The following is a 115,343-nucleotide window of genomic DNA, read 5'->3' as shown; positions in this document are numbered from 1 at the left end:
CGGGAAAGTGAAATTTGCAGGATTAGATGTTTTCATTAATGAGCCGACACCTTCCAAAGAGATACTGAATCATTCTAAAATCTCTCTGACTCCTCACACAGGAGCTTCTACACTTGAAGCTCAGGATAGAATAGGACTTTCCTTAGCAGAACAGATTTCAAGTATTTTGCAGATTCAATAATCAAGAATTTGAAATAGGTAATAGATGATAGATGGTAGGCAATAGCGCTGTCAACTGTCAACTCCTAACTCTTAACTCTTAACTTTTTTATATTAAGATTAGGCTAAAGCCAATAGAATAGAAGCGGGTTCATTTTTTGAATCCGCTTTTTTATTCATATTATCAGGTTTCAGTATAAGGTATTAACAAACAGTTTCTTTAAGTGGTATAGAGTACAAAGTGTTTTAACAACTAGGATTGTAATAGCGATTCACTTAGCAAAGCTGACATTCTCTGCTGAACGGACTAATACTGTGGGCAGAAAGTAAAATCAACTGAACAATTTGAAATTTCGAATAGGACAAAAAAAACCGGAGAAGCTTTGCTTCTCCGGTTTTTCAAATGATTGCTGTGTGACAGCATCGATATCTTTTATTATAGATTGTTCTTGCTTTTCAACAAGTCTCTGATTTCTGCTAATAATTTTTGATCATCTGTAGGTCCTGCAGGGGCAGCTTCTTCCTTCTTGCTGATTTTGTTGGCTCCTTTAATGATCCAGAAAAGAACCATTGCAATACACAGGAAGCTGATAACGGCAGAAAGAAAATTACCATAAGCAACACCATTCCAGGTAAGCTTAGAGATGTTCTCAGCGCCCGCAGCTTTCAGGGCCGGGTTTAGTAATAAAGGAGTTACAACATCCTCTACTAAAGAAGTAACAATTTTACCAAATGCTGCTCCAATGATAACACCGACAGCCAGATCGAGAACATTTCCTTTAAAAGCAAAAGCTTTAAATTCCTTAATAAATCCCATAATTTATATTTTTTTAATTAGTATACACACAAAAATATAATTTATAAATGTAAAAACATTAAAAACTCATGTTTTTTATTCATGAAAAATAAGAATCTGAAGTAAAAGTAATCTCATTGATAAGGTTCTTAAAATATGAATAACATTCATATGGTGAGCGTCTTATTTATTTGTCTGATCCCTCCTATACAGCAGTGGAGGAATACCGGTTTTCTTTCGGAATGTAAAGGTAAAACGGGAAGGTGTTTCATAGCCCAGGAGATATGCTATTTCAGAAACTGACCAATCCGTTAGTTTTAGCAAGATTTTGGCTTCCTGCAAGATTCTTTCTGTGATGATTTCAGAACTGGTTTTATTCCGTGTGTGCTTTACCGCTTTATTTAAATGATTAATAGAAATGGAAAGCTGGGCTGCAAAATCCTTGGGCTTTTTGAACCTGATATAATCTGTTGCTGTATGCAATGGAAATTGTAAGGCAAGCAGTTCTTCGAAAAGTAAAGTGATCCGGTTGTAGGCATTTTTTCTTACAGAGGATGTACTAAGGCTGTTATGCATTTTTACAGTAGTATGAATAAGGTCATAAGTTAGATTCCGGACTACATCAAATTTGAAATCGTAATTTGATGAAAGTTCTGCCTGGATTTTGTTCAGCATGTTTTCAAATTCCAGATATTGTACTTCTGACAGATCAAAAATATTTTCCTGTGTATTTTGAAATACAGGATATTCTTTTATATTCCCATAATTACTGAAAAATTCTTCATTAAATAAACAGAAATATTCCTCTATGGGCCCATCACTTTCTTCCAGTAAAAAAGGAATAGTGGGATTGATAAACATCAGCGCATATTGGTTTATTTCAATAGTTTTATCAGCGTAATGACACTTACATTTTCCTTTTACCAATTTGATTTTATATAAGTTTTTTCTCGTAAAGGATATCAGTGAAATAAGTTCTTCCCGTCTTTGTAGATTGTCAATTCTTATAATGTCAAAATATCCTGTACCCCATTGATAATGAGTGGGGATGTTGATGTTTTTCTTTTTATAGAAATCAGCTATTGCATCAGAATTGTTCATTCTACAAATGTATTAAAATAGAGCGTTGGTATATTAAATGCGGATTGATTTTCGATAGCCTTGGCTTGATTACAGCTATTCTTATTCTGGGGCTTGCTATAATTTTGGTTAAAATTTAAAAAATATAATATGAGCTTGGCAGATTACAGAACGTTAGGAAAATCGGGATTGAAAATCAGTCCTCTTACTTTAGGAACAATGACTTTTGGTGAAGATTGGGGCTGGGGAACGAGTCCGGCAGATGCCCATCAAATTTTAGAACACTATATTGATCAGGGTGGAAATATAATTGATACAGCTAATATTTACACTAAGGGACATTCAGAAGAGATCATAGGTAACTTTTTAGCTAAACATAATGTTCGTCGGGATTCATTGGTTTTATCTACCAAATTCTGGGGAAATATGTTCCCCTACGATGCCAATGGCGGAGGTGCAGGAAGAAAGGGTATTATACAGGCATTGGAGAGTTCCTTAACGCGTTTGAAAACGGATTATATTGACTTGTACTGGATGCATGCCTTTGATCCGCATACTCCCATTGATGAAACGATTTCAACACTTAATGACTTGGTAAGGGATGGTAAAATACGTTATATTGCTATTTCAGACACCCCTGCATGGAAAATAACAGAAGCTCAAATGATTTCCAAATTCCGTGGATGGGCACCTTTTATTGGTTTGCAATTGGAATATTCTCTATTAGAACGTTCAGTAGAAAATGAACTGATTCCAATGGCTCTGGAAATGGGGTTAGGGGTAATGCCCTGGTCTCCATTAAAGGAAGGTCTTTTGAGTGGCAAGTATACCAGAGAAAATAAGGGGCAAAAGATGAGTCAAAGAAATAATAATAGATTGAGCCCTGAGCTTTCTGAAGGAGCGTATGAAATAATTGATAAGCTTCACATGATAGCAAAGGAAAGAAATATGCCGGTTTCCGCTATAGCTATTAGCTGGGTAATGCAGCAGCGGGGTGTTAGCTCAACTTTGCTTGGAGCAAGAACCCTGGATCAGCTGAAAGAGAATATAAAAGCTTCAGAACTGAAACTGTCTGAAGAAGACTTAGAATTATTGAACGTATTATCAATGCCTCAATTGCCTTTTCCTTATAATCTTTTAAGTGGAGCGGTAGATATACTGCAGGCTGGTACCTCAATAAATGGGGTTAGGTCTAAAGTGGCCGAAATTTTACCCCAGAATGATAAAGAAAGATATGGGAAATAATGGATCGTAAACTGAGCCGTCTTTTGATACCTCATTTCTTTGAATAGGCAGTTAACAATGGAAAATCTTTTGTAATTTGCTTACAATTTTGAGGGAGCCTATGAAAATATTTACTACAGAACAAATACGAAACTGGGATCTGGCTACTGTTTCCCATGAGTCAATTTCTTCGGTTCAGCTGATGGAAAGAGCTTCTATGGCTGTTGCAGGGTGGATTTCTGAAAACTGTAAGAATCACAAAAAGCTGGCTGTTTTTTGTGGGAATGGGAATAATGGAGGTGATGGTTTGGCTGTTGCAAGGATGCTTTATATAAAAGGTTTTGATGTAGATGTATTTGTATATGATCCGAAAGGAAAATTTTCAGGAGATGCATCGGTGAATTTGAAAAGACTCCGGGATTTTTCCGGGATTTCCGTCAGAAAATTCCGGGATATTGATAGCCATTATCTGGATGATAAAACACTTATTATTGATGCTCTTTTGGGAACTGGCTTGTCAAGGCCTTTAGAAGGAGAATATGAAATACTGGTGGACCAGCTGAATGCAAAAGGAAATACTAAAATTTCAATAGATATTCCGTCCGGAATGTTTGCTGATAGAATGTTGGAGAGAGATGCGGTGATTCTGAAAGCTGATTACACCCTGAGCTTTCAATGCTGGAAAAGAAGTTTTCTGCATCCTGAAGCTGGAAAATATACAGGAAAAGTGATTATTCTCGATATTGGGCTGAATAAAGAATATTCTGAAGAAACAGATACCGGATATTTTGTTATTGATGATCCAACCGTGGATTCTGTTTTTGTTCCCAGAGAAGAATTCTCTCACAAAGGAAACTACGGCAAAGCGAATATTATAGGAGGAAGCTATGGGAAAATAGGTGCTGTAGTATTAGCTACAAAAGCTGCCTTAAGAGCGGGAGCGGGATTAACATTTACTTTGGCTCCTGCATGTGGTTATGAAGTACTGCAAACTGTGTGTCCTGAGGCTATGTTTATAAAAGGAGGAGTGGATTTTATAAAGGATTTTGATACAGATTCAGATGCGGTTTGTGGAATTGGCCCTGGTTTAGGAACTGATCCGGAGACGGAAAGAAGTTTTTTGGAATTTCTGAAACATTATGCTAAACCCCTGGTCCTGGATGCTGATGCTTTAAATATCATTTCAAAAGAAGAGAAGAAAAATGGTTTAATTCCTGAGAAATCAATTATTACCCCACACCCAAAAGAATTTGAACGATTATTCGGGACTACCAAAAACTCTTTTGAAAGATTGGATTTGGCCCGGGAAAAAGCAAGATTACTGAATATCTATATTGTTTTAAAAGACCATCATACGCAGGTTGTTACTCCGGAAGGAAATGTTTTTTATAATATAACAGGAAATGCCGGTCTTGCAAAAGGAGGAAGCGGAGATATCCTTACAGGAGTTCTCACATCCCTATTAGCACAAGGGTATTCAGAAGAACATGCATGTATACTGGGAATTTGGCTTCACGGGAAAGCTGCTGATTGGGCGTCTGTGAAATATTCAAAAGAAGCCATGCTTCCTACCGATGTTATTGATGAATTAGGAAGTGTTTTTAAGGAGCTGAACAAAAGGAGGGCTAAGAATTTTTAAGAACTACTGAATTCAATTATATAAAAAAGGCAAATTTGTAATTACAAATTTGCCTTTTTTATATAGTATCTGAGATCTGCCAGTATCGGATGTTGCCATCCTGCTGAACGAATCTGTTTTTGTCTTTAAAATTATTCCGGTTTTCCGTTTTCTTCAGGAGTGATTTTGAATTTTTTGGAAACAATCATGATAATAACTCCGGCGATCATAAATGGAATAGAAAGAACTTGCCCGGTGTTCAAACCTCCAATCTGGATGAACTCATCACCTTGTGGCTCTTTTAAGAATTCTACAAAGAATCTGATGGCCCAAAGGATGATAAAGAATAAACCAAATAACCAGCCCTGTTGGTATTTTTTGTCTGTTTTTCTATATAACACCCATAGTAAAATGAAAAGAGCAAGGTATCCCACAGCTTCAAATAACTGACTTGGGTAGCGTGGTACTGTAATACCATATTCACTGCTTTGCTGAGGGAAAAGTAAAGCAAACGGAGAGTTTGGATCTGCCTGTTTTCCTAAGATTTCTGAATTGAAAAAATTTCCCATTCTTACAAATGTTCCCCCTAAAGCCACTACAATACCTAATCTGTCATATACCCAAAAAGGATTTTTCTTGATGATTTTAAACGAGTAGTATAAAGTAGTCATGATTAAAGCAATAGCAGCACCATGACTTGCCAGTCCTGAGAAACCTGTGAATTTTAAACCGTTTTTCGTACTGATTGGTAAAAATACACTCCAGAAATCTTCTTTAAAAAGTTCAGGCTGATAGAAAATAACATGTCCTAATCTTGCTCCAAGAATGGTTCCTATTAAGGTCCATGTAAAAAGAGGTTCCAGGTATTTTTGGTTTATATTGTCGATTTTGAATATCCTTGTCATGACAATATAACCGAAACCAAATGCAAACACAAACATCAGACTATAGAAATGCAGGGTGAATGAAAAGATCTTAATCCCTTTTGAAGGGTCCCAGATTTTAAAAGGAGTTTCAAGCGCTACTGTATCAGATGGAGTAATAACTTTATCAGACTTTACTGCATATTTATAATCTGTAATATTATCCTGAGTAACCGGAGAATTTAGTAGTTTAAAATTTTTATCAAAAAACTGATATTTTGAATCCTTGAATCTTGTTAGGGTTTCTGTACTGTAATTAAAATAGGCAGGTTCAAAATTAGACTCATTAAGAATGACCAGAACATTGTTGATCCCTCTTTCCGGAAAAGCATTAAGGTCGCCAACTTCCGTCGTAGAATAGATTTTTACAGGAACATTGTTTCCGTTTATTTCTAAAGTTCCGTCAGATAAACCTCCCGGATATTGCTGTGCAAAAAGGAATTGTGTGACGAATGCAAGCATTACGAGGTAGAGTCTGAAAAAAATATTATTCATTTCTATTGATTTAATAGTTTGTTTACTGATTTTTATGTTTGTGGGGAACAGGATCATATCCGCTTCCTCCCCAGGGATGACACCTTAAAATTCTTTTGAACCCCAGCCAGAATCCTTTAAAGATACCGTGAACCTGAAGAGCTTCCAACATATAATGAGAGCATGTAGGTTCATAACGGCAGTTTTTGGGAAGTAATGGCGAGATGAACCACTGGTAAAATTTTATCAAAATTACCAACGGAAATGTAATGATTTTATTGAATGTAAGTTTCAAAACAATGCAAAAATAGGGTAAAAAATTTAAAATTAGTTTAATTTTGTTAGAAGTTTCAGGGATCTGAAATCTGAAGTATTGATCATAAAAAATAAAATTACCTTGAATCAAAATATTCCATTAGCTGAAAAATTAAGACCCAAAAACCTGGATGAAGTTCTGGGGCAGGAGCACCTTACCGGAGAAAAAGGGACCATCAGGAAGATGATTGAAAATAATACCCTGAATTCTCTGATCTTTTGGGGGCCTCCCGGGACGGGGAAAACCACACTGGCGGAAATTATTTCTGAGAAGTCCGGGAGGAAGTTTTATAAGTTATCAGCGGTTTCTTCAGGGGTGAAAGATGTACGTGATGTGATTGATGATGCTAAAAAGCAGAATTTGTTTTCGGGAAAATCACCCATTTTATTTATTGATGAAATTCACCGTTTCAATAAATCCCAGCAGGATTCATTACTGCATGCGGTAGAAAAAGGCTGGATTGTTTTAATAGGGGCTACCACAGAAAACCCAAGTTTTGAAGTGGTTTCGGCCTTGCTTTCGAGAAGCCAGGTGTATGTTTTGAAAGCTTTAAGCTATGAAAAACTGGAAGAGCTTATCGATACCGCCTCCGATCGGTATAATAAAGATGAGAAAACGGATTTTAAATTTATTGAGAAAGAAGCTTTATTACAATATTCCGGTGGTGATGCCAGAAAGCTGATCAATTCTGTAGAGTTGGTTTTGAATCAGTATAAAAATTCAGCAATTAAAGAAATCAATAATGCTAATGTGCTTGAGATCCTTCAGGAGACAATGGCTTTGTATGATAAAAATGGAGAGCAGCATTATGATATTATTTCGGCCTTTATCAAATCTATGCGCGGGAGTGATCCTAATGGGGCCGTGTATTGGCTGGCCAGAATGATTGCTGGAGGTGAAGATATTAAATTTATTGCCAGACGAATGCTTATCCTGGCAGCAGAAGATATTGGGTTAGCCAATCCTAACGCTCTGGTTATTGCCAATAACTGTTTTCAGGCGGTCAATGTAATCGGAAATCCTGAAGCAAGGATTATATTAAGTGAAGCGGCTGTTTATCTGGCTGTCTCTCCCAAGAGTAACTCTGCATACATGGCTATTAATGAAGCTTTGGCATTGGTAAAACGAACCGGAAATCTGCCTGTACCTCTCCACTTGAGAAATGCCCCGACAAAGCTGATGAAAGATATGGATTATGGTAAAGAATATAAATATGCCCATTCGTATGAAGGAAATTTTGTAGATCAGACTTTTCTTCCGGAAGAAATAAAAGATATAAAGCTTTATGAGCCCGGAAATAATGCAACGGAAAAGAAAATCTATGAAGAACTCAAGAAAAAATGGAATAATAAATATTAAAATAAAAAGGATACTGTAGTGCAGTATCCTTTTTTATATTATTAAATTAACGGGTAGTATAAATATACAGTGTTTTTTGCCCGTTATAGTCTTTGACTTCCGATCTTGCCAGGATATCTCCATATATTAAAGTACTGGTATCCGTGAATTCATACCCTTCAATAAATACCGGATTGGTTTCCGGAAGGTTATGTTGGTTATTCAGAGAGGCTAATGAAATTCTGTCCAGTCCATAGTTACTTTTGATTTTGTATTCAGTAATCCCGTTTTCTGAAATGAAACTGTATTTTTTCAGATTTTGGGGTAGGCTGGCTGGCGTGTTATAAACTTTTGAACTTTGGATAATACTTTTGTTTGCATTAAACATATCTACTGTCCCGACGATATCATGCGCGATTGCAAACTTTGCAGATGTGTTTTTCTGTGCAAATAACATTGCAGATGAAAGAAGTAAAAAAGAGTAGAGTATTTTTTTCATAATCAGAATATGTAACTGTTAAAAACGTGATAAATATAGTTCTTTTTTGTGAAATGTGAATGTAATTTCAGGATGTTTTAAATTTTGTTTACTGATAATGGAGATTATTCAGATGGTGGCTGTATTTCTTCTGTGTTTTTATCTTTTTTATCCACCATCTTTGTGATCATATTTTTAAGGCGCTGGAAGGTAAATGAGCTTAATAGCAAGATCATTCCAAGGATAATAAATGCAATCACTCTTGAGATATTATCCATCTGCCATACATCATAGCTGTAGAGCTTGAGGACCATGATGCCAATAAGGGCAAAACCTATTTTGCTGTATTCCTGAATATTCTTTTTTAACCCTGCATAGATAAAAACGCTGGCTAAGATAGTCCATATTATAGGTAAATATAAAATATTGAAGTGTTCTGTGATCTTATAGGAGTGAAGTACATCGTTGGCGTTAACCAAGAGATAGGTGTGGTGAAGCCCACAGCTAACGGCAATAGTAAGTGCCAGTGCAAAGATCCAGTAAGAGATTTTTGTTTTGTTGAAATCTGATGAAGGAATTACGCTGACATATATATAAATAAAAGGAATCCATTGCAGCAGATGGATGAAATAAAATCCAGTCTGAAGTTTTTTTGACAGTATTGCTGTAACCACTGATAGGGTGGAAACAGATGAGATGGTGATCAGTAAAAAAAGGAAAAGATAAATAAATGCAGTCTGAATACTAGGGTTGATATTCAGTTTTTTTCTGAAAAGTAATAAGATGAAGACGTAATATATACTAAATAACAGTGCCGCATTGATGATGGCTTCCCAGGGCATTCCGGAAATATGGTAAATCATTTCAGACAATAAAGCCGTATAGATGGTTCCATAGCTAATCATTGTAATGAGTTCTTCAAGTATATTGCTCCTTGGGGTTTGTCTTTCCTGTGTTTGTTTTAATAGGAATAAATTAATAATAGTTGAAGCAATCGTTACCAGGCTGGTTAAAAATACGGGATTGAATATGATGTTCAGATTTTTTGCATTGAAATATTCTGTCCAGGTGATTATCTGTGCAACAATAACAAGGGGGAATAAAATATAAAAACAGTTTTTGAAAACTTTGTGTCCGGTTTTTTTCCAGATAAAAAGCAGAAGGCTCGCTTCTATAGCCCATACACTGGTGATGAGGTGGGCTTCAAACTGAAGTGCGGTGGCTATAGTCATAAGACTCACTGTTATTCCTGCAAATACAGAATAAGAAATCCCTGAATTTTTTCTTCCATATTCTCTGAATAAAAGCAGTGCATTGATAATGGCAAACGCTACAGGAAATATAATGACAGGTTCATATTGTAATTTATTGAAAATATAAACAAGGCCCATAACACTAAAGAAATTAGTTAAGGCAAGCATTAAAATCCCTGAAGTCGAAAGGCTGTTCTTCTTGATATAGTCTTGAAGGGCGAAAATATAGAAAATAATATAGCTGATACTATAAAATACAATACTTAAAAGTTGCGGTTTTTCTGTAGTCCAGGAAAACAAATAGAGGCTGGTGAAAATAAAGGCTGTCCAGCCAACACTTTTCCAATGCTGAAGAAAGGCGGTGGTAAGCATTCCTATATTTAAAAGACTGATATAAATGAAAAGGAAAGTATAATTACTTTGTCCGCTGCTGATCATTAAAGGAGCTGAAAATCCACCTAACAGAGAAAAAATAATCAGTACCTCGCTTTTATAATAATAGGATAGTGCGATAGAACCTGCTGTGATCAAAGTAGTGATAATAAATGCAGTATTCTGGGTGAAAAGATGATATTCCCGAAAAGCGATGGTGTCGGTAAAGTATAAAACGGCAATCCCTCCTCCTGTGATAATTGAGGCGAATGTTGCGTAGTTTTTTCGTAGGAAATGTCCGGTAAGGATAATGACAATACCTGTACAAAGTCCTATCCCGGCCCGTGCTGTTTCTCCGATCCAGTTTTTATCAATAGCATACTTTACAAAATAGCCAATCCCTAATACAAGGGTGAAAATACCTACAATGGTGAGTGCATTTTGTTTTAAGAATTCAAAAACCGGACTAAGCCAGTCTTTTTGAGGAGTTGGTGGATCCTCACGGATAATATGCGCCGGGCTTTCTCTGTTATAAATTTCATGGGGCTGAATCTGTTGCGGAGAAGTACTTTTTTCAGCAGGAGCTTCTTCCTGAACAGGTTGAGAATGATTCGATAACGGGTTGATTTTGGAGTTAAGATCCGATACCTCTTTTTCAAGTTTTCTGATTTTAGTATTCAGATTATTGAAAATAATTGCAATGATAATAATTAATATAGCAAAGAGATATTCATTCATTTCTTAGTTTTTATCAAATATAGCTAAATGTTTGAAATGACTTGCAAAAATTAATCCACCACAATTCATGTGATGGATTAACTATATAAATAACTAACAATATGTTTTTACTAGTTGGATACCTTGTAGATATAGAAGGAAGCAACACTGGATCCTAGTAAACCTACGTCCAAAGCTGTGGATCCTACAAGACCAAATGAGACTTTATCTCCTGCCTGGAATGAATATACTGAGCTAAGAGAACTTTCAGAAATTGTCAAACTTAACAAGATAAGATTGGCACCACTAAATGCACGGCTGTCAATAGTAGTGGCTACTCCGGCTCTTGTTCTTACAATACCGATTCCCGGAGAGTTTGCTAATATGGAAGCCTGTAATCCTGTTCCATAACGGAAAGCGAATCCTATAGCATACACCCCCGTTGATGGGATTGTAAATGTGTTGTCTGTGTCATTGAATAAAGCTGCAGATCCAATAGTTCTTTCAGCTGCTACGAAGTTAACAGCTCTGAATCCTGAAGGGAATAGTCCAAGACTCAAAAGGCTGATCCCTGCAGTTTTCTTTGCAGCATAAAGAGAAGAATTGGTGTTGGCTCCGGCGAAAAGAAGCTGAGGGTCTATGCTGGTCATCTCCGAGGTTGCAGTGTTAAGACCCAGCACTTGATATCCTGTTAATGAAGGTGCTGCCGGGGTGATACGTAGTTTAGCGTTTCCATTGACGTCTAATGTTGCTGAGGGAGTTGCTGTGTTAATACCAACCTGGGAAAATAGAGATAGGGTGGAACAAGCTAGTAGTAAGCTGTAAATTTTAGTTTTCATGATCGAATTTTTTTAATTAGTTTCTATTTTTTTGGTAAAAGCAGTGATTTGCTTTCGGTTGTTGATTACGTAAGTTTAATATTAATTATTTGATAATATATTAAACATATGTTTATATCATTTTTTAGTGTATTTCATAATTTGGTTACGGTTTTGAATTCTTTAAATTTTACTGTATCAAATTTAATAAAAAATATAATATATCTTACAGTTTTGAATTGTATTTTTTTTCTTTGGTGTGTTTTAAACTCATGAATTTTATTTGTATATTATTGATATATAAACGGTTATAATGTATTTAACAACAGAAAACACTGCCATAATGACAGTGTTTTTTATGTTTTTTGTAATAAAATGTATAGTTTAGCTTTCCAAAAGAAATTCTTTGTAATTTCCCAGAAAATCTACTTCTGCATTGATAGATTCAAGCTCTTTAAGTGCATTCCCATGCAGGATTTCTTCCCACTGGCCTACGACATTAATGAAGAAGAAATAATTGCCCAATCCTGTTTTCAAAGTTCTGGATTCTATTTTACTGAGGTTCATTTTTCTCCAGGCAAAAACGGATAAGACCTGATGTAATCCTCCTGCGTGATCTTCAGGTAGAGTGATAAGCATCCCTGATTTTTCGCCTAAAATTTCAAGATGATCACTATGATATTGGTTCTGTTGTTTGGAAATAATAATAAACCGTGTATGATTCTGTTCAAAATCCTGAATATTACGGTTGATTATTTTCAGACCATATAAATTGGCTGCGAACTGATTGGCAACAGCGGCAATCTTAAGATCTTTATTTTCTGAAACATATTTTGCAGCCGCAGCAGTGGAGGAAAAATCCTGTTTAGTGATTCCTTTATAATGAGTATCCAGAAAATGGAAACTCTGCGCTAAAGCTTGCGGATGAGAATATATTCTTTCTACATCTTCTACGGTGTTCTCAGGATGAATCATCAGATGATGAGCAATAGGCATTACCGCTTCTGCTTCTATTTTGATAGACGGAGTCTTATATAAATAGTCCAGAGTCATTGAAACGGTTCCCTCTATAGAGTTTTCCAAAGGAACTACCGCTTTTACAGCTTCACCGGTTTCCACTGCATTAAAACAATCTAAAATACTCGCCTGAGGTAAAATTTCATCTTCCGGAAAGAGCTGGGCTGCCGCAAGCTGTGTAAAACTGGCATGAGGTCCCAAAAATGCAATCTTCATAAATTATATAAGGTTTTGTTTAAACTGAAATGCAAAGGTGCAAATTAATTCAGATATAAAAGAGTTAAAATTCAAGGTTTAAAGCCTAAAATGTAATACTAAACGTATGAATCATTGAATAAAAGCCATTTTTCTGATCTCTAATTCTAGTCCCTGCTGTCTGTCATCTATTTCCAGTTGGCTTCAATGAATTCCATCAAAAAATCAGGACATTTTATAATCTTGTTGGTTTTTGCATCTAAAAAGAAGAGCGTAGTGGAAGCTTCAGTAATCTTAACACAGTCTTCATTGTATATTTCATACTCAAATTCAATTCTTACTCCCGGAATTTTTTTGATGTAGGTATGGATTTCTAATTTTTGATCATACAAAGCTGGACGAATATACTTAATTTTGTAATCTGAAACAGGCAGCCAAATTCCTTGGTTTTCAATTTCATCGTATGAAATTCCTATGCTTCGGAAGAGTTCAACTCTCCCTACTTCGAAATACTCGGCATAGTTGCCATAGTAGACATATTTCATAGGGTCGGTTTCTGCGTAACGTACTCGTATTGAGTGTGTTGTATGTATCATTTTTAACGTTAAATTATACATACAAATATATTTTTAAATAATCAATACCTGCAATATTTTTTTTTAAAAAGAAAATATTGGACCTTTGTCATCCTTCTAAAAACAATACTAACAAACAATTAATCGGGGCCCAAATATGGACGAAAATTTAATGATGATATGGCAGAGGTGTCTTCAGTTTATGCGTGATAATTTAAACGCAGCTGAGGATGATTCTGATTTGAAAAAGCTTGAGAAATCTTTCGACCTGTTATTTGATAAAGTACAGCCACTTTCCCTTGCTGACAACAACCTTACATTAATTGTTCCCAGTGATTTTTACAAAGAATATATAGAAGACAACTACCTATCCCTTCTTTCTGCAGCCCTGAAAAAAAATATTGGAAAAGGAGTGAAATTATGGTATTCGGTAATGGAAAACAGACCAAGCGGACTGGAAAAACCTGTTACCATGAATATGAAAGGAAAAAGCGTTCCTACCCCAAAAGTACAGGAAACAATGCCTCAGGGATTTTCTTCCAATATTGTAAATCCTTTTGTAGTTCCAGGAATTAAGAAAGTTAATATTGATTCTAATCTGAAGGCAGATTTTTCTTTCGATAATTATGTAGAAGGAGAAAGTAATAAATTTGCGGCTACAGTAGCCCGATCAATTGCAAAGAGACCGGGAGCAACCGCTTTCAACCCATTATTCTTATACGGAGGTTATGGTGTTGGGAAAACCCACTTAGGGCAGGCTGTAGGTCTTGAAGTAAAAAGCCAGTTTCCGGATAAAGTGGTTCTTTACTTATCTTCAGAAAAATTTATTCAGCAGTTTATTTCTGCTGCTAAAGCACATAAACAAACAGAATTTGCAAACTTCTACCAAATGGTGGATGTATTGATCATCGATGATATTCAGTTCTTATCAGGAAAATCAGCCACGCAGGACAGCTTCTTCCACATTTTTGATCACTTACATCAGAATGGAAAGCAGATTATCCTTACTTCTGATAAAGCTCCTGCAGATATTATGGACATTCAGGACAGGATTGTTTCCCGTTTCAAGTGGGGACTTTCTGCAGAAATAAAATCTCCGGATTTAACAACACGTAAAAGAATTATTGAGAATAAACTGAGCAGAGACGGAATTGTTCTTCCTGACGATATGCTTGAGTTCCTTGCTTCTGAAGCAAAAACAAACGTAAGAGAGCTTATTGGTATTATCAACTCTGTAATTGCTTATTCTACGATCTATAAAACAGATTTAAGTTTAGAGCTGTTAAAAGAAACCATCAACAGGATTGCTGCCAACCAGAAGAAGATCATCAATATTCCTTACATCCAGGAAGTGGTATGTGACTATTTTGGAATCAAAAAAGAACAGCTTTTATCCAAAACAAGAAAAAGAGAAATTGCTCTTCCAAGACAATTGGCTATGTATTTCTCAAAAGAATTCACGAACTCTACATTTAGTAAAATTGGTGAAGAAATGGGCGGAAAAGACCATTCAACTGTAATGTATGCTTGTGATACCATTAAAGATGTATCAAAAATAGACAAAGAAGTAAAGAAGTACGTCAAAGACCTTACAGAAAGAATCAAACAGTAGAAAATAATCACTGAAATAAAATAATAGAAATGAAGAATAGGTTTATTCTTCATTTTTTATTTAGTTTTGCTGAAGTAAAAGGGTCTTATAATTAATTTTTTTCAGAATGAAAATACTAATGGTCTGTTTGGGAAATATATGCAGAAGTCCTTTGGCAGAAGGAATTATGAAAACAAAAGTTCCGAAAAGCTTTATTGTAGATTCTGCAGGAACAATTTCTATGCATGAAGGGGAGCATCCCGATAAAAGAGCGATAAAAACAGCTGCCAACCATGGGGTTGATATTTCTAAACAAAGATCAAGACCAATCACCAGAACTGATTTTGAGACTTTTGATAAGATTTACTGTATGGATATCGATGTTTATGCTGATGTGGTCTCAAAAGCTAAAAATGAAGACGAGCGCCAGAAAATATCCTTATTTTTAGAAGCCGCAGGAGATCATAAAAATGCAGAAGTTCCGGATCCTTATTGGGGCGATATGAAAGACTTTGAAAACGTTTTTCAATTGTTGGAAAAAGGCTGTAATGCCATCAAAGAACAAATACCAAAATAATAATCATGAAAAAACTAGTGTTGTTATTTCTATTGAGTTTCAGTTTCTCTTTTGCCCAAACCAAAGATGAAATCGAAATCCGTAAACTGATGGATGACTTTATGACCTGCATCAAAACAAGGGATGAAGCTAAATACTTATCTTTATTCCAGGAACCCGTACTTTGGACAGGGATTTATAAAGAAAGAAGCCAGGCAAAACGTCTGGAAAAAAGTCCTACAGCCAGTGCATACTTTGCAGATGATTATAAGGACTTTATCAAGAGTTTTTCAGATGACAAATCTGAAGAAAAATTTGACAATATAAAGATTATTGAAGATGGAGCCATAGCGTCGGCCAATTTTGATTACAGCTTTTGGTATGACGGTAAAATGGAAAACTGGGGAAAAGAGATCTGGACATTAATGAAAATCAATGGCGTCTGGAAAATCACTTCCGTTACCTTCTCTATGGATCTTACCAAATATTTCCCACAACCTTCACTCAACGAAAGAACAAAAAAATAATACAATGCTTTTTTTACTCCCAGCTTATTTATCAGAAAACACCTCTATTAACCATTTCTCGCCCGTTTTGAAGGATTATATCATGCAGACGGACTATTTCTTCGTCGAAAATGAAAAGACAGCGAGAAAGGTGATTAAATTCTTTGCTCCGGAAAAGAAACAGGCTGATCTGAAGCTGTTCTTACTGGATAAATACACGGAAGGAGCTGATATTAAAGAAGCACAGGATCTTATGTTAAAAGGACAGGATTTTGGGTTGCTTTCAGAGGCCGGACTGCCTTGTATTGCTGATCCGGGGAACCTGATTGTCAAATGGTGTCACGAGAAGAATATCAGAGTTATTCCTATTTCCGGACCATCATCCATTATTCTTGCCTTGATTTCAAGCGGATTCAATGGACAGGAATTCACGTTCCACGGCTATCTCCCTATTGATAAAGGAGAGAAGAAGAAACAGATTATGCACCTGGAAAGTTTGGTTCAAAAAACAGGGTATTCACAGATCTTTATGGAAACACCTTACCGGAATAATCAGCTTTTTGAAGATTTAACGAAATTCTTACCCGCCAACACGAAGCTGTGTATCGCTGCCAATATCAACGATCCTGAACATGAATTTATAAAAACAAAAACAATAAAAGACTGGCAAAAACAAAAGCCGGAACTTCATAAGATCCCGGCAGTATTTGTTCTTGGAAAATAAGTTCTCTCTGAGATTGAGTAAATAAAGTTGATTTCAGCAATAAAAAAATACGGGATCTGCTCAATCTGTGAGTGTTGAGTTCTGTATGTGTTTTTAAGTCAGTATTTTAGATTGCAGGTTTGTTGAAATGAAAACAGAGTTTAATAAAATCTAAGTATTTAATCTGAGAGCGGTAAAAAATTAGTATTGGCTTGTTTTACTCAATAATTCCTAGGATGAATTTATTAAGTTTTTTTTATCTTTTTATCTCATAATATTTAACAGCCCTTAACGCATCCTTTGCATCATTCTTGTCTATTATCATATAACTTAAAGAATATGCGGATGACAAAAATGTAGAGATAAGTTAAGTTATTTTAATGATTACATTGTGATAGTGCAATAAGAATCCGGACATCGCAGATGTCCGGATTTTTTCTGTATTTATAGGTGCTATAAAATGAAAACTTATTATTTATTTTTACGTGATTTCCATTTTCTCCAAAGAAAAACAATGAATGGAAAAAGCAGGAAATAGGGCCACAATGAGATAATCCCAAGGAAAAAGCTTACAAAACCATTCCAGCCTTCTGTAAGGGAGTCTATGAACCGGCTTCCAAATCCTATTTTGGAAGTCGCTGAACTTCTTACTTTTTCTTTATATAAACTTACCTCCAGAGTACTGTAATTGACCCGGTCGTCAATAAAACGAAGTCTTCCTTCTGCTACATCAATTTCATCTTCCAGTTCCCGGATATTCTCCTGGATTTCCAGCATATCTTTTGTGGTGGCAGCACTTTTGAGCATATCACGGTACTTTTCAAGATATATTTTCTTGTTGGCAAGTTTTATGGAGATATCAGTGTATTCTTCAGTAACGTCGTTGGATGAAATGTTTTTGGAAAGAACAGAGCCCACCCCATTTGAAAAAGAATTAACAAGTTCATCAAAATTTTTATGGGGAACACGAATGGTCAGGTCCAGATGATCATCGGTATCGGTATTTTGAAACTGTTCTTTTTGAATATAAGCTTTATTCTTATTTAAGATATCATTGATCTGAGATTGTGCTTTTTTAATATCTCCTACCTGGATTCTCATGTCTCCGTTTTTAATCACTTTTCTTGAAATCGTATCTATTTTCTTGGGAATACCGGTAGAGGTTAATGCAGATGCTTTTGAAATTTCAGCGGGTGGTGGAGGTGGTGGTGGAGCAGAAGAAACCTTATCTTCAGGAATTACCTCCATTAAATCTACACTCACGGCCTGTTTGTCAGCATTTGATTTACTGCAATTTATAAGGATAATAAAAAATAAGGGTAACAATAGAGTTCTCATAGATAGTTTATTATAATGTTATCAAAAAGTATGCTTGAAAAATTTATTTCCAAGGCAATACTACCTAATATACTATAAAGGATGCTTTTATTATGGTAAAGGTTGTAAGGAACCCGAATTATTTTTGGCAAACAAATAAAAATAATATTTTAAGGGAACTCTGAATGGCAGATAAGAGATTGTTCGGTGGTAAGTGCAAATGTTGAAGAAGGTTAGTATCTGATTCCTGTTTTTTTAAGGATGAAACCCAGCAGCCAGATTGGCCCGATCAATAAAAACTGAAGATCCTTTAGAAAGGAAGGCTTTTTACCTTCAATTTGATGACCGATAAACTGGAAGATCCATGTAATAATAAATATGGTAAGATAGATGATCCATGATTGTTTTCCAAATTGGACATTAGTAAGATAGATAAAGTGTTCCGTTGCCAGCATCATGAAAATCATGATGACACTGATCAGGAAGGAAAGCCGTAGATAGAAAAAAGTAACCAATAAAACGGTAATCATACTTACAATACTGATGCATCCAAAGTAATAAAAGCAGAAATGTGGTGATGGGATGAGAGAAACGAAGCCCAGGAGAGCCCAGAAAATCAAAGGTACGCAGATCCAGTGGATCAATTTGTTGGTTGCGTTTCTATGGCTCTTGCTATATTCTGCAAATAATAAATCAACCTTTCTCATAGTTATAGTGAATTTGGTAAATGCTAAAATAATAAAATTTTGTAATCGGGAATAAGTTTGCTTAAATTTGTGATATGTCTGCCCTAGAAAAATTCGGAGTTGAAATTTTTACCCAACGCAATATCTTTGAGAGAATTGCTGTTGACAAGCCGTTCCGTCCCGATAATCCGGCGTTTATTTTTATTAAATCCGGAACTCTAAAGCTTAGGCAGCATTTCAATGACCTGGAGCTTTCATCCAATATGTTTATGGTAACCGATCCACAAACGATTTATGAAGTTGTAGCGGTAAGCGATGATTTCCAATCCCGAATGGTTTCCTATAAAAGAGAATTTATTTCTACTTTATCATTGAAATTCAATCGCTTGATCACCTATCGTTACTTCAGACAGCAGATGAACAAAGGAGTCCCTTTTCTGGAAAGTGAAATGGAGGTGGTTTGGAAAAGCGTCAATTTCCTGAAGTATATTCTGGATTCTGAAACGGAAATGCTGTACAAAAAAGAAATGGTGGAACATCTTTTTTCTGTTTTCTGTTACCAGATGGCAGGAATTATCTCCAAAGAGGATAACAACTCTATGAACCAGATGTCCAGACAGGAAGAGATTGTTTTTGTATTTCTTACCGATCTTGCAGAGTATCATCTTACAGAAAGGACCGTAGAATTCTATGCAGAACGGCAATCCATTACAACCAGACATCTTTCGTCAGTCGTGAAGTCTATTACAGGAAAATCCGCCAGCCAGATTATTGCTGTTATTGTCATTAATGAAGCAAAAGTGCTTTTAAACTCCTCTAATAAACCGGTTTCAGAGGTTTCTTCTATTCTCGGATTTAGTGATCAATACTCATTTTCACACTTTTTTAAGAAACATCTTGAGGTAAGCCCTAAACAATACAGGCATCAGTTTGAAAACTAAAATCCTACATTTGAACATCTTTTTCCAAAAATCAAACATTTGATTGATTTTGGTATTGCTTTAACTTTGTATCCGTAAAACAAGGTAAAATGACAAAGAAAATAAAAACAGCACTATCTCTTTTGATAGCAGCTTTTCCTGCGCTGTTTTTTTCACAACAGATTAAACAGATGACCGCCGGGGAGGTTGCCGAACTGGCAGTCCGAAATCACCAGCAGTTAAAAGTTTCTGCACAGAATATTGACATCGCCAAACAGAACACCAATGTTGTAAAACTTCAAAAATTGCCCACCATTACGGCTTCTACAAGCCAGTTCTATTTGGGAGATGCAGTAGCTATTGACAAAGATTTTTCAAATTCCACCACTATTCCCATGCCTCATTACGGAAGTTCGTATGCGGTACAGGCGACACAGCTGATTTTCAAAGGAGGATTGGTGAATAAGTCTGTTGAAATGGCCAGTCTTCGGGAGCAGCTTTCAGAATTGGACTTGGAGAAGAACAAGCAGGATGTGAAATTATTAGTGATTTCAAATTATCTGGATGTATACAAAACCCTAAATCAGCAAGAAGTATTTCAAAACAACAAAAAGCTGGCTCAGGAACGTCTTAAAAATATCCAGAAATTCTACCAGCAGGGTATGGTAACCCGAAATGAAGTGATTCGTGGTGAGTTGGCTATTAAAAACCTGGACCAGGGAATTCTAACCCTTTCCAACAATAAAAAGATCCTTAACTACAATTTAAATATTGCGTTAGGTCTACCACCTGATACTGAGATTGTTCCTACCGAAAGTATTGAAAATAAAGAATCAGGAATCGGGATGGATTATTATATGAGCCTTGCTCACGACAGTAATCCACTGCTGAAATCAGCACAGAAAAACAGAGCTATAGCTGACAAGAATATCGAAATTATAAAGACTGATAACATGCCTACCATAGCTGGATTTGGGGGGTATACCCTGCAAAGGCCGATTACCACAAGAAACCCTGTGTTGGATATGTATTCCGGAGGATGGCAGACCGGTGTTTCCCTTAGCTATAATATAGATACACTGTATAAAACAAAAGAAAAGGTAAAATTAGGTGAACTGCAAAAGAACCAGGCTGATGATGTCATAACGTTGACAGAGCAGAATATAGACATGGGAGTGAATGCAGCCTATACAAAATACCAGGAAGCAATTCAGCAGGCGGATATCCTGAATGATTCAAAAAGGTTGGCGGAAGAGAACTATAAAATCACGGAAGCTAAGTATCTGAACCAATTGGCCGTGCAGGCAGAAATGATTGATGCCCAGAACCAGAAACTGCAGTCAGAACTTGATTATGCCAATGCGGAGATCAATGTTTTGTACCAGTACTATAACCTTTTGAAATCTACAGGAACACTTTAATTTTAAACTGAAAATCAGCACAATGGAAAACAAGGAACAAACGACTCAAAATACACCTCAAACTCCTGCAAAACCAAGTGGAGAAGGTAAAAAAAAGCAAAATAAAAAGAATAAAATCAGAGCAATCATTTCTAACATCATCGTTTTTATGTTGATTGGTTTCGGATTGTTTTGGTTAATCCGTGAATATTTCCATATCGGGAATAAAACCTATACGGAAGCGGCTCAGGTTGAAGAATTTATTAATCCAATCAATACAAGGGTTTCTGCCTATATCAAAGACATTAAGTTTATAGAACACCAAAAGGTAAAGAAAGGGGATACCCTGGTGGTTCTTGACAATCGTGAAATCCTGACACAATTGGGACAAGCTGAAGCTGCTTATCAGAATGCAATAGCTCAGAAAACAGCTACAGGTTCTTCTGTAAACACAGTCTCCAACAACATTAATGTAATGGAGTCCAATATTGCCGGTGCCAAAGCCAGACTTTGGAATGCCGAACAAAACTTAAACCGATATAAAAATCTTCTGTCCGCTGAAGCAGTGACAAGACAGCAATATGACCAGATAAAAACTGAATATGACGCCCAGAAAGCAGCTTATGAAACATTGGTCAATCAAAAGCAGTCGGCGAATCTTTCTACAACGGAAGTGAAGAGCAGATTGGGAATCAATGATGCAGAAATTAAAAGAACGAAGTCTGCTTTGGATATGGCAAAAATCAACCTTTCATATACGGTCATCACAGCACCTTATGATGGGGTAATGGGAAGAAGAACGATTTCTGAAGGACAGCTGATTCAGCCGGGACAACAGGTAGCTACCATTGTACTGAACGGTCAGAAGTGGGTTACCGCTAACTTCCTTGAAAGTCAGATGCCTAATATTAAAATCGGTGAAAAAATAACAATGTCGGCAGATGCTTTGGGGGGTAAAAAGTTTGAAGGAGTGGTGACAGCGGTGTCTGCGGCCACCGGATCAAGATATTCAAGCGTACCTACCGATAACTCTACCGGAAACTTCATTAAAGTGCAGCAAAGAATCCCTGTAAGAATTGAATTTACAGCTTCCAATAAAAAAGAAGATATGGATAAACTAAGTGCAGGAATGAACATGAATGTGAATATTAATCAAGACTAAAAGATGGAAGATGTCAGATTTCAGACCAAATGCTTTGAATGAAGACTGAAGATGAATTAAAAGTCTGTTATCTGATATCTGAAATCTATTATCTAAAAAAAACATGTACAACAAAGGATTATATAACGACTGGGTACCTAAACCCGTACAGCTGCTGCTGATTGTATTACTGCTTGCAGTGGTAATGCCGCTTGGTGGGGTGTATACCGGGAATATCAGCCATTTGGTGAGCGGTACCGGCGCGTTAACAGAATATTTCATGTGGGCCAATTATGCCACTACCATTGGGATGGGAGCGTGTATGCCGGTTGTTCTCAGAATGAAAATGAGATTCAAAGTGAGAGATAAAATGGTATTGCTGCTTGTGCTTTTGGGGCTGTTGAGCTATGTGAATGCCACTACTTTAGAACCCATGATTTTTGTTTCTACCTCTCTTCTGATTGGATTTATGAAAATGATGGTGACTATAGAGCTGTTTCTGCCATTAATGATGATGATCGGTAACCGAGGAATGTTTTACGGATTGTTTTATACATTTGTTCTGGTAATGAACCAGGTAGCAGCTTATTACGCTGCTAAGTTTGCCCTTCTGTACAACTGGCAACAGTTTTACATCTTTACAGCAGTTTTATGTTTTGCATTGGCGCTTATCCACTGGATCTTCATGCACAATAAGTATTTTGCACTGAAGGTCCCTCTGCACTACATCGACTGGCTAAGTATACTGCTGTTTATATCCACTTTTATGTTTTCGGCATATGTGTATGCTTTCGGAAGACAACAGGATTGGCTGAATTCAAAACATATCATTAATGCAAGTATTGCGGCCTTTATAAGCTTTGCTCTGCTTAGTATCCGTCAGTTAACTTTAAAACGGCCTTACCTTTCATTTAAAATATTTACCAAAAATAATGTTCAGCATGGTTTGTTTATGTTGTTTTGGTTGGGAATGTTTTTAGGAACAGCCTCTCTTCAGAATACTTTTGCAGTGGGAGTTTTGGGATATGACCAAGTGACGAATGCCGGTCTTAGTCTACTGATGATTCCCGGAATTATCTTAGCCGGAGCTATTGCTGTTTTCTGGTTTAAAAAGGAAAAACCGCTGAAGATGTATATATTTTCAGGTTTTGCCGGGATGATAGGATATGCCATCATTATGTATTTTTCGATGGTATTGGAATTTAGTTATGATCATTGGTATCTGCCCATGTTCTTGAAAGGCTATGGAATGTGTTCACTGTTTATTTCAGTATGGTTTTATACTTTAGATAAGCTTGAAATGGATGAAATGCTTGCCGCAATAGGGCTGGTATTGGTTTGGAGAACCTTTTTGGCTGTAGGTATTTTTTCAACCCTGTATTCGTGGTTTCAATACCGGTTTCAGATTACAGCAGTAGGAGACCTTGCCGTCTATATGGACGGAATGACGGTTACTCCTCAGAATGTAGCTGCCAATATGAAGGCTATCCAGCTGAATGCTATTATTATTGCTACCAAAAAGATATTCGGATATATCATTATGGTTGGTTTCGGAGTTTTGTTTTATGTAATTACCCATCATTTTGGAGCCAAGCGTTTCCAATACCTGAGATTTGTAAGAGTAATTGGCGGAAAATCTGTTATTGCAAGAAGAAGACTTCATGAACGAAAAAAATTATTAGAAGAAATAAAAGACGCAGCCGGACCTGCGGTATAAAAAATAACCTTGTTTTTCACTAGTAAAATCCCGGATCCTGTATAGGCTGGGATTTTACGTTTTTTATGAATTTTATACATGAAATCCAGACTGCATAGTCTTTTAAATTATGAATAATTTCAGCTTTAGTTATTTTTATTTAGAAGTAATAAAAATTATATTTGTAGGATTATAAAACTTCGAGTAGAAAGAATGAAAAAGCAGTATGCATTCATAGGTCTGTTAGCTTCAGGATTATTATTTTCCCAGACCGCTAAGGATTCTATAGCCTCTAAAGGTATTGACGATGTGGTGATCGTAGCCTCCAGAAAACCTACAAAAATCTCTGAAATTCCAGGAACAGTCTGGGTGGTTCAGAAAGAAAAAATTCAGGAACAGGCCAAAAGCGGGGTTCCTATTAAAGAAATGCTTTCCATCCTAATTCCAAGTATGGATATTGGTCCACAGGGAAGAACTAACTATGGACAGAATATGAGAGGACGTTCTGCGCTGGTAATGATTGACGGAGTTTCATTGAACAGTATTCGTGCCATCAGTCGTCAGCTGGACGCTATTGACCCGTTTAATATTGAAAGAATTGAAGTGCTTTCCGGAGCAAGTTCCATTTATGGAGGAAATGCAACGGGGGGTATCATCAATATTATTACAAAAACCCCTTCCAAAAAAGGAATCAGTGGAGAAACTGAATTGGGAGCACGTTCAGGACTTATGGGTAAAGATGACCATGACTTCCGTGCTGCACAGTCTATTGCAGGAAAAGGAGAAAAATTCTTCGGAAGATTGGGAATTGCTTACCAGCAAAATGGAGGAGTCTATGGTGCAGACCAGCATCAGCTTTTTACTGATATTACCCAAACCGACCTTCAGTACAACCAGTCTGTTGACATCATGGCTACAGGAGGATACCAGTTTAATAATAAACATAAAATAACAGCTTCCCTTCAGTATTATAACTCTAAGTTTAATGGAGACCGAAGCCTGTTTTTAGGAGAAAATTTAAGTGCTTTTACAAAGAAAAATGCTTCTTTGCTGGAAATGAGAGACGGTTTTTCTTCCGATAAAAATGTAGGAACAGAACGTTATATGGGAACCGTAGCCTATACCGGGACCGGAATTCTTGGCGGACAGGACCTATATGTACAACTGGCTACCCGTGGTGAGAAATTAGGATTTTATCCTTTCCCCGGAAATGTGACATTGCAGAGCGGAAAAATAGCCTATATGTCATCTTCACAGCAGGATACCTACTACTCAGGGATCAAAGCTTTATTATCAAAATCATGGAGAGGGCTGAATGTTACTTATGGAGCGGATATTGATTTTGAAAAATTTGAAGGAAATCAGTCGGTTTATGATATTGCTAAAACAATGTCAAGCGGTGGATTGATCAATGAAACAAAATACAGATTAGGAAGATATCCTACCAACCATTCTCAGAGTTATGCAGGATATGTTCAGGCAAAGTATAATATCCTTCCCAAGTTACAGGTTAATGCAGGAGTCCGTTATCAGAACATCACTGTAAAAATGGATGATTTTGTGGGCTCTGAGCAGCAGACTCAGGTAGCAATGGGATACGGAGCATCAGCATCTGCCATTCCCGGAGGGGAGAGTTCTTACAATGTAACCCTTGCGAATGCCGGATTACTGTATAAATTCAATGAACAGCACCAGGTTTGGGGAACATTTTCCCAGGGGGCAAGTTTGGCAGATCCTGCAAAGTTTTATGGCATCGGGACCTATAAATTGAATGGGACGAACTGGGATGTGGTATCAAGTATCAATGTAAAAGACCAGCCACTACAGGCGATCAAAACCAATCAGTTTGAAGTGGGGTACCGTGTCAATAAAGGTGGATTGAGAGCACAGGTTGCAGGGTTTTTAAGTAATTCTGACAAGAGTGTTGCAGTAGATAAAAAGACGTTTCAGATCCTGGTGAATGATTTGAAATTAAGGAATATGGGAATCGAAGCTGAGGTTTCCTATGCTTTAAGCAATGGGGTTTACTTCGGAGCCAGCGGACTTTTGATTAAATCTGAGGTAGATAATAAAGGAGAATGGCAAAAGCAGGAGATCTATAACGCTTCTCCATCAAAATTAGTGACTTATATTGGATATACTATTAAGGACTGGTCGTTCAGATTCCAGTCGCTGCAGAATTTCAAACAGAAAGACGAGCTTAATAATGTAGTGGAAGGATATAATACCTCTGATTTAATGGTTGGCTACCGATTCAACTGGGGTAAATTCAATGTAGGAATCCAGAACCTGTTTAATACAGATTATCAGACGATTTGGAGCAAGCGTTCTCAGGTTTTATATTCTTCTTACGGACTTCCTGAACTGTTTAATTACAAAGGAAGAGGAAGAACATTCAACCTGTCTTATACATTTGATTTTTAAAAATAGATTAGGGTATACAGCCTTAATCTGAATGATATTTTCTTAGACATCCGGTTTCTGACGCTAGCTGGAAACCGGATATTAATTTTAAAAAAAATTTCAGTTATGGCGAAAATTTCAACAGGGCAGATTGTTGCCGAAGTGACCAGAAAAGAATACATCACTGACCATTTTATCAGGGTTTATTTATATTCACCTGAAGTCCATTTGTTTAAAAACACAGTGGTAGGAGATAATAATAAAATTGCAGTTCCTCCGGCTGGGTTAAACGAAGTTCATTTTCCAACCCTGGATGAAAATCATCAATGGGTATATCCTGCTAAGGAAATTGCTCCGGCTATCAGGACTTATACGCATAGAGGAATTGATCTTGATAAAAATGAGCTGATCATTGATTTTGTAGATCATGGAGACGGTGGTCCGGCCTCAAAGTGGGTGAGAGATGCGGAAGCTGGTTCCAAACTGGGAGTGATGATGCGGCTGGATGGAAAAGAGCTGTATCCTGAAGCCGATTGGTATTTATTAGCGGGAGATGCTACCGCAATTCCTGTTTTAAGTGCTATTTTAGAAACCCTGCCGGCAACTGCAAAAGGGGTCTGTATCATTGAAGTTCATGGAAAAGAAGATGAGCAGCTCTTAGCAACTCAAGCAGATATTGATTTTAAGTGGCTTCATAATGCACAACCTCAGACCGGCAGTAAGATGCCGGAAGCGGTAAAAAATATTGAAATTCCTGAAACCCGGAAGTTTGGTTATGTGGCCTGCGAGTTTTCAAGTGTTAAAGAAATCCGTACTTATCTGAGAAAAGATAAAAACTGGACTTCCCAGGAACTGTATGCGTATTCTTACTGGAAAGCGGGAGTAGCTGAAAATGAGTCCCAGGCGGACAGACATAGGGAGAAGGATTCGATGGAGTAGGTAATAGGTGATAGGTTGTGGTGAAGAGAAGATTTATTTTTTACAGGAGAAAGTAAAAAATAAGGATGTATTGTTAAAATTCAAGAGGTGTGGACTTTAGTCTGCTTACCATATCCATCAAATATCATCTGGCTTTAGCCAAAACCTAAAATATTAATTATTCCACTCATCTTTATCATTTAAAGACCGAAGCAAAGCCTTCGGTTGACAGTGTTGCGGATGTTGTATTACTGAGATTGGGACGGCAAATTTTCAATTTTCAACTTTTAATTCTCCATTTTTAACTTGTATCTTTGCAGCATGAAAGATTTAATGGGCAGAGCAATCTGGGATTATTATCACAATGACAATCCGGAAGATCTGCAGACTGAAACATCAATTTCTGAACTGGATGAACTTCCTGTAGATTACTTATTCAGAGATTTTGAAGAAATGAATGGTATTGAGCAGAAGGCACTGCAGTTATCCGGAGGAAAAGTTTTGGATATAGGGGCAGGGGCCGGTTCTCATGCTTTGTATCTTCAGAATGAAAAAGGCCTTGAGGTAGTGGCGCTGGATATTTCACCTAAATCTGTTGAAGTTTGTAAACTGAGAGGGATCAAAAATGCTGTCTGTGAAAATATTCTTGATTTTTCGGGAGAAACTTTCGATACTGTTTTATTACTGATGAATGGTACCGGAATTTTTGAAAGTCTACCTAAAATAGATCCCTATCTTCAAAAATTACATGCTTTATTAAATGATAACGGGCAAATTCTGATCGACAGTACTGATATTCTCTATATGTTTGACCGGGATGAAGATGGTGGTGTGTATATCCCTGCCGGTGGATATTATGGGGAGTTAGACTATGTGGTTCATTATAAAGGGGAATCTGAGGAGCCGATCACATGGCTGTATCTCGATTTCAATACCCTGAAAAATGCAGCGGAGCATAATGGATTTAAAATAGAACGGATTCTGAAGGATGAGGATTCTTATTTGGCAAAACTGACCAAGAAATAGCAATCATCGGCCTACGAAGCAATTTTGCCGATGTTCATATATATTGTCATTCCGTAAGATCCAGTCTTACGGAATGATTTTTTTAGCCCCGATAGAAACGGTTACCCCGCAGCCAGATTTGGCCTGTTCAGCTTGGGCGCGAGGAGTAAAAGTGGATAGCGGGAATCAGCTTCTAAAAACGCATGCTAAAACCAATATTTTATCTGAATAAACGGAGAATCTTAAGCAATGGGTATATGGAAAACCAATCCCGGTAATAATAGGACATCAGAACTGCCGTTCCAATGCATAAAATAACAGGGAAAATATAGGACTCTGCCTGATAAGGAAGCTTTTTGGGAATAGTAGCTACCCAGATACCGACCAGGCTTAATGTTCCGATTACTATAATTCCCATTTCAGGACTGGATCGTGAGGTGGTGGTGAAGTCAAAATGAGATTGAAATACATATTCCTGCAAAAAGAAAAAAAGAAAGCCGAATATCAATGTAAGGAGAGCCGGGAAATATTTTTTTAATTTTATTAAATTCAGGCACAATAAAATAGCTCCGGGAATGGTGCCCAGAATAACACTGCTTATAAAAACGGTCATCCTAGAATACAGTTTGATAGCAGTAGGATCTTCTGTAATATGATCCTTCCAAAGCTCTTTTTCTTCCGTAAGCTTTGCTTCTTCTGCATTTTTTTTACTTTGAATCAACTCCTGAACTGCGGCTTTTTCCTCTTCGGTAAAAACCCGTCCTCTTTCTTTTAATAGCTCAAAAGCCATCGAGACAGCTTCTGACACAAAACGATTGCCTTCTTTTATATATTTTTCTAATTCGGAATCTGAGAGTTTCCTCAGTACGCTTTTATTTACCATATATATTTGTAAAAACGTTTTTATATTGAAATATTTACCTTATCCTGTGTTTATAAATGATACTGCGGATCATATAGAATCAAAAAGAGGCTATCTTGGAAGAAAGCCTCTTTGTATATGAGTGAATGGGTAATTATCCGATCTCAATACCGTTTTCGACATTGCTGTCATCCGGTGTTACGAAAGATAATTTTCCATCAGGTTTAGTTGTTAATAGTAACATTCCCTGAGATTCAATTCCTCTGATTTTTCTTGGAGCAAGGTTCAGTAAGATCATTACCTGTTTTCCAATCAATTCTTCCGGCGTGAAGCTTTCGGCAATTCCTGAAACAACAGTTCTTACATCTACTCCCGTATCTACAGTAAGTTTCAATAGTTTATCTGCTTTTTCTACCTTTTCAGCTTCTAAAATGGTTGCTGTTCTAAGGTCTATTTTAGTAAAGTCATCAAATGTGATCTCTTCTTTCATAGGGGTTGCGTTAGGGTTTGTTTTTTTATTGTTTTGTTTAGTGTCTTCCAGCTTTTGGATCTGAGCTTCAATCACATCATCTTCAATTTTTGAGAAAAGAAGAGAGGATTCGTTGATTTTGTGTCCGGTTTCAATTAAAACAGATTGGGTTTCAATATCATTCCATGTTTTCTTCTCAACATTGAACATATTCAATAGCTTTTCAGAGCTGAAAGGCATGAAAGGTTCACACAACTGAGCTAAAGCTACAGCAATCTGTGCTCCTACAAATAAAGACTGTGCAGCCTTTTCAGGGTTGTCTTTAATTGTTTTCCATGGTTCTTCTGTCTGAAGATACTGGTTTCCAAAACGGGCAAGATTCATTAATGCAGATAAAGCATTTCTAAATTCGTAATTTTCCAGGAATCCTGAAATTTCTTTTGCTGCTTTGTTTATTTCCTGTAATTCAGGACTGTTTACATCTCCTTGAGGAATAACACCGTCATAATATTTATGAACAAGAACAGCAACTCTGTTGATGAAGTTTCCGAAGATCCCCACCAATTCAGAATTATTCTTAGTCTGGAAATCCTTCCATGTAAAGTTATTATCTTTTGTTTCAGGAGCTGATGAAAGAAGAGCATATCTTAATACGTCCTGTTGGCCAGGGAAATCTTCCACATATTCATGAGCCCATACCGCCCAGTTTCTTGATGTTGAGATCTTATCGTTCTCAAGGTTCAGGAATTCAAAAGCAGGAACATTAGCCGGCATGATGTAATCTCCGTGAGCTTTCATCATCGAAGGGAAAATAATACAGTGGAATACAATATTATCCTTTCCGATAAAATGTACTAAGTCACTGTTTTCACTTTGCCAGTAATCCTTCCAGTCTTTTCCGTTTTTCTCAGCCCATTCTTTAGTGAATGAAATATACCCGATAGGAGCATCAAACCAAACGTAAAGTACTTTTCCTTCTGCATTCGGAAGAGGAACAGGAACTCCCCAGTTCAGATCTCTGGTCATTGCACGTGGTTTCAATCCGTCATTTAACCATGACTTAACCTGTCCGTATACATTCGGTTTCCAGTCATCTTTGTGCCCTTCAATAATCCATTCATTTAAGAAGTTTTCATATTCATTTAAAGGAAGATACCAGTTCTTCGTTTCTTTAAGAATAGGAACATTTCCACTGAGCATGGATTTCGGATTGATCAGTTCTGAAGGAGAAAGGGTAGACCCACACTTCTCACACTGGTCACCATAAGCATTCTCATTACCACAGTTGGGACAGGTTCCTACAATATAACGGTCAGCAAGGAATTCTCCTGCCTGCTCGTCAAAATACTGCTCAGAAATTTCTTCAGTAAACTTTCCTTTTTCATAGAGAACCTTAAAGAAATCCTGGCTGGTCTCATAATGGTTCTTGGAAGTTGTTCTTGAATATTCATCAAAAGAGATTCCTAAATCTGAAAAGGATTTTTTGATGATCTCGTGATATTTATCCACGATATCCTGTGGGGTAACCCCTTCCTTTTTAGCTCTTATGGTAATAGGAATTCCGTGCTCATCTGATCCACAGATAAACGCTACATCCTTTCCTGATCTTCTCTGAAATCTTGCGTAAACATCCGCAGGAATATAGACACCTGCCAAATGCCCTATATGAACCGGTCCGTTTGCATAAGGCAAAGCTGCCGTAATCATCTTTCTGTTTGACATTTATAGTAAAGTTTTGACTGCAAAGATAAGGATTATCTCTTGAATACCGCTCTTTGTGGAGTTATTATGCCTGACACCTTTATTTTTTTCCATGTGGATATGAAATAAAGTTAAACAAATGTTTAACAATTTGTTAATTTAGCATAAATACTATGCTATGCATAAGTCGTTGTAAAATATTGGAATTTAAAATTTTAACTAAAATAGGTTTCGTAATATACATAATTTTAACTAAAATTATATTAAATTTATAATAATTCTATTTTTTTTATAAATTGCGAGTCTGGCTTCAGGCCAAAATATGACTGAAAAAACGAAACTATAAAAAAATATGATTGTGAATAACTTTACAACAGTATTAAAAATTGCGCCTGCTTTTTTACTGGCCAGTACAGTAATGCATGCGCAGAACAAGGATTCTATTCCTCAAGAAAAAAAGATTGAAGAAGTGGTTTTGATTGGGTATGGAAAGCAGAAAAAATCTGATCTTACTGGTTCTATTACTTCTGTCACTGCAAAAGACTTCAACGGAGGGGCAACTTCTGCCGGACAGCTGATCCAAGGGAAAACACCCGGGGTACAGATTACCAATAACAGTGGTGCTCCGGGTTCCGGAACAAAAATCAGAATCAGGGGTACCTCTTCTTTAGGAGGAGAAAATTCTCCATTGATTGTTATTGATGGAGTTCCTCAGGATTTTGTAGGAGTAAACGGGGTGTCGGATCCTTTATCATTAATTAATCCTAATGATATTGAAACATTTGATATCCTAAAAGATGCTTCTGCAACTGCTATTTATGGAAATAGGGCTTCTAACGGGGTAATTTTGATTACCACCAAAAAGGGAAGTGCTGGAAAATTCAAAGTTAACTTCTCAACTGTTACTTCACTTTCTACAAAAATGGGAACTGTGGATGTTTTAACTGCTGATGAATTTAGAAACTTTGTGAATACTTACGCACCTGCAAGCTATAAAGCGAAATTGGGAAATGCAAGTACCAACTGGCAGGATGTAATCTATCAGGCTGCTTGGGGAACAGATAATAATGTGGCCTTATCAGGAGGAATTAAAGGATTACCGTATCGTTTATCTATCGGTTATAATGAACAGAATGGTATTGTAAGATCAAATTCATTCAGAAGAACTTCGGTAGGTTTAAATTTAAATCCTAAATTTTTTGATAATCATTTATCAGTAAATGTAAATGCAAAAGGTACCTTCACAGACAATAGATTTGTTGATGGAGGAGTAATCAAAGCAGCTACTTATTTTGATCCTACAAAGCCGGTATATTCCGGGAATTCTAACTACGGTGGATATTATGAGTGGTTGGATTCTGGTTCTCCTAATGGTTATAATGTGAATTCAAATTCAAATCCACTGGGGATGATAGATGGTCTTCGTGATGTTTCTTCTGTAACAAGAGGTTTAGGGAATATTCAGCTGGATTATAAATTTCATTTCCTTCCGGACTTACATTTTAATGTGAATGCAGGGTATGACTATACTAAAAGTGAAGGGCATAAAGTAAAGGATGCAAGATATAGAATAGGTTACGAAGATAAAGGAAGTGATAATTTCTATTCTATGGAAAAGAAAAATAAGTTGTTGGAAACGTATTTTAACTATACCAAAAACATCTCCGCTATTAATACCGGAGTAGATCTTACTGCAGGATATTCCTATCAGGATTTTAACATTATCATCCCAGGTGCTATTACATACAGAGGTAATGGTAATAATGTGAAAGACGTGGATTTTGAAAGCAGAAATACATTGATCTCTTTTTATGGTAGAGCTATTTTTACTGTTGCCAATAAATATGTCATTTCAGGATCTATACGTAGAGATGGTTCTTCCAGATTCTATAACCTGACAAGAGATAATGTATGGGGAGTATTTCCAGGGGTATCATTAGCATGGAAACTAAACGAAGAAAATTTCATTAAAAATATTTCAGCAATCAGTACATTGAAACTGAGAGCAGGTTGGGGTAAAACCGGACAACAGGAATTACCAGCACTTGGGATAAATGGAAACAAACCTAATAATTATCCGGCTCTTGGTGCTTATAACCCAAGTAACCCCGGAGCGTATTATCAGTTTGGCAATGAGGCCTACTATATGTTCCGTCCCGCCAATTTCAACCCGAATCTTACCTGGGAAACTACGGTTACAAAGAATATAGGTTTGGATTTTGGTTTTGCTAAAAACAGAGTGACAGGATCTATCGACCTTTTTAGAAAAGATACCAAAGATTTATTAGTATTTGCAGATGAGCCGGCAGGAGGTTTAAGTAATGCAAGCTGGCAGAATATCGGAGATATGAAAAATGAAGGGATTGAAGGAAGTGTTACGGTAATCCCTGTAAAAAATGAAAATACAACCTGGGAAGTAAGTTTTAATGCTACTCATTATAAGCCAATCATCACAAAATTGAAAGACAGAGGAGGAGAGTCCTTTAATATGGAAGTAGGAGGAATTGAAGGAGGTTCAGGAAACAGAATTCAAGCTCATGCTGTAGGGTATGCACCTAACTCATTTTGGGTTTATGAACAAGCATATGATGCCAGCGGGAACCCTATAAGTGGTGGCTATGTGGATAGAAATGGAGACGGAGCAATCAATACGAAAGATATGTATTACTACAAATCAACCACACCGGATGCTATTTTAGGTTTTGCTACCAAATTATCACATAAAAACTGGGATTTTGCACTTAGTGCAAGAGCTGTACTGGGTAATTATGTATATAATAATGCTGCATCCAACAGTTCTCTGAAGTCTGCTTCTACTAACGAATATTTGCAAAATGTATTCTCGACAGCAGCGGATTATAAGTTCTCGGATTTTCAGTATAGATCGGATATTTATGTCGAAAATGCATCGTTTTTCAGATTGGATAATATCAATATTGGATATAATTTTGGGGAAATTTTCTCAAAAGGAAGTAATCTGAAAGTGTATGGTATGGCACAAAATGTTTTTGTGATTTCCAAATATTCAGGATTAGATCCTGAAGTATATGGCGGGATAGACAATGGATATTATCAGATGCCTAGAATTTATTCTTTAGGCTTTAACTTTCAATTTTAAATAAGAAGTAAGATGAGACTTAATAAGATCAAACTTAAGAATATAGTATTACCAATCTCAGCTGCATTTTTGTTAACAACGGCAGCTTCATGTTTAAAGGATCTGGAAAGAGAACCAATAACAGATCAGATTGGAAACAACATATACAAAGATTTTTCCAACTATAAAAACGTTTTGGCCAAACTGTATGGGGGCCTTGCCATGGGAGGCCAGATCAGCGGTGACGGAGATCAGCCGGATAGTGATATTAATGGGATCAATGGTGGCTTTTCTCAATATACAAGATTATTATATACACTTAATGTGGTTACCACAGATGAAGCTGTAATCGGTTGGAATGATGGAAACCTGCATACTATGCATAAGATGACCTGGGATGCATCCAACGAGTTCATTGCAGCGATGTATTACAGAGTATATACGGAAATTGCTTATTGTAATGAGTTTTTAAGAAATGTTACGGATGAAAGGCTGGGTACAAACAATATTACCGGAGATAATCTTATCCAGGCAAAATTGATGCGAGCTGAAGCCCGTTTTTTAAGAGCACAGTCTTATTATCATGCACTGGATATGTTTGGAAACGTTCCATTTGCTGATGAAAATTATTTGCCGGGTAGCGCTAACCCACCTAAAAGAATAGAAAGAAAGGCTTTATTTGATTATATAGAGTCTGAATTACTTGCCATTGCAGGAGAGTTAAAGGATCCCAGAACCAATGAATATGGTAGAGCTGATAAAGCTGCTGTCTGGGCTTTGTTGGCAAGATTATACTTGAATGCTGAAGTGTATACAGGAACTCAAAGAAATACGGATTGTATCACTTATTGTAATAAAGTAATCGGAGCCGGTTATTCATTAAAGCCAAAATATGAAGACCTGTTTTTAGCAGATAACAACATAAGTAATTCTGAACAGATTTTAAGCGTAAATTTTGACGGAATCAACACTCAGACCAACGGTGGAACCACTTACATGGTACATGCTGCTGTAGGAGGTGATATGAAAGCTGCAGACTACGGAATAAATGGTGGTTGGTATGGTTTGAGAGCAACAAAATCATTTGTAGGATTATTCCCTGCCAACGGAAGTGATAAAAGAGGTCGTTTTTTTACAACAAATCAGAATCTGGAAATTAATGATCTAGGTTCGTTTAATGATGGATATGCATTTATCAAGTATAAAAATATAAAAAGTAACGGATCTCCTGGTGCTCACAATAACTGGGTAGAAGCTTATATTCCTTTGTATCGTTTAGCTGATATTTACCTGATGTATGCTGAAGCGGTTCTTAGAGGCGGTGGCGGAGGTAGCCAGACTACGGCTATTGATTATGTCAATAAGCTGAGAGAACGTGCTTACGGGAGTACAAGTGGAAATGTTACTTCTATAAATCTTGATTTTATCTTAGATGAAAGAGGAAGGGAGCTATCTTGGGAAATGACGAGAAGATCAGACCTTATAAGATTTGGTAAATATACAACAGCTACTTACCTGTGGCCTTGGAAAGGGAATGTAAAAGAGGGGAAAGCAGTAGAAAGTTATAGAAATCTATTCCCAATTCCGGCAAGAGATATGGTAGCTAACCCTAACCTTATTCAAAACCCGGGATATTAATAAAATATAAATTAATTGAGTAAAACGCTGCTCTGTGCAGCGTTTTCTTTTACTAAAGTTAATAAATAGTCAATATGAAGAAAATTACAGTTGGAGCAGTGTTGCTCTCCATGATGTTTGTAGGTGTGAAAGCACAATCTTTAAAATCTCCGGATGGAAAGTTTGAAATGAATTTTCAGCTGAAAAATGGAGTACCTTACTATAACCTTACCTATAATGGAGGAGTAGTGGTTGAAGATTCTAAATTAGGATTAAGATTATTTAAAGACACAGCCATAAAATTCGCTTCCGAAATTGCTAAACCGGAAGATGCAAAATTCGACTTAAACAACGGTTTTGCAAAGGTAGATGAAAAGAGAGATTCTAAAAATGAGACGTGGCAGCCGGTTCTTGGGGAAAAGAAAAACTACATCAACAATTACAATGAGTTGGCAGTTACTTTGAACCAGGCTTCTACAGATAGAAGTATTGTGGTAAAATTCAGATTGTTTAATGATGGTCTGGGATTCAGATATGAATTTCCACAACAGAAAAACCTTAATTATTTCGTTATCAGAGAAGAGGATTCTGAAATTGATTTCCCAACAGATATGAAAGCTTGGTGGTTGGTTGCAGACTATGACTCTCAGGAATATCAATATCAGGAAACTAAAGTTTCTGAAATTCCTGCTAAGTGGGATCAGGCATTCGATGCCAATGCATCACAGTCATTAGTGAAAAATGCAGTTCAGTCACCCTTAATGCTTAAAAGAGAAGGAAAAGAACCTTTGTATATCAACGTTGCTGAAGCTGCAGTATTGGATTACCCTGCATCCCATCTGGAAGTTGATGCACAGAACTTCAGATTCAAAACGCACCTGACAGCAGACAGACAGGGAGCTAAGGGGTATATTCAGACTCCGTCAACAACACCGTGGAGAACAATTATTGTCGCTCCAAAAGCGGAACAGGTGATGGATTCTAAGATGATTTTTAACCTTAATGAGCCTACAAAGTATACGGATACTTCTTACATTCACCCTACAAAATACATGGGTGTTTGGTGGGAAATGATCATCGGAAAATCACAGTGGGCGTATTCTACAGCGGAGAATGTTCATATTGATAAGACGGATTTCTCGAAACTGACTCCAAACGGAAAACATGCTGCCAACAATACAAAAGTTAAAGAATACATCGACTTTGCCGCTGAGAATGGATTCCAGGGACTGTTGATCGAAGGATGGAATATTGGTTGGGAAGACTGGTTCGGACACTCTAAAGATTTTGTTTTTGATTTCATTACTCCTTACCCGGATTTTGATATCAAAATGCTGAATGATTATGCTCATGCTAAGGGGATAAAGCTGATCATGCACCACGAAACATCCGGTTCGGCAGCCAACTATGAAAGATGGTCTGATAAAGCATTCCAGCTGATGAATAAATATGGGTATGATGCAGTAAAAACAGGATATGTAGGAGATATTATCCCGAGAGGAGAACATCATTACTCTCAATGGACGATCAACCATTACTACAGAATTGCTGAAAAAGCCAATGAGTATAAGATTATGGTCAACTCTCACGAATCTGTACGTCCTACCGGTGAAAGCCGTACCTATCCAAACTATATTTCTGCAGAAGCAGCACGTGGTACGGAATATGAGGCTTTCGGAGGAAATAAGCCTGATCACCAGACTGTCCTTCCTTTTACAAGATGGATGGGTGGTTCAATGGATTATACTCCGGGAATTTTCCAAACTAAATTAGACTATTATTTCCCTGGAGATAAGCGTTTTGTAAAAACTACATTGGCTAAGCAGTTAGCATTATATGTGACGATGTATATGCCTCTTCAGATGGCAGCTGACCTTCCTGAAAACTATAAGAAGCATATGGATGCATTCCAGTTTATCAAGGATGTAGCTGCAGACTGGGATGATACTAAAATCTTATCTGCAGAGCCAGGAGATTACGTGATCACTGCCAGAAAAGCAAAAGGTACTGAAAATTGGTTTGTAGGTGGTATTACAGACGAAAATAAGCGTGAGTATACCGTAGATTTCTCATTCCTGGATAAAGGAAAGAAATATGAAGCAACAATCTATGAAGATGGAAAAGATGCTGATTATATCGACAACCCTCAAAGCTATAATATCTACAAGAAAGAGATTACCAGCAAGTCTAAGATTAATTTTAAAATGGTAAGAAGCGGTGGTTTCGCGGTTTCTATCAAACCTGTAAAATAAATTTTTATAAGCAATTATAAAACTGCCCCGGCTCAGAGAGCCGGGGCAGTTATTTTTTTAAATAAAGTATTGATTTTTCATTGAATATTTTATTGATCTGAATATTGATATTCTGGTTCTGGAACTTCTATTTTTTCAGGTAACGGCTTATTTTTTATCTTTTCGTTATATTCCTTTTGGTATTGTTTTACCGTTTTACCAGTCCCATCGTGCTTCCAGCCCGGAGAGTAAAAAAGATATTTTATCCTGTCTTTAAAGGAAAGTCCTGGCTGGCGAATATCTTTTCCAATTCTTCTCCATTCGTAAAAGAGCATAGTAGCAGGGTCTTTAGACTTTATTTTTGGGTATACTCCATATTTTACAGGAACTTCAGGGTCTTCTTTTTCAAATGTCCCAAAGATTTTGTCCCAGATAATCAGTCCCATTCCCATATTACGGTCTAAATATTTGATATTACAGGCATGATGTACACGGTGATGCGAAGGAGTTACCAAAATGTACTCTAAAAATCCCATGCTTTTAATAGATTGAGTATGCACAAAGGTACCATAGATTTGTATGGCCGAATACGCTACTAAAATATGCCATGGATGGAATCCCATGAATGCTAACGGGGAGAAAAATAAATACCTGTACAAAGGCTGGAATACAGGGCTTCTGAAGCCTGTACTGATATTGAAATAATCAGAATTGTGATGGGTAATGTGTACAGCCCAGAACACCCGTGAGTGATGGTCTACATAATGGTGGACATAATAAGCGAAATCCTGGGCAAGAAATACAGCAATCCAATACCATATTCCAACTTCCCAATCAAAAATGCGGTGATGATAAAAAAACATCATAACAAAAAGAGAAAAGCCCTTCATGATAATGTCCAGTCCATAGTTTAACAGGGCAAAAAGAACATTGGTTGCTACATCTTTGGTTTCATAAATTTTCTCTTTATTAAAATGGCTGTAGGCCATCTCTATAAAAATAATAGCAGCAAATACAGGAATGGTCCATGTGTAAACAACATCCGGGCCCTCAGTATGGAACATAGTACTAAAATCAAACATTTTTTCTGTAAAACTAAAAATAAAAAGAGATTGTAAGCCAGTTTTTTAGGAAAAATATTCTTCCCCACACAATATTTTTTATATAAATCCATAATAAATGAATTAAAATGGAAAAAAGATGATGTTATTATGAATAAAAGGATGCTGTTTTAAGAAAAGAGAGAAGATAAATTAAAATATGTTTCCAGTTTACCACCTATGATATTTTCAAAAATTTATAAAAAAAGAATAATAAGGTTTAGGGTGATCATTATTTGGGGATAATTGTTACGGTCTTCAAAAATAGAGGACTATATCATGCGAAATAATAAATTTTGAACATAATTAACTTATTTTCAATGTGTAAATTGACTTTTCAAGGTGTTTTTATTCAAAATAATTTGTTATTATGTTAAGTCAAAATTCTCTATTAAGGGAAAAAAAATATTTTTTTTACTTTCTAACCTAACTGATTTTTAAGCTCTCAATACTTATTACTTTTCTAAGAAAATGTCCTGTTTGAAGCCGTTTTTAGTTTTTTATCACAATAATGAAATGAGATTTATTTACTTGTTTTATTGGTTTGTAAAGGTTATTTTTTATTAAAATATTGAATTTTTTTAAATTTTTAATGCTCGTTTCATATTTTTTGCTAATTTGGCTGTACTAATAATCCTCATAGAGAATGAAAACTCAGTACCGTTTAAATGTGTGCAGCTGCCTTGCATTGTGCTTAGGTATCTTCTATGGTAATGCACAACTTATTGATCAGAAAAATAAGATCTGGGAAAAAGCAAAACCCGAATCGTTGCGAGAAACCTCAAAATGCGATTATGGCTCATTGCTCAACTTCAACTGTAATATAAGGCAACACTTGCCAAAACCTATTACCTACAGTAAAAATGATGCCCAATCTCTAATCGTTGTACATCATTCAGGTGAAGACGAAAACATCTGGTATAATAAAGATATTATTGCAGAGCTTAGCAATACTTCTTTCAAAAGCAGTGGAAGCGATAAGCTTATTGAACTGAAAAAGAAACCCAGTATTTTTTCTTATCTGGGATCTAAGCAAATTTCCAGTAACCCTAAAGACCGTCTGAATATAGGCCTTGAAGATAAAAATCTTTATGAGGCTATTTTTGTTCCCAGAAAGCTTTCAAAAAAGGACCTGGAAAAGGTTCATACCTATTTGTCTATTAAATATGGGATCTCACTGGTGGGTGTAAAATATGTCAACAGTAAAGGGGATGTCATCTGGGACCCTGAAAAACATAAAGATTTTAAAAACAGACCTACCGGTATTGGGAGAGATGATGCCAATGAGCTTAATCAGAAGCAATCCAGTAACCAGGAGGATAAGACAATCAGTATTGGAAGAGAAAAGATTTCAAGGACTAATTTTGAAAATAATGCTCCGTTAGACAACTATACATTTGCGATATGGTCTGATGATAACAAAGATCTCAGTTTTGAAGAGAAAGAAAACTTAAGGGTACTGAAGAGAAATTGGGAAATCAATTTTATCGGCAATACTATTCCTAAAAAAGGATATGTGCTGCAGATCGCTAAAAAGCTGATGAATCCTGAAAATTCACGTTTGAACTACTGGATGCTTATTAAAAATGAGGATGGCAGTTTAAAAAAAATAGAAGGAAAGGCTAACGATGAAATGGTAGAATATTCGGGAGTAGAATTTCCTGAAGATAAAAATTCAGCTGTTTTTACTTTTGCTACCAATAGTACCGGAGAAAAGCAACCGGATAAAAATAATATTCATGATCCAGCCTATACAAAAGGACCGGGTGATGCTACTTCAGATTTCCAATATATGCTGTATCCGAACCCTGTGAAAATGAACAATAATTTTACAGTGAAGTTCCCACCGACAGAAGGATTTGAGATTGCCATTTATGATGGAGGAGGAAGAATTCTTTCTACCGAAAAAATAGATTCGAAAATTACGATATATCAAAACAGCCTCAAGATACAAGGGGCCTACCTGGTCGTACTTACTCAAAACAAAAAACTGATTAAGGCTTTTAAAGTGGTCGTTGATTAATTAATACTATTTCCCTTAATATATGAAAACTAAATTACCCATTAGGTTGAGAAGAAAGTATCTTCTCATCTTAGTATTCTTTGCTTCAGTATTTACTTTTGCAAGTTTTACGAAAGAGGACAGACAGAAAGTGAGGGCTTTCAAACTTCAGCTTATGAAGAAATATGTCTATCATCAAAATGATAGCACTACAGCATCCTCCTTATCCGATCATATTAATCATTCCACTCCTCTGCTGAACAAAATATCAGCAGCTCCTTCTCCTGCAGAAGGCTTGAGTGTTCAGAATAAAGGATTCCATGAAATAGTATCCGCACGTATTGAAAAACCGGCGAATGTATTTGAATCGATAGAAAAACAAGGTATTATCGGTGAATTCTCTGATGATGAATCAGATGATGCAACAGATAATTTCTTCACCATAAACCTTCCGGAAGTTAAAAACCAAAATGTTGCAGCGTATCTGGAGTACGAGCTGTTTGGGCTTGACTCTTACCAATCTGTCTCCAGATCCATCAACAGGAATGTTGCGTTCGGTGGGGATATTATTGTTCCGGGCAATAAATGGAGTGAACAAAAAGAAGAGATCAGCCTAAATTCATTACATCAGGGGAAAAATACGATTCTCTTTACCTCTTCATTGAACGGAATAAAATATCGGGTAAAGAATGTAAAAATAGTACTTGAAAAAAATCTGAATCCACAAAACGGGATTTCTACACTTCTTTCCGAAGACCATTTATATGTAAAAGGTTCGGATAGCCATTGGGGATCCCAGACTGTAAACATCAATGGCCAGATGGTGGAATCTTCCAGAGGAGAATTTGAAACACTTGTTAAACTTTCAGATGAAGATAAGAAAAGAGGATTTGTATCTGTTTCTTCTTCTGTTGGAACAAAACAATATCCGCTTGCTCAAAGTGTGCCTTCATTTAAAATTGTAAATGAAGTCAGGTTTACACCTTTCATTGTCACTGTATCAAAAGATTCGGAATACAATGAAAAGTATGAGAATGCTACGGTAAGCATTGAAAAGAATTCAGTAGCAGAATCCGGGCAGGTTGAAATACTGAAATTGAGAAAAAAGGATTACCCTTCTGTGTATGGAGAGATTAAAAATCTTTCTGTAAATGCTGCTGCATATCGTGTAAGTACCAGATCAGGGAATTTTACTAAAAAAGTGAAATTATCATTTCCTTATGATGAGAAAAAGCTTGGCGTAAGATCAGCTAAAGAAATTAAAGTATTTTATTTTGATTATAATTCAAGAAAATGGATTGCAGATCCCACCTCTGTAGTGAATGCGGAAACCAAAATGGTAACTGTAGAAACTAAAGGAGATGGTGATTATATCAATGGAATTATTTCTGTACCGGAATCTCCGCAGTTAGGAGCTTCTAATCCTACAGCAATAAGTGGCCTGAAAGCTGGTGATGCAGCAGCAGCAAGAAATTTTATTTCGCCTCCAAATGCCAATCAAAAAGGGGGATCAAATGTGTCATATCCTATTGTAATTCCATCAGGAAGGAAAGGAATGCAGCCCAGTGTCTCTGTTTCCTACGATAGTAATAAATCTAATGGCTGGATGGGAGAAGGATGGGATGTTAGTGGTGTTCAGGCTATAGCTATTGATACCCGATGGGGGGCTCCGAGTTTTGATGGAGCAACAGAAACCGAGCTGTATTCATTAAACGGTGAGACTTTGGTATATGATGGTAATTATTTGCCTCACAGACATAATAATATCAGTGAAACCAGTAATATATTTACAACCAGAAAGCAAAAACGAGATACACTTTTAGTAGATAATAAAAAAACATTTTTCCTTAGAAGAAATCATGATTTTTCAAAAATTGAAAGATATGGAACGACTCCTAAGGATTACCGATGGGTAGTTACCAATACAAAGGGAGGTAAAGCCTACTATGGAGGTAATGAATCTGGTGTCATTGAAAATACGGTCATTAAAGATGATAATGGAAATATTGTTCATTGGGGAGTTTGGAAAGAGCAGGATGCTCTCAAAAATTATATTGAATATGAATATGAAAATATAAAGATACAAGGACTTACTGCTGAAAATGAAAACCTAAACGGAGGACGCTATTTTCATATCAGTAAGATTACCTATACAAAAATGGATGGTCAGAATCTGAAATACTATACCGTTGAATTTGAAAAAGAAAGCAGAATTACCAGGCAGGATATTAGTATCACGGGCAAAAGAGGAGTGAAAGAAGTAGAACCTTATAAGCTCTCTAAAATATATGTAAAATATGATGGGGAACTGATAAGAACATATACATTCTCTTATAAGGAAGGACAATTTTTTAAAACATTATTGAGAAGTGTAGTACACAAGGATACATCTAACGATGTTGCATATAATAGCTTGCTAACTGAACAATTTGACTTTGAATATTTTGATGATATCAAAAGTACACCCAATAGCAGTCCTGTCAATTTTGGAGGTTCTGTAGATATTAATGCCGGAGGTGGGGGAGATGCATTTCCTATTTTGCCAGGCTTTTTGAAACCTTCTAAAATTTCAGCTAACAATACATTTGAATGGGGTGTTAACGGAAGAGTACCAGGGGTTGGTTTAGACTTTCTTCTGCCTGGCCCTACCAGAGCGTATGGCCATGTAATGGCATCTTTTAACTTAGGTCACTCAGAAGCTGAAGCTAAGAAAGCCCAGGAACTTATGGATTTTGATGGCGATGGTATTCCGGATTTGATCTATAGAAAGCCAAGCAGTGGATTATTTCTTCGGCCGGGAACCCTTGCCAGTGGAAATATCAGTTTTGGAGCGGAAAAACCAATTTGGCATCTGAATAGTAATTTCTCCCTTACCAAAACTAAAACCCAGAATATAGGCTATGATGCCGGTATCAATGTATTTGGAATTGGGTTCAACTTCTCACAGATGTGGGCCACCAGTAAAAGTGAAACCTCAGCTTTTATCCTGGATGCTAACTCTGATGGCGTGATGGATGTGGCTAAAGATGGTCAGGTATTATTCGGAAGAATTAATCCAACAGACGGAAAGGTCGAAATGACACAATATAGCGACAATACAGAAAATATGGTGATTGTTGCAGATACGATGATCCAGCATAATTCTCCTTTGGAAGGAACCTGGCAGGATATCTCTAAAAATGATGTTGTTAAAGTCTGGGTAGCTTCAAGAGACGGGTACATTAGGTTCGAAGATAATGTGCAGGTTGAAAATGTACCTAATGCGAAAGCACAGTATTCGGTGGAAATTAAAAATCCGACTACTCCTGAGAAAAATGGGAGAATTTATTTAAAAGAATTTACAGCAGGAATGCCGTCAGAATTTATATCAATTACCGGCTATAATGCTTATTATTCTCAAATACAAGCTCTGCCACCTGCAAGTACTGATCATTTAGGAATTAATGATGCTTCAAAATTATATGTGAAATCGGGAGACAAAGTATTCATAAGGCTGCATAAAAATGACAATTACAGCTTTAAAGTGATGTCTAATCCTACGATAAGCTATGTGGGAATTCCTAAACCTATTTCTATAGGACTTTCTCAGGACGGGTTCAGGGCTAATAATGGTGCATACAGTTATAATTTCCTTTTAAATAATCATACCAAACCTATTTCTATAGATACGCCGGGAAACATTAGCATTACAGTTCCAAAAATTACGTTTCCAAATTCTCAGGATGATATTACCTTTAAAATTATTAAAACTACGGCAAGCTCCACTACAGGAGAGGTAATATACTCTAAGACCTATGCTAAAAGTAATATTCCATTTGATACCGTTCCATTATACCCGGGGGTAGCAAATGTAACAAGTTTGTCCTTTAGTACAAATGATGTTCCGGCTACGATCAATTTTGTTGTGGAATCGGATTCTCACACTACTTTTAGAGATGTTAACTGGAATAGAATCAATGTGGATTACTCTCCTACATCAGGAAACCCACAAAATTATACTGCTGTAGCAGGGTATCCTTCTGATGTTATTACAGAATTTAATCCTGTGATAGACATGCAGTATCTTAATCTCCCAAGTGGTGTGAATACCTATAAGATTGGGATTAATAAAAATATTCCTTCTAATCCAGGTCTTCCTACTGGTAGCTTTTACTATATTGTTAAAAGCAATGGAGCTATTGCCACTAAAAGAAGAATAATGTCTCCTATGAATAGCTCTGGAAGTATTGTTGAACTAGATATGGTCAATAATAATCAGATAATTTCTGGTAACTCTCCTGCTGAATTTTATACAGGTGATATTTTTAGTGCACCAATAGGTGGAGTTACTTTAAATATTCAGGTATACTGTAAAACTAAGGCAGATTATGATTTTTATAAAGCTTACAGTGCTTTATTTCAAAATAATCCATTTAATATTTATTATGGAACTAATACATTCATAGCTGCTGTTAACCATACCTCTATAAATTCTTCAGCATTAGAAAATATAGGTCAGTTTTATCATAACTGGAGCCAGTTCCTTTATAATGAATACGCTGATGTGGTACCTACAGGAAACACTGACGGTTTTATGTTGAATCCGGCAACTCCTTCAGATAATTATGGTCGTTTGATCAATCTTGCATCCATGCAGGAGGTGAATATACCGGTAAACCTTAACTTCCCGATGTGTAATAACCTTGCTACACAGGATGAAACAGCGCAGTGTATTGCCCAGCAGATCAGCAATACAGGGTTCTACCAAAACCCGGCTAATTTTGGGCCTAAACCGGTAACGGTACTAAACCCAACTGTATATAAGCAGGTAACAGGTCCAAGAGACAATGAAGTTACTACCTATACTGAAAAATGGATCGGGGTAGGTCCTGAACAATACGCAATGGCAGATTCATTTAAGGATAATGAAACAGCCAGTGGTTTCTTTAATCCACAGACTGCAAATCCTGACTTACCGGATAATTTGCTTCTTCAGGGTAATGTAGATACCAAAATGTTCTCTATTAATAAAAAATATTACAGTAAATCGAGAACGAATACATTAAGCGGAAGCTTATTTAATTTCGGAATTCAAAATGCAAGCTCCGTTTTAGTAGGAGATGGGAATATAGCACTACAGGACTTTATGGATATGAATGGTGATGGTTATCCGGATGTGGTGTACAAAGATGCTATGCAGATCACTAATTCTACCGGAGGACATGGAGGATTGCGTAATTCTTTTGTAAATGCTTATATATCGAACACAGACAGTTATTCCAAATCATTGTCTCCACAATATTCAGCGGCTAAATTTATCCAGACAGGGGCTTCATCCAGAAATGGAGAAGTAAGAAGTAATACCAATCAGTATTCTTATAGCCCTAATGTAGCAATGAATAGCGGAATCGAGACTTCCGCATCATGGTCTGCACAGGCTTCTGTAAATTACGATTCTAAAGATTCTGGAGAATCTTATTGGATGGATGTGAATGGAGATGGATTAGCGGATAGAGTAACTGGTGGTGGTTCTGGCAATATGAAATACTACCTTAATTTAGGATATGGACTGGATAATGGTTACAGCTATAAAAACGCAGAAACCTTTGCATCGGGTCCTGTGGGATCACTTGGATTTAATCTGGGTTTTGATTTCGGGGGTATGAGTGGTTTGGCAGTAAGTGTGAGTGCGGCTGCATCAGCAGCATTGGGTTCATCTAAAACCACTTTTGAAGATATTAACGCTGACGGATTGGCAGATATTTTAATTGTTGGAAGCTCTAATACATATGTGAAATACAATCTTGGAAACAGATTTTCCGATGCTGTTGAACTGTTTAGAAATGGTGGTGGATTAGACTATAACAACGAATCTAAAACCTATAGAGGGGGAGTTTCTGTAGGAGCAGGCTATTACTATACATTCCCAATTGTATGGTGGCCATTCCCTCCAATCCCACTGATCTATCTGAAAATAGGAGGTCAGGTAACTGGGAATATGGGACTTTCCATTGCTGAAGTAGATAAATCCTTTAAAGATATGAATGGTGATGGTTTTCCTGATCTGGTTGTTTCTAAAGACAATGGATTTGTAGTAAATTATTCAACAATTGGAAGAACCAATAAACTGAAAACCGTTACCAATTTTAAAGATAAAGCACCTTTCAGTGTTTTTGGCTTAGATTATGAGTTTGTGAAACCAACCTATAATGACTCTCATGGAAGGCTGGTAATGAAAGAAGTCCGAATTGTAAATCCGGACATCTTCTCTCCAACCTATTTATCTCCAACGAATAATAAGGATATTGTAAGTACATTTAAATATGAGGATGGAAGATATGACAGACGTGAGAGAGAATTTTTTGGTTTTGGGAAAGTAACTACTTATGATATGTGGTACAGCAATAATGTATATAGATCAAAAATAAATTTCTATCATAATAAGAGCTATTTCTTAAGTGGTAAATTAAAAAAAACTGAAACATACACAGGAATCAATGATCTTAATTCTTCAACTGAATATGAGTATACCGTTTATAAATTCAAAGATAACAATACAAAGATTGATTTGGATAACCCTGTTGGAGAAGCCTATGATACCGGAGGGAAAGAAGGTAGAAAAATGGCAATTGCATTATTGGGAATTACCAGAAAGAAAAATTTTGAAAATGGAGGTAACATAACAGTTTCAGAAGGGCTCTCGTATAATGATAAAGGATTGGTGAAACAATTAATGCATTTTAGTAATGCTGCCACTTATAATACTGTGATTGATTATCATAATTATCCGTCTCCTAACAATATTATAAGCATACCTAAATCTATAAAGGTTTATGAAGCACTATCTACTTCAAATCCAATCCGTGAAAGGTTTACAAAAATAGATCCTGATACAGGTTTAGTCCTCAGAGTTTCCGCAAAACTTAATGCTTCTGAAACTTCAGATGCTGATTTCAGTTATGATTTATTTGGAAATGTAAGTACAGTTACCTATCCGGAAAATGAAAATGGGGACAGGTATACATTAAATTATGAATATGATACAGATACTTATAAATATGTAGTAAATACAAAGGATATTTTCGGATATACGTCATCGTCAGAATATGATCCAAAATTTGATGTTACAAAACAAACTACAGATATTTCCGGAAATACTACTGAATATCAATATGATGCTAAAGGACGTATAACTCAAATTTTAGCACCTAAAGAAAGAGATGCAGGGGCGCCTTATACCGTTAAATATTCTTATAATACATATGGAACACCCAATCCAAATTTGGGATATGTTAGTAATTATTATTGGTGTTTAACACAATATTATAATCCACAGGATCCGTCTAATCCAATAGAAACCATGACGTTTTCAGATGGCTGGGGGAAAGTGGTGCAAACTAAAAAAGATATATTACTGAATGGGGAGGAGAAAATGTCAGTATCAGGAAGAACTGTTTATGACGTGATTGGAAGAGCTATTTCACAGCATCATCCGATCTTTGAAGATAAGTATCCTCCTAATGATCCGAATCATACAAATGTGTTGCTTAATATGAGTGCTCCTTCTCCTTATTATTCGTCTGTACAGCGTGATACTAAAGATAGGGTTGCAGTGACTGTAGATGAACTATTCCATACCGAAAACACGATGTATTCTATTGAGAATAATATGGTAAAGAGTACATTAGTGCTTTTCCAGAATAGCAATACTCAGCTTAAATCGGAGACCTTTACAAATTCAGAAGGAAAGACGGCTCAGGTCAATAATTACTTGAATGGACAGGCACTGACTACGAAATTCAGATACAATACGATTGGAGAATTGATGTCCACTGAAGACCCAATGGGTATTAAGACATTGTACTCTTATGACAAAGGAGGTAGAAGAACCCAGGTGGAACATCCGGATCATGGTGTAAACAGATATGAATATGACTCTGCCGGACATATGATAAAATTGTTTACGTCCAACATGGAAAATACAAGTCCTACTCAAAAATATATTCATTACATTTATGATATTAACAGACTTTCTGATATACAATATCCTGATCTACCTGGAGGAAGTAACCCTTCAAATGTTCACTATGAATATGGTGCTCCCGGTTCAGGAAATAATTCAGGAAAGATTATTTATCAGTCAGATAATTCCGGGGCAACCAAGTATGAATATGGAAATATGGGTGAAGTGGTAATGGAAAATAAAACAATTTCAGGATATGGTATTCCCAATATGGAGTTCAGAACTTTATTTGAATATGACAGTTGGAATAGAATTCAGAACCTTACCTATGCTGATGGAGAGCTGGTACAATATGAATATGATTTGGGTGGTAATCTTAAAAGAATATACAACAAGGAGGGGTATGAATATGTTAAAAAGATTACCTATGATCATTATGAGCAGAGAACTTCTACTGAGTTAGGAAATGGTACAAAATCAGAGTTTGAATATACTGCAGCTGATAGAAAGCTGAATACCCATCGTCTTAAAGATTATTATGGAACGGATCTCCTCAGAAATAATTATAAATATGACTATGTAGGGAATATTATAGAACTGAAAAATAGTGCCGGAATATATAATGAAATGGGTGGAAATTATGTTTTCAATTATAAATATGATCATTTAAACAGACTCGCTTCTTCTGACGGAAGCTTTACCGGAGATCCACAGACTCATTTTGGAACAACCAATTCAGATTTTGAAATGACGATGGGATACAATAATGCCGGTGGAATTGAACAGAAGTATCAGAAACATAATCAGGATGGTAATGTAAATGATTTGAATTCATATGATAACAGATATTATTACGTTTCAGGTACCCATAAAGTAGAGCATATTGAAAATGCAAGTACCGGACAGTATGAAAAATTTGAATATGATTATAATGGAAATATGGTCGGATATGATAAATATGGAGAGATAGATCGATTATTTTGGGATGAGCAGGATCGTTTGAAAGCTGTTAACAAAGATAGCCAGGGAACCTTTCAGTATTATGTATACAACGGAGATGGGGAAAGAATTATTAAATGTAATCTTGAACAGGGAGCTCAGCTGTATCAAAATGGACAAGTAATAGATCCCGGAACAATACAGGTAAACAGCTTTAAAGTATATCCCAATGCTTATCATGTTGAAAACTCTGATAAGATGTTGACAAAACATTATTATGCCGGAACCGAAAGAGTGGCAAGCAGAATTATGGACTTTGATTTCCCAACGATGAGACAAACCAATGTTTCTGACTCTGGAAATAAATCAAAAGATAATGGGGCTGATTTGAAGCTATACCTTAAAAAGGCAGGAATAGATTTTAGCCAAGTGAAAGTTGAATTAGCTAAAGGTCCGCAATTGCAAGCAGGAGTATATTACTTGCATGGGGACCATTTAGGAACGGCAACCTTTGTGACCAATCAGAATATGAAACCAACACAATTTTTCTTAAATTTACCATTTGGTGAAACTATGGCCGAGCAAATGACCGGGGTTTATAATAATCCTTATAAATTCAACGCTAAAGAGCTAGATGAAGAAACAGGATTGTATTATTATGGAGCAAGATATTATAACCCTAGATTGAGTATTTGGTATGGGGTGGATCCTCTTGCGGAAAAATTTCCAAGTTGGTCACCATATACATATACTTTTGATAATCCTATTACTTTAATTGATCCAGATGGAAGAGCACCAATGCCACCAGATATCATAACAAAAGTTTTATCTGTGAATAATAAAACATATTCGTCAGGAACACAGTATTATTCTAGAAATGTATCCATGACAATGACCGTTTTGATATATAATCCTGAACATTTAGATTTGTCAAAATCTGGCTTCAAATCTCAAGGTGTTATAGATTGGAAAGAGTTTAGAGGTCAGGCAAATAGATCATTGGCAAATGGTAAAATAGAGCAAAATGATAATATTGAAAATTTGGCAATCGTATATAAGGTAGTTACAGATATTAAAGATATTAAGGGAACAGCAAATGTTATGACAATTACTTCAAAAGATGTTTATAGTAGTTTTGATGGCACAGACGCCAATGGTTTAACAGACGGAATCGGAGGACAAGTTGGAATTGTACAATATCAAGGCGGAAATTTCTGGCATACAATATTCCATGAATTTGGGCATATGTTAGGATTAGATGAAGGATATGCGAAACCAGGAGTTCCATATCCAAATGAAAATTCAAATACAATTATGGATAATAATAATTTATATAAAGTAACTACCAAACAAAAAGCAGAAGCAGCATTTGCTCCTTTGACTGCTAAAAAAGGAGATGTTTTTAAGGCTTCATCCAAAGGAAATAATCCGAATTTTACAAGATCGTCCGATTTGCAAAGAGCTGTTCAAGAATTTAATAAAAAAAATACCCGATAATATGTACCGATATTTTTTATTTGTTATTTTAATCATTTTAACAAACTCTTGCGAAAACAAAAAGGATCAATATTCATTTAAAAACAAGGATATTAGAAATGTTAGCTTTAGTTTACCTTCAAATTTTTTATTAAAGAAAGCAAATGCTGAAGACTCTGAAGTTTACGACATTTTTCATAATAATAAAATTATAGGTTCTTGCTATTATGGACGTTATTATAAACCTTTTGTAGAAGAATATTCAGTTACTGAAGAAAAAGAAATTTATCAGAAGGTAAAATCAAAAGAAGCTAAAATCTATTATTCAAAATATTTAGAACAAGATTATAAAAATGGAATTTATAATGATAATTATTATTATTATGATACGATCAATAAAAATATAGCCCAGGTTATGCTTCCTAAAAAAGAGAGCAAAGGATTAGTAGGGATATATTTTGATAGTGTTGATATTCATAAGAATAAGTTTGCTATAATTAGCAGTGATTTAAGTGAAGAAAATAAAAAAAGATTTTTAGATATTTTCAAAACAATTAAAATAAAATAGAAACAATAGAGCTGCCAACCTGGTGGCTCTATTGTTTTACTCAATCTAATAATGCTTTCTAATTTATATAAAATAGAAGATTAACAAATACATTGTTACTTTATAAGTAATTTCAATCTTAATAACCTCTATTTAAATTTTTAATGCTAAATTGTCCATTACTATGAAGACAATTTATGCAGCATTAGCCCTTTCCGTAGCTTCTGCCGCTTTTTCTCAAAGAACATTGGAAAAAGTAGAGCCGGCATTTTGGTGGAAGGGAATGAAAAACCCCGAACTACAGCTTTTAGTGTACGGGAAAGATATCGCGAATCATGAAATCACTCTTTCAGATGGTATACAGATTAAGGGTGTTCAGAAAGTTGAAAATCCAAACTATGTTTTTATTACTGTCAATACCGGTGAAATAAATGTTCCTAAGTTTTCCATCAATATCAAAAAAGGGAAGAAGAATCTAGCCTCTTATATGTACGAACTGAAACAGAAAGAACCTAATTCTGCAAACCGGGAATCTTTTACCTCAAAAGATGTCATGTACCTGATTATGCCGGATCGTTTTGCTAACGGTGACGAAAAGAATGATTCCAAACCGGAACTGACAGAGAAAGTAGACCGCAGTTTACCCAATGGCAGACATGGCGGAGATCTTCGGGGAATCATTAATAACCTGGACTATATTCAGAACCTTGGTGCCACAGCAGTCTGGTTAACTCCGGTGAATGAAGACAATGAAAAAGCCTATTCCTATCATGGATACGCCCAAACTGATCTCTATACAATAGACGCCCGATACGGAACCAACGAAGAATACAAAAGTTTATCCCACGAACTGAATAAAAGGAATATGAAGCTGGTGATGGATTATGTGACCAACCACTGGGGAACTTCACACTGGATGATCAAAGATCTTCCAGCAAAAGATTGGATTCATTGGTTTAAGGACGGAGATGAAGGCTTCAAACGTTCCAATTATAAAACCACCACACAGTTGGATACCAATGCTTCAGATATTGATAAAAAATATGCGCTGGATGGCTGGTTTGATAAAACAATGCCTGATATCAATCAAAACAATCCTTTAGTTTTAAAATACCTGACACAAAATGCGATCTGGTGGATAGAATATGCAGGATTAGGAGGCTTTCGTGTAGATACCTATCCTTATAACGATAAAGAAGCGATGGCAAAATGGGTCAAAGCGATTACCGACGAATACCCCAAATTTAATATTGTAGGCGAAACCTGGCTATATACAGCAGGGCAAATTTCAGCCTGGCAGAAAAATTCCAAAACAGGGGAAGCAGCAGGCTATAATTCCAATTTACCGTCAGTAATGGATTTTATGCTGTTTACAGATATGCCAAAGGCTTTTAAAGAAAAAGAAAGCTGGAATACGGGAATGATAAAAATTTACGATTCCTTTACCAGCGATTTCCTGTATCCGGATATTAATAATGTGCTGGTATTCTTTGAAAATCATGATACCGAAAGATGGAACGAAATCTTCAATGCAGATCCCAAAGCTTATAAAATGGGCCTTGCCATGATTTCCACAGTCCGCGGAATCCCCCAGATTTATTACGGATCTGAAATAGGAATGCGTGGAGATAAAAACAAAGGAGGAGATGCAGATATCCGCAGAGATTTTCCCGGCGGATGGAAATCAGATAAACAGAATGCATTCAATCCGTCTGAACAAACCGCTGAACAAAAAGAATTCTTTCAGTTCACCAGCAAATTACTGAACTGGAGAAAAGGTAAAGAGGTGATCCATAACGGTAAAACTAAAAATTACGTTCCTCAGGATGGTATTTTTACTTATTTCAGATATAACGAAAAAGAAAGCGTAATGGTGATTGTGAATAATAATGAAAAAGATCAGACGTTAGACTTAAAACGTTTTGAAGAATCACTCAAAGGATTTTCAAAAGGAAAAGATGTTATTTCAGGAAAAGAACTGACAATACAAAACAGCGTAATGGTACCTGCAAAAACCCCATTGATCATCGAACTTGAAAAATAATTACTTTATGAAAAAATTAATAACAATACATACACTGATCCTGTTCTTATTAGGATTCTCTGTACTTTCCGCACAATCAAAAAATGGATTTGAGAAAGAAAAGTCGGAAATCAGTACCATGCTTGATGCCTTTAATGTAGCAGCCGCAAAAGCAGACTATAATACCTATTTTAATTTCTTTGCGGATGAATCTACCTTTATTGGAACAGATGCTACTGAAGTTTGGAATAAAAAAGAATTCATGGTTTGGGCAAAACCTCACTTTGACAAAAAGAGAACCTGGAATTTTACCTCTCTTAAAAGAAATATTTATTTCAGTAAAGATGGAAAGCTGGCCTGGTTTGATGAGTTATTGGATACTCAAATGAAAATATGCAGGGGTTCAGGAGTGGTAGAAAAAATCAACGGAAGCTGGAAGGTAAAGCAATATGTCCTTTCTGTGACGGTTCCTAATGATGTGGTAGATAAAGTAGTTGCTGAAAAAATAGCCCTTGAAGATGTGCTGATCCAACAGTTGAAAACTAAATAATATCATAAAAATAATGGCTAAAAAAATAAAACCGGAGCTGTCAATTAGCCGGATTATCAACATGAGTATGGGATTCCTGGGAATCCAGATGGCTTTCGGACTGCAGAATGGAAATGCAAGCCGTATCCTTGCCAATTTGGGAGCTGATGTTCATGAATTGTCGTGGTTCTGGCTCGTAGCCCCCATTACCGGACTGATTGTTCAACCCATTATCGGGCATATGGGAGATAATACCTGGAGTCCTTTAGGAAGAAGAAAGCCTTATTTCCTTATTGGAGCCGTTTTGTGCGCAATAGGATTAGTATTACTTCCTAATGCTGCTTCCGTAACTCAGATGTTTGCCGCCAATGCACTTTTATTAGCTGTTATTTTTCTCGCTATGATGGATGCTTCCGTTAATATTGCCATGGAACCCTTCCGGGCACTAGTGGGAGATATGCTTCCGAAGCATCAGGGAACATTAGGGTTTTCCATACAGACGATTTTAATTGGTATTGGAGCGGTCCTTGGCTCATACCTGCCGGATTGGTTAACAAAACTAGGTGTTTCCAATGTCGCTCCAGAAGGCTTTGTGGCAGATAATGTGATTTATTCTTTTTATGTGGGGGCAGCGTTGCTCTTGGCAGCTATCCTATATACCATTATAAGTACCCGGGAATACTCTCCTAAGGAGTTTGCCGAATTCGAAGAAGATGAAAAAGAAAAAGAATATTCCAGGTTTTCAGATATCTTTAAAGATTTTGCAACGATCCCGACCCAGATGAAAAAACTGGGGATTGTTCAGTTTTTCTCCTGGTTTGCATTATTTACCATGTGGGTATTTACCACAAGTGCGCTGGCAACTCACCATTTTGGGCTTTCCCCGGAAGATACCCATTCTAAAGAATTTAATAATGCCGGAGATTTAACCGGTAAATTATTCGGAATGTATAACCTTTGGGCAGTTCCATTTGCCTTTTTACTAACACCTATTGCCAAATGGATTGGTAAAAAACAGACTCACGCATTAGCTTTACTTTGCGGGGGTATGGGACTGATCTCTATGTATTTCATTAAAGATGTAAACCATCTTTGGGTTTCCATGATAGGGTTGGGTTTTGCCTGGGCAAGTATTCTGGCAATGCCCTATGCAATGTTGATTGAGGTAATTCCACAAAAGAAAATGGGAGTTTATATGGGAATATTCAATTTTTTTATTGTAATCCCACAGATCATTAATGGTTTATTTGGTGGGCCTATTGTAAGCAATGTTTTTGGTAAACAGGCAATGGATTATGTCGTGGTAGGAGGTGTTTGTATGCTGATTGGAGCTGTGGTTACTATGATTTTTATTCAGTCAGATAACGAAACACCCAAAAAAATTGAAAAAGAAATTCAACAGGTACATTTTTAGCTAGGAGCTAGGCTTTGGAGATGGAAAAATGAAACCGCAGGTATAGCATCTATAATATAAAATAACAAAATTAATATTCAATAGGAGTGGGCTTTAGCCCACTCTTATATTTTTCAATATTTCCAAAGGCTTCAGCCCCAACCTATACCCTGCATTTTTTAGGGCGCCCTGAAAGAATCTAAATACGGATTATTTAATACTCTCTTCATCCATTAGCTTATCAATCACCCGATCATTCATAAAAAACACCTGTAAAATTTTATCGCAGATAAAATCTTTGCGCCCTAAAGCATTAGGCAGGAAAAAAAACTAGCGTCTTTGCGTGTAAACAATATATGAGATAGTAACTTCATAAGCTTATAGGAAATCTTAGCTTCCTCCTTTTCTCTCAACAATTTCCTTTCTTAACCTACATCAACAATTTCCTATTGTACATCCCGTACATTTGTACCATAAATAATCACAGAAATGAAAACAGTATATCATAAAGCAGATTCAAGAGGCCATGCCGATCATGGTTGGTTAAATTCATACCATACATTCAGTTTTGCAAACTATCAAAACAGAGAAAGAACAAACTTCGGTGTTTTGAGAGTATTGAATGATGATACCGTTTCTCAGGGAATGGGATTCGGAACACACCCTCACAGAGATATGGAAATTATATCCATTCCTTTAGAAGGAGATCTGGAACATAAAGATTCAATGGGAACTACAGCAGTGATCAAAAAAGGAGAAATCCAGGTGATGAGTGCCGGAACCGGTGTAATGCACAGTGAATACAATAAAAATAAAGATGAAGCGGTAAAATTTTTACAGATCTGGGTTTTTCCTAAAGAATTGGATGTTGAACCGAGATATGATCAGAAAAGCATAAAAGAAGGAGAAAAGATCAATGGTTTTCAACAGATTTTGTCACCAAATAAAAATGATGACGGAGTTTGGATCCATCAGGATGCATGGTTTAATCTGGCTAATTTTAAAAAAGGAAACGGTAAAAACTATATGCTCAACAAAAAAGGAAACGGAGTCTATGCTTTTGTTTTAAAAGGAAGTGCTAAAGTGGGCGACCGTATCCTCAATGAAAGAGACGGGTTGGGAATCTGGGATACCCAAAGCTTTAATATTGAAGCAGAGGAAGACACAGAAGTATTATTAATGGAAGTGCCCATGGAATTGCCTGCTTATCTTAAATAAAAAACTAAATTTGTATCCTTAAAAATTAAAAACAATATAGAATGATCATCAACAAAATTCTTGCAGATGGTGATTGTATACAAAAAAAATAAATACTACATATGAAAATTTTAGCAATAGCAGGAAGTAATTCTGAGGCTTCAATGAACAAGCAGTTGGTGGCTTATGCATCAACATTATTTGAAAATGCAGAAGTAGAGGTAGTGGATTTGAATCCTTTCGAAATGCCCATCTATAAGCATGAGAGAGAATTAGCAGGAGGTGTTCCTCAGCAAGCCCATGATTTTGCAGCCAAAATTGATGGAGCAAACTTATTACTGGTTTCTTTAGGAGAACATAACGGAACCTATTCTACAGCATTTAAAAATGTGTTCGATTGGGTATCAAGAATCAAGGACAGAACCGTATGGAATGAAGTACCAATGTTATTGATGTCTACATCCCCTGGAGGTAGAGGAGGAGCCGGAGTTTTGGAAGCAGCATCAAAGCGTTTCCCTTTCCACGGTGGAAATGTAGTAGAAACATTCTCACTTCCTTTCTTTAATGATAATTTTGATAAAGCAGGTCAGAAGATTTCTAACGAAGAGAAAGACAGTGAATTAAAAGAAAAAATTAAGAAGATTGCAGCCATTGAATCGATCCTTGAAAAATAGAATTTGAATATTCATTTAAAATTACTATTTTTGCAAAAAGAAAAGAGATGAAAATTCAGACCTCCTATAAACAATGTTTTTCTGAGAAAGGGAAAACTGTGGGCTCTGAAATTCTGAGATAAAATAACGGCCGATAATCTGAAAAGATTGTCGGCTTTTTTGTTTTCTAAATTGAATATAAAAAGTAATTATTAAAATAAAATGTACCAATATACTCATGTACCAATTTACCAATTCTCCGGTTTCCAAAGTGAAGCTATTGTTATATTGCTAAACTGATATATTGTACATTATTAAATTATTAAACATGAGCAACACTTACAAATCAGCAGGAGTAGACAAAGAAGAAGGGTACAAAACGGTTGACAAGATCAAAAAAGCGGTCGGTGAAACCCATAATTCTAATGTACTGAATCAGTTGGGAAGCTTTGGTGCTTTCTATGAAATCGGAGGATATAAAAACCCAGTCCTTGTTTCAGGAACAGATGGAGTAGGAACAAAACTGAAAGTAGCTTTGGATACCAAAAAATATGGTTCCATTGGTATCGACTGTTTTGCAATGTGTGCTAATGATATCCTTTGTCATGGTGCAAAACCACTATTCTTCCTGGATTATTTAGCTTGTGGAAAGCTGGATTCAGAAATCGCAGCAGAAATCGTGCTGGGAATGGTAGAAGCTTGTAAGGACAACAACTGTGCATTGATTGGTGGAGAAACTGCTGAAATGCCGGGAATGTACCAGCCGGGAGATTATGATGTTGCTGGATTCTGTGTAGGAATTGTAGAAAAAGACCAGATTATTGACGGTTCTAAAATTAAAGCAGGTAACAAGATCATTGCATTACCAAGCTCAGGATTCCACTCAAACGGATTCTCTTTAGTAAGAAAAGTATTCCCGAACTTTGAAGAAGAGTTTGAAGGAAAACCTTTATATGAAACACTTTTAGTTCCAACAAGATTATACTTCAAAGATATTCATAAAGTATTGGAAGAAGTGAAAGTAGGAGGAATTGCTCACATTACAGGTGGAGGACTTTACGAAAACGTTCCTAGAATTATTCCGGAAGGATTATGTGCTTCTATTGACGCTTCCAAGGTTAAAATTCCTAGCGTTATGCTTGAATTGGAGAAAAGAGGTGGAATTGCACGTGAAGAAATGTACGGAACTTTCAATATGGGAGTAGGGATGATTATCGTAGTTGATACTGAGCATGCTGAAAAAGTATTGCACCTTTTGGATGATGCTTACGAAATCGGAGAAATCACTGAAGGAGCAGAAAAAATCGATTTAAAATTTTAGAAGCTTAATCCCGCTTTTCGCTATATCTTTTTCGCCAATGCTTTTTTACAAAGCCATTTCAAAAAAGGATGCCGCTGCAATCGGGGCTAATTAAAGAAAGCCTTGTCAAGGTTCTAAACCTTGACAAGGCTGCCAAAAAAAATATGAAGAACATCGTTGTACTTGTATCCGGTTCAGGAACCAATCTGCAGAGAATCATAGATACTATTGAAGCTGGAGAAATCCAAAATGCAAAAGTAGCTTTGGTAGTAGCTGACAGAGAATGCTATGGACTGGAAAGAGCAAAAAACCATCATATAGATACTGTACTTATTCCAAGAGGAAAAAATTTCAGCAGTGAGCTGGCTAAGATAATCCCTGAAAATACAGATTTAATCGTATTGGCAGGATTCTTATCCATTTTAAAATCTGAATTCTGTGAGAATTGGACAGGTAAAATAATCAATATTCATCCTGCATTACTTCCCAAATTCGGAGGAAAAGGAATGTGGGGGATGAACGTGCATCATGCCGTGATAGAAGCCGGAGAAAAAGAAAGTGGTGCTACGGTACATTTTGTGACTCCGGGAATTGATGAAGGAGAAGCTATTCTTCAGAAGTCTTTTGAAGTAACACCGGAAGATACTCCTGAAACATTGGCAGGAAAAGTTCACGAGATTGAATATGAAATATTTCCGATAGCGATCAATAAGGTCCTGGGAAATTAATAAATATACCAATGTACTAGTGTAGCAGTTTACCAATACTAAAGGTATCGTTACATTACTAGATTGATACATTGATAAGAAAATCTAAGTAAAATAAAAGTAAGTTCGGAGGTGAAAGACCCGGACACAGTTTGAAATAGCTGTAAAAAGTAAAAAATTGAAAGTAAAATGAGTAAAAAGAGAGTTTTAATCAGTGTTTCTGACAAAAGTGGATTAATTGAATTCGCGCAGTTTTTGGAAGCTCAGAATTATGAGTTGATCTCTACAGGAGGAACGTTCAAACATTTGAAAGACGCTGGTTTAAATCCCATTCAGATTGATGAGGTTACCAATTTCCCTGAAATGTTGGACGGTAGGGTGAAGACGTTACACCCTAAAGTTCATGGAGGATTACTGGCTGTTCGTACCAACGAGGAGCACATGAAAACCGTTCAGGAACACGGAATTGGTCTGATAGACATGGTTATCGTAAACCTTTACCCTTTCTTTGAAAATGTAAATAAAGACATTTCTTTACATGAAAAGGTAGAATTCATCGATATCGGAGGCCCTTCAATGCTTCGTTCTGCAGCAAAAAACTTTGACTCCGTTACTGTAATTACTGATGTGGAAGACTATACAGCAGTAAAACTGGAAATGGAACAAAACGGAGATACTTACATCGAAACCCGTAAAAAGCTGGCAGGAAAAGTATTCAACCTTACTTCCGCTTATGATGCTGCTATTTCAAGAATGCTTTTAGATGAGGAATATCCTACCTACTTAAATGCATCTTATAAAAAGGTTTCTGACTTAAGATACGGTGAAAATCCTCATCAGACAGCAGCTTACTATGTTTCTACTTTTGAAAACGGGGCAATGAAAGACTTCGAACAGCTTGGAGGTAAAGAGCTTTCTTTCAATAACCTACGTGATATGGACCTTTGCTGGAAAGTAGTTACTGAATTCAAAGAAGAAATGGCTTGTTGTGCCGTGAAACATTCTACACCTTGTGGTGTGGCTATCGGAACTTCAGCTTTGGAAACTTACCAAAAAACTTTCGAATGTGATCCTGTCTCTATCTTTGGCGGAATTGTTGCAATGAACTACACAATAAATGCTGCAACAGCTGAAGAGCTGAACAAAACATTCCTTGAGATTGTGATGGCTCCGGATTTTGACGAAGAAGCGCTGGAAGTTTTAAGAAAAAAGAAAAACTTAAGAATCATCAAAATTGTAAACCCTGTTTCTGATAAGCAGACTTGGGTAAAAGTAGACGGTGGTATCCTGGTTCAGGATAACGATACTTACTTCTCTGATGATATCAAGGTAGTTACTGAGGTACAGCCTACTGAAGAACAGAAAAAAGCTTTACTTTTCTCACAGAGAGTGGTAAAATACGTGAAGTCAAATGCTATTGTTGTTTCCAACGGAGTTCAGGCTTTCGGAATCGGTGGAGGACAGGTTAACAGAATCTGGGCAACACAACAGGCTATTGAAAGAGCAAAAGAAAAATTCTCAGGAGATCTTGTATTAGCTTCTGATGCATTTTTCCCTTTCCGTGACGTCGTGGATTTCTGCGCTCAGGAAGGTATCAAAGCTATCATTCAGCCAGGAGGAAGTGTAAAAGATCAGGACAGTGTAGAAGCTGCCAATGAACACGGTATCCCAATGATGTTTACAGGTGTGAGACACTTTTTCCACTAATTAAAATAGAATTAAAAAATAATTAGGGATTGTATTTATAGCATTCAAAATTATATATTTGTAAATTAGACTAGATAATAAATAAAGTATGAGAATATTAATCATAGGTGAAGGCGGTAGAGAATCTGCTCTGGCGGCAAAACTTCAGAATGACCCTAGAATTTCTAAAATGTTTTTTGCCAACGGGAATGCTACTACCGATGTAATAGGAAAAAATGTTCATTTATCAGAAATCAAAGAACTTAGAGATTTCGCTATTAAAGAAAAAGTTGACTTAACGATTGTAGGTCCTGAGGCTCCATTGGTAGCCGGTTTAAAGGATGAATTTAAGCAGCACGATCTTAAAGTTTTTGGTCCTACTCAAAAAGTGGCAAGCTTGGAAGGAAGTAAAGCTTTCTCTAAGAAGTTTATGCAGACCTATGATATCAAAACAGCAAAAGCTGTAGTATTTGATTCATATAACGAAGCTAAAGAATATGTACAGACACAGGAATATCCTTTAGTAATCAAAGCAAGCGGTTTAGCAGGCGGAAAAGGAGTGGTAATCTGTGATACACTTGAAGAGGCAGAAGCTACCATCCATGATTTCATGATCAGAAGAATCTATGGTGATGCCGGTATCCGTTTAGTTATTGAAGAATATTTACAAGGTTTTGAAGCTTCAATTATTGCATTCTCTAACGGAGAAAAATTATTCCCTTGTATTGCAGCAAAAGACTATAAGAAGGCTGGAAAAGGAGATACAGGACCTAATACAGGAGGTATGGGTTCAGTAGCACCAAGCCCTGAATTTACTCAGGAGCATTATGCAGACTTCGAACAGAATATTTTAGAGCCTACCGTTAAAGGTCTTAAAGCAGAAGGTTTCAGCTTTAAAGGAATCATTTTCTTCGGATTAATGATCACTAAAAAAGGAACTTATCTTCTTGAATACAACATGAGATTCGGAGATCCTGAAACTCAGGTATTGATGGCTCTTATGGAAAACAATCTTCTGGATGTAATTCAGGATTGTATGGATGGAAAAGATATTGAGCTTAAGTTTAAAGACGAAAAAGCAATATGTCTTGTTATGTGTTCGGGAGGGTATCCAAGAAATATCGAAACAGGTTTCGAGATTACAGGAGAAGATAAAGTAACCCACAGTAAATTATTATACGCAGGGGCTATGAGAAAAGGAGACAAAGTGGTTTCCAATGGTGGTAGAGTTCTGAACATTGTAGCAACAGGAGCTACTTTCGAAGATGCCCGCAAGAAAGTTTACGAAGATGCAAGCCATGTACATTTCGATTACGGCTTCTACAGAGAAGACATCGGAAAGTTCTAATAAAAATCACGGAAAAAGATTTGGAGACATTCCAAGTCTTTTTTTGTAAAACAGTTAATATTAAATAAGATGTTAGATCTCAGACTTCAGACCTAAAAATCTGATGTCTTACATCTGATATCTTTAAAAAATCAATCATCAAAAATGAACAATGGTATTATTATTTTAGATTTCGGATCCCAGTACAACCAGCTTATCGGAAGAAGAATCCGTGAGATGGGGGTATACTCTGAAATCTTACCTTACAATACACCTTTACAAGATATTTTAGCAAAACAACCCAAAGGAATCATCCTTTCCGGGGGGCCAAGCTCTGTAAATGCAGAAAATGCTCACCTGGTTGAGAAAGCATTATATGAGCAGGGAGTTCCTGTATTGGGAATTTGCTACGGAATGCAGATGACAGCTCACCTTTTAGGAGGTAAAGTAAATAAAGGAGAAAAAGGAGAATACGGTAAAGCAAACCTGGAAATCGTTAAAGAGAGCTCTTTATTAAAAGGGGTTACTCAAAACTCTGTGGTTTGGATGAGCCACTTTGATGAAGTGGGGGAGCTTCCTGCAGGTTTTGAATTAAATGCAAAATCAGGAGTAATTGCTTCTATTTCCAATGAACAAAGCAAAATCTACTGTGTTCAGTTCCACCCGGAAGTTTCGCATACCGAAGAAGGAGGGAAAATGCTGGAAAACTTTGTTTTTGCAATTTGTAATGCAGAGAAAAACTGGAAGCTGACTAACTATATCGAAAAAACAGTTGAAGAAATCCGTGAGAAAGTAGGTGACCACAAAGTAATCCTTGGTCTTTCAGGAGGTGTAGACTCTTCGGTAGCCGCAGTGTTGATTCATAAAGCAATTGGTGACCAGTTGACTTGTATCTTTGTAGATACAGGATTATTGAGAAAAGATGAGGGGAGAAAAGTAATGGATCAATATGGAGAACATTTCCATATGAACATTAAAATGGTAGATGCTCAGGAAAGATTCCTTTCAAAATTAGCGGGAGTAGACGATCCGGAAGCGAAGAGAAAGATTATCGGAAACGAGTTTATTCACGTTTTTGATGAAGAATCTCACAAAATTGAAGGTGCTAAATTCCTTGCTCAGGGGACCATTTATCCTGATGTTATCGAAAGCCAGTCTGTAAACGGACCATCTGCAGTCATTAAATCTCACCACAATGTGGGAGGTCTTCCTGAAGATATGGAATTCGAATTATTAGAGCCATTAAGAGAGCTTTTCAAGGACGAAGTAAGAAGGGTAGGAGAAGAATTGGGCATTCCTCATCACATGGTATACAGACACCCTTTCCCTGGACCAGGATTAGGAATCAGAGTATTAGGAGCTGTAGATGCTGAGAAAGTAAGAATACTTCAGGAAGCTGACGATATTTTCATTGAAGAATTATATAAAAATGATCTTTACGAAAAAGTATCTCAGGCATTTGTAGTTCTTCTTCCTGTAAAATCTGTAGGAGTAATGGGAGACGAAAGAACTTACGAATATACAGCAGTAGTTCGTTCTGCTAATACCATTGACTTCATGACTGCAACATGGAGCAGGCTTCCTTATGAATTCTTAGATACTGTTTCAAGCAGAATTATCAACGAAGTAAGAGGAATCAACAGAGTAGCTTATGATATTTCAAGCAAACCACCTGCAACTATTGAGTGGGAATAATCTTGAATTGAATTGACAATATAAATCCTGCCCAAAAAGGCAGGATTTTTTGTTACCAATCTTGCCTTAAAGCAACTCCAATACTTAAAAAATAAATTAATATTAAGAGGAGACCGCCATTAATGATATGTAAAATTACCTTTTTGTTGTGCTGATGAATTATATAAAAATTAATAATTAAAACAAGCAGAATAGCCGGAGTAAACTCAAGAAAAAAGTCTGACTGATAATACACTGATAACATTATGTAAATCAGTGATATAATTGAGTTGATTATTGAGATTCTTTTCATGCTTCGTTCTTGTTCAACATTAGAGTGAAATTTCTTAGGTTACATTACAGAAATAAAAATCTTCAGCAGAAAAAGAAGTTAGATTCTCCATATAATCAAAACAAGTATTATAGATATCAGGATCTATGGATAAGTATTGATCATGCAGCGTTTTAACCCTGATATATTGTATACTATCAAATGCACTAAGAATATTATCTACTTGTGACGCATAATTGTTTTCAATAAAAATTAACGGATAATTTAGACAAATATATCCTATGATTTTATTTTCTGTGGATAGGACATAAATTTTTTCACTATCAATTTCTATATCAGTTATATAATGATGTGATAGAGTTTCTATCACGGAGAAGAAAATAGAATGTTTCCAGTTCATATTTGCATAAATAGCTTTTTGTAAAATTGCTGTTATATCCACTGTTAAATTTATATAAATGGTTGTGAAAGCACTTTATCTATAAGAGCTCAAGTGAAATATTTTCCCTAAATTTAGGTAAAATTACATCAAATGCAAATAGAAACAAGACCCCTGAGTGTTCAGGATTATGATGAACTGGTTGTAACAATGAAGCGTGCCTATCCCCAGATGTCGGAATCAATCTGGTCTAAAAAAAGCATTGAAAAACTTACAAGGATATTTCCCAAAGGTCAGATCTGTATTACAGTAGATGGAAAACTGGCTGCCGTAGCGCTTTCCATTATTGTGAACTATGATGAGTTCGGGGATGACCACACCTATGTGGATATTACAGGGAATTATACATTTAATACCCATTTGTCAACAGGAAATGTATTATATGGAATCGAGGTTTTTGTAGATCCGGAGTTTCGTGAGCTGCGCCTGGGAAGAAGACTTTATGATGCCAGAAAAGAATTATGCGAGCTTCTTAATCTGAAATCAATTATTCTGGGTGGAAGGATTCCGAACTATCATAAATACAGTCATGAGCTTTCTCCCAGAGAATATATACGCAGGGTGAGAGACAAGGAAATTTATGATCCTGTATTGTCCTTCCAGCTTTCCAATAACTTTCTGCCCATAAAGATTCTGAAAAAATACCTTCCTGAAGACGAGTCGTCACTGGAAAATGCTGTTTTGCTGCAATGGAATAATATCTATTACAGTAAAAAACCGAATACCATGCAGGACAGCATTATCCGTTTAGGACTGGTACAATGGCAGATGAGGCATTTTAAGAATATTGAAGCCTTTTATGAGCAGGTAGAGTTTTTTGTCAATGTAATGGGAGACTACAAATCAGACTTCGTATTATTCCCTGAACTTTTCAATACCCCTTTGCTGGCACCCTTCAATAAACTTTCAGAAAGAGACAGTATGATAGAACTTGCCAAATTAAGTGAGGATATTAAAAACAAAATTTCCGAACTGGCGATTAGCTACAATGTAAATATTATCTCCGGAAGTATGCCTGTTTTTGATCATGATAATAATGATTTGTATAATGTCAGCTATCTGCTGCACAGAGACGGCCGCATAGATGAATACAGAAAAATCCATATTACCCCGAATGAAAGAAAATATTACGGAATGAAAGGAGGGAATGAAATTAAAGTTTTTGATACCGACTGTGGCAAAATAGGCCTGGTAATTTGCTATGATGTAGAATTTCCGGAATTACCGAGAATTTTAGCAGATCAGGGCATGAAGATATTATTTGTCCCTTATCTTACAGATACTCAGAATGCCTATATCAGAGTGCGCCATTGTGCTGCAGCAAGAGCTATTGAAAATGAATGTTATGTAGCCATTGCAGGATGTGTAGGAAATCTTCCGGGGGTTAATAATATGGACATCCAGTTTGGACAGGCTGCTGTATTTACTCCTTCAGATTTTGCTTTTCCGTCTAATGCCGTGAAAGGGGAAGCTACCCCAAATACGGAAATGACCTTAATTGTGGATGTAGACTTAAACTTACTCAAAGATCTTCATCATAATGGATCAGTACAGGTCATGAATGACAGGAGAAAAGACCTTTATGATACTTACCTGAAATAACGGGTATAAAAATGTAATACTTAAAAACCACCTCAGTAACAGAGGTGGTTTAAAAACGGATCTATGAATAAATAAATTGGAGAAGTTTAAGTAAGGGCTTCCTTATACTTTTTTATTGTGCTTTACTGCATCTACGAGTAGCTGCTCATTCTCTTTATATGTTTTTAACTGTGATGGGCTCAGGATAGCTTCAAAATCTTTATTGGCACTTTTAAATCCATCAGTAATGATGCGACGTGCTTCCTGATCATTTGTTTTTTTCTTGCTTTTATTCCTTTTATCCAGCACATTCTGCATACCTTCCGCTGCTTTAAGATTGATCGTATAAGCTTTTGGAATCTGCTCATCAGTAAGATCCAGTAAAGAGATCATCACTAAAGTTCTGTAGCCTGCCAGTTCTTTTATCCTGTTGTTTTCAAACTTAGTCATTTGTTCAGGTGTCAGGATTGTCTTTAATGATTTGTCACGCTGTACCATGATCCCTATTAATTCACTGGAAATAGCTTTGTTATTCAGGATATTGGAATTGTCTCCCACTTTTTCATCGAGTGTATCCAGAGATTCAGCTGCTACTTTATTAAAATATAAAGCTTTATTGGTTTGGCTTTCAGTAAGATTTAAATAATCCATTTTAGAAGTCATTGCTTCGGCAATTGAGTTGGCAGAACCCATTTGTGCTTTTAACTGAGCTGTTATGGTAAATAATATGGTAAACAGACCTATTGAAATAATTTTTCGCAACATAATTTGGTTTTTTACTATTTATTGTATTATGATACAAATGTATGTTGCAGAAGAATTTTTCTTATTATCCAAAATCCTTTTTTTATTGTTCAAAATTCTCCATTTGTAGATATATTTTTTTAATTTGATAAATAAAACAAAAAAAATCCGGAGATAATTCTCCGGATTTAACTATTATCCGTTGTCAGGACCTGAATTTATTATTATTTATACTGCGGACATACTACAGCGGGGCAAATTAATCCCGGGCACTGAGGTCTTCCATCAGTAGGACAACACTGATGTGAGCAGTTACCGATGATGATACCACTCCCTGCAATACCTTTTAATTGTTCTCTTGAAAGTTTGTTGTTACGTAAATTTTTCATTTTGTAATACTTTTATTGGTTTGTTTTCTTGTACGCTGTAAATATAGAAAAATATATTACATTTTATCACTAATGTTAGAATTTTATTATTATGATTGGTTTTAATGCTGTAAAATATTGATTATGTATTTGAAATTTTTAATATCTGCTTTAGAATGATTATATTTATTTTTTAATAAAAACTAAAAAATTATGCAAAAAGGAACTGTAAAATGGTATAACACAGAGAAAGGATATGGCTTTATTACCTTGGAAGGAAGTGAAAATACCATTTTTTGTCATCATTCAGCGATTGTCGGCGCTTCGAAATCTTTGTCGGAAGGGCAGACTGTAGAATTCAATATCGTACAGGGTCCAAAAGGGTCTCAGGCAGAAAATGTCAGGGTAGTAGATAATGACTAGAATAGAATGATAAATAAATCTAAAAGATGAGTGCAAAAAAACTGTCAGTGTTCTGGCAGTTTTTTTTATTAAACACTTTTATAAAAACATACTTGGGAACGGTTTTTGGAGTAAATTGCACCTATTATAGATATATTATGTTCGACAAGCAGCAACGAAAACTGAAAAGGTCTGCCAGGCTCATCTCCGTACTGAGTAAATACGGGTTTAAAGATATGCTGGCAAGAATGAACGGGGGAAATAAACAGGAAGAAGTGTCAGCCAATTCAGATGAAATCATCTCAAAAGGGACCGTTTATGAAAGGATCAGATTGGTGCTGGAAGAGCTTGGACCTACTTTTGTAAAGCTGGGACAGACATTTAGCAGCCGGGAAGATCTTTTGCCACCGGAGCTGATTCAGGAACTACAGAAACTACAGGACAAAGTAGAAACTGTAGAGATGGACGTAGAAGATGTTCTCGAAAATGAATTTAATATTTCTGTAAAAGACCATTTTCTGGAGATTCAGAAAGAACCCTTGGCTACAGCTTCTATTGCCCAGGTTTATAAAGCCGTTTTACAGGATGGAAGTCCGGTGATCTTAAAACTCAGAAAACCTGATGTACAATCTGTGATTGAAGATGACTTGCTGCTCATCAAAGATTTAGAAAAGCTTTTGTCTGCTTATTCCGAAATAGGAGAGAAACTCAACCTGAAACAGGCCATTTCTACTTTCGAGAAATCATTACTGGAAGAAGTTTCCCTGATCAACGAAAAAAATAATATCCAGCAGTTTCGTCTTAATTTTAAAAACAATAAAGAAACCTACGTTCCCAAGATATACGAAGAATTTTCCAATAACAATATTCTTTGTATGGAGTTTATTGATGGAATAAAGGTTACCGATAAATCAGCTCTTTTAGCCAATCATATTGATCCTGTAAAAGTCTCAGAAGCCGGATTGAGGCTTTTTGTTTCTCAGATTTTAGATTATGGATTTTTTCATGCAGACCCACATGCCGGAAATATTTTAGTAAAAAAGGATGGAAAGATTGTCTTCATTGATTTTGGTGCAGTAGGTAAAATTCAGCCTAACGATAAAGAGATTCTTGAAAACCTGATCGTAAGCTTTGTGGCCAAAAATCCACATAAAATAGTTCGCTATCTCAAAAAGATGGCAATAAGCTATGAGATTCCTGACGAAAGAAGGTTTGAAAATGATGTAGAAGATATTCTGAATTTTGTGCACAGCTCATCCTTGCAGGAAATTAATATTCAGGTTATCATCAATAAAATGAAGGATATCCTGAAAGATAACAGGCTTTATATGCCCGATTATTTTTATCTTCTGTTTAAAGGAATCAGCCTGATAGAAGGAGTGGGCAGGAATATCAACCCTGAATTGGATATTGTAAAAAGTCTTCATCCTTACACTAAAAAAATATTTACAAAAAAGATCAATCCCAAGAATATTTTAAAAACAGGATTGGATAAAATGATGAATTTCACTGACAATGTGGATGAAATTCCCAGAGAACTCCGTTCTGTACTTCAAAAGCTGGATGAAAATAAATTTACAGTTTCCAGTGAAATCAAAAATATAGAAAAGACAAATCAGCTGATAAAATCCAGTGTGACCAATCTGATTCTTACGATGGTGCTGGGAGCCAATATTATTGCTACGGCCATTGTTTTTGCCTCCGAATCAGGACCGAGGATAGGGGAGCTTTCTCTGGTCGCGGTGTTAGGGTTTGTTTTTTCAGTCATTTTAGTTCTAGTCATTTTACTCAGAATAACAAGGAAGTAGGAGGAGAGTTAAGAGTTTTTGAACTATAAGATGAATACACGTACAACCTGAACTTTAAAATCGCCTATCCCATAAAAAACAAAAATAACAATGAGAACAATTAGTATACTTGCTTTTATCTTCTGTAGTTCACTGTTTATGGCTCAGATCACTTCTGAAAAAGGAGTATTGGGAGATTTTGATGGCAATGGAACAAAAGAATATGCTTATACTAAAGTCAGTGATTGTAATGATGATTGTGACGGACAATGTGAAACAACTATTTATTTCAGTGATAAAAAGATACAACCATTCATAATTTCTCCAGCCTATGACGGTGCTTTATATAACCTGGGAGATCTTAATGATGATGGAAAAGATGAGATGGGTTTTTATCCCGGATGGTGCACAAGCTGCTGGCACCCATTTTATGCATATACATTAAGTGAAGCCGGCTGGAAACCTTTAGTTCCTCCTATCTCTACACACTGTAATCAGTGGGAAGACGAAAAATTTCCTATTAAAAAAGACCCTAAAAAGAAAGGATATGTCATCATTACCTCAAGCAAATGGGAAAATGATGATATTAAAGTGAGCAGTAAAAGCCTTAAAATAAATTAAAAATTAAGAATAGGAGGTTAAAAACTGATGATTATCCGGTTTTTACTCAGGTCTGAAATCTCACATCTTATATCCGGATTTCATTCTCTGAAAAAACATGATCTTTGACATCAAAAGCTGCTGATTATTGGTTATACAGTCTCAAGTCTCAAGTCTCAAATCTCCAAATCTCCAAGTCTCCAAGTCTCTCCGTCTGCTGTCTCTACATCCCGCTCTTCTCCAATACTGTCACCGCGCCTTCTGTTTACCTCTTACAACCTAAATTTTACATTATACATTTTAATACCTATCTTTGCAAAATGGAAAAACTCACTTTTGCAGATTTTGACCTGCCGGTTAAAATTCTTGATGTTTTAGCGGATATGGAATTATTTGAACCTACTCCAATTCAGGAGAAGAGTATAAAGCCTATTCTTTCCGGAAGAGATGTAATGGGAATTGCACAGACCGGAACCGGAAAAACATTAGCCTATCTTCTGCCAGTTCTTAAAACATGGAAATATAATAAAGCAGGGAATCCAACTGTTTTGGTACTTGTTCCTACCAGAGAATTAGTAGTTCAGGTAGCTGAAATTCTTGAAAAACTGACTGTAAATACTACTGCAAGAGTAATTGGAATATATGGAGGTAAAAATATCAATACTCAAAAACTGTTATTCAATGACGGTTGCGATATTTTGGTAGGTACTCCGGGAAGGGTAATGGACCTTTCCATAGACAATGCCATTTCCCTGAAAGAAGTTCAGAGACTGATTATCGATGAGTTTGATGAGATGCTTAATTTAGGTTTCAGACCACAGCTTACCCATATTTTTGAAATGATGAGAGAGAAGAGACAGAATATTCTTTTCTCTGCAACCATGACTGAAGCTGTAGATGTGATGTTGGATGAGTATTTTGCCAGTCCGATAGAAATTTCATTGGCAAAATCGGGTACTCCACTTGAAAAAATAGAACAGACGGCGTATAAAGTTGAAAACTTCAATACCAAAATCAATTTACTTGAACATTTATTGAAGACTAAGACTGATATGTCTAAGGTGCTTATTTTTAATAACAATAAAAGACATGCTGACCTTCTTTTTACTAAAATTGATGAGTTATTTCCTGGTCAGTTTGATGTAATTCACTCAAATAAATCTCAAAACTACAGGCTTAAGGCTATGAAAAGTTTTGAAAATGAAGAGATCAGAGGGTTGATTACCACGGATGTTATGGCCAGAGGTCTTGATATTTCCAATATTACTCATGTTATCAATTTTGAAACACCTGATATTCCAGAACAGTATATCCACAGAATCGGTAGAACCGGTAGAGCAGATAAAGACGGTAAAGCAATCACTTTCGTAACGAAGAAAGAAGAGCCTTTGATTCTTGATATCGAGCTATTGATGGATAAAGAATTAATCTTTAATGATTTCCCTGAAGGGGTGAAAATTAATCCTGCCAAGATTGCTTCTGAGAAAGATGAAGTGATCATGAAGAACCCTGTACAGGTAAAACTGAATGAAGGAGGAGGAGCATTTCACGAGAAAAAGGATAAGAATAAAAAGGAAAACTGGGGTGGACCTTCAAAAAGGAAAGAGCCGAAAAAATTTGGAGCCAACAGAGCTCAGCAAAAGGCAATATCAAAATCTAAGAGAAAGAAATAAAAAAATAGGCTGCCTCGCTTTTGAGACAGCCTATTTTTTTTATGTTATTCTTGAAAATAGTTTATTTCATATAAGGATCCAAAACCTTTTTCCAGATCTGGTATCCTTCAGGTTTAAAATGAAGCATATCTTCCACAAAAATATCTTTTCTTACATTTCCGTTAGCATCTTCCATGGCTTTGGTAACATCAATAAATTCAGCGTTAGGCTGTTTTTTCATAAAAGCAGCAATTTTTTTATTGGCTTCTTTCATCTGGGGCCACAGCTTCTCTCTACTCGGAGAGTACTTTATTGAAATATAATCCACTTCAATATTCGGAAATCTTTCACGGATCTTTTTATAGAAAGCCTTGTAACGGTTAACTAGTTTTTGAGCTTTCAGCTGGTGGTTGTCTGCGAAGTCATTTTCACCACAATAAATAATGATCTGTTTAGGCTGATAGGGTGCTAAAAGATCATCTGCAAAATCATTGAGGTCTGTAAGCCTTGAGCCACCGAAGCCTCTGTTGATAATGGTTTTGTCAGGAAAATAAGACGCTACATCAGTCCATTTGGTAAAAGATGAACTTCCTAAAAACAAAATAGCATCCTTAGCTGGTGGGTTTTGTTGATCTTCTTTTTTGAAATTTTGGATATCCTGCCAGAACATTGGCTTTTTTTCCTGAGAAAAGGAAATGACAAAAAACAGCAAGAGAAATGCTGAGAGAATCTTCTTCATTGTTTCAATTTTTAATTTCAGATAAAAGTAATAAAAAACTCCCGATTAACGGGAGTTTATCATTTATCTTTTGTAGGTTACATACGTTACATCCGGGATCTTATCTCCATCCTGGTCATAGTTGCCAAACTGTTGAGCTAATCTAAGTTCTGTATTGGATAGGATATCAACTTTATAGTTATTGTTCTCATCCTGGTCAAACTTGATCCCTAAAATTTTAGCATCAGCATCATAGGTGTATCTTCCTTCACTTTTCCCATTCACCTGGCAGTCTGCACCTCCTGTTCCGGAGTAAGCTGTATAGCTGACATAAAAGTCTGTTCTGAAGAAAAGAGTATTTTTTTGATCGCACCCTTCTGGAGTAGAAGAAGAAAGCACTGTTTTATTATCTTTTCCGGAAATAACTTCTCTTTTGGCTTCTTTCCAATCTCCTTTAATAATATCCATTTCATAAGCTTGCATATCATCATCTTTACAAGAAGTAAGCGCCAAAGCAGAAAAGGCAAATAAAAGTAGCTGTTTTTTCATTTTCACAAATTTAAGAATATGCTAAAATATAAATAAATTTGAAATATCTATAATGAAATCACTATTTTTTAAACAAATGTTTATAAATAAGATAATTTGGAATTATTGTACAGCTTTTAAGCTACCAGGCTGGTATGCAGAAAACAATTCATTTAAAGATTCAGGGCTTTATTATTAAAATTCAATAGAAGTGAATTTTAATTTCTCTATAATCTCCACCAAAAAATCCCCGGAATTAACCCAAACATACTATTTTCAATGAACACCATCATTATAATATGTTTGAAGCTTTAGTAAGGAACCTAAAAAAGCGGACCATAGCCCGCTTTTTTAATATCAATTACTGTTTTCCAGTCTATATTAATAGCTCATTTCTACAATCTTAGAAGCATCCTGAGGAGTTAGTTTTTTATATTCTCCAAGTCCCAGCCATTTTCTGTCTGTAAAAGCTTTTTCTACTCTTTCAGCAGTTCCTTTGTAGTCTTCTGTATATTCAGAAAGTTTTGTTTTAATCTGTAGGCTATGGAAGAAGTCTTCCAATTTTTTGATTCCTGCTTCAGCTTTTTCCTCTACAGTTCCGTCTTTAATACCCCAAACTCTTTCAACATATTGTGCCAGTTTTCCTTTTTTATCGTCAAAATTATAACGGTAATGAGAAGGAGCAATGATCGCTAAAGTTCTTGCATGATCGATACCGAAATAAGCTGTCAGTTCATGGCCCATTGCGTGTACAGCCCAGTCGGTGATTACTCCTTTCTGGATCAGCCCGTTTAAGGCCATTGTACAGCACCACATAAAGTTTCCGGCAGCATCATAATTGAAATCATCAGCCAATACTTTTGGAGCTGTTTCCTGCAGACTGATCAAAATACTTTCAGCAATTCTCTCCTGAAGATCAGCAGAAGACGGTGCAGTCATGTATTGTTCCAAAACATGGGTGTAAGCATCGGTAATTCCATTAATGATCTGATTTTTAGGAATTGACCTGATTACTTCAGGATCTAAAACAGAAAACTGAGGGAATAATCCCGGACCCCCGGAAGATAACTTCTCATTAGTCTCCCTTCTGGAAATCACATACCCGGAATTCATCTCGGAACCTGTAGCAGGAAGGGTTAGAATACTTCCGAAAGGCATTCCTTCCCCTTCAAATGTTCTTACCTGTTTTCTCAGAATTTCCCATGGTTCTCCGTTATAGTTAGCCGCTGCAGAAATGAATTTGGTACCGTCAATTACGGAACCTCCTCCTACTGCAAGAAGATAAGTGATGTTATTTTCTTTGATGAAGCTGATCGCTTTAATCAGCACTTCGTATTCCGGATTGGCAGGAACGCCGCCGAATTCATGTAAGTCGTGATCTTTCAAAGCATCTTTCACCTGATCATAAACACCATTGTGTTTGATACTTCCTCCGCCATAAATCATTAATATTTTGGCGTCTTTAGGAATTTCATTGGAAATTTTAGCGATTTCGCCTTTTCCGAAAAGTATCTTAGTTGGGTTTTTAAACTCGAAATTAAGCATTGTTCTAAATTTATTTTAAGCCAAATTTACGGAATGAAAAAAGAAAAATGAGTTAAGGAAGTTTTAAAATTCCTATGATTGATTTTAATGAAAGCTATTGCAAACAATATAGATTGGGCAATACTCCCATCATGATATTCTAAGGATTAGCGGAGAGGTGTTTTTTTGCTCTTTTTATAAAACCTTCTTTATCCTTTTTAATGTCTTCCAGCAGCTTTTTTCTATCTTCCGGGATACTGAGATACTTATCTCCCCAAAGATTAATTTCAACGATTACCGGAACGAGATCAATGCCTTTTTCTGTAAGGTAATAGAGGATTTTCAGCTTGTTTTCGGGATGGTCTTTCTTATCGATGATGCCATTTTCCAGCAAATGCTGAAGTTTTGATGCCAGAATATTGGTGGCAATCTTTTCATCTGCTTTTAGAAATTCGCCATAGGTGCTTTCCTTTTTAAGCATGAGATCCCGTATAATTAATAATGACCATTTATCTCCCCAGATTTCCAGGGAGCAACTGATAGGACAGTCTGATCTTTTCTTACCCATAATGTTAATTTTAAAATAATACTTGCAAAATGAAAGTCTTTATTCTAATTTTGCTTTTATTTTGCAAGTAAATTTAAACATAAAAATGAATACATACAATGGAAGATTATGATATTGCCGTGATCGGCTCCGGACCTGGTGGATATGTAGCTGCGATAAGAAGTGCACAGCTTGGATATAAAACGGTCATCATTGAAAAATATGATACACTGGGAGGAACGTGTACCAACGTAGGCTGTATTCCGACAAAAGCTTTGCTGGACAGTAGCCACCATTATGCGGAAGTTCAGCATAAGTTTAACGAACATGGAATTAAAGTAGATCAGCTAGCCCTGGATTTTTCCCAGATGTACAAAAGAAAATCTGAAGTCGTTTCAAAAAATACGGAAGGTCTTCATTTTCTGATGAATAAAAATAAAATTACCCGGTTGAAAGGGACAGCAGGTTTTGTAAATAATACTACGCTAAAAGTGGTTAATGAAGAGGGCGTCGTAAATATTACCGCTAAACATTATATCATTGCTACAGGCTCAAAACCTTCAGGTATTCCGGGGGTAGCAATAGATAAAAAAAGAATCATTACTTCTACAGAAGCCCTCGCTTTAAAAGAACAGCCAAAATCTATGGTGATCATCGGTGGAGGAGTGATTGGGGTTGAAATGGCATCTATTTTTAACCGTATCGGAACACAGGTAACCATTCTTGAATATGCCGACCACCTGATTGCCACAATGGATCATGAATTAGGAAAAAACCTTCAGAAGATTTTGAAAAAAGAAGGCATTGACATCCGTTTAAATCAGAGCGTTTATAAAGCTGAAAACTTAGGTTCCTCAGCTAAAGTTCTTTTTAAAGATAAAAACGGAACAGAGAACGAACTGGGGGCAGAGTATATTTTGGTAGCCGTGGGAAGGAGCCCGTATATTAAAGGGTTGGGATTGGAAAATACAGATATACAGCTTGATAACCGGGGATTTATTAGAGTAAATGAAAGCAACCAGACAGCTGTTCCCAATATGTATGCTATCGGTGATGTAATTGGGGGAGCGATGCTGGCACATAAAGCCGAGGAAGAGGGTGTTTTTGTAGCAGAAACAATCAACGGGCAGCAACATCATATTCATTACGATCGTATTCCTTCTGTGGTGTACACCTGGCCTGAAGTAGCTTCTGTAGGATATACAGAAGAATATTTAAAGAAAAATAATATAGCTTATACCGTTGGAAAATTTCCATTCTCTGCCAGTGCAAGAGCAAGAGCTTCTATGGATACAGATGGATTTTCAAAAGTCTTGGTAGACCCTAAATATGGAGAAATCTTAGGGATTCATATCATAGGAGCAAGAGCTGCAGATTTGATAGCACAAGGGGTTATTGCTCAGGAATATGAGGTGACGGCAGAGGATATGTTCCGTATTTCTTATGCCCATCCCACTTATTCTGAAACTTTGAAAGAGGCGTATTTGATTGCATCAGGCCAGGGTGCAATTAATATATAAAAAAATAAACCATTAAGATTTTTGAAGCGGATAAAAATAGTTAAGGAAATAGCTAAAGCCTTTTTTTAGCAATGTGCTTTATTTTTTCATCTAAGATAAATCTTAATTATTCTTACTTTCTTCAAAAATCTTAATGGTTTAAAATTTTAGATTATCGATTTTATAACAGATAAAATCCTTGCGTCTTAGCTTCAGTTACATAGAAGAACAGTTCTCATCCTTCGCATAAATACCATTAGTTTTCGCTTCCAGTTTTCCGGTTTTTCTGTTGATTTTAACGGAAAAAGACTCTTTCACGGCCGGACAGCCCTTAGACTGCATAAGAAACATGGAGATATGAAGGTCTTCAATTTTATACGCTCCAGTAAAGCGGTTACTCGTGTCAACAGAATATCCATAAGTTTTTGCCAGCAGAATAGCCTCTGGAAGATTATCAACAGTTCCGATAAAATCTCTCAATTGCTGCTCATTGGAAAAATAAACAGATCTTTCGTTTTTACAAGCTAGAATGTATGAAAAGCAGTTGTTACCTATACATTTCTGGAAAAACCCTTTTTCAGGAACGGGTTCATTGATCGTCATAAATTCAGGAGCCTGGCTTTCGTAGATCACTGCTTTTTCATAATCTGAATCATTACTGAGAATACGCCAGTAAGCATAATCTTTATTAGGGACAATGAAAGGGTAGAGATAATCTACGGTATCGAGGATATCAGGGATTTTTTTATAATCATCAGGAACCTTGATCTGGCTGTAAAGCAGATTGGAAAGAATAAGGGAAAATGCGATGATTACTTTCATAGAGAGTGTGTTTCCAGTGCAAATTTAAGAAAGAGAATTATTTCAGTATAATTTTATAATACCCTTTTTCATCAGTTACATCAATACCTATGCCTGTAAATGTTAATTTGTTAATTTGATAACCATCACAACCTCCTTTAAATTCCGATGACTGTATTGAAAAATCAAAAGATTTAAGATTAGAAGAGAAAGTATATTTTTTTATACCATTATATGCACCTACGTTTTCCAAAATAACCATATCATCAGATGTTTTTGTCAGACTTACTCCAGTTTGATTTTCTTCAACCACTGAATAAGAAGTAAGCTTTCCGTTTGTAATAAGATTTTCATCATTAGAATCTACAAACTTAAAAAGTATCGGAAGAGGTGCATTGTAACAATCTTTTTCACAGGCTGTGAATATAAAAGTTATTAATAAGAATAAGAATATTTTTTTCATGGATTATGGATGGTATGAAGAGTAAAATTAATTATTAATATTTTGTAATCAAAACGATACTACCCCTGAATTATTAAAACGTGCTCTAAATATTTTCAAAAGCTGTGCAAGCTGATCATCTGTGATATCAAAATCATCGATATTGATTTCTATTTTTTCGTTGTTGTGAAAAAAGTATAAATAATTTATTTCAGGTTTATAATCATGTTTAGATTCACGGCTTACCAAACGTTTTACAATAATCTTTTCAAGTTGAATTTCATTCCACAAATACCTTGCATTATTTTTTATCTGAATTCCTTCTCCATTGATGGAGATGATCATTTGTGATGTTTTTTTGATTTCGGAAATTATTTTAAAAATAAAATAACCAGTAAATCCAAGAAGTATAAATAATACAAATACTGCTGTTCCATTAAATTTGAACTTAAAACCTGAAAGAAAAAATAGCCCCAGAATCGCAAACATACTGTAAGTAGCAATAGCAATAATTCTACCTGAACGCGAGTATTTGACTATAATTTCATCAGGAACTGAATTCTCAGTATATTCAATTTTGTCACTTTTATGAAGAGAATATTGTTTATGAATGAAAACTCCATTGATGAATGTAGCAATGAAAAAAATAATAGAAAGAGGAATAAAATATTGTAGTAGATAAATACCTATCAATAAGGCTAAAATCCCAAAAATCGTGTAAAAAATAATACCGAAATTAAACTTTATCATTTCATAGAATTTGACATGTCTGATTGATGTCAAATCTACAAAAACTTAATCGGGTATCCCACTGCAACATTTCCGGTGGTGATTTTTTTAAGCTTAGATTCCATCATTTTTTTGGTCAGAGGTTTCAGATGGTCAGTATATAAGATTCCCTGCGTATGGTCATATTCATGCTGAATAATTCTGGCAGTAAGCCCTATATAGGTTTTGGTTTGTAGTAGGAAATGTTCATCCAGATATTCGATGGTGATTTCCCAGGGTCTTTTTACTTTTTGCGAAAGACCGGGAATACTTAAGCATCCTTCATAGTCTTCCCATGTTTCTGCTGAGCTATTGATTATTTTAGCATTGATGAAAGTTTCTTTTATTCCCTTATCATTTTTACCAAAGTAGAGTATCTGCTCTTCACTACCCAGGTTTTCAAAAACAATTTTACTATCAACGATGAAAAGCTGTAATGCTTTTCCTATTTGTGAAGATGACAAACCACAGCCATTGGCATTTTCCATGGTTTCCCACATGTCGGTTATGAGCTTCTGAATTTCCGGGGTATCCCTTTCTGTTTTCGAACATTTTTGTTTTAAAATAGCGTTTCCATATGCCCAAATAGATAACTTCATTGTCGTATTTTTCTGCAAAGTTCTGCAGAAGCTTGCAGGTATACAATGAACCTATGTTAATTAATCTGTCTGCGAATTCGGCTTAAGGCCTGTGGAGTGATTCCAATATAAGAAGCAATATATTTTAAGGGAACACGTTTCAGCATTTCAGGCTGCTCGGTGAATAATTTTAAGTAACGCTCTTTGGCGGTAAGTTTTAGTAAAGAAAGTTCTCTTTTACTCTTGGCTAAAAATAATTTCTCAGAAGCAAAACGGCCCAGGTGATTTCCAACGTTGGTGTGGCTGTAAATTTTCTGTAAATCATCATAAGAAATCTGCCATACCACAGTTTCTGTTAAAGCCTGCATTTCATATTCAGAAGGGGTTTGGGTAAGAAAGGAATCATAAGCACAGGTAAATTCTTTTTCAAAACCGAAATTGAAGGTATACCCATATTCATCATCAGGAATATAAAATCTTACCAACCCCGATTCTATAAAGGATAAAAATTCTTCGGTATCTCCGTGCTGGGTAATAATTTCATTTTTGGCATATACTTTTTTGTGGAAATGCCCTGCAATAAATGCCCATTCCGACTCCTGCAATTTGACAATCTGTTCGTAATATGCTCTGATGTAACCCATAGGAATTTTTTGAGTAAATTGTTATAATTTCAGTGTATTACTGATTATATTTAAGAAAAAATTAGAAGTCAAAGTTACAGAATATTTATGGAGAATAGGGAACATTGATATTTACATTTTCTATCCCTCTTTTTTGTCATTTGTCAATTAATTTAATTTCAAAATCACTTACATTTGTTATATGATACACGACCAACGCGCAGAAAAATTCAGGCAGATTGTGGAGAATAAATTCCAGATTTACAATTCATTATTTATGAGCCTGCCTTATGATAAAATGACCAATATCGGGATGCTTCTTCCGTTTCTTTATGAAGAAAGCAGAACCGGCTATGAAGCAGGGAGGACCCCTGAGGAAATTGTAGAAGAATTTTTTAAAAACCATACAGATCTTCAGACGGAGGAACAAAAGCTGGAGCTTCTTTTTAAAATTATTCAATATATAGAGAGGCAGGTTGTTTTGTTTGACAGTATTGAAGATGCTGCCTTTCCTAACCTTCATTCTGAAAGTGACAGCGGAACTGTGACCAATCTTTTTGAACGTTCTTTTCAGGATCATAAAATTGAAAAAGTACGCGAAAAGTTGAAGGACTTTACAGTTAAGGTTGTATTTACGGCTCACCCTACCCAGTTTTATCCAAGCTCAGTACAGAGAATTATACAGGATTTAAGAGGAGCCATTACCAGTGATTCTGTCACACAGATTGATACCCTTTTGCAGCAGTTAGGGAAAACACCCTTTGTCAATAAGGAAAAACCGACGCCAATAGATGAGGCGCTGAGTATTATCTCCTATTTGAGGTATGTCTATTACGATACTATTGGTGAGCTGTTTACGAAGATTAAGAAAACTTTTGGAAACGGACATTTCCACCTGCATGAAGATATTATTCAGCTTGGTTTCTGGCCTGGAGGCGATAGAGACGGGAATCCTTTTGTTACTGCAGATGTTACTAAAAGAGTATCAGAAGAACTTCGCTCTGCAATTTTGAAATCGTATTACAGCCATTTGAAATTTATCAGAAGAAGATTAAGCTTTAGAGGGGTTTCGGAGGTTTTAACTCAGGTAAGTGAAGAATTGTATGCTGCTATTTTTGATGGTAAAAGTATTACGGCAGAAGAAATTTTAAAAAGAACTGATGAAGCAGAGAAAATATTAATCAATGAACATAATTCTTTGTTCTTAGATCTTTTGGTCAACTTCAGGGACCGTGTGAAAATTTTTGGAACTCACTTTGCGACTTTAGATATCAGACAGGACAGCAGGATCCATCAGAAGGTAATAGATGATGTTTTTGCAAAAATATATGGAAATAAAGACGCCGATGCAGAACAGAAATTCAATACACTGATTCAGATTTCGGATAAAGTAAATGCGGATGATTTTGAAGATATTGTAAAGGATACTCTGTTAACAGTATCACAGGTATCGGAAATTCAGCGTCTGAATGGATTAAGAGGAATGAACCGTTATATTATTTCCAATTCTGATGCCGTGAAAGATGTCATGAACGTATATGCTTTCTTCAAAATATGTGGATACAAAGATGAAGAGATCAATATGGACATTGTTCCGCTTTTTGAAACAATGGAAGGCCTTGCCAATGCGGAAAATGTAATGAATGAACTCTATCAGAATCCGGTATATAAAAAGCACCTTGAAAAAAGAGGCTATCAGCAGACCATTATGCTTGGCTTTTCTGATGGAACGAAAGATGGTGGTTATCTGAAGGCAAACTGGGAAATCTATCAGGCAAAAGAACTTCTTACTAAACTTTCTGAAGAGAATAACATTAAAGTCGTATTTTTTGACGGAAGAGGTGGCCCGCCAGCAAGAGGAGGAGGTAAAACCCATGACTTCTATGCTTCACAGGGAAAAACAATTGCCAATAATAAAATTGAGCTCACTATTCAGGGGCAAACCATTACCAGCATTTTTGGAAATAAAGAACAGGCAAAATACAACTTCGAACAGCTTCTGACAGCCGGAGTTGAAAATGATGTATTTAAAAATGCTAAAAAAGACCTTACTGAAAAAGAAAGAGCATTAATTATTGAACTGGCTAATATTAGCTATCAAAAATATTCAGATCTTAAGGCGCACCCAATGTTTGTTCCCTATCTGCAGGAAATGAGTACTTTGGAATATTATGGGAAGACCAATATCGGAAGTCGTCCTTCCAAAAGAGGAAACGGAAATGAATTGAAATTTGAAGATTTAAGAGCTATTCCGTTTGTAGGTTCATGGTCTCAGTTAAAACAAAATGTCCCTGGATTCTTTGGCTTCGGGTATGCTATGAAGCAGATGAAAGAGGAGGGAAGGTTTGAAGAAGTAAGAGAACTGTACAAAGGTTCGGATTTCTTTAAAACTTTAGTTTTAAACTCTATGATGAGTATGAACAAGTCTTATTTTCCTTTGACATATTATATCAAAAACAATCCGAAGTTCGGTGCATTCTGGAACGTTCTGTTTGATGAATATGAACTTTCAAGAGAGATCATGCTGGAACTTACCGGTTTTAAAATGCTTCAGGAAGAAGATCCTTTATCCAGAAAATCTGTGAAAATCCGTGAAAAAATTGTACTTCCTTTACTGAGTATTCAGCAGTATGCATTGATGAAGATTCAGAAAGGAGAGGGCAATAAAGAAGCCTATGAGAAGCTGGTAACCCGTTCCTTATTCGGAAATATTAATGCAAGCAGAAATTCTGCTTAATATAATTTTCGTACAAGTACAATAATAAGAGATATCAAAAAAAACGGGCTTCAGTCCGTTTTTTTTTGATATCTAGTCTAAGCCTAATGGTTTCAGCCTAATTTAATTTCTATGACAAAAGCAGATCATATTCATGAAAACAATAGGGTTCTTTGTATGGTAAGATACCATTGAAATCTTCTACAAATTACGAAGGTCTTTCTGCCTTATTATTTCCTAATTCAGCTAAATTAACGGAGATGAAAATAGGGTCATTCGTGAAAGATATTTGTGATATTAGTGTTTAAAAAAGCAGATAGAAAACTTCTTATTCTTTTATGAATTTTTCAAAATAAAACTTGTCTTTCATCTGAATTTTAAGATAATAAACCCCTTTTGTAACATCTTCTACCTTTATAGATTTCTGGTTGTTGTTTTTTCTGATCAGTCTTCCCAAATGATCATAAACCTCCAGTGATGTTATTTCATTTTCAGTTCTTACATTCAGCATGTTTTTAGCAGGATTCGGATAAATGATGGAAGTCTCTTTTTTTAGAATTTCCGAAGTGTTTAATACTGAATTATATAAACTTCCGAAATTCAAGATGCCATATCCCATCTGATCGGTATGGTTGGGATAAAGAGAAGCTGTTTGTCTGAGTTTTATTCTTATCTGTTCTCTGTCCATGGTGGGGAATGCCTGAATGAAACAGGCGACACCGCCTGCTGCGATAGGAGTGGCAATAGATGTTCCATTGAGAATAATGGTAGCATTATTGTAGACTGTGGTAGTGGCTGTACCCTGGGCACTTCCGTCAGGTTTTATAGTTCCTGAAGAATTAGGTCCGTAGGAAGAAAATCCTGAAGAATTCCCTGAACCGTCTACTGCTCCAATCGTGAATACTTTTGCATTGTCCGCAGGTGTTAGCAGATAATGCCAGGGTTCCTGACCGGAATTTCCTGCAGCAACAAGAACAAATATTCCTTTTTCGGCGGCTATTTGTGCCGCTCTTGCAATAAAAGAAGTTGTTCCATTCATATCTGCATATGTGTAATTATATTGGGAGTCATCAAAAACACTATATCCCAGGGAGGAGGTGATCATTTCCACTCCCTTTCTGTCTGCTTCCTCAGCGGCTTCAATCCAATATACTTCCTCCTCCGGGATTTCTACTCCAGCCTTTTCACTGCGGTAAAGATAAAAATCAGCATCCGGAGCAGATCCTACAAATGTATTTTCCAAATAGCCTCCCATAGCCCCTAAAATCATTGAGCCATGCTCACTTAAGGAAATATTATAAATATCATCGGTTTTAGTCACAAAATCGTAACCGCCTTTTATGTGATTATTCGTTCGTAATCTTGAGAATGCAGAACCGGTATTTACAAAAGGAAATCCGGCATCAATAACAGCAATAGAAACTCCTGTTCCCGTATATCCTGCCAGATGAAGGGGTTTTATATTGAGCTGATCTATCTGTGCGGTACCCGCTCCATAATCAAAGGTCGTAAGCGTTTTACCGGTGTCTGAATTATTTTTCCATTTGTCAATGGGTTTCATTTTAGGAACTCCCGATCCATTTCTTGCAAAACTTTGAACAGATAGCACAAAAGGCTGAGCCTGTAAGCTGACTATCTGGGCTGGAGTGGCATTCACAGCAGCTCCATTCAGCCATTTGGAATAATCGGTAACAGTGAATCCCATATTTTGCAGATTCTGTAAATAAGAAAGCTCAATAGGAGCGTCCTGGTCATTTAGGGAAATTCCTAGTGCAGTACGCCTGTTAAGTGATTTTTGGGAAAGTTCTGAAAGAGGATTGGCAAAAAAAGCGGCTTTATTGGGTTTATCTGTAAAATAAACAAAAACAAGCTGTGTTTGAGCCTGAAAAATAGAATAACCTGCTAATAAACAAAAGAGTAAAATTTTATTCATAGTATTATTTTGTATAAAGATAAAAACAAAATCAATAAAATTTTTGATAGGATTTTAAATTCCTTATTTTTACACAAATATTTATTTATGAAAAAAATTCAGATGGTTGACTTGCAAAGTCAGTATTACAAAATAAAGAATGATGTAGATAATGCAGTTTTAAATGTAATGGATTCTGCGGCTTTTATCAACGGTCCTGAAGTAAAGTCTTTCCAGAATGAATTGGAGTCTTATTTAGACGTAAAACATGTGATTCCATGTGCTAATGGAACGGATGCTTTACAGATTGCCCTGATGGCACTGGACCTGAAAGAAGGGGATGAGGTTATTACTGCTGATTTTACCTTTGCTGCAACTGTGGAAGTGATACACCTGCTTAAATTAAAATCTGTTTTGGTAGATGTTGATTACGATACCTTCACGATTTCAACAGAAGAATTAAAAAAGGCAATTACGCCAAAAACAAAGGCAATTATTCCGGTACATCTATTTGGACAGTGTGCCAATATGGAGGAAATTTTAAAAATTGCAGAAGAGCATAATTTATATGTTATTGAAGACAATGCACAGGCAATTGGTGCAGAATATACGTTCTCTGACGGAACGGTAAAGTATGCCGGAACAATGGCTACTGTTGGAACAACGTCTTTCTTTCCTTCAAAAAACCTGGGATGCTATGGTGATGGTGGTGCTATTTTTACCAATAATGATGAGCTGGCACACCGTCTAAGAGGTATTGTAAACCATGGAATGTATGAAAGATACTATCATGATGAAGTAGGCGTAAATTCCCGTTTAGATAGTATTCAGGCAGCCGTTTTAAGAAAAAAACTTCCTCACCTGGATTCTTACAACGAAGCAAGAAGAAAAGCGGCAGATTATTATGATGAAGCATTTGCAGGTAATGCCAATATTTTGACTCCAAAAAGATCCGAAGACTCTACCCATGTTTTCCACCAGTATACTTTAAGAATTCTGAATGGAAAACGTAATGAACTTCAGAAATTCTTAACAGAGAAAGAAATTCCGGCTATGATCTACTATCCGGTGGCATTGAGAAAACAGAAAGCCTATTTTCAGGAAAGCAATGATGCTGATTTTGTGAATACCGACAAGCTGTTGGATCAGGTAGTTTCTCTGCCAATGCATACAGAATTAGACGAAGAGCAACTGAAGTATATTACAGATGCTGTGCTTGAGTTTATGAAGTAATGAAAAGAAAGATATTTAAATATAGGCTGGTATATTACTTAGCGGTAGCAGCCAGCCTATTATTTTTCATAATATCAGCATTTTCAATTCTGAATTTATTTAATGATTTCAGTATATTTAAAACGATATTTATTTGTACTTCAATTGTTATTAATTTATTTGCATTTATTAATTTGATTGAAAAATACGATAGAGCAGTTTTATTTCTAAACCTTAGCTTATCTTTATTCATAATTGCGCTGGGATACCCTATATTATTGAAGGTTTTAAGTGGGAAATATTATGATGTATGGAATCTCAGATTTAGTTTTTGGATTTTATTGATACTTATTTTAATCATTGTAAATATGTTTGAAGTAAGACTAAACAGAGGAATCAACGAAATAGAAAACATAGGAAAACACGAAGATTAAAAAAATAAAAATGACGATACTTGTAACAGGAGGACTTGGGTATATTGGTTCCCACACAGTGGTAGAGCTTCTTAATAATGACTTTGAGGTTGTTATTGTAGATGATTTGTCCCATTCAGAGAAATTTATTTTAAATAATATTGAGGAAATTACAGGTAAAAAGCCGATTTTCTATCCTTTTGATTTAAAAAGAAAAGAACTGCTTCATCAGGTTTTTGAAGCCCATAAGATTGAGGGCTGTATTAATTTTGCTGCGTATAAAGCGGTAGGAGAAAGTCAGGTAAAGCCTGTAGACTATTATGAGAATAATCTGTTTACTCTTATTAATATTCTTCAGGAATTTAAAGAAAGAGAAATCTCTAATTTTATTTTCAGTTCATCCTGTACAGTATATGGACAAGCTGATGTAATGCCAATTGATGAAAATACTCCCCTGAAACTGCCCGAAAGTGTATATGGTAAAACCAAACAAATGGGAGAGGAGATCCTGATTGATTTTGCAAAAGCGTATCACAGAAAAATAACGTTGTTAAGATATTTTAATCCCATTGGAGCACATCCGTCTGCAAAACTTGGAGAGCTACCCATTGGAATTCCTAATAATCTGGTTCCTTACGTTATGCAGACTGCTTCGGGAATCCGTGAGAAGCTAAGTGTATGGGGAGATGATTATCCAACAGAAGACGGAACTGCAGTTCGCGATTATATCTATGTAGTTGATCTGGCCAAAGCTCATGTGGCAGCCTTAAGAAAACTCATTGAAAATCAATCTGAAGAAGCGGTAATAGACATTTATAACCTGGGAACAGGAAAAGGATCATCTGTTTTGGAAGTTGTAAAAGCTTTTGAAACAGCAAATAATGTAGAAGTCCCTTATCAGATATGTGCCAGAAGGGAAGGTGATATTACGATTGCCTATGCCAACCCTGGTAAAGCAGAGAAAGAGCTTGGATGGAAGTCTGAAACTTCACTGGAAGAATCTCTGCGTACAACCTGGGAGTGGCAGAAATATCTGAATTCTAGAAATTAATTCTTAAAATCACATAATATGGCTTGGAATCCTGAAGTATATGACCAGTTTAAAGATGAGCGTTCAGCTCCCTTTTTTGATTTACTGAAGCTCGTTGAGTCAAGATCCGGTTTATCCGTTATAGATTTAGGTTGTGGTACCGGAGAACTTACCTCTAAACTTTTAGATTATCTTGAAGACTCTAAGGTGTTGGGAATAGATTCTTCTGAAGAGATGCTGGAGAAAGCTGCTCATTTTGAAACAAGCAGACTGACCTTTAAGAAAAGGAGTATTGAGGATCAGCTTCATCTTTCCGAGATGTATGATCTGATTATTTCCAATGCAGCGATTCAATGGTGTGATAACCATAAAGAACTTTTTCCAAGGATTATAAGTAAGATTAAAGAAGGCGGTCAATTGGCGGTACAGATTCCATCCAATCATGAATATGTAGTGCATCAGTTGCTTAGAAAAATAGCAGCGAAGGAACCTTATAAAACAGCGTACAATTCTTGGGAGAGAGCGTATACTGTTTTGCATATTGAAGATTATGCGAGAATATTATTCGATAATAAAGGTAGAGAAATCACCGTTTATGAAAAAGTATTCCCTCATGTTCTGAACAATGCCGATGCGGTATTTACATGGGCTTCAGGAACGGCTATGCTTCCTTATGTTGAGAGGCTTCCCGATGATATGAAAGAACAATTTAAAAACGATTATAAAAACGAATTACAAAACATCTTCCCTGAATCACCGGTCTTTTATCCATTTAAAAGAACATTTATTTCAGCGAAGTTTTAATTTTAAAATTAATATGAAGACACAAAGAATAGGTATTACATTTTCCTCATTTGATTTATTACACGCAGGGCATATTAAAATGCTTGAAGAAGCTAAAACAGTATGCGATTATTTGATCGTTGGACTTCAGATTGATCCATCCCACGACCGTCCTAATAAGAATAAGCCAAGCCAGACTATCGTTGAACGATATATTCAGTTGAAGGCAGTGAATGCTGTAGATGAGATTATCCCTTATTATACAGAAGAAGATCTATTGGATATTTTGAAATCTTTTGTTATCGATATAAGGATCATAGGAGACGATTATATGGATAGAGATTTTACCGGAAAAACATATTGTGAAGAAAAAGGAATAGAGATCTTTTATAACAAAAGAGATCACCGATTTTCTACAAGTGATCTGAGACGAAGAATTTATGAAGCAGAAAAAGAAAAAGATACAAAGAAAGAATCTGTAAAATAAGACAATAAAAAATCCCGAAAATAATTTCGGGATTTTGTTTTTATTACATTGGGCCACCTTGCTGGTCATCACCGGTTTCATTGGCATTGATGTCTTTTTTCTTTTTGGTCTGTTCTATTTTTTCACCTTGTTTGAATCTATAGGTTAAAGAGACAGAAAACTGTCTTGGCTGCCACTGCATATAGCTGCTACGCGTATAGTCATTGCTGTAGTTAATTGTCGTCATTCCTCTTGTATTAAAGATATCCTGAATGTTGAAGGAAATAGTTCCGTCTCCTTTCCAGATCGTTTTGGAGGCTCCCAGGTTTAATGCATACATATCCTGTCTGTCCTGGCTGGCGGTTTTTTGTCCCCCTCTGTAGAAGCCTTGCAGCTGTACACTTAATGTCTTATCAAGTTTAAATGTTGTATTAAGACGTAATCTTGTAGAGAAACCACTTCCGGTAAAATCTAATGAACGTACCTTAGTAAGTCCGTTGATATCTTTTGTTTCATAAGATGCAATTCCGGTCGTTTTGTACCCGAAAAGATCTACACTACCCATAATTTTGAACCAGGCAAAAGGGTCATAGGTAAAGTTCAGGTCCAAACCATAACGGTCATCATTACCCAGGTTTTCCGGCTTTGTATAGAAAACTCTTTGTCTTTCATCCGGTCTGTAAACCAGCATCTTTGTATCGTCTGTTGAATGCCTGTAATATAGAGTAGGGTTGATGGTGAATTTCTTTCTGGTAATATTATAACCTACCTCATAAGAATCTACATACGATGGGTTAAGGTCGATATTTCCTTCAAAAATATTCTGGTTATTGGTATAATTGGGGAAAGGAACCATAAAGAATGATCTCGGTCTGTCTATTCTGCGGGAATAGTTTACTAAGATCTGATTATTCTTGGATATATCATAGCTTAAGAATACACTTGGAAATAAATTGTTGTAATTCTTGTTTTTATTTAATGGAGGTTTATCAGGGTTCTGACTGATATAATTGATTTTAACATTTGAAAGCTCATCTCTTAATCCTACCTGATAGCTAAGATTTCCGAGCTTACTTTTAAACTGCAAATAGAAAGCATTGAACATTTCTCTGTAATCCGTATTGTTGTTATAATTCGGAATAAGAGGATTATTAGAAGTACTGCTTACAAAATTATCATAAGTATTATCATTGACATCCAATCTGTAGCCGGCTTCAAGTTTGGAGTTTTCTCCTAATGGTAATTCATAATCTGCTTTACCTATTACCGTTTTGGTTACAGAATGTCTTCTGGTAATATCCTGTACTGAGGGTACATAATCAACACTTTCCAGAATATCAGCATTATTATTGCTTCTGTTTCTCTGTAAACTTACAGATAGCGATAGATTCTGTCCATTATCGTCAAACTTATGGTCTAAACCTACATCTCCCTGGAAGGCAAGATTGTTAAAAATGGTCTTGGAATCTCTCAGAGTATAAGGATTCTTGAGGCTCCAAAGATTAGAGGCATCTCCTGTATATCTGTAAAAAGTATCGTAAGTGTTTACAAGTTCATTTCCGTCCCCGTCAAAAGTTCTCACTAATCCAGTTAGATTTAGTGATGTTTTGTCAGAAATATCATATACAAAACCGGCACTTACATTATAGTTCTTGTTGTAGGTCTTATTGACAGAGTTCTGCTGTTGGTGCACAGGTACATCCTTAGGCTGTATACCTGGAGTTAGATCAGGGAATACAATATTATGATAGGTTGTTTCAGAATTGTTTTTGGTTTTATTTTCTGTATAGCCTCCGCCGCCATTCACAAACCAGGTCCAGTTATTTTTTCTCCAGCTTAGATTGGCATTCAGAGATGTCCTCGGAAAATATCCTAAAGCACCCACTACACTTCCGTTAAATCCTACTTTTTTACTCTTTTTAAGAATAATATTTAAAATCCCCGAAGTTCCGCTTGCTTCAAATTTTGATGAAGGGTTGGTAATGACCTCAATTCTTTCGATCTGATCAGCAGGAATACTCTGTAATGCGTTAGCTCCGTCATCAATTCCCAGAAGAGAAGAAGGTTTTCCGTTAATCAGGAATTTTACATTAGTACTTCCTCGCATAGAAACCGTTCCATCCGTATCTACGGTAACAGAAGGAACATTACTTAAAACATCCTGAAGACTTCCTCCTTTACTTACAATATCCTGTGATGGGTCATAAGTCTTTTTATCCAGTTCCACTTTATAGGCTTTAGTGGCTGCTGCCGTAATTACAACACCTTGTAACTCCTGGGTTTTTCCATCCAGAGTAGTGGAAGCTTCGGGCTCTATGGAGAGCGCACCAATATTTCCGTTTGCGGTTATATTTTTGCTGACTATGCTTTTCTTATAGTCTATCGCCTCTACTGTAATATCATAATCCCCGGGAACAAGTTGTAGCTTATATTGCCCTTTTTCATCAGTGAGTACAGCATCGCTTAATGTTTTGTTAGCTTTGTTGCTAAACGTTACAGAAGCATAAGGTACAGGCTGGTTTTTCTTATTGACAATAATTCCTGAAATACCTGATTTCTCTTGAGCAAAAGCCATAGCGGCTGCTGAAAGAACCAAGGTGAGCCCTAGCGTTTTTTTTGTGAAAATATTGACAATTTCCGTCTTATTCATAGGTTATTTTTTGTATAAAATCATGAGGGGATACCCTTAACAGTATGGGTTTTCAGATTGTTCTGATTATCATACCGTTATGATTCGTTTATTAATTTTTTACTGTATAAAGTTTTTTAAGTGCTTGCTAAGCCTATTTTATATTTTTTGAATTGAGCCAATCCTGATAGGCTTTTGCATTTACAGCATGCTCTTCTGCACTTGCCGTAAACTTGTGATATCCAAATTTTGCAGGATCAGCACACATAAATATATAATTATTGTTTTCTGCATTTAAAACAGCATCTACAGAATTCTTATCCACCACACAGATTGGCCCTGGAGGAATACCCGCATTCGCATAGGTATTGTACGGAGAAGGAGTTGATAAATGCTTATATAAAACCCTTTTAATAGATTCCTTAAAATTAGTTTGCTTGTTGATGGCGTAGATTACCGTAGGATCAGACTGAAGTTTCATTCCTTTTCGGTAACGGTTCAGATACAATCCCGCTATCGTTTTCATTTCATCCTTTTTCCCTCCGGATTCTTTATATACAATAGACGCCAGTGCATAGATCTGATCCCTTGTTAAACCGGACTGCTGTTCCTTGTTTTTTCTTTCACCGGTCCAGAATTCATTATACTGATCTTCAAATTTTGCAAAAAACTCTCTCGGGCTTACCGTCCAGAAGAAGTTATAAGTATCTATGAAAAAATATTTTTTTAAGTCTTCAACATTTTTGTAGCCTTTTTCCTGTGAAATCCCGTCAAGATCTTTTACAAAATGTAAAGAATCCAATTCTGTTTTTTTAGTCACTTTGCCGATCATCTGGTACATATCTCCAAAATCTCCGATTCTGAAAGAATTGGCTGTTTGATTACCCGCTTTAATCATATTCACAAGATCAGAGTTTCCTTTGCCCTCCTCGATATGATAACGCCCGGCTTTAAAGGCTGAAGTAAGACCTTTATCTTTAGCCACGGCTTCAAAAGATTCCTTATCTTTTATATAGGGAGCTATAGAGTCCATGATCTGTTTGAAATCCGCTTTATGAGGAATCAATACATACCCGTCTTTTTCTACGTTATTTCCGAAGTACTTATTATAAAATCTCAATCCAAAAAATCCTGCGATTACAAAAACCAGCAGAATGACAATGAGAATAGCTTTTTTCATTCTTATACTATTGATTAAAAGTTTATGGTTTCTAAAGTATGTCTATTTTGCCTTTAAAAACTTGCTTTGCAGGACCCTCCAGCCAAATGCTTTGAAAAGAATCTCCATTTTTTTCAGCATATACCTTCAGATTTCCTCCTAAAGTTTTAACTTTTACAGAAGTTAGATTGTCTTTTTGTAAAAAAGTTAAAGCGGAAGCTGTAACTCCTGTTCCGCAGCTGTAAGTTTCATCCTCAACGCCTCGTTCATAGGTTCTTACAAAAATTTCATTATCAGAAATTTTTTCTACAAAGTTGACATTAATCCCATTTTCTTTATAATTTTCGGAATTTCTGATCCCATTTCCTTCTGCATACACCTTATAATTTGCTAAATCTTCTACATATTTTACATAATGAGGAGAGCCGGTATTAAGAACAGAATCATTACCGTCATGAGAAATGGTATTTACATCAATCATTTTCAGCTTAACAATCCCGTTGTGGATTTCCGCTTCATGCTCACCGTCTATAGCAATAAACCTACATTTATCTTCAAAAATATCCAGGAAAAAAGCAAATGCAACCAAACATCTTCCTCCGTTTCCGCACATCGTGCTTTCTCCACCATCAGAATTATAGTATACCATTTTGAAATCATAATGATCATCGTTTTCCAATAAGATTAGGCCGTCTGCACCAATTCCGAAACGTCTGTCACATAGCTTTTCAATATTCTTTTTATTTTTAGGAAACTGAAGGTCACGGTTATCTACCATCACAAAATCATTTCCTGTTCCCTGATATTTATAAAATTCCATAACTTTTTATCTAAATTAAAGAAGCAAAATTAATATATTTAAAATGAAAAACGAACAGTGTTAACTGTTCGTTTCCTTATTTATAATCGTTTTATCTAAGTATTTTATCTAAACCCTCCGGTGTTCTGTCTGTTTGTGCTTCCTGAGTTATTTGAACTGCCAGAGCTGCTACTGGAACTTCCTCTGAATCCTCCACTGTTTGAAGAGGGTTGAGGGGTTGTATTACTTTCTGAACTTCTGAATCCACCACTATTTGAGCTTCTTTGAGGAGCCTGATAAGTGCTGTTCTGGTTTCTGAATCCGCCGCTATTATTGGTGTTTTGACTTCCCTGATTATTCTGGTTGCTGTTATTTCTAAAACCTCCACTGCTTTGGTTTCTGTTACCCTGGTTATTTTGAGAACCATTGTTGTTTCTGAAACCATTGTTATTGTTATTATTACGATCGTAATAAGGTTCTCCTCTGAATCCGGTATTCGGTCTAGTAGAGTTATTATCTGATCTCCTTTCTACATATACTTTTCTTCTTGAGTTATTAGCGTTATAGTAATAGTAAGGAACACCATTGTCGTAATAATAATTAACATTGTCTCTGTAATAATATCCATCATTACCATAATATCCACCATTTCCATAATATCCGGATGGTGCATAATAATATCCATTGTTATAATATGGATCACCATAACCGCCATTATTGGCATATCCGTCTGAGTATGCTAAACAAGATGTTAAACTGGCAAATGCAACAATACTGGCTGCTATTTTTAATAAATTTTTCATGACTTTATTGTACTTTTTTCTCTTTAAAACTTTTTTTCCAACTAAGGTATCCTAAGATAGCCATTATAGTAAATACCAAATATTGAACCGAAGTGATGCCAAGTCCCTTAAAAATCATCATAGGCATGCAAATAAAATCTCCGATAATCCAGAAAATCCAGTTCTCAATGCGCTGTTTGGCCATAAACCACATTCCTACTAAAAATATAGAAGTGGTAAAAATATCCAGCCAATTTGCCCAATCTAAATGATATAATCCAAGACCACCCTCCAAATTGTCAATATAGGGTTTGTAATAATAAATAAGAATAACCAATGCAAAACTCAAGATGAAAAGAATCCCTGCATAAATCCATTCCTTTTTTGTTGCCCAGGTAACATCCACATGAACATGGTCTTTGGAATTTTTAGACCATAAGATCCATCCGTACACACTCATTATGGTATAATATACGTTAATCAGGCAGTCTCCCAATAATCCGAAATTAAAAAGAATATATACATAAATCAACGTGGAAATAATGCCGGTAGGGTATACCCAGATATTTTTTTTGATAGAAAAATAAACGCTTAAAGTACCGAAAATAGCTCCTGAAGACTCCAGTAAAATCTGTGTTGCGGTATAATTTTCATAGGGTTTGACGAAAAGGTCATAGATATTCATGTGATCAAAAATAAACAAAATTTAACACTTGATAAAATACTTTGAATAATGTGTCGGTCAGGTTTTTAGATTTTTTTATTTAAAATAAATGACGAAAGTTTGTCAATAAACATGAGAGTCCGTAAAATTTTTATATTTTCGTAAATCCTTAATAAATAAAAAAAACATGTCTAAAATTTGGGTTAAGAAGCCGCTAAGTGCCTATGAGGCAGATATGAAGAAAAGTGAGCTGAAAAAAGTCCTTGGAAAATGGAGTTTAACAGCAATTGGAGTAGGTGCTATCATCGGTGGTGGAATCTTTGTTCTTACCGGAACCGGAGCTTATTATCACGCAGGGCCGGCACTGGCAATCTCTTTCATTATAGCAGGTATTGCCTGTGTTTTTGCAGCATTATGCTATGCGGAATTTGCATCCATTATTCCTGTTGAAGGTTCAGCCTACGCCTATGCCTACGGAACGGTAGGGGAAATTTTTGCATGGGCAATGGGCTGGTGTCTTATCCTGGAGTATGCCATGGCAAGTATGGCCGTTTCCGTGAGTTGGTCCGGATACTTTACCAAATTTTTGAAAATTTTTGGAGTTCACCTGCCGGGATATCTTACTTCAGATCCCGCGAGTTATACAGGAGATGGTTTTTCAATGAACTTGCCTGCATTCATCCTTGTTTTACTGATTACAGCCCTGCTGGTAAAAGGAACCAAGGAAGCTGCCGGAGCGAATAACCTAATTGTACTTATGAAGACTTCTGCGGTTATTTTCGTAATCATTGCAGGGGTTTATATTATCTTCTCTAATACAGATCTTTACAATGCTGTAGATGGAGTGAAAAACTGGAATCCTTTTATCCCTGATCAGATAAAAATTAAAAATTCTGAAGGCGATCTGGTCTCTGCCTATGGTATTAAAGGAATTATTTCCGGAGCAGCAGCTATCTTCTTTGCTTATATTGGTTTCGATGCTGTTTCTACACAGGCAGGGGAGGCTATTAATCCTAAAAAAGATGTGCCTTTCGCTATTATTGCTTCACTATTGGTGTGTACTGCATTATATATTTGTGTATCTCTTGTATTGACAGGGATGATGCATTATACAGACTTTAACCCTGAAGGAAAATATCCTGATGCGATCAAAGCACCGGTGGCATATGCTTTTGAAATTGCCGGAAAACACTGGGCAAGTAATGTAGTAACGATTGCCGCTACAGTAGGTTTGATCTCTGTAGTAATGGTAATGATGATGGGACAGTCCAGAATCTTTATCGGAATGGCAAAAGACGGTTTGATTCCTAGATTTTTCGGAGAGCTTCACCCAAAAACAAAAACTCCTTATAAAGGAATTATCCTGTTAGGAATCATAGTAGCGCTTATCGCAGCATTTACCCCAATTTCAACATTGGCAGATATGACCAGTTTCGGAACTCTGTTTGCATTTACATTGGTATGTATTGCGGTTTGGGTGATGAGAAAAAAAGAACCGGATTTGATCAGACCTTTCAAAGTTCCGGCTTATAAAATCGTTGTGGCATTAGGAGTATTTATCAATATATATTTAATATTCAACTTAAGTGCTCATGCATTGGAACTTTCTGCTGTATGGCTTTTCTTAGGAGGTGTGGTATATTTCAGTTATGGAAAATCAAACAGTAAACTGAACAATCCTGAAAAATATAAAAACATAGATTAATTTAATATAGAACCGCTTCGGCGGTTTTTTTTATAGCATATGAAAAAGATCTTCTCTATTCTATTTCTTTCCGTAGGAATTTGTGCATTTTCTCAGCAGGTGGAAAGCATGGAAACTATTTTTAATGACAAAATAAGCATCAGAGCTCTTGAGCTGTATGATCATAAGATTTGGTACAGTGGTACAGATTCTAAGTTTGGGTTTGTAGACATACAAGATCCAAAGAACCCAAAACAGATTATATTATCAGAAGATAAACTTGAGTTCAGAACTCTGGCACAGGATAAAGCCGCTTTTTATGCCATTAATATTGGAAGTCCTGCTCATTTCTTTACCATTGATAAAAAAGATTTAAAATCACAGGTTGTTTTTACTGATACTACAAAAACGGCATTCTACGATGCACTGCACTTTGTAAATGAAAAACTGGCATACACATTTAGTGATGCCGATAAAGATCATGGATTAAAATTGGCAATATACAGGGATGGAAAATGGGGTATGCTTAAAAATGCAGTCACACTGCATGAAGGAGAAGCAGCTTTTGCAGCCAGTAATACCAATATTTCTTCTACTAAAAACTTTGTATGGATTGCAACAGGAGGTAAGGCCTCACGAATTTTAAGACTGAACCTGAAAAATGAAAAGTTTGAAGTCTTCAATACTCCATTTATCCAGGGAGAATCTTCGAATGGAATATACTCCATAGATTTCAGTGATGATCATTTCGGAATTGCAGTAGGAGGGGATTATACAAAGCAGGAGGCGAATGTCAATAATATTGCTACCACGAATAATGGCGGTAAAACCTGGCAGATTCAGGCATCCGGGCAGAATGCAGGATATACTACCTGCGTGAAAATTAAGCCGGGTTCAAAAGGAAAAGAAATCATCACAGTAGGAGATCAGCATATCAGTTATTCCTCAGATTTTGGAAAAACATGGAAAAAGATCTCTGATGAAAAAGGTTTTTTTGTCTGTCAATGGATCGATAAAAATCATATTGTTTTTGCTGGAAAAAACAGAATTGCAGTGATGACATTGAAGGGGTAAAAGATGTAAGATCAACGGTAATAAAATGTTGAAGATATAAAACAGGAGATACATCCTGTTGGGAAATGGATATATCTAAAAAACAAATAGTATATATAGAATTTATCATTAGTAAGGAAAGGCCTTACAGACAGTATTTAGACTCATTATAAAATAGAACCTAATATATTTCATAGGTCAAAATTCATAACTAATGGTTAATTTTGTAGAATGAAGTTTTAAGACCATTAAATTTCATGACCTTATAAAATTTTAATTTTCGAAATGAACTCTTTAATAGATAAGTATAATATTCCCGGACCACGTTACACCTCTTATCCTACAGTTCCATATTGGGATGAAACTACATTCTCACCGGAAAAATGGAAAGAAAGCGTAATCAGGTCCTTTCATGAAAGTAATGCAGAGGAGGGGATTTCTATTTATATCCATTTGCCTTTCTGCGAGGCATTGTGTACCTTTTGTGCATGCCATAAACGTATTACAAAACAACATAGTGTTGAAATTCCTTACCTGGAAAGTGTATTAAAAGAATGGAATCTTTACCTTGCTCTTTTCAATGAAAGACCTAAGCTGAAAGAATTACACCTGGGAGGAGGTACACCTACGTTTTTCTCGCCTGAAAATTTGAAAACCCTTCTGGAAGGGATTTTTGAAACAGTAGATATTGCTGAACATCCTGAATTTTCTTTTGAAGGACACCCGAATAATACCACGAAGGAACACCTTCAGACGTTGTATAATCTAGGCTTTAGAAGAGTAAGTTTCGGAGTTCAGGATTACGATCCTAAAGTGCAGAAAGCGATCAATAGAATTCAGCCTTTTGAAAATGTAAAAAATGTTACAGAATGGGCTAAAGAAATTGGTTACAGAGGAATCAGCCATGATTTGGTTTTTGGGCTTCCGCATCAAAATTGGGAAGCCATGGAGCATACTATCAGAAAAACGATGGAGCTGAAACCGGATAGGCTTGCATTTTACTCATATGCACACGTTCCATGGGTAAAAGGAGTGGGTCAGAGAGGGTTCGATGAAAATGACTTGCCTAGTGGAGAAGAAAAGCGAAGATTATATGAAGACGGTAAAAAGCTGCTTCAGGACTTAGGCTATATTGAAGTGGGAATGGATCATTTTTCTCTTGAACATGATGATCTCTACCAGTCTTTAATTCATAAAAAACTCCACAGAAATTTCATGGGTTACACTTCAAGCAATACACAGCTGATGGTAGGACTTGGAATGTCTGCAATTTCAGATTCATGGTATGCTTTCGGGCAGAATGTGAAAACGGTGGAAGATTATCAGAAATCTGTAGAAGAAGGAGAGATTCCTGTGGTGAAAGGCCATGTTCTGGATGAGGAAGATCTGAAGGTAAGAAGACATATCCTCAACCTGATGTGTCAGCTTGAAACCACTTTCCATACTCATAACTCTTTCCCGGAACTTGAAAATGCATTGGAAATGCTGAAGGAAATGGAAAAAGACGGATTGGTTGAAATCAATGGTCATGAAGTTAAAATTACGGAGGCCGGAAGAGCATTCACAAGAAATGTTGCAATGGTTTTTGACCTTAGGATGATGAGAAATAAACCTGAAACGAGAATTTTCTCGATGACGATATAAAATAAAAAGCGGTTCAGTTTTGAGCCGCTTTTTTTATGTATTTAAAATTTTAGTTGACATACTTTTTCATGAATTTTTTATTCAGTTGATATGAATATTTTGCGGCATATTGCGTTAAAAAGTAATAGCTGGTAGCGTGTGTTAAAATACTATTCCATTATTTAATAATTAATTTCTGACTATAGGAATTCAGGTTTCCTGATTTTAGATTGATGAAATAAACTCCGGCAGGTAGGGCGGAAATATCCATACTTTTGCCATTGATAACTTCATCAGTTTCCCAAATTTTCCGACCCTCTGTACTCATGATTTCTGCGCTTACTTTTTTGCCTCCAATGCCATTGATGAAGATTTCTTTGGATGCAGGATTAGGATAGATACTTATTTTGCCTAAAGCAGTGCTTTCCTGTACACCTAAAGTTCCCGTTGAAATTTTAAAAATTTTGCCAGTGGTGACGGCTGCTACATAGAGCTCTTTTTGAGAATCCTGCCCGAAAGTGGAAAAATTATTCCCACTGTAAGCAGAAGACCATGTGATAGCATTATTGGTATCCCGGATACCGATTTGTGTAGAGCAGTAATCAGCGAAGAAATATTTGCCCTGAAGAGAGGGGTATTGGGATCCCCTGTAAATATACCCTCCGGTAATGGAGCATTTCCCCCCGGAATGATCATAAACCGCAACAGGGAATGTCATGGTGCCAATACCTGGACATCCTGCGGTATTATAAGCTGTATTTCCTTCGTAGCAACGCCATCCGTAATTAAGTCCGGCCTGAGTGATGGTAGTTCTGTTGATTTCCTCAAAAGCTCCCTGGCCCACATCAGCAATGAGTACATTTCCACTGGTGAGGTCAAAAGAAAATTTCCAGGCATTTCGGAGCCCATACGCCCATATCTCATCGGCTCCGTCGCTACCCACAAACGGATTGTCAGAAGGAATATTATAAGGCCCTGTAGCGTCTACATCAATTCTCAGCATTTTTCCCAACAGTGAATTTTTATTTTGGGCATTATTCTGCGGATCTCCGCCACTTCCTCCATCTCCGGTGATGATCCAGAGTTTTCCGTCCGGAGCAAAATGTATGCTTCCTCCGTTATGGTTTTCGAAAGGTTTGGGAATATTCAGTAAGATTTTTTCAGAGTTGGGATCGGCAATGTTAGGATCTGTTGAACTTACCTTGTACCTTGCTACAATAATATTTCCGGCAGGATTATTATAATAAACAAAAAAATAGCCATTGCTGGAATATTGGGGATGGAATGCAAGTCCTAAAAGACCTCTTTCTCCGCCGAAAACAATCTTTGAAGCGATATTAAGAAAAGGGGTAGCATTAATAACTCCCGTAGGCTGGATAATTTTAATAATACCATTCTGCTGTACCACGAAAAGACGGCTGTCATTAGCGTTTGTAATCTCTACCAGGCTGGTAAGTCCGGTAGCAAATTCTTCCAAATTAATACTTTGAGAATTAACGAATAAGGAAGAAAACATACTGATCATAAATAGTAACTTTTTCATAATATTTTGATAGTTAGTGTGTTGATAAATGAATGAAAATTTTATACCATTCAAAATTTGAAAACTTCATTAAGATACCATGAAAAAATTGTTAAATCTTAAATAGAAGTCGAAATACCAATATATCTGAAAATAAACCATTTCTGTTGTTAAAAATTCATAAAATACAAGAAAATCATTATATTTGCCGACTTAATTTAACGTAGTTATAACAAAATGCAAGGAAAAGGACTTATTACAATTGTTGCTATTGTCCTGGGGTTGATTTGCTTAAACGAGCTATTACCAACCTGGTACGCCAGCAAAATTGAATCGCAGATCGAAGCTGCGAAAGGAAACGAGAAAGAGATCAAACGAATCAAGGAAGATACTCTTAATCTTGGGTATACAAAGCTTTATTATTCAAAAGCTAAAGACAAGGAGATGAAGCTTGGTCTTGACTTAAAAGGAGGGATCAACGTTCTTTTGGAAATTAACCAAAGAGATCTGGTAAATGATTTAACTAATTATTCTACCAATCCTATTCTTATTGAAGCTTTAAACAAGACTGATGAAGTTCAGAAAAGCTCTACAAAATCTTACATCGACAACTTTTTTGAGCAGTTCGATGCAATCAACAAAGCGAAGGGGTCAAACCTGAAGCTTGCAGATCCGGATCTTTTCGGAAATACAAACTTATCTGAAATCAAGTATAACACTACTGATGAGCAGGTAAGAAGTATTGTAAAGAGAAGAGTTGATCTTTCTGTAGGTACAGCTTTCGAAGTAATCAGAACGAGAATAGATAAGCTTGGAGCTATCCAGCCAAATGTTCAGAGAGTACCTGGTACTGCTAGAATTTCTGTAGAAATGCCTGGTATGAAGGATATTGACAAGGTGAAGAAAATGCTTCAGACTTCTGCAAAACTTCAGTTCTGGGAAGTACAGCAGGTTCCTGAAATTGCGCCTTATTTCCAGACTTTGACAACTATGATTGCTGCAAAAGGAGATTCTATGGGAGTTGCAAAGAATGTAAACTTCATGAAACTTATACAGCTTGACAAATTAAGAAGTAATGGTGTTGCTAATGTGAAGTTATCTGATACTGCAGTTGTTAATAAAATTTTAAACAGCAAAGTAGGACAGGCTTTACGCCCTGCAAACATTAAATATACACAGTTCATGTGGGGTTACAAACCTGAAGCTACAAGTCCGGACGATTTGGTGTTGTATGCAATCAGAAGTAACATCAATCAAAAAGCTCCGGTAGACGGTGCTGTAGAAACTGCAAGCATTAGCTATGACGAACTTGGAAGAGTAGTGGTAGATATGCAGATGGATTCTAAAGGAGCTAAAGAATGGAAAACTTTAACAGAGAAAAACGTAGGGAAGCCGGTTGCGGTAACTCTTGACGGTAGAGTATATACTGCCCCTAATGTGGTAAATGCTATTCCTAACGGTAGAACTCAAATCTCCGGTAACTTCTCTCAGGAAGAAGCTAAAGAATTAGTTGACGTTTTAGGAGCAGGTAAATTGCCAGCTGGTGCTAAAGTAGTTCAGGCTACTCAGGTAGGTCCATCTCTTGGACAGGAATCTATCAACGCCGGTATGATTTCATTTGCTATTGCATTTTTAATTATCATTGTTTATATCATTTTCTATTACGGTGGTGCGGGAGTATATGCTGTAATTGCAATGGTTATTAACCTTTTCTATATTTTCGGAATTATGGATTCCGGAGACTTTACGCTTACCCTTCCTGGTATCGCAGGTATCGTATTGACGATGGCCATGGCAGTGGATACGAACGTAATTATTTACGAAAGAACGAAAGAAGAATTATTTGCCGGTAAGAATATCTTAGAAGCTTATAAAGACGGTTTCAAACACGCATTAAGTGCGATTATTGATGGTCACTCAACTACGTTACTGACCGCTGTTGTGTTATTCTTCTTCGGTACAGGGCCTATCAAAGGATTTGCTTTGACCTTGATGATCGGTATTATTATGACATTGTTTACTTCGGTATTACTTTCAAGAGTAATGATCTTCAGTAGACTAAATAAAGGAAAACACCTTTCTGTATGGACTCCTCCTACGAAAAACTTATTCAGAAATACGTGGATTGATTTCATCGGAAAAAGAAAATACGCATACATTATCTCTGCTGTTTTAACAGTGATCTGTATTGGTTCTATGGTTACCCACGGATTCAAATATGGTATCGACTTTACGGGAGGTAGAAACTATATCGTAAGATTCGATAAAGAGGTTAATGCTAATGATGTTGAAGAAAAATTGGTAAAGATTTTCAAAACTGAAGATGGTAAAAACTCTTCTGTGGAAGCTAAAACTTTCGGAAATGGAAACCAGTTGAAAATTTCTACAGATTACCTTATCGAAGATGAGTCTTTAAAAGCTGACCAGACTATTGAGCAGAAATTATTTGAAGGATTAAAAGGAGATCTTCCTGTTACCCTTACTCTGCAGGATTTTAAATCCGCGGATAAAGACCATGCTGGGATTATTTCATCTGAAAAAGTAGGTCCTACAGTTGCTGACGATATTCAGACACATGGTATTCTTGCCGTTGTTGCTGCTCTTGCAGGTATCTTTATCTATATCTTATTCAGATTTAGAAAATGGCAATTCTCTTTAGGTGCTGTAGCAGCTCTATTCCACGATGCGGTTATTATTTTAGGAACGTATTCACTACTTCACAAATACATGCCGTTCAATATGGAGATTAACCAGGATTTCATTGCTGCAATCCTTACGGTACTTGGATACTCTATTAATGACACGGTAATTATCTTCGACAGAATTAGAGAATATCTGAGAGAGAAGAAAGCCTTAACATTAGCTGGATTATTTGATGACTCTATTTCAAGTACTTTAGGTAGAACATTCAACACTTCATTTACTACGATTTTGGTAATCTTAGCGATTTTCATTTTCGGTGGTGATAACTTGAGAGGGTTTATGTTTGCGATGTTAATCGGTATTGGATTCGGTACGTATTCATCCATCTTTATTGCATCTGCAATTGCTTATGACTTCCTGAAAAAAGGAAAAGAAGAAGATGTACATGGAAAAAGTACTTCTGAAAAAGAAGTGCTTGCTTCAAAGTAATATAAACTACAATAAATAAGTAAAAGCCTTTCGAAAGAAAGGCTTTTTTGTTTTCTGTCATTACCTGATGACTGTACTTAAGACTGCATAACTCAAAATGTCTTTTGTAAGATGCGCATCACTTTTTTGGGAAGATAGAAATGTGTTTTTTACCATTATTAAATTTTTTTTGTAGGAGTCGATTGAAGGTTTGAGTTAATTTTTTAAATGAATAATAGTTAATTTGTTAAAAATATTACTTTATTATTGATGAACATATGTGTGAATTATAAGTTTTTCATGAATTATCGTATTTTGATGAAAATAAATCAAAGTAATAGGTTAATGTGTGTTAATTTATTATATATTTGTAAAAAACAGAGCAAATATGAAATTCAAAGAATTATTCGTTGCTGCGGCATTAATTGCCAGCAGCACTGCCTTTGCGCAGGTAGGTATTGGGAATGCTAGTCCCGATAAAAGCGCAATGTTAGATGTGACCGGTTCTAATAAAGGAGTATTAATCCCCCGAATTTCTGATCTTACCACAATACCCACTCCCGCGAATGGTTTATTGGTCTATGATCTTAAAAGACAGGCATTAGCTCAGAATATTGGAACACCAGCCAGCCCAAACTGGGTACCGATCAGTGGAAATATAGTGAAGTTCTTCTATATGCCATCCATCAGTATTGATACCTCTACTATAGGGACAGGAAGAACACTGGATTTGTATCAATTGTATAAAACACAGTTTTCCACTCCAAAAGTTGTAAGCGTGGGAGCTCCCACTGCTATTCCTTTTTTCTTGAATGCTTCGGATCTGTATTATTATGTGACAGATTTTGATGGCAATGTTTTACGGAATGTAAGTATTGATGCTAATGGAATATTGCGCTATGATGTAATTGGAACTGCTACCGCATGTTCTTTTGTTAATATTGTATTTGTAATCAAATAATTTTAAGTGACATAACGTCATATGAGCATCCTTACCCAAGGATGAGTATTCTTCCGCGTATAATTAATTGCTTAAAATTATTAATGATGAAAACAAATTCGATATTAGGCTATATTTTTATAGCAATATGCTTTTTTGTGTCTGGCAAAATGGCATCCCAGGAGATGGTTTCCCTTCCGAATGGTGGTTGTGGTAGGCTACTGGATACTAATACTTCCAGTGCAAATAATGGTGGACTTCTATGTTTCAGGTTGGGGAAAGAAGCAGCTAATCCTGCTAATATGACAGATATTGATGTGAACTCTTTTGCTTCTTTAAAGCCGGGTACAGGTGCAGGTCTTTTTTGTAGTATGCATGTAGGCGTAGGAACAACAGGAGCTGATTTTCCTGCTAATAAACCTGTTTATATAGACTTTGCCTCTGATGGATTCAATTTTAATCCCAGTTTTAATGGGGGAAATTTTGTCTTTTATAATAATGGACAGGAAATTTATCGTACAGGAGTTAACGGACATATTTTCTTTGATTTTGGAGATAATCAGGAACGTCGGATTATTAAAGTAATTCCTACGGCAGCGTGGGATGAAGTACGGTTAACATTTGCAGAGGTTATCGGTGTCGGATTTTCATTTAGCCAGATGAGAGTTTATAATATACTGTCTGAGTATTATATAGACCCTATGACCTATTTATCTCAGCCTTCTGATAAAACTGTGGCAGTGGGTGGATCTACCACTATGACTGCGGTTATCAACAACACCCCTACAGATGAAACACCTGAAAATATTACCTATCAATGGCAGGTTCTTAACGGAAGTACATGGACAGACCTGGCGAATGGTACCAATTACAATAATGTGACTTCGTCAACGCTTGCTATCAATAATGTTCCGTTAGGTTTTAACAATAATCAGTACAGGGTGGTTGCAAAATCAAGTTTTTATACCTGCTCATTCCAGGCTATTTCTACTATAGGAAGGCTTTTTGTTAATTCTGTAAATAATCCGGGAACGATTGCTGCAGATCAGACACTATGTATGGATATCAACAATGATCCTGCGGCATTTACACAGGTTACAGCTGCTCAGGTAACAGGAACTGCCGAATATCAGTGGCAGAGCTCTACAGATAATATAACATTTGTAAATATTACCAATGCAACTTCTGCAACTTATGATGCGCCACCGGTTACACAGACTACCTATTACCGTCGGGGCGTAAGGTCTGTCCTTAATGGAAATGTTACTGCTTATCAGTACACTAATGCAGTTAAGATTACAGTGAAACAGAGCTGCCTGATTAAATGCATTATAACCAACAGAATGACTTATACAAAGCTTAACAGCAATTAATACAATATTCACAACTTTAGAAAAACCTATTTCATACTGATATTGAAATAGGTTTTTTATTACCTATTTTCTAAAAAATCTTTAATTTTTTTTCTGCTGATCATTAAGATTTATATTAAAAATAAAAGCTTTTTTGGGTACTGATCTATTATTCAGGAGGATATTCTTTAATATAATGAAATTTAGAATCATTATTTTTAAGATTTGATTAATTTTGCAGCATCATGGAAAAATCAAAAAAAAATACAGCGATAAGCTTTATATTTATTACACTACTTATTGATATTACCGGCTGGGGAATCATTATTCCCGTAGTTCCAAAGTTAATTGAGGAGCTTATTCATGCCGATATCAGTGAAGCTGCAAAATATGGAGGCTGGCTGGGATTTGCCTATGCGTTTACACAGTTTATATTTTCTCCGATTGTAGGAAATCTGAGTGATAAATATGGACGTAGACCCATTATTTTGATTTCTCTTTTTGGGTTTGCAGTGGATTATATCTTTCTGGCATTAGCCCCAAGTATCTGGTGGCTGTTTTTAGGGAGGATTATTGCAGGGGTTACAGGAGCTAGTATCACCACTGCCAGTGCCTATATTGCAGATATTTCAACAGATGAAAACAGAGCCAAAAACTTTGGGATGATAGGAGCTGCATTCGGTCTCGGATTTATTATTGGTCCGGTTCTGGGAGGTGTATTAGGGCACTACGGAGCCAGGGTTCCTTTTTATGCGGCGGCAGGTCTATGTCTGCTTAATTTCCTCTACGGCTATTTTATTCTTCCCGAAAGTTTAAGTAAAGATAAAAGAAGAGAATTTGACTGGAAGCGCGCAAATCCTGTGGGTTCATTTAAATTCTTGGGAAAGCATGCTGAAATTTCAGGATTGGTATTTGCACTGATTTTAATTTATATAGCAGGTCATGCTGTACAGAGTAACTGGAGCTTTTTCACCATGTATAAGTTTGACTGGACAGAAAGAATGGTAGGGATTTCCCTGGGGGTAGTAGGATTGTTAGTAGGATTGGTACAGGGAGGTTTAATCAGGTGGACAACCCCAAGGCTGGGAGAAGAGAAAAGTATTTACTATGGATTAGCTTTTTATGCTGTGGGAATGCTTTTATTTGCTTTCGCATCCGAGGGTTGGATGATGTTTGTATTTCTGATTCCATATTGTCTGGGAGGGATCTGCGGTCCCGCTCTGCAATCAGTTATTACAAAGAGTGTTCCGGCTAACGAACAGGGAGAGCTTCAGGGGGCATTGACGAGTCTGATGAGTGCCACTTCAATTATAGGACCTCCGATGATGACCAATCTGTTCTACTTTTTTACTCACGATGAAGCTCCGTTTAAATTTTCCGGAGCGCCATTTTTCTTAGCATTTATTTTAATGGCCATCAGTGTAATCGTTACTTATTCTGTTTTTAAGAAAAAAAAGAAAATCTAAAATTTTATATTTTTAAGAGAAGGCCTGAAGGAATAAATCATTACTTTTAAGATATGAAGCGTATTCCCCAATACAAGCCGGATGAATTTAAACCGATCCTTAATCTGGATTGGGCAGGGAAGACTATGCTGAAAAAAGGGCTGAATGAATTCTTTATAGAGCCCCTTGAGGTTCTTAGTGAAGCAAAGACTCCTTCCCAGCCCCATCGTAAAACAGTAAACGATTTTGTGTTTATTAAAAAAGGATTTCTTGAAAAAATGGTTTGTTCAGATACGTTTGCCGTACAGGAAAATATGATCATCCTTCTTCCCCCGTATAAGATCCGTACCTTTCTTAAAAACACTCCGGATGTTGAAGGTTTCTACTGCCATTTTTCTGATGATTTTATTGCAGAAGGTCCGGGCTTGAAATATCTGCAGGATATTCTGAGTTATATAGAGATTAAAAACAATCCTACCCTTTATCTGGATGAGCAGCATGAGGAAAGAATTTACCTGATCCTGCAGCAGATGGAAAGCCTTTATGCAGCCACTGATAATATGGAACTGCTGAGGCTGTATCTTTTTACCCTATTGGGAGAGATCCGGCATTTTATAGAAAAGCTTCCAAAGCAGAATCTCTCGGTTAATGAAACCATTGCGCTAAAATTTAGGAGATTGATAACCAGTCAGATTCAGAATTTACATGCTGTAAAAGAATATGCCGATCTGCTTAATGTTTCTCCTAATCATTTGAATAAAACAATAAAAAAAGCAACCGGAAAAACGGCTTCTGAGATTATCACCGAAGCTCTTCTGATGGAGGCAAAGGCTTTACTTTCCCTACCTCAATATACCGTTTCTGAGGTAGCTCTGGTCTTGGGAATAGAAGATGTTTCCTATTTTTCCCGTCTTTTTAAAAAACATACCGGTATCAGTCCGTCAGAATATAGAAAAGGGATTGATTTATCCTACTAATGGATGCATATGTTCTAACCTTATCTTGTTGTATTTAAGAATTTTGTAAGTACAATTATGATGGTTTAGAAAATGAAACAAATATTACTTTTCAGTGTTGGAATAGTACCATTATTATTTTTTTCTCAAAATAATAAACAAGCTCCCAATCCTCCTGTTGTCTTTGAAGCTTTAGCCGGCAATAAGGGAATTGCTAGCCAGATGACAATCAATAAAGGTTTTCAGGAGGTCAGAGGATTGGGGTTTTTTAGTGCTGCCAATATTTCTTCAAAATGGAATGAAGACCGTTCCAATGATGCCATGATCCAGGCGAATATAACCTTTGAGGTAATTAAAAATTTTCGGGTACTGGGTGGAATGCATTATACTCCTAATACCGGGCTTAGACCCACTGCAGGAATATTATATTCATTAAGTACTCCCGAATTTTTACTTATTGTCAATCCCAGATTTATTGGATTTTCTGAAAAAAGTATAGCAGAAGGGATGATGTTATTGGAATACAAACCTGCAATCAACGAAAACTGGAAAGGGTATTCGCGCGTCCAGGCTCTTTATTCGGAAACTATAAAAGATGGAGGGCACGCCCGAAGTTATCTGATGCTTCGGCTTGGGGTCAGTTATAAACCACTCACTTTTGGATTGGGTGCCAATTGGGATCGCTATGGACTATTGAAGGAAAGTAAACAGAATTTTGGCGTATTTGCTGCGATCAGGCTATTTCATTAACAGTATACATTTTTTACTATAACTATTTTTATTCTTTATTAACATGAAACATTTAATTTTTCAAACGAATAATACCTGGACCGGGACTTTACTAAGATGGACAATAGGTATTGTATTTATTCCTCATGGGCTTCAAAAAACGTTGGGTTTATTTGGAGGAATGGGATGGAGCAAAACAATGGAGCTTTTTACAGAAAATTTACATCTTCCATATGGTGTTGCATGTACCGTAATCTTGGTGGAATTTTTGGGCTCAATATCATTGCTATTGGGTTGGGGAACCAGATTCTGGGCTCTATCATTTATAGGATTGCTTACCGGAATTATGTTTACTTCTCATTTGGATAACGGATTTTTTATGAACTGGTTTGGTACCCAAAAAGGAGAAGGATGTCAGTTTGATATTCTTGCGATTGGAATAGTTGTAACTTTGCTTATTGAAGGAGGAGGGAAATTATCAGTAGACCGTTTGATTTCTACTAAAAATACCCTGAAAAAATAATTATAAATGAGTGTCATGGATCAATTAAAATTAGAAAAATACCTGGAAAGAATCCATTTTTCCGAAGCCCCGGAAATGAATATGGAAACACTGAAAAGAATTCATCAGCTACATCCTCAGTACATTCCTTTTGAAAATATTGATCCTTATACCGGAAATATTCCGTCTCTGAATCTGGATGATGTTTTTAGTAAATTGGTGACGGAATCAAGAGGAGGCTATTGCTTTGAGCAGAATCTGCTTTTACGTGAAGTGTTGAAATATATAGGATTTGATACCAGGTTGCAACAGGCCAGGGTCGTATGGAAGAGAGAGGAAGATGCCATTGCCGCCAAAACACATTTATTATTGATTGTGAATATGCATGGGCAGGAATATCTTGTAGATTGTGGTTTCGGGATAGTGACTCTTACAGCTCCTTTACTTTTACATAATGAAGAGCCCCAGCAAACCCCGAATGGACAGTTTAAAATCTCAAAAAAAGAAGAGCTATATATTCTTTGGTTTTGGAAAGAAAAATGGTTGCCGGTCTATCGTTTTGCACTGGAATATGTAGAACCTTTAGATTTAGACATTGCCAACTGGTACCTCTCTACCTATCCCGAATCTATGTTTAAGAAAAACCTGGTACTCTCAAAAGTGGATGAAGAGGCAAGATATACTTTTAGCGATCACACATTGAATATCCGAAAGGAAACAAACGAAAAAGAATCAGTAGCCATAGAAAGTGATAAACAGCTATTTCAGATACTGAAAGATATTTTCGGGTTAAAAGAAAATGCGGTGAAGCTTTTAAAGGAAAAAATAACAAAGGAGTAATTTTACGGGGAAAGAAAAATGATTCTTTAGAGTATAAGAATAAAAGGAAGCCTATAGACTTCCTTTTACTTTTTTAAAAATTTGAATTCTTATGAAAATTAGGGATAAAGTGATTTGGTACCATTGCTTACAATATTACTTCCCAATCCTGAAAAGGATACTGAGAAATTGCTTGCGTTAAAACTTAAAGACCCGGTAGGCGTGCAAAGGCCTAACGCATATTGACACTGTCCATATGCCCCTGTTCTTTTAATAACTTTACTCTCGCTTTTTGCTTTTCCTAAGCTGATGTTCCCCCAGTCACTTACATCAACGTTTGAAACAGTAGAACCGGTATAATAAATTGTAATCTGATATCCTACTTCTCCTCTCTTAGAACCCCAAAGCCAATTGGCAGTCCACCATTGTTTATACCATTTAGAGACAACTTTTGCCGTTGAGCTGTTGGATACCTCAGAATTTCCTCTTGTATCCATCAGTACCAATCCGCCAAAGACATTATCCCAGACAATACCTGAGTCATTATAAAAGCATAGCGTCGTAAACTTTCCATGTTTACCATCCCATGATACTTCCAGGACATTAATACCTGCTTTTATCTCATCGATAGCCATTTCTTTTAATCCTTTCTGAGCAGTGATCAGGTGGTCTCCTGAATATAGATCTCCGATTTTACCAATTTTTACAGAAGAAGGATCGGCTATATTTCCCAACCCAATAATCTGATCCTTATCAGAGATCAGGTTTTGAGAAATTTCAAGACCTTTTTGTGTCGAAATTTTTCCCAGAACATTAATTCCTGTGATCTGCAGGTCATTGTTCAGATGTTTTTCAAGATTTTTTTTGGATTCATCAAGCTGAACCTGTACGGCTTGGGGAATTGCTTGTACACCGGGAGTGATTTCCTTCTTAAGATCCGATACAGAAACTTTAGCCTGAGCTGTTTCCTGTTGTGTAATTTCATTGCTTTCATTCTGGCAACTGCCTAGAGCCAGTACTGACAGAACAGCAAGAAATTTAAAGGGAGTTAGTAATTTTTTCATATAAATAGGTATTTAGATTGTGTACAGTAAATGTACTTAAATAAAATATAATTCTCAATTTTTCGAATTAATTATTTGTTAATAGGTTGCTTTATGATGAAAAGATTTGAGAATCGGAAATGAGGTATTGCGGAGAGATAGGAGAGTAGAGACAGGAGAGGTTGAGATTAGAGACAAGAGATAGGAGATAAAGGAGTGGGGGAAACGCCGGATGCATACTAATTTCAAACTTTAAACGGTAAACTGAGGGGATGAAATCTTAAAATTTGTTTAAAATTTTAAATTACATTAAAGAGATGTTATAATCTTTCGTAATTTTACAGCATGGAATTAAGCATTGGAGAAATGGCACTCATTGCCATTGCAATCGTTGTATTATTCGGACCGGATAAACTTCCTCAGATTGCACGTGATTTAGGATCAGGTGTAAGAAAAATGCGTGGAGCAGTGGAAGATATCAAAACTGAGATTATGAAAGAAACGGATAATCCTGTTTCCGAGATCAAACGTGAAATCGAAAAGGTAAAAGATGCTGCCAAAGATTTCAACCCGGTTAATGATATCAAGAAAGATATTTTAACAGAACCTCTTGCATCTAATGAACCTCCAAAACTAAAACCTTCTGAAGATGAAACTTATGAAGGGCCTGTAAGCAGATAAGGTATGGAGGAGATTATTCAGGAAGATAAAACGGTATTTCTATACCTTAATAATTTGGGAGACCCTTCTTTCGATCAACTCTGGATGCTGATTTCCAGTACCTGGATCTGGGTGCCTCTTTATATTATATTCCTTTATTTTTTGTACAAAAACTATAAACTGAGATCTTTAGTTTTTATCCTGATTTTTTTAGCATTGGGAGCAACGGTTTCTGACCAGCTGGCTAATGTTTTCAAATTTGGGGTTGCCAGGTTGAGGCCTTGTCATGATCCTACACTGGAACATTCTATGAGGATTGTGAAATGTGGAGGGCAGTATGGATTTTATTCTGCACATGCTTCCAATACCTTCTTTTTAGCGTCTTATCTGGGAATTTTATTAAAAAAGAAAATTAAATGGTTCCCATATGCTATATTTGTATGGGCTATAGTGGTTTCCTACAGTCGAATTTATTTAGGAGTGCATTTTCCGATAGATATTTTGGTGGGGGCGTTTGCTGGTTCTTTATTGGGAGTGATATTTGGTGCACTCGCCAAAAAAGTGATCAACAAACAAAATATAACACCATGAAAAAACCTTTATTACTTTTAGCTTCTATTTGTTTCTCTCTCAATTTCTTTGCTCAGGATAAAAAAATAGCTGAGGAATGCTTTAAAAAAGCAGATTATAAATGTGCCGAGGAGCAATATTCAAGATTAGCCGAAAAGGAACAGATCCAAAAATTTCAATCCGAATATTACAATAACCTGGGAACAGCACAAAGAAGGCTGGGGAAGGCTACAATGGCTTTTAAATCCTATGAATCTGCACTGATTGCAAGCCCTATGTCTGCTCCTGTATATGCCAACCTGGCGTCACTACACAGTCAGAAAGGAAATAAAGCAAAAGCACTGGAGTATGTGGAAAAAGGTCTTCAGGTAGATCCTGAAAATACGGACCTGTATCTGACCCGTTCCAAAATCTATGACAGCCAGGGGAAAAAAGATCTGGCTATTAAAGATCTTAATCAAATTCTAACTTTTGCACCGGATAATATTTTTGCCAAAACGGGATTGGCAAATCTGAAAAAAAACAGTGGTGACCTTGATGGGGCTTTAAAAGATTATAACCAGCTTATTGCTGAAAAGCCGGAATCACTTTTGTACAATGGACGTGCAGATGTTTATCTTAAAATGAAAAAGTACAAAGAATCCCTTACAGATGCCAATAAAGCAATTTCTATTGATCCCAAATTTGCCCAGTCTTATGTCACCAAGGCATTGGTTTTATTTGATACTGCCAAACCTAAAGAAGCTTGTGAAAATCTTGATAAAGCAGTAACCTTTGGGTATGAAAAAGCTGTATTGGCAGATTATTACGCTAAATGTATCAGGAAATCATAGTCATTTCAATATAAATTTTCGTTTCCCTATCATGCACTATGATCGGGTTTGATTAATAATTCATCAATAATAAAGTGTACTTCTGAAAAGTGAATGAAGTAGATAAAGAAAAATAAATGTTAAATATTGTTTTAGTAGAACCCGAAATACCTAATAATACAGGGAATATAGGAAGATTATGTGTAGGAACAGAAAGTAAATTACATTTGGTTCATCCTTTTGGATTTGTAATTAATGATAAAAACCTGAAACGTTCAGGATTGGATTATTGGGTGCATCTTGATGTTTCAGAATATGCAGATGTGGATGAATGGGTGAAAAATATTCCGGATCTTTCAAGGGTTTTCCTGATGAGTTCGCATGCCGAAAAATCATATTTGGAAACTGATTTCCAGGATGGGGACTGGCTGGTTTTCGGAAAGGAAAGTAAAGGCCTAAGTAAAGAAGTACTGGACCGTTTTGAAAATCATTTAACGATTCCCATGTCAAAATTAATCAGGAGTTTTAATATTGCCAATTCTGTGGCATTTGTAGTAGGGGAGGCTAAAAGACAGATAGGTTTAAAAATGTAGGCTGTAATTAAATTATCATACTGTATTTTAGTTTGACAGTTTTTGTCAAATGAGGTTTCTAGATTTTAATAATGAGTTAATAAGACTATTTCTTACTTAGCAACTCATTCCTGTTTTTTTGATTGTAGAGACTTGATCTCTTCTTTCAATTTTTGGTTTTCCTCTTTTAACAAATTTATATAGTCATTTAAACTTCCTAGTAAAAATTCCGGAACATTATAATAATTGTTTGTGTTATTTCCAAAATTTCCAGAACTATTATCAAAATTATTCATCACATTGCTAGCTTCAGAATTTTCTCTGATTTCTTCTACATCTATTTCTAATAATCTGGCAATACGATCCCATTCGGTATTGGTGATGCCAACTTCCCCTTTTTCTTTTCTCTGGTATTGGGTTTGGCTGATATTAAGATGCTCTGCAATATCCTGTTGGGAAAACTTTCTTTCTTTACGGGCCTTTATCAATTTTTCTTTTACCATAGGTTTATTTTTTTACAAATATAGGATTATGCGGGTAAATCCGAATAAAATCCGAATAAAATTACCCGTAATTTCTCTAAAATTTAAGATATGTTTGTGAAATAAAAATCACATCAAAGTGATTAATAAAAATTTTATATATTTAACCACTTAAAAAACATACTTATGACGAAAAAACTAATTCTTCGGCTGGCTCTGCTGGCTGTAACGGTCTTCTCAGTACATTCCTGCCGGATTGAAGATGATGTCACTCAAAACACCAAAGAACCTCAAAACAAATTTGCGGCCTTTACCCAACAAGGAAATGAGAAAGTAAATTTCC

Annotated in this window: 93 protein-coding genes (1 of these 93 running past the window's edge); 58 read left to right on the top strand and 35 right to left on the bottom strand. The window is 36.2% G+C overall.

Features of this window, described 5'->3' with window-relative positions; translation table 11 throughout:
• On the top strand, nucleotides 1–181 hold the 3' end of the coding sequence (locus DRF57_RS04825) for a D-2-hydroxyacid dehydrogenase (protein WP_047485418.1). It extends 779 nt beyond the left edge of the window; 181 of the gene's 960 nt are visible here — the last part of the coding sequence; the start codon falls outside the window, past its left edge; it ends in the stop codon at nucleotides 179–181.
• Between the two features lie 414 nt (nucleotides 182–595).
• Here DRF57_RS04825 and mscL read toward each other — a convergent pair whose 3' ends face one another.
• Entirely contained in the window at nucleotides 596–976 is a 381-nt protein-coding gene (gene mscL, locus DRF57_RS04820; protein ID WP_084086017.1) for a large conductance mechanosensitive channel protein MscL, read from the bottom strand.
• Between the two features lie 162 nt (nucleotides 977–1,138).
• Complete coding sequence (locus DRF57_RS04815) at nucleotides 1,139–2,056, bottom strand: helix-turn-helix domain-containing protein (protein ID WP_115917181.1); 918 nt, start codon at nucleotides 2,054–2,056, stop codon at nucleotides 1,139–1,141.
• 129 nt (nucleotides 2,057–2,185) lie between these two features.
• Between DRF57_RS04815 and DRF57_RS04810 the strand changes: the two genes are divergently transcribed.
• Nucleotides 2,186–3,280, top strand: coding sequence for an aldo/keto reductase (locus DRF57_RS04810; protein WP_047485411.1), 1,095 nt, complete (start codon nucleotides 2,186–2,188; stop codon nucleotides 3,278–3,280).
• Between the two features lie 100 nt (nucleotides 3,281–3,380).
• The gene (locus tag DRF57_RS04805; protein ID WP_115917179.1) at nucleotides 3,381–4,898 is read left to right on the top strand and encodes an NAD(P)H-hydrate dehydratase; all 1,518 of its coding nucleotides are present in this window, start codon (nucleotides 3,381–3,383) and stop codon (nucleotides 4,896–4,898) included.
• Nucleotides 4,899–5,029: 131 nt separating this feature from the next.
• Here the strand turns inward: DRF57_RS04805 and lgt are convergent, their stop codons facing one another.
• Together lgt and yidD are read right to left on the bottom strand one after the other, a co-directional pair.
• Nucleotides 5,030–5,878, bottom strand: coding sequence for a prolipoprotein diacylglyceryl transferase (lgt, locus tag DRF57_RS24075; RefSeq protein ID WP_047485725.1), 849 nt, complete (start codon nucleotides 5,876–5,878; stop codon nucleotides 5,030–5,032).
• A gap of 439 nt (nucleotides 5,879–6,317) precedes the next feature.
• Nucleotides 6,318–6,569, bottom strand: coding sequence for a membrane protein insertion efficiency factor YidD (gene yidD / locus DRF57_RS04795; protein ID WP_167449346.1), 252 nt, complete (start codon nucleotides 6,567–6,569; stop codon nucleotides 6,318–6,320).
• A gap of 102 nt (nucleotides 6,570–6,671) precedes the next feature.
• On the opposite strand from yidD, the gene DRF57_RS04790 reads away from it, so the two are divergent.
• Nucleotides 6,672–7,949 (top strand): replication-associated recombination protein A, encoded by a 1,278-nt coding sequence (locus tag DRF57_RS04790; RefSeq protein WP_084086012.1) that lies wholly within the window; start codon nucleotides 6,672–6,674, stop codon nucleotides 7,947–7,949.
• Between the two features lie 46 nt (nucleotides 7,950–7,995).
• On the opposite strand, the gene DRF57_RS04785 is transcribed toward DRF57_RS04790, so the two are convergent.
• The 5 genes from DRF57_RS04785 to DRF57_RS04765 form a co-directional block, all read right to left on the bottom strand.
• Entirely contained in the window at nucleotides 7,996–8,427 is a 432-nt protein-coding gene (locus tag DRF57_RS04785; RefSeq protein WP_115917177.1) for a hypothetical protein, read from the bottom strand.
• 104 nt (nucleotides 8,428–8,531) lie between these two features.
• Nucleotides 8,532–10,769, bottom strand: coding sequence for a DUF2339 domain-containing protein (locus DRF57_RS04780; RefSeq protein WP_115917175.1), 2,238 nt, complete (start codon nucleotides 10,767–10,769; stop codon nucleotides 8,532–8,534).
• 110 nt (nucleotides 10,770–10,879) lie between these two features.
• Nucleotides 10,880–11,587, bottom strand: a complete 708-nt coding sequence (locus tag DRF57_RS04775; protein ID WP_047485400.1) for a hypothetical protein — start codon at nucleotides 11,585–11,587, stop codon at nucleotides 10,880–10,882.
• Between the two features lie 363 nt (nucleotides 11,588–11,950).
• A complete protein-coding gene (pheA, locus tag DRF57_RS04770; RefSeq protein ID WP_047485398.1) occupies nucleotides 11,951–12,799 on the bottom strand; it encodes a prephenate dehydratase in 849 nt (282 codons plus the stop codon).
• 167 nt (nucleotides 12,800–12,966) lie between these two features.
• Entirely contained in the window at nucleotides 12,967–13,374 is a 408-nt protein-coding gene (locus tag DRF57_RS04765) for an acyl-CoA thioesterase (RefSeq protein ID WP_047485396.1), read from the bottom strand.
• 136 nt (nucleotides 13,375–13,510) lie between these two features.
• Here DRF57_RS04765 and dnaA point away from each other — a divergent pair, with 136 nt between their 5' ends.
• The 4 genes from dnaA to DRF57_RS04745 all read left to right on the top strand — a co-directional run bounded on the left by dnaA (nucleotide 13,511) and on the right by DRF57_RS04745 (nucleotide 16,730).
• On the top strand, nucleotides 13,511–14,965 hold the full coding sequence (gene dnaA / locus DRF57_RS04760) for a chromosomal replication initiator protein DnaA (RefSeq protein WP_047485393.1): 1,455 nt from the start codon (nucleotides 13,511–13,513) through the stop codon (nucleotides 14,963–14,965).
• Nucleotides 14,966–15,071: 106 nt separating this feature from the next.
• The gene (locus tag DRF57_RS04755; protein ID WP_115917173.1) at nucleotides 15,072–15,521 is read left to right on the top strand and encodes a low molecular weight protein-tyrosine-phosphatase; all 450 of its coding nucleotides are present in this window, start codon (nucleotides 15,072–15,074) and stop codon (nucleotides 15,519–15,521) included.
• Between the two features lie 5 nt (nucleotides 15,522–15,526).
• A complete protein-coding gene (locus DRF57_RS04750; RefSeq protein WP_115917171.1) occupies nucleotides 15,527–16,027 on the top strand; it encodes a nuclear transport factor 2 family protein in 501 nt (166 codons plus the stop codon).
• A gap of 4 nt (nucleotides 16,028–16,031) precedes the next feature.
• Nucleotides 16,032–16,730: an SAM-dependent methyltransferase gene (locus tag DRF57_RS04745; protein WP_115917169.1), complete on the top strand. Its 699-nt coding sequence runs from the start codon at nucleotides 16,032–16,034 to the stop codon at nucleotides 16,728–16,730.
• Nucleotides 16,731–17,180: 450 nt separating this feature from the next.
• On the opposite strand, the gene DRF57_RS04740 is transcribed toward DRF57_RS04745, so the two are convergent.
• Both DRF57_RS04740 and DRF57_RS04735 read right to left on the bottom strand, forming a co-directional pair.
• Nucleotides 17,181–18,047 (bottom strand): DUF4349 domain-containing protein, encoded by an 867-nt coding sequence (locus DRF57_RS04740; RefSeq protein WP_115917167.1) that lies wholly within the window; start codon nucleotides 18,045–18,047, stop codon nucleotides 17,181–17,183.
• Nucleotides 18,048–18,259: 212 nt separating this feature from the next.
• Nucleotides 18,260–18,733 (bottom strand): Mpo1 family 2-hydroxy fatty acid dioxygenase, encoded by a 474-nt coding sequence (locus DRF57_RS04735; protein WP_115917165.1) that lies wholly within the window; start codon nucleotides 18,731–18,733, stop codon nucleotides 18,260–18,262.
• Between the two features lie 74 nt (nucleotides 18,734–18,807).
• On the opposite strand from DRF57_RS04735, the gene DRF57_RS04730 reads away from it, so the two are divergent.
• From DRF57_RS04730 to DRF57_RS04700, 7 genes are all read left to right on the top strand, one after another.
• Nucleotides 18,808–19,653 carry a helix-turn-helix domain-containing protein gene (locus DRF57_RS04730; protein ID WP_047485374.1) on the top strand — a complete coding sequence of 282 codons (846 nt, stop codon included), beginning with the start codon at nucleotides 18,808–18,810 and terminating at the stop codon, nucleotides 19,651–19,653.
• 89 nt (nucleotides 19,654–19,742) lie between these two features.
• Nucleotides 19,743–21,053, top strand: a complete 1,311-nt coding sequence (locus DRF57_RS04725; protein ID WP_115917163.1) for a TolC family protein — start codon at nucleotides 19,743–19,745, stop codon at nucleotides 21,051–21,053.
• A gap of 22 nt (nucleotides 21,054–21,075) precedes the next feature.
• Complete coding sequence (locus DRF57_RS04720; protein WP_047485371.1) at nucleotides 21,076–22,194, top strand: HlyD family secretion protein; 1,119 nt, start codon at nucleotides 21,076–21,078, stop codon at nucleotides 22,192–22,194.
• A gap of 103 nt (nucleotides 22,195–22,297) precedes the next feature.
• On the top strand, nucleotides 22,298–23,890 hold the full coding sequence (locus tag DRF57_RS04715) for a hypothetical protein (protein ID WP_047485367.1): 1,593 nt from the start codon (nucleotides 22,298–22,300) through the stop codon (nucleotides 23,888–23,890).
• 192 nt (nucleotides 23,891–24,082) lie between these two features.
• Nucleotides 24,083–26,293 carry a TonB-dependent receptor gene (locus DRF57_RS04710; RefSeq protein ID WP_115917161.1) on the top strand — a complete coding sequence of 737 codons (2,211 nt, stop codon included), beginning with the start codon at nucleotides 24,083–24,085 and terminating at the stop codon, nucleotides 26,291–26,293.
• Nucleotides 26,294–26,398: 105 nt separating this feature from the next.
• Nucleotides 26,399–27,211: a siderophore-interacting protein gene (locus tag DRF57_RS04705; RefSeq protein ID WP_115917159.1), complete on the top strand. Its 813-nt coding sequence runs from the start codon at nucleotides 26,399–26,401 to the stop codon at nucleotides 27,209–27,211.
• 300 nt (nucleotides 27,212–27,511) lie between these two features.
• Nucleotides 27,512–28,216 carry a class I SAM-dependent methyltransferase gene (locus DRF57_RS04700; RefSeq protein WP_084085999.1) on the top strand — a complete coding sequence of 235 codons (705 nt, stop codon included), beginning with the start codon at nucleotides 27,512–27,514 and terminating at the stop codon, nucleotides 28,214–28,216.
• Nucleotides 28,217–28,415: 199 nt separating this feature from the next.
• Here the strand turns inward: DRF57_RS04700 and DRF57_RS04695 are convergent, their stop codons facing one another.
• Nucleotides 28,416–29,078 (bottom strand): hypothetical protein, encoded by a 663-nt coding sequence (locus DRF57_RS04695; RefSeq protein ID WP_115917157.1) that lies wholly within the window; start codon nucleotides 29,076–29,078, stop codon nucleotides 28,416–28,418.
• Between the two features lie 133 nt (nucleotides 29,079–29,211).
• Nucleotides 29,212–31,248 carry a methionine--tRNA ligase gene (metG, locus tag DRF57_RS04690; protein WP_115917155.1) on the bottom strand — a complete coding sequence of 679 codons (2,037 nt, stop codon included), beginning with the start codon at nucleotides 31,246–31,248 and terminating at the stop codon, nucleotides 29,212–29,214.
• 337 nt (nucleotides 31,249–31,585) lie between these two features.
• Between metG and DRF57_RS04685 the strand changes: the two genes are divergently transcribed.
• From DRF57_RS04685 to DRF57_RS04675, 3 genes are all read left to right on the top strand, one after another.
• A complete protein-coding gene (locus DRF57_RS04685) occupies nucleotides 31,586–34,345 on the top strand; it encodes a SusC/RagA family TonB-linked outer membrane protein (RefSeq protein WP_047485721.1) in 2,760 nt (919 codons plus the stop codon).
• A 12-nt stretch (nucleotides 34,346–34,357) separates the two neighbouring features.
• On the top strand, nucleotides 34,358–35,962 hold the full coding sequence (locus DRF57_RS04680) for a RagB/SusD family nutrient uptake outer membrane protein (protein ID WP_115917153.1): 1,605 nt from the start codon (nucleotides 34,358–34,360) through the stop codon (nucleotides 35,960–35,962).
• 74 nt (nucleotides 35,963–36,036) lie between these two features.
• On the top strand, nucleotides 36,037–38,193 hold the full coding sequence (locus DRF57_RS04675; RefSeq protein ID WP_047485356.1) for a glycoside hydrolase family 97 protein: 2,157 nt from the start codon (nucleotides 36,037–36,039) through the stop codon (nucleotides 38,191–38,193).
• 89 nt (nucleotides 38,194–38,282) lie between these two features.
• Here DRF57_RS04675 and DRF57_RS04670 read toward each other — a convergent pair whose 3' ends face one another.
• The gene (locus DRF57_RS04670; protein WP_047485354.1) at nucleotides 38,283–39,254 is read right to left on the bottom strand and encodes a sterol desaturase family protein; all 972 of its coding nucleotides are present in this window, start codon (nucleotides 39,252–39,254) and stop codon (nucleotides 38,283–38,285) included.
• A 664-nt stretch (nucleotides 39,255–39,918) separates the two neighbouring features.
• Between DRF57_RS04670 and DRF57_RS04665 the strand changes: the two genes are divergently transcribed.
• The 13 genes from DRF57_RS04665 to guaA all read left to right on the top strand — a co-directional run bounded on the left by DRF57_RS04665 (nucleotide 39,919) and on the right by guaA (nucleotide 64,688).
• Nucleotides 39,919–41,295 carry a T9SS type A sorting domain-containing protein gene (locus tag DRF57_RS04665; protein ID WP_115917151.1) on the top strand — a complete coding sequence of 459 codons (1,377 nt, stop codon included), beginning with the start codon at nucleotides 39,919–39,921 and terminating at the stop codon, nucleotides 41,293–41,295.
• Between the two features lie 22 nt (nucleotides 41,296–41,317).
• The gene (locus tag DRF57_RS04660; protein WP_115917149.1) at nucleotides 41,318–51,652 is read left to right on the top strand and encodes an RHS repeat-associated core domain-containing protein; all 10,335 of its coding nucleotides are present in this window, start codon (nucleotides 41,318–41,320) and stop codon (nucleotides 51,650–51,652) included.
• A gap of 1 nt (nucleotide 51,653) precedes the next feature.
• A complete protein-coding gene (locus DRF57_RS04655; protein WP_115917147.1) occupies nucleotides 51,654–52,199 on the top strand; it encodes a hypothetical protein in 546 nt (181 codons plus the stop codon).
• Nucleotides 52,200–52,362: 163 nt separating this feature from the next.
• The gene (locus DRF57_RS04650; RefSeq protein WP_115917145.1) at nucleotides 52,363–54,222 is read left to right on the top strand and encodes a glycoside hydrolase family 13 protein; all 1,860 of its coding nucleotides are present in this window, start codon (nucleotides 52,363–52,365) and stop codon (nucleotides 54,220–54,222) included.
• Between the two features lie 7 nt (nucleotides 54,223–54,229).
• The gene (locus tag DRF57_RS04645) at nucleotides 54,230–54,751 is read left to right on the top strand and encodes a nuclear transport factor 2 family protein (RefSeq protein ID WP_115917143.1); all 522 of its coding nucleotides are present in this window, start codon (nucleotides 54,230–54,232) and stop codon (nucleotides 54,749–54,751) included.
• A 13-nt stretch (nucleotides 54,752–54,764) separates the two neighbouring features.
• Nucleotides 54,765–56,144 carry an MFS transporter gene (locus tag DRF57_RS04640; protein ID WP_174772351.1) on the top strand — a complete coding sequence of 460 codons (1,380 nt, stop codon included), beginning with the start codon at nucleotides 54,765–54,767 and terminating at the stop codon, nucleotides 56,142–56,144.
• A 468-nt stretch (nucleotides 56,145–56,612) separates the two neighbouring features.
• Complete coding sequence (locus DRF57_RS04635) at nucleotides 56,613–57,341, top strand: pirin family protein (RefSeq protein WP_047485334.1); 729 nt, start codon at nucleotides 56,613–56,615, stop codon at nucleotides 57,339–57,341.
• Between the two features lie 101 nt (nucleotides 57,342–57,442).
• Nucleotides 57,443–57,994 (top strand): NADPH-dependent FMN reductase, encoded by a 552-nt coding sequence (locus tag DRF57_RS04630; protein WP_047485332.1) that lies wholly within the window; start codon nucleotides 57,443–57,445, stop codon nucleotides 57,992–57,994.
• Nucleotides 57,995–58,301: 307 nt separating this feature from the next.
• Complete coding sequence (gene purM, locus DRF57_RS04625; protein WP_047485331.1) at nucleotides 58,302–59,294, top strand: phosphoribosylformylglycinamidine cyclo-ligase; 993 nt, start codon at nucleotides 58,302–58,304, stop codon at nucleotides 59,292–59,294.
• A gap of 143 nt (nucleotides 59,295–59,437) precedes the next feature.
• Nucleotides 59,438–60,001, top strand: a complete 564-nt coding sequence (purN, locus tag DRF57_RS04620) for a phosphoribosylglycinamide formyltransferase (RefSeq protein WP_115917313.1) — start codon at nucleotides 59,438–59,440, stop codon at nucleotides 59,999–60,001.
• 168 nt (nucleotides 60,002–60,169) lie between these two features.
• Nucleotides 60,170–61,687 carry a bifunctional phosphoribosylaminoimidazolecarboxamide formyltransferase/IMP cyclohydrolase gene (gene purH, locus DRF57_RS04615; RefSeq protein ID WP_047485328.1) on the top strand — a complete coding sequence of 506 codons (1,518 nt, stop codon included), beginning with the start codon at nucleotides 60,170–60,172 and terminating at the stop codon, nucleotides 61,685–61,687.
• 88 nt (nucleotides 61,688–61,775) lie between these two features.
• Nucleotides 61,776–63,014 carry a phosphoribosylamine--glycine ligase gene (gene purD, locus DRF57_RS04610; protein WP_047485326.1) on the top strand — a complete coding sequence of 413 codons (1,239 nt, stop codon included), beginning with the start codon at nucleotides 61,776–61,778 and terminating at the stop codon, nucleotides 63,012–63,014.
• A gap of 144 nt (nucleotides 63,015–63,158) precedes the next feature.
• Complete coding sequence (gene guaA / locus DRF57_RS04605) at nucleotides 63,159–64,688, top strand: glutamine-hydrolyzing GMP synthase (protein WP_047485323.1); 1,530 nt, start codon at nucleotides 63,159–63,161, stop codon at nucleotides 64,686–64,688.
• Between the two features lie 326 nt (nucleotides 64,689–65,014).
• On the opposite strand, the gene DRF57_RS04600 is transcribed toward guaA, so the two are convergent.
• A complete protein-coding gene (locus DRF57_RS04600) occupies nucleotides 65,015–65,401 on the bottom strand; it encodes a hypothetical protein (protein ID WP_123863282.1) in 387 nt (128 codons plus the stop codon).
• A gap of 90 nt (nucleotides 65,402–65,491) precedes the next feature.
• On the opposite strand from DRF57_RS04600, the gene DRF57_RS04595 reads away from it, so the two are divergent.
• Nucleotides 65,492–67,000, top strand: coding sequence for a carbon-nitrogen hydrolase family protein (locus DRF57_RS04595; RefSeq protein WP_084085986.1), 1,509 nt, complete (start codon nucleotides 65,492–65,494; stop codon nucleotides 66,998–67,000).
• Nucleotides 67,001–67,102: 102 nt separating this feature from the next.
• Here DRF57_RS04595 and DRF57_RS04590 read toward each other — a convergent pair whose 3' ends face one another.
• Together DRF57_RS04590 and DRF57_RS23885 are read right to left on the bottom strand one after the other, a co-directional pair.
• Complete coding sequence (locus DRF57_RS04590; RefSeq protein ID WP_084085985.1) at nucleotides 67,103–67,744, bottom strand: hypothetical protein; 642 nt, start codon at nucleotides 67,742–67,744, stop codon at nucleotides 67,103–67,105.
• A 203-nt stretch (nucleotides 67,745–67,947) separates the two neighbouring features.
• The gene (locus DRF57_RS23885) at nucleotides 67,948–68,112 is read right to left on the bottom strand and encodes a hypothetical protein (RefSeq protein ID WP_167449345.1); all 165 of its coding nucleotides are present in this window, start codon (nucleotides 68,110–68,112) and stop codon (nucleotides 67,948–67,950) included.
• Between the two features lie 192 nt (nucleotides 68,113–68,304).
• Here DRF57_RS23885 and DRF57_RS04585 point away from each other — a divergent pair, with 192 nt between their 5' ends.
• The 4 genes from DRF57_RS04585 (at nucleotide 68,305) to DRF57_RS04570 (ending at nucleotide 72,553) form a co-directional block, all read left to right on the top strand.
• A complete protein-coding gene (locus tag DRF57_RS04585) occupies nucleotides 68,305–68,514 on the top strand; it encodes a cold-shock protein (protein ID WP_084085984.1) in 210 nt (69 codons plus the stop codon).
• Nucleotides 68,515–68,651: 137 nt separating this feature from the next.
• Nucleotides 68,652–70,301 carry an ABC1 kinase family protein gene (locus tag DRF57_RS04580; protein ID WP_115917137.1) on the top strand — a complete coding sequence of 550 codons (1,650 nt, stop codon included), beginning with the start codon at nucleotides 68,652–68,654 and terminating at the stop codon, nucleotides 70,299–70,301.
• A 90-nt stretch (nucleotides 70,302–70,391) separates the two neighbouring features.
• Nucleotides 70,392–70,901: a hypothetical protein gene (locus DRF57_RS04575; RefSeq protein ID WP_228450210.1), complete on the top strand. Its 510-nt coding sequence runs from the start codon at nucleotides 70,392–70,394 to the stop codon at nucleotides 70,899–70,901.
• A gap of 299 nt (nucleotides 70,902–71,200) precedes the next feature.
• Nucleotides 71,201–72,553, top strand: coding sequence for a DEAD/DEAH box helicase (locus DRF57_RS04570; RefSeq protein ID WP_047485309.1), 1,353 nt, complete (start codon nucleotides 71,201–71,203; stop codon nucleotides 72,551–72,553).
• Nucleotides 72,554–72,614: 61 nt separating this feature from the next.
• Here the strand turns inward: DRF57_RS04570 and DRF57_RS04565 are convergent, their stop codons facing one another.
• From DRF57_RS04565 to DRF57_RS04550, 4 genes are all read right to left on the bottom strand, one after another.
• On the bottom strand, nucleotides 72,615–73,271 hold the full coding sequence (locus DRF57_RS04565) for a GDSL-type esterase/lipase family protein (RefSeq protein WP_047485307.1): 657 nt from the start codon (nucleotides 73,269–73,271) through the stop codon (nucleotides 72,615–72,617).
• A gap of 63 nt (nucleotides 73,272–73,334) precedes the next feature.
• Nucleotides 73,335–73,799, bottom strand: coding sequence for a lipocalin-like domain-containing protein (locus DRF57_RS04560; protein ID WP_047485305.1), 465 nt, complete (start codon nucleotides 73,797–73,799; stop codon nucleotides 73,335–73,337).
• 360 nt (nucleotides 73,800–74,159) lie between these two features.
• Nucleotides 74,160–75,323, bottom strand: coding sequence for an iron-containing alcohol dehydrogenase (locus DRF57_RS04555; RefSeq protein WP_115917133.1), 1,164 nt, complete (start codon nucleotides 75,321–75,323; stop codon nucleotides 74,160–74,162).
• 139 nt (nucleotides 75,324–75,462) lie between these two features.
• Complete coding sequence (locus DRF57_RS04550; RefSeq protein WP_047485301.1) at nucleotides 75,463–75,870, bottom strand: winged helix-turn-helix transcriptional regulator; 408 nt, start codon at nucleotides 75,868–75,870, stop codon at nucleotides 75,463–75,465.
• 98 nt (nucleotides 75,871–75,968) lie between these two features.
• Here DRF57_RS04550 and lpdA point away from each other — a divergent pair, with 98 nt between their 5' ends.
• The gene (gene lpdA / locus DRF57_RS04545; RefSeq protein WP_115917131.1) at nucleotides 75,969–77,369 is read left to right on the top strand and encodes a dihydrolipoyl dehydrogenase; all 1,401 of its coding nucleotides are present in this window, start codon (nucleotides 75,969–75,971) and stop codon (nucleotides 77,367–77,369) included.
• A gap of 195 nt (nucleotides 77,370–77,564) precedes the next feature.
• Here lpdA and DRF57_RS04540 read toward each other — a convergent pair whose 3' ends face one another.
• The 5 genes from DRF57_RS04540 to DRF57_RS04520 are packed head-to-tail and all read right to left on the bottom strand — an operon-like array spanning nucleotide 77,565 to nucleotide 80,581.
• A complete protein-coding gene (locus DRF57_RS04540) occupies nucleotides 77,565–78,170 on the bottom strand; it encodes a hypothetical protein (RefSeq protein WP_115917129.1) in 606 nt (201 codons plus the stop codon).
• Between the two features lie 37 nt (nucleotides 78,171–78,207).
• On the bottom strand, nucleotides 78,208–78,612 hold the full coding sequence (locus DRF57_RS04535) for a hypothetical protein (RefSeq protein WP_047485296.1): 405 nt from the start codon (nucleotides 78,610–78,612) through the stop codon (nucleotides 78,208–78,210).
• Between the two features lie 48 nt (nucleotides 78,613–78,660).
• Nucleotides 78,661–79,341, bottom strand: a complete 681-nt coding sequence (locus DRF57_RS04530) for a hypothetical protein (protein WP_123863281.1) — start codon at nucleotides 79,339–79,341, stop codon at nucleotides 78,661–78,663.
• Nucleotides 79,342–79,376: 35 nt separating this feature from the next.
• Nucleotides 79,377–79,958, bottom strand: a complete 582-nt coding sequence (gene def / locus DRF57_RS04525; protein ID WP_115917125.1) for a peptide deformylase — start codon at nucleotides 79,956–79,958, stop codon at nucleotides 79,377–79,379.
• A gap of 56 nt (nucleotides 79,959–80,014) precedes the next feature.
• Nucleotides 80,015–80,581 (bottom strand): Crp/Fnr family transcriptional regulator, encoded by a 567-nt coding sequence (locus DRF57_RS04520; RefSeq protein ID WP_115917123.1) that lies wholly within the window; start codon nucleotides 80,579–80,581, stop codon nucleotides 80,015–80,017.
• Nucleotides 80,582–80,762: 181 nt separating this feature from the next.
• Between DRF57_RS04520 and DRF57_RS04515 the strand changes: the two genes are divergently transcribed.
• Nucleotides 80,763–83,297: a phosphoenolpyruvate carboxylase gene (locus DRF57_RS04515; RefSeq protein WP_115917121.1), complete on the top strand. Its 2,535-nt coding sequence runs from the start codon at nucleotides 80,763–80,765 to the stop codon at nucleotides 83,295–83,297.
• Nucleotides 83,298–83,604: 307 nt separating this feature from the next.
• Here the strand turns inward: DRF57_RS04515 and DRF57_RS04510 are convergent, their stop codons facing one another.
• On the bottom strand, nucleotides 83,605–85,209 hold the full coding sequence (locus tag DRF57_RS04510) for a S8/S53 family peptidase (RefSeq protein WP_115917119.1): 1,605 nt from the start codon (nucleotides 85,207–85,209) through the stop codon (nucleotides 83,605–83,607).
• 87 nt (nucleotides 85,210–85,296) lie between these two features.
• Here DRF57_RS04510 and DRF57_RS04505 point away from each other — a divergent pair, with 87 nt between their 5' ends.
• From DRF57_RS04505 to DRF57_RS04485, 5 genes are read left to right on the top strand one after another with little or no spacing between them, the layout of a single operon-like run.
• A complete protein-coding gene (locus DRF57_RS04505; RefSeq protein WP_084085971.1) occupies nucleotides 85,297–86,421 on the top strand; it encodes a DegT/DnrJ/EryC1/StrS family aminotransferase in 1,125 nt (374 codons plus the stop codon).
• The gene (locus DRF57_RS23965) at nucleotides 86,421–86,834 is read left to right on the top strand and encodes a hypothetical protein (protein WP_084085970.1); all 414 of its coding nucleotides are present in this window, start codon (nucleotides 86,421–86,423) and stop codon (nucleotides 86,832–86,834) included. The genes DRF57_RS04505 and DRF57_RS23965 overlap by 1 nt, the downstream gene beginning before the upstream one ends.
• 10 nt (nucleotides 86,835–86,844) lie before the next feature.
• A complete protein-coding gene (gene galE / locus DRF57_RS04495) occupies nucleotides 86,845–87,864 on the top strand; it encodes a UDP-glucose 4-epimerase GalE (protein ID WP_115917117.1) in 1,020 nt (339 codons plus the stop codon).
• Nucleotides 87,865–87,882: 18 nt separating this feature from the next.
• Nucleotides 87,883–88,647, top strand: coding sequence for a methyltransferase domain-containing protein (locus tag DRF57_RS04490; protein WP_047485276.1), 765 nt, complete (start codon nucleotides 87,883–87,885; stop codon nucleotides 88,645–88,647).
• A gap of 13 nt (nucleotides 88,648–88,660) precedes the next feature.
• A complete protein-coding gene (locus DRF57_RS04485; RefSeq protein ID WP_047485274.1) occupies nucleotides 88,661–89,113 on the top strand; it encodes an adenylyltransferase/cytidyltransferase family protein in 453 nt (150 codons plus the stop codon).
• A 43-nt stretch (nucleotides 89,114–89,156) separates the two neighbouring features.
• Here the strand turns inward: DRF57_RS04485 and DRF57_RS04480 are convergent, their stop codons facing one another.
• From DRF57_RS04480 to pnuC, 5 genes are all read right to left on the bottom strand, one after another.
• Nucleotides 89,157–91,742 carry a TonB-dependent receptor domain-containing protein gene (locus DRF57_RS04480; protein WP_115917115.1) on the bottom strand — a complete coding sequence of 862 codons (2,586 nt, stop codon included), beginning with the start codon at nucleotides 91,740–91,742 and terminating at the stop codon, nucleotides 89,157–89,159.
• Nucleotides 91,743–91,875: 133 nt separating this feature from the next.
• Nucleotides 91,876–92,901, bottom strand: a complete 1,026-nt coding sequence (mltG, locus tag DRF57_RS04475) for an endolytic transglycosylase MltG (RefSeq protein ID WP_115917113.1) — start codon at nucleotides 92,899–92,901, stop codon at nucleotides 91,876–91,878.
• A 31-nt stretch (nucleotides 92,902–92,932) separates the two neighbouring features.
• Complete coding sequence (gene dapF / locus DRF57_RS04470) at nucleotides 92,933–93,700, bottom strand: diaminopimelate epimerase (RefSeq protein ID WP_084085965.1); 768 nt, start codon at nucleotides 93,698–93,700, stop codon at nucleotides 92,933–92,935.
• A 104-nt stretch (nucleotides 93,701–93,804) separates the two neighbouring features.
• Complete coding sequence (locus tag DRF57_RS04465; RefSeq protein ID WP_084085964.1) at nucleotides 93,805–94,482, bottom strand: hypothetical protein; 678 nt, start codon at nucleotides 94,480–94,482, stop codon at nucleotides 93,805–93,807.
• Nucleotides 94,483–94,486: 4 nt separating this feature from the next.
• Nucleotides 94,487–95,146, bottom strand: coding sequence for a nicotinamide riboside transporter PnuC (gene pnuC / locus DRF57_RS04460; protein WP_115917111.1), 660 nt, complete (start codon nucleotides 95,144–95,146; stop codon nucleotides 94,487–94,489).
• Nucleotides 95,147–95,312: 166 nt separating this feature from the next.
• Here pnuC and DRF57_RS04455 point away from each other — a divergent pair, with 166 nt between their 5' ends.
• The 3 genes from DRF57_RS04455 (at nucleotide 95,313) to hemN (ending at nucleotide 99,506) form a co-directional block, all read left to right on the top strand.
• Nucleotides 95,313–96,830, top strand: a complete 1,518-nt coding sequence (locus tag DRF57_RS04455) for an amino acid permease (protein ID WP_115917109.1) — start codon at nucleotides 95,313–95,315, stop codon at nucleotides 96,828–96,830.
• A gap of 39 nt (nucleotides 96,831–96,869) precedes the next feature.
• Nucleotides 96,870–97,883 (top strand): WD40/YVTN/BNR-like repeat-containing protein, encoded by a 1,014-nt coding sequence (locus DRF57_RS04450; RefSeq protein WP_115917107.1) that lies wholly within the window; start codon nucleotides 96,870–96,872, stop codon nucleotides 97,881–97,883.
• A 264-nt stretch (nucleotides 97,884–98,147) separates the two neighbouring features.
• Nucleotides 98,148–99,506: an oxygen-independent coproporphyrinogen III oxidase gene (gene hemN / locus DRF57_RS04445; protein ID WP_047485257.1), complete on the top strand. Its 1,359-nt coding sequence runs from the start codon at nucleotides 98,148–98,150 to the stop codon at nucleotides 99,504–99,506.
• A 157-nt stretch (nucleotides 99,507–99,663) separates the two neighbouring features.
• Here hemN and DRF57_RS04440 read toward each other — a convergent pair whose 3' ends face one another.
• Entirely contained in the window at nucleotides 99,664–101,028 is a 1,365-nt protein-coding gene (locus DRF57_RS04440) for a PQQ-dependent sugar dehydrogenase (RefSeq protein WP_115917105.1), read from the bottom strand.
• A gap of 216 nt (nucleotides 101,029–101,244) precedes the next feature.
• Between DRF57_RS04440 and secD the strand changes: the two genes are divergently transcribed.
• The 8 genes from secD (at nucleotide 101,245) to DRF57_RS04400 (ending at nucleotide 110,882) form a co-directional block, all read left to right on the top strand.
• On the top strand, nucleotides 101,245–104,139 hold the full coding sequence (gene secD, locus DRF57_RS04435) for a protein translocase subunit SecD (protein WP_115917103.1): 2,895 nt from the start codon (nucleotides 101,245–101,247) through the stop codon (nucleotides 104,137–104,139).
• A 367-nt stretch (nucleotides 104,140–104,506) separates the two neighbouring features.
• The gene (locus DRF57_RS04430) at nucleotides 104,507–105,079 is read left to right on the top strand and encodes a hypothetical protein (RefSeq protein WP_047485251.1); all 573 of its coding nucleotides are present in this window, start codon (nucleotides 104,507–104,509) and stop codon (nucleotides 105,077–105,079) included.
• Between the two features lie 86 nt (nucleotides 105,080–105,165).
• Nucleotides 105,166–106,431, top strand: a complete 1,266-nt coding sequence (locus DRF57_RS04425; RefSeq protein ID WP_123863280.1) for a hypothetical protein — start codon at nucleotides 105,166–105,168, stop codon at nucleotides 106,429–106,431.
• 224 nt (nucleotides 106,432–106,655) lie between these two features.
• Nucleotides 106,656–107,876, top strand: coding sequence for a TCR/Tet family MFS transporter (locus DRF57_RS04420; RefSeq protein ID WP_047485247.1), 1,221 nt, complete (start codon nucleotides 106,656–106,658; stop codon nucleotides 107,874–107,876).
• 53 nt (nucleotides 107,877–107,929) lie between these two features.
• A complete protein-coding gene (locus DRF57_RS04415) occupies nucleotides 107,930–108,832 on the top strand; it encodes a helix-turn-helix domain-containing protein (RefSeq protein WP_115917099.1) in 903 nt (300 codons plus the stop codon).
• Between the two features lie 72 nt (nucleotides 108,833–108,904).
• Nucleotides 108,905–109,561: a hypothetical protein gene (locus DRF57_RS04410; RefSeq protein ID WP_228450214.1), complete on the top strand. Its 657-nt coding sequence runs from the start codon at nucleotides 108,905–108,907 to the stop codon at nucleotides 109,559–109,561.
• Nucleotides 109,562–109,604: 43 nt separating this feature from the next.
• A complete protein-coding gene (locus DRF57_RS04405; RefSeq protein WP_115917097.1) occupies nucleotides 109,605–110,063 on the top strand; it encodes a DoxX family protein in 459 nt (152 codons plus the stop codon).
• A 15-nt stretch (nucleotides 110,064–110,078) separates the two neighbouring features.
• Nucleotides 110,079–110,882 (top strand): arylamine N-acetyltransferase family protein, encoded by an 804-nt coding sequence (locus DRF57_RS04400; protein WP_157969876.1) that lies wholly within the window; start codon nucleotides 110,079–110,081, stop codon nucleotides 110,880–110,882.
• Between the two features lie 98 nt (nucleotides 110,883–110,980).
• On the opposite strand, the gene DRF57_RS04395 is transcribed toward DRF57_RS04400, so the two are convergent.
• Entirely contained in the window at nucleotides 110,981–111,925 is a 945-nt protein-coding gene (locus tag DRF57_RS04395; protein ID WP_115917093.1) for a hypothetical protein, read from the bottom strand.
• Nucleotides 111,926–112,249: 324 nt separating this feature from the next.
• Here DRF57_RS04395 and DRF57_RS04390 point away from each other — a divergent pair, with 324 nt between their 5' ends.
• From DRF57_RS04390 to DRF57_RS04375, 4 genes are all read left to right on the top strand, one after another.
• On the top strand, nucleotides 112,250–112,585 hold the full coding sequence (locus DRF57_RS04390) for a Sec-independent protein translocase subunit TatA/TatB (RefSeq protein ID WP_047485241.1): 336 nt from the start codon (nucleotides 112,250–112,252) through the stop codon (nucleotides 112,583–112,585).
• A 3-nt stretch (nucleotides 112,586–112,588) separates the two neighbouring features.
• Nucleotides 112,589–113,155 (top strand): phosphatase PAP2 family protein, encoded by a 567-nt coding sequence (locus tag DRF57_RS04385; RefSeq protein WP_047485239.1) that lies wholly within the window; start codon nucleotides 112,589–112,591, stop codon nucleotides 113,153–113,155.
• Complete coding sequence (locus DRF57_RS04380) at nucleotides 113,152–113,967, top strand: tetratricopeptide repeat protein (RefSeq protein WP_115917091.1); 816 nt, start codon at nucleotides 113,152–113,154, stop codon at nucleotides 113,965–113,967. The genes DRF57_RS04385 and DRF57_RS04380 overlap by 4 nt, the downstream gene beginning before the upstream one ends.
• 116 nt (nucleotides 113,968–114,083) lie before the next feature.
• The gene (locus DRF57_RS04375) at nucleotides 114,084–114,539 is read left to right on the top strand and encodes a tRNA (cytidine(34)-2'-O)-methyltransferase (RefSeq protein ID WP_115917089.1); all 456 of its coding nucleotides are present in this window, start codon (nucleotides 114,084–114,086) and stop codon (nucleotides 114,537–114,539) included.
• 104 nt (nucleotides 114,540–114,643) lie between these two features.
• On the opposite strand, the gene DRF57_RS04370 is transcribed toward DRF57_RS04375, so the two are convergent.
• Nucleotides 114,644–115,021, bottom strand: coding sequence for a helix-turn-helix transcriptional regulator (locus DRF57_RS04370; RefSeq protein ID WP_115917087.1), 378 nt, complete (start codon nucleotides 115,019–115,021; stop codon nucleotides 114,644–114,646).
• Between the last annotated feature and the right edge of the window lie 322 nt (nucleotides 115,022–115,343).

The organism is Chryseobacterium rhizosphaerae (genome assembly GCF_003385455.1).
Lineage (GTDB): Bacteria > Bacteroidota > Bacteroidia > Flavobacteriales > Weeksellaceae > Chryseobacterium > Chryseobacterium rhizosphaerae.
The sequence above is the reverse complement of the archived record's forward strand: the minus strand, read 5'-3'. Positions and strand labels throughout refer to the sequence as shown.

What these genes read in the sequence shown, in the direction of transcription:
- DRF57_RS04635 (WP_047485334.1), top strand. Translation starts at nt 56,613, where the DNA reads ATGAAAACAGTATATCATAAAGCAGATTCAAGAGGCCATGCCGATCAT.
- DRF57_RS04780 (WP_115917175.1), bottom strand. Translation starts at nt 10,769, where the DNA reads ATGAATGAATATCTCTTTGCTATATTAATTATTATCATTGCAATTATT.
- DRF57_RS04740 (WP_115917167.1), bottom strand. Translation starts at nt 18,047, where the DNA reads ATGAGAACTCTATTGTTACCCTTATTTTTTATTATCCTTATAAATTGC.
- DRF57_RS04660 (WP_115917149.1), top strand. Translation starts at nt 41,318, where the DNA reads ATGAAAACTAAATTACCCATTAGGTTGAGAAGAAAGTATCTTCTCATC.
- purM (WP_047485331.1), top strand. Translation starts at nt 58,302, where the DNA reads ATGAGCAACACTTACAAATCAGCAGGAGTAGACAAAGAAGAAGGGTAC.
- DRF57_RS04805 (WP_115917179.1), top strand. Translation starts at nt 3,381, where the DNA reads ATGAAAATATTTACTACAGAACAAATACGAAACTGGGATCTGGCTACT.
- secD (WP_115917103.1), top strand. Translation starts at nt 101,245, where the DNA reads ATGCAAGGAAAAGGACTTATTACAATTGTTGCTATTGTCCTGGGGTTG.
- mscL (WP_084086017.1), bottom strand. Translation starts at nt 976, where the DNA reads ATGGGATTTATTAAGGAATTTAAAGCTTTTGCTTTTAAAGGAAATGTT.
- dnaA (WP_047485393.1), top strand. Translation starts at nt 13,511, where the DNA reads ATGGACGAAAATTTAATGATGATATGGCAGAGGTGTCTTCAGTTTATG.
- DRF57_RS04505 (WP_084085971.1), top strand. Translation starts at nt 85,297, where the DNA reads ATGAAAAAAATTCAGATGGTTGACTTGCAAAGTCAGTATTACAAAATA.
- DRF57_RS04440 (WP_115917105.1), bottom strand. Translation starts at nt 101,028, where the DNA reads ATGAAAAAGTTACTATTTATGATCAGTATGTTTTCTTCCTTATTCGTT.
- DRF57_RS04390 (WP_047485241.1), top strand. Translation starts at nt 112,250, where the DNA reads ATGGAATTAAGCATTGGAGAAATGGCACTCATTGCCATTGCAATCGTT.
- purD (WP_047485326.1), top strand. Translation starts at nt 61,776, where the DNA reads ATGAGAATATTAATCATAGGTGAAGGCGGTAGAGAATCTGCTCTGGCG.
- lpdA (WP_115917131.1), top strand. Translation starts at nt 75,969, where the DNA reads ATGGAAGATTATGATATTGCCGTGATCGGCTCCGGACCTGGTGGATAT.
- DRF57_RS04725 (WP_115917163.1), top strand. Translation starts at nt 19,743, where the DNA reads ATGACAAAGAAAATAAAAACAGCACTATCTCTTTTGATAGCAGCTTTT.
- pnuC (WP_115917111.1), bottom strand. Translation starts at nt 95,146, where the DNA reads ATGAATATCTATGACCTTTTCGTCAAACCCTATGAAAATTATACCGCA.
- pheA (WP_047485398.1), bottom strand. Translation starts at nt 12,799, where the DNA reads ATGAAGATTGCATTTTTGGGACCTCATGCCAGTTTTACACAGCTTGCG.
- DRF57_RS04415 (WP_115917099.1), top strand. Translation starts at nt 107,930, where the DNA reads ATGAAGCGTATTCCCCAATACAAGCCGGATGAATTTAAACCGATCCTT.
- DRF57_RS04595 (WP_084085986.1), top strand. Translation starts at nt 65,492, where the DNA reads ATGCAAATAGAAACAAGACCCCTGAGTGTTCAGGATTATGATGAACTG.
- DRF57_RS04750 (WP_115917171.1), top strand. Translation starts at nt 15,527, where the DNA reads ATGAAAAAACTAGTGTTGTTATTTCTATTGAGTTTCAGTTTCTCTTTT.
- DRF57_RS04540 (WP_115917129.1), bottom strand. Translation starts at nt 78,170, where the DNA reads ATGAAAGTAATCATCGCATTTTCCCTTATTCTTTCCAATCTGCTTTAC.
- purH (WP_047485328.1), top strand. Translation starts at nt 60,170, where the DNA reads ATGAGTAAAAAGAGAGTTTTAATCAGTGTTTCTGACAAAAGTGGATTA.
- DRF57_RS04640 (WP_174772351.1), top strand. Translation starts at nt 54,765, where the DNA reads ATGGCTAAAAAAATAAAACCGGAGCTGTCAATTAGCCGGATTATCAAC.
- DRF57_RS04375 (WP_115917089.1), top strand. Translation starts at nt 114,084, where the DNA reads ATGTTAAATATTGTTTTAGTAGAACCCGAAATACCTAATAATACAGGG.
- DRF57_RS04590 (WP_084085985.1), bottom strand. Translation starts at nt 67,744, where the DNA reads ATGTTGCGAAAAATTATTTCAATAGGTCTGTTTACCATATTATTTACC.
- DRF57_RS04465 (WP_084085964.1), bottom strand. Translation starts at nt 94,482, where the DNA reads ATGAAAAATTTATTAAAAATAGCAGCCAGTATTGTTGCATTTGCCAGT.
- DRF57_RS04450 (WP_115917107.1), top strand. Translation starts at nt 96,870, where the DNA reads ATGAAAAAGATCTTCTCTATTCTATTTCTTTCCGTAGGAATTTGTGCA.
- DRF57_RS04810 (WP_047485411.1), top strand. Translation starts at nt 2,186, where the DNA reads ATGAGCTTGGCAGATTACAGAACGTTAGGAAAATCGGGATTGAAAATC.
- DRF57_RS04785 (WP_115917177.1), bottom strand. Translation starts at nt 8,427, where the DNA reads ATGAAAAAAATACTCTACTCTTTTTTACTTCTTTCATCTGCAATGTTA.
- DRF57_RS04650 (WP_115917145.1), top strand. Translation starts at nt 52,363, where the DNA reads ATGAAGACAATTTATGCAGCATTAGCCCTTTCCGTAGCTTCTGCCGCT.
- DRF57_RS04730 (WP_047485374.1), top strand. Translation starts at nt 18,808, where the DNA reads ATGTCTGCCCTAGAAAAATTCGGAGTTGAAATTTTTACCCAACGCAAT.
- DRF57_RS04370 (WP_115917087.1), bottom strand. Translation starts at nt 115,021, where the DNA reads ATGGTAAAAGAAAAATTGATAAAGGCCCGTAAAGAAAGAAAGTTTTCC.
- purN (WP_115917313.1), top strand. Translation starts at nt 59,438, where the DNA reads ATGAAGAACATCGTTGTACTTGTATCCGGTTCAGGAACCAATCTGCAG.
- DRF57_RS04755 (WP_115917173.1), top strand. Translation starts at nt 15,072, where the DNA reads ATGAAAATACTAATGGTCTGTTTGGGAAATATATGCAGAAGTCCTTTG.
- hemN (WP_047485257.1), top strand. Translation starts at nt 98,148, where the DNA reads ATGAACTCTTTAATAGATAAGTATAATATTCCCGGACCACGTTACACC.
- DRF57_RS04745 (WP_115917169.1), top strand. Translation starts at nt 16,032, where the DNA reads ATGCTTTTTTTACTCCCAGCTTATTTATCAGAAAACACCTCTATTAAC.
- DRF57_RS04515 (WP_115917121.1), top strand. Translation starts at nt 80,763, where the DNA reads ATGATACACGACCAACGCGCAGAAAAATTCAGGCAGATTGTGGAGAAT.
- DRF57_RS04455 (WP_115917109.1), top strand. Translation starts at nt 95,313, where the DNA reads ATGTCTAAAATTTGGGTTAAGAAGCCGCTAAGTGCCTATGAGGCAGAT.
- DRF57_RS04735 (WP_115917165.1), bottom strand. Translation starts at nt 18,733, where the DNA reads ATGAGAAAGGTTGATTTATTATTTGCAGAATATAGCAAGAGCCATAGA.
- DRF57_RS04410 (WP_228450214.1), top strand. Translation starts at nt 108,905, where the DNA reads ATGAAACAAATATTACTTTTCAGTGTTGGAATAGTACCATTATTATTT.
- DRF57_RS04550 (WP_047485301.1), bottom strand. Translation starts at nt 75,870, where the DNA reads ATGGGTAAGAAAAGATCAGACTGTCCTATCAGTTGCTCCCTGGAAATC.
- DRF57_RS04420 (WP_047485247.1), top strand. Translation starts at nt 106,656, where the DNA reads ATGGAAAAATCAAAAAAAAATACAGCGATAAGCTTTATATTTATTACA.
- DRF57_RS04710 (WP_115917161.1), top strand. Translation starts at nt 24,083, where the DNA reads ATGAAAAAGCAGTATGCATTCATAGGTCTGTTAGCTTCAGGATTATTA.
- DRF57_RS04720 (WP_047485371.1), top strand. Translation starts at nt 21,076, where the DNA reads ATGGAAAACAAGGAACAAACGACTCAAAATACACCTCAAACTCCTGCA.
- guaA (WP_047485323.1), top strand. Translation starts at nt 63,159, where the DNA reads ATGAACAATGGTATTATTATTTTAGATTTCGGATCCCAGTACAACCAG.
- DRF57_RS04715 (WP_047485367.1), top strand. Translation starts at nt 22,298, where the DNA reads ATGTACAACAAAGGATTATATAACGACTGGGTACCTAAACCCGTACAG.
- DRF57_RS04695 (WP_115917157.1), bottom strand. Translation starts at nt 29,078, where the DNA reads ATGGTAAATAAAAGCGTACTGAGGAAACTCTCAGATTCCGAATTAGAA.
- DRF57_RS23965 (WP_084085970.1), top strand. Translation starts at nt 86,421, where the DNA reads ATGAAAAGAAAGATATTTAAATATAGGCTGGTATATTACTTAGCGGTA.
- DRF57_RS04485 (WP_047485274.1), top strand. Translation starts at nt 88,661, where the DNA reads ATGAAGACACAAAGAATAGGTATTACATTTTCCTCATTTGATTTATTA.
- mltG (WP_115917113.1), bottom strand. Translation starts at nt 92,901, where the DNA reads ATGAAAAAAGCTATTCTCATTGTCATTCTGCTGGTTTTTGTAATCGCA.
- DRF57_RS04535 (WP_047485296.1), bottom strand. Translation starts at nt 78,612, where the DNA reads ATGAAAAAAATATTCTTATTCTTATTAATAACTTTTATATTCACAGCC.
- DRF57_RS04680 (WP_115917153.1), top strand. Translation starts at nt 34,358, where the DNA reads ATGAGACTTAATAAGATCAAACTTAAGAATATAGTATTACCAATCTCA.
- dapF (WP_084085965.1), bottom strand. Translation starts at nt 93,700, where the DNA reads ATGGAATTTTATAAATATCAGGGAACAGGAAATGATTTTGTGATGGTA.
- DRF57_RS04570 (WP_047485309.1), top strand. Translation starts at nt 71,201, where the DNA reads ATGGAAAAACTCACTTTTGCAGATTTTGACCTGCCGGTTAAAATTCTT.
- DRF57_RS04400 (WP_157969876.1), top strand. Translation starts at nt 110,079, where the DNA reads ATGGATCAATTAAAATTAGAAAAATACCTGGAAAGAATCCATTTTTCC.
- DRF57_RS04585 (WP_084085984.1), top strand. Translation starts at nt 68,305, where the DNA reads ATGCAAAAAGGAACTGTAAAATGGTATAACACAGAGAAAGGATATGGC.
- DRF57_RS04705 (WP_115917159.1), top strand. Translation starts at nt 26,399, where the DNA reads ATGGCGAAAATTTCAACAGGGCAGATTGTTGCCGAAGTGACCAGAAAA.
- DRF57_RS04630 (WP_047485332.1), top strand. Translation starts at nt 57,443, where the DNA reads ATGAAAATTTTAGCAATAGCAGGAAGTAATTCTGAGGCTTCAATGAAC.
- DRF57_RS04665 (WP_115917151.1), top strand. Translation starts at nt 39,919, where the DNA reads ATGAAAACTCAGTACCGTTTAAATGTGTGCAGCTGCCTTGCATTGTGC.
- DRF57_RS04580 (WP_115917137.1), top strand. Translation starts at nt 68,652, where the DNA reads ATGTTCGACAAGCAGCAACGAAAACTGAAAAGGTCTGCCAGGCTCATC.
- DRF57_RS04425 (WP_123863280.1), top strand. Translation starts at nt 105,166, where the DNA reads ATGAAAACAAATTCGATATTAGGCTATATTTTTATAGCAATATGCTTT.
- DRF57_RS04645 (WP_115917143.1), top strand. Translation starts at nt 54,230, where the DNA reads ATGAAAAAATTAATAACAATACATACACTGATCCTGTTCTTATTAGGA.
- DRF57_RS04700 (WP_084085999.1), top strand. Translation starts at nt 27,512, where the DNA reads ATGAAAGATTTAATGGGCAGAGCAATCTGGGATTATTATCACAATGAC.
- DRF57_RS04775 (WP_047485400.1), bottom strand. Translation starts at nt 11,587, where the DNA reads ATGAAAACTAAAATTTACAGCTTACTACTAGCTTGTTCCACCCTATCT.
- DRF57_RS04655 (WP_115917147.1), top strand. Translation starts at nt 51,654, where the DNA reads ATGTACCGATATTTTTTATTTGTTATTTTAATCATTTTAACAAACTCT.
- DRF57_RS04670 (WP_047485354.1), bottom strand. Translation starts at nt 39,254, where the DNA reads ATGTTTGATTTTAGTACTATGTTCCATACTGAGGGCCCGGATGTTGTT.
- DRF57_RS04520 (WP_115917123.1), bottom strand. Translation starts at nt 80,581, where the DNA reads ATGGGTTACATCAGAGCATATTACGAACAGATTGTCAAATTGCAGGAG.
- DRF57_RS04575 (WP_228450210.1), top strand. Translation starts at nt 70,392, where the DNA reads ATGAGAACAATTAGTATACTTGCTTTTATCTTCTGTAGTTCACTGTTT.
- DRF57_RS04765 (WP_047485396.1), bottom strand. Translation starts at nt 13,374, where the DNA reads ATGATACATACAACACACTCAATACGAGTACGTTACGCAGAAACCGAC.
- DRF57_RS04480 (WP_115917115.1), bottom strand. Translation starts at nt 91,742, where the DNA reads ATGAATAAGACGGAAATTGTCAATATTTTCACAAAAAAAACGCTAGGG.
- DRF57_RS23885 (WP_167449345.1), bottom strand. Translation starts at nt 68,112, where the DNA reads ATGAAAAATTTACGTAACAACAAACTTTCAAGAGAACAATTAAAAGGT.
- DRF57_RS04560 (WP_047485305.1), bottom strand. Translation starts at nt 73,799, where the DNA reads ATGAAAAAACAGCTACTTTTATTTGCCTTTTCTGCTTTGGCGCTTACT.
- DRF57_RS04395 (WP_115917093.1), bottom strand. Translation starts at nt 111,925, where the DNA reads ATGAAAAAATTACTAACTCCCTTTAAATTTCTTGCTGTTCTGTCAGTA.
- DRF57_RS04510 (WP_115917119.1), bottom strand. Translation starts at nt 85,209, where the DNA reads ATGAATAAAATTTTACTCTTTTGTTTATTAGCAGGTTATTCTATTTTT.
- def (WP_115917125.1), bottom strand. Translation starts at nt 79,958, where the DNA reads ATGAAGTTATCTATTTGGGCATATGGAAACGCTATTTTAAAACAAAAA.
- DRF57_RS04675 (WP_047485356.1), top strand. Translation starts at nt 36,037, where the DNA reads ATGAAGAAAATTACAGTTGGAGCAGTGTTGCTCTCCATGATGTTTGTA.
- DRF57_RS04380 (WP_115917091.1), top strand. Translation starts at nt 113,152, where the DNA reads ATGAAAAAACCTTTATTACTTTTAGCTTCTATTTGTTTCTCTCTCAAT.
- DRF57_RS04490 (WP_047485276.1), top strand. Translation starts at nt 87,883, where the DNA reads ATGGCTTGGAATCCTGAAGTATATGACCAGTTTAAAGATGAGCGTTCA.
- DRF57_RS04815 (WP_115917181.1), bottom strand. Translation starts at nt 2,056, where the DNA reads ATGAACAATTCTGATGCAATAGCTGATTTCTATAAAAAGAAAAACATC.
- DRF57_RS04385 (WP_047485239.1), top strand. Translation starts at nt 112,589, where the DNA reads ATGGAGGAGATTATTCAGGAAGATAAAACGGTATTTCTATACCTTAAT.
- DRF57_RS04405 (WP_115917097.1), top strand. Translation starts at nt 109,605, where the DNA reads ATGAAACATTTAATTTTTCAAACGAATAATACCTGGACCGGGACTTTA.
- DRF57_RS04555 (WP_115917133.1), bottom strand. Translation starts at nt 75,323, where the DNA reads ATGCTTAATTTCGAGTTTAAAAACCCAACTAAGATACTTTTCGGAAAA.
- DRF57_RS04565 (WP_047485307.1), bottom strand. Translation starts at nt 73,271, where the DNA reads ATGAAGAAGATTCTCTCAGCATTTCTCTTGCTGTTTTTTGTCATTTCC.
- galE (WP_115917117.1), top strand. Translation starts at nt 86,845, where the DNA reads ATGACGATACTTGTAACAGGAGGACTTGGGTATATTGGTTCCCACACA.
- DRF57_RS04530 (WP_123863281.1), bottom strand. Translation starts at nt 79,341, where the DNA reads ATGATAAAGTTTAATTTCGGTATTATTTTTTACACGATTTTTGGGATT.
- DRF57_RS04430 (WP_047485251.1), top strand. Translation starts at nt 104,507, where the DNA reads ATGAAATTCAAAGAATTATTCGTTGCTGCGGCATTAATTGCCAGCAGC.
- metG (WP_115917155.1), bottom strand. Translation starts at nt 31,248, where the DNA reads ATGTCAAACAGAAAGATGATTACGGCAGCTTTGCCTTATGCAAACGGA.